Raw genomic sequence first — 114308 nt, forward strand, 5'->3', positions numbered from 1 at the left:
ATCGGGAAAGAGGGCCAGAACGCCCGGCTTGCCGCGAGACTCACCGGATGGCGGATCGACATCCGGCCGGATACTCAGGCCGAAGATGCCGCCGGTTCCGTAGATGCGTCGACACGGTAAGCTGGAATATGGTGGCCAAGCGACCCCACAGCGCACCTGTGTGGGCTGCAGGGTTCGTACGGCTAAGTCCGAGCTGCTCCGTCTGGTGCGGGTCGAGGACCATGTGGTCCCTGACCTGCGAGGACGGCTTCCTGGCCGAGGTGCATCGCTGCATCCGTCCTTGAGCTGTCTGGAGCTTGCCGAGCGTCGCCGAGCGTTTCCGCGCGCTTTTCGCGTGACGGGACCGCTTGACGTCTCGCGCGTGCGGGCGCAACTGGAGGGAGACCACGCAAATGTCATGTAGGACGCCGAGTTGATGGGCGGAGTCAGATTGCTATGAGCGCCTGATGAGCACGCGGCGATGAAGACGTCAAGTTAGCGACGGTCCGGACGGCACAGCCAGCCTCCCGGGCCGAGTAAGGGAGTGCAGTGGCGAAGGTCCGGGTATACGAGCTCGCTAAGGAGTTCGGCGTAGAGAGCAAGGTCGTCATGGCCAAGCTCCAGGAGATGGGAGAGTTCGTCCGCTCGGCGTCCTCGACCATCGAGGCGCCGGTGGTCCGCAGGCTCACCGAAGCTCTGGGCGCATCGAAGGGTGGGCCCTCCAGAGGCGGCGGACAGCCGTCCAACAGGCCGCAGCCGCCCAAGGCTGCTCCCCGGCCGGCAGAAGGCCAGGCCGGTAACGGCGCCGGACAGGCGCCGGTCCCCACAGCCCCGCGTCCGGGGCCGGGCCCCAGGCCCGGTCCGGGTCCGCGTCCGGGCCCCGCGGGCGGCGGTCAGCCGCGCCCGCCGGTGCCCATGCCTCACCAGCAGCCGCAGCAGCCCGAGGCTGCTCGCGGTGAGACGTCCGGGGCTCCTCAGGCACGGTTCGAGAGCGGCGCGCCCGCGCGCCCGACTCCGGGTCCGCGTCCCGGCCCCAGCGGTGGCCCTGGTGGTGGCCGTCCCGGCCCCAAGCCGGGTCCCGCGCCCCGTCCGGGTCCCAGGGACGACCGCGGCGACCGTGGCGACCGTGGCGACCGTGGCGACCGGGGTGACCGCGGCGACCGGGGCGACCGGCAGGCGCCGCGTCCCGGCGCGCCCACCGGCGGCGGTCCCCGCCCCGGTCCGGGTCCCAAGCCGGGCCCGCGTGGTCCGCGTCCCGGTAACAACCCGTTCTCCTCGACCGCCAGCGGCATGGGCCAGTCCCGCCCGCCGCGTCCCGGCGGCCAGCGTGACGGCGGCGGTCCCGACCGCCGCGAGCGTCGCGACGGCCCGCCGCGCGACGGCGCGATGCCGCGTCCGCCGCAGGGCCGTGGCGGCACCGGTGACGCCGGTCCCCGTCCTGGTCCGCGTCCGGGCCCGCCCGGTGCGGGCGGTCCGCGTCCTGGCCCCGGTGCGGGTGGTCCCCGTCCCGGCGGTCCGCGTCCCAACCCGATGATGATGCCGCAGGGTCGCCCTGCCGGTCCCGGCGGCGCAGGCCGTCCCGGTGGTGGCGGTGGCGGTGGCGGCCGTCCCGGCGGTGGCGGCGGTGGCCGTCCCGGTGGTGGCGGCGGCGGTCGTCCCGGTGGTGGCGGCGGCGGCTTCGCCGGTCGTCCCGGCGGTGGCGGCGGCACCGGTCAGCGCACCGGCACCGGTGGTCCCGGTGGCGGCGGCGGTGGCTTCGGCGGTCGTCCCGGTGGCGGCGGTCGCGGGCGCGGTGGCGGCACGGCCGGCGCGTTCGGGCGTCCCGGTGGCCGTCCGGCCCGCGGGCGCAAGTCGAAGCGGCAGAGGCGCCAGGAGTTCGACAACATGTCGGCGCCGGCGATCGGCGGCGTGCAGGTCGCTCGCGGCAACGGCGCGACGATCCGCCTTCCGCGCGGCGCGTCGCTGTCCGACTTCGCCGACCGCATCGGCGCGAACCCCGCCTCGCTCGTGCAGATCATGCTGCACCTCGGCGAGATGGTGACCGCGACGCAGTCGGTCAACGAAGAGACGCTGCAGGTGCTCGGCGCCGAGCTCGACTACAACATCCAGGTCGTCAGCCCGGAGGAGGAGGACCGCGAGCTTCTCGAGGCCTTCGACATCGAGTTCGGCGAGGACGAGGGCGACGAGGCCGACCTGGCCGCGCGTCCCCCGGTCGTGACCGTCATGGGTCACGTCGACCACGGTAAGACCAAGCTGCTCGACGCCATCCGCAAGACCAACGTGGTGGCGCGCGAGGCGGGTGGCATCACCCAGCACATCGGCGCTTACCAGGTCGCCGCCGAGCACGAGGGCCAAGACCGGAAGATCACCTTCATCGACACCCCGGGTCACGAGGCGTTCACCGCCATGCGTGCCCGAGGCGCCAAGTCCACCGACATCGCGGTGCTGGTGGTCGCGGCCGACGACGGTGTGAAGCCGCAGACGATCGAGGCTCTCAACCACGCCCAGGCGGCCGACGTGCCGATCGTGGTCGCGGTCAACAAGATCGACAAGGAGGGCGCCGACCCCAACAAGGTCCGGGCCCAGCTCACCGAGTACGGTCTGGTGGCGGAGGAGTACGGCGGTTCCACGCTGTTCGTCGACATCTCGGCGAAGAACGGCACGGGCATCGACAACCTCCTCGAGGCCATCCTGCTGACCGCGGACGCCGAGCTCGACCTGCGGGCCAACCCGACGATGGACGCCCAGGGCATCGCGATCGAGGCTCACCTCGACCGTGGTCGCGGCCCCGTCGCGACCGTCCTGGTCCAGCGCGGCACGCTGCGCGTCGGCGACTCGATCGTCTGTGGCGAGGCCTTCGGCCGCGTCCGGGCGCTGCTCGACGACAACGGCGAGCCGGTCGATGAGGCCACGCCGTCCCGTCCGGTCCTGGTGATGGGTCTGACGGCCGTGCCGAGCGCCGGTGACAACTTCATCGTCGTCACCGACGACCGGATGGCCCGCCAGATCGCCCAGCAGCGCGCGGCGCGCAAGCGCAGCGCCGACATGGCGAAGTCGAGCCGTCGCCGCAGCCTCGAGGACATCTTCAAGGACCTCGAGAAGGGCAGCGTCGACGAGCTCAAGCTCATCATCAAGGGTGACGTGTCCGGTTCGGTCGAGGCCCTGGAAGACGCCCTGCTCAAGATCGACGTCGGCGACGAGGTCAGGCTCCGTGTCCTGCACCGCGCGGTCGGCGCGATCACCGAGTACGACGTCAACCTGGCCGTGGCCGACGACAACGCGGTCATCATCGGCTTCAACGTCCGCCCCGAGCCTCGGGCGCGCGACCTGGCCGAGCGCGAGGGCGTCGACATCCGCTACTACTCGGTCATCTACCAGGCGATCGAGGAGATCGAAGCGGCGCTCAAGGGCATGCTCAAGCCCGAGTTCGAAGAGGTCCAGCTGGGCACCGCGGAGATCCGCGCGATCTTCAAGGTGCCGAAGATCGGCAACATCGCCGGTTCGCTGGTCCGCTCGGGCAGGATCGTGCGCAACAGCAAGGCGCGCCTCATCCGCGACGGTGTCGTCGTGACCGACAACCTCACCGTCTCCTCGCTGCGGCGGGAGAAGGACGATGTCACCGAGGTCCGCGAGGGCTTCGAGTGCGGCATCGGCATCGGCTACAACGATCTCAAGGAAGGCGACGTCATCGAAACCTTCGAGATGCGGGAGAAGCCGCGAGACTGACGCGCGGCTCGGCGCCCGGCGGGACATCCGCCGGGCGCCTCTCGCACGCCCTGGCCTGGTCCCCACCGCAGCAGGCCGGGCGTGCGTTCACCACACCAGGCCAAGCGGTGGTTACCAACGATGTATGTGGGTGCTCTGACCCTGGACATCCTGCTCGGCGACGTCAGATCGCTGAAGCAGAAGCGCTCTGTCGTACGGCCGCTGATCGCCGAGCTGCAGCGCCGTTATCCCAGCATCGCGGTGGCCGAGGTCGGCCATCTCGACCTGCACCGCAGGGCCGAGGTCGGCGTCGCGGTGGTCTCCTCCTCCGCGGGTAACTGCAACGAGATCATGGACGCCTGCGAGCGGATGGTGGCCTTCCGCCCGGAGATCGAGCTGCTGTCGGCCAGGCACCGGCTCTACAACGACGAAGATTGAACGACTGCACGGCCAGGTCGTGCGTGAGGGGGAGCGAACATGGTGGATGCCGCACGAGCGCGGAAGCTCGCCGACCGCATCCAGCAGATCGTCGCCGAGATGCTGGAGCGCCGGATCAAGGACCCGCGCCTGGGCTTCGTCACCGTGACCGACACGCGCGTCACCGCCGACCTGCGCGAGGCGACCGTGTTCTACACGGTGTACGGCTCCGAGGCCGAGCGGTCCGACAGCGCGGCCGCCCTCGAGAGCGCCAAGGGGATCATCCGCTCCGAGGTGGGCCGCCAGACCGGCGTGCGCTTCGCCCCGACGCTGACGTTCAAGCACGACCCGCTGCCCGACTCGGCCCGCCACCTCGACGACCTGATCACCGCCGCCCGGTCCCGGGACGCCGAGGTGGCGCGCCGGGCCGAGAGCGCCTCCTACGCCGGCGAGGCCGACCCCTACCGCAAGCCCGACGAGGGCGAAGCGGACCTGAGTGTGGACGACCAAGCGTGACCCCCAACGTGCGCGACAGAGCGGATCGCCCGTTCCGCGCGGACCCCCGCACGGTCACCGGCGGCGCGATCCCCGAGGCCGCATGGGACCGGGCCCTGCGGCTGATCGGCCGGGCCGACGAGATCGCGCTGGCCTGCCACGTGACGCCCGACGGTGACGCGCTCGGGTCGATGCTGGCCGTGGGGTTCGCGCTGCGGTCGCTGGGCAAGCGGGTCGTCGCGTCGTTCGGCGACCACCATTTCGTGGTCCCGCGGCTGCTGAGCTTCCTGCCCGGCCAGGACATGCTGGTGCCGCCGCAGGACTACCCGGCGGCGCCGGAGCTGATGATCACCTTCGACGTCTCGACGTTCGAACGCCTCGGGCTCCTGCGCGAGAACACCGCCAGGGCCCGCGAGGTCATCGTCGTCGACCACCACCCCTCCAACGAGGGGTTCGGCACGCTCAGCCTCATCGACTCCACGGCCGCCGCGACGGCCATGCTGGCCGAGCAGCTGATGTACCGGCTCGGCGGGCGACTCGACCGCGACATCGCCGTCTGCCTCTACACCGGGCTGGTGACCGACACGGGGTCGTTCCGGCACTCCTCGACCACGCCCGCCGTGCACCAGATGGCGGCCAGGCTCGTGGCGAACGGGCTGCGCACCGACGAGATCGCCCGCGAGCTGTGGGACCGTTCCCCGTTCGGCTATCTCAAGGTGCTGGCCGCCGCCCTCGACCGGGCGGCGCTGGAGGACGGGCTGATCTGGACGTACGTGACGCGGGTCGACCGGGCCGCGCACGGGCTCCCGTACGCGGAGCTGGAAGGCATCATCGACATCGTCCGGCGCACGGACGAGGCCGAGGTCGCGGTCGTGCTCAAGGAGGACGACCAGGGCGACTGGCAGGTGTCCACCCGGTCCAAGGGCAAGGCCGACGTCGGGGCCGCGTGCGCGGCCCTGGGCGGCGGCGGGCACCACAACGCGGCCGGTTACACCTCGCACGAGACCGTGGAGGCGACCATGGACGCCTTCCGGCGCGAACTTGGGAAGGTTGGATGGTCGAGAGCGGGCTGATCATCGTCGACAAGCCGGGCGACTGCACGTCCCACGACGTGGTGGCCAAGATGAGGCGCATCGCGGGCACCCGCCGCGTGGGGCACGCGGGCACGCTCGACCCGATGGCGACGGGCGTGCTGGTGGTCGGCGTCGAGAAGGCCACCAGGCTGCTCGGCCACCTGACGCTGACCGAGAAGGTGTACGAGGCCACGATCAGGCTCGGCGTGAGCACGAACACCGACGACGCCGAGGGTGAGGTCACCGCCACGGCCCCGGCGTCCGGCGTCACGGCGGCCGAGATCCACAAGGGCGTCGCCGCGCTCACCGGGGAGATCATGCAGATCCCGCCGCAGGTGAGCGCCATCAAGGTCAACGGGCAGCGCGCCTACAAGATGGCCCGCGCGGGCGAGGAGGTCGAGCTGCGGGCCCGGCCTGTCACCGTGCGGTCGTTCGAGGTGCTCGACATCCGGGCGCACGACGACGTCGTCGACGTGGACGCGGTCGTGACCTGCTCCAGCGGCACCTACATCCGCGCGCTGGCCCGCGACCTGGGCGCGGCGCTCGGGGTCGGCGGGCATCTGACGGCGCTGCGGCGTACCCGCGTGGGGCCTTACGGCCTGTCGCTGGCCAAAACCATCGACCAGCTCGCCGAGGAGTGCGTGATCCTGCCCATCGGGGAGGCGGTGGCGGCGGCGTTCCCGCGCCGGGACGTGACGGCCGAGGAGGCACGCGTCATCGGGCACGGGGGGCGGCTGCCGGCCGCCGGGCTGGGCAAGGGGCCGATCGGCGTGTTCGGGCCTGAGGGCGAGCTGCTGGCCCTGGTGGAGGAGCACGGTCGAGTGGCCAAACCCCTCGCCGTCTTCGTCTCCTAGGCCCTTCTGAGAGCCTCACACGGGGCTAAGAGGGTTTGCGGGCGACGATGATGTCGCGGACGATCGCCTGGTCGACCCAGTGCTCGAAGTCGGGGTAGTCCATCACCTGGAGCCCCGCCCCGTCGAGGATCTGGGCCAGCTCCGAGCTCTTGCCGCCGTAGGTGTTCCACGAGATCCCCATCGCCCCGCCGGGGCGCAGCAGCTCGGCCCAGCCGGGCACGGCCTGCCGGAGCAGCTCCATCGGGCTGCGGGACAGCCCGCCGCCGCCCTTGCTGCCGTGCTGGACCCCGTAGGGCGCGTCGGTCACCAGGACGTCGAACGAACGCGGCTTGAAGAAGTCTCTGCTCTTGAGGGTGTCGGCGTTGACGACGGCCAGGTGCTGCACGTCACCGGCCTTGACCGCCTCCTTCGACAGCCCGAACGTGACGTTGAGCCGCCGCCCGACCAGGGCCCGCTCGCGCCGCACCGGCACGGTCTCGGCGGTGTGCTTGAGCCGCTTGTTGCGCAGCCAGGTCTTGATGAACCCGGTGTAGGCCTCGAAGTCCTTGCCGTCGACGTCGAGCCCGTAGGCGTCGTAGCCGTACATGAGGGCCTGGTTGAGCGTCGTGCCGCGCCCGCACAGCGGGTCGAAGACCGAGAGCCGCTCGCCCAGCCCCTTGGCCCCGGCCAGCAGGGTGACATTGAGCAGCAGCTTGGTGAAGTGCTCGTTGGTCTTGCCGGCGTATTTCTGGATGGTGATCAGGTCGCTGCTCAGCCGGTCGAGCGACGACATGGAGAGCGGCCGGAGCAGCTCGCCTTCCATCCCGAAAATCGCATAAACAGAGGAAAGATTCGACAAAAGAGAAATGTCCGGCTGTGTCAGCGGCTCGGATGTCTCGAAAGTCACATACGGCACACCGCCGATGGTGGTCTCCTCGCTGGCCGTGACCTTGCCGCCCAGGCCGTACATGCTGAAGACCGCCAGCTCACTCCTGGTCAGCCGGATGGAGCTCTCCCCGTAGACCCGGTTGAAGGCAGGCAGGATCAGAAGCGCGTAACGAGGCATGATGCCCGATCCTATCGCCCTCGATTGGAGCGAACGGTGACGCGCGTGGCAGGCTTGGGTGGGATTGATCCGCCACGAGCGAATGGGGCCTAGCGTGCAGGGTTCGGGAAGGTCTGTCGTCACCATCGGCGTGTACGACGGGGTTCACCGCGGGCACCGGCGGGTGGTCGAGCGCGCTGTCGCCATCGCCCGCGAGCGGGGGCTGCGCAGCGTGGCCGTCACGTTCGAGCCGCACCCCGACGAGGTCGTGCGGCCGGGGACGCATCCGCTGCGGCTCACCAGCCCCAGGCGCAGGGCCGAACTGCTGGCCGAACTCGGGGTGGACGAGATCGACGTGGTGGAGTTCACGCTCGACCTGTCGCGGACGAGCCCGGACGACTTCGTCCAGGCCGTGCTGGCCGAGCGGCTGGGCGCGGCCGTCGTCGTGGTGGGCGAGGACTTCCTGTTCGGGCACGAGGCCAGCGGGGACGTCGAGACTTTGCGGACGCTGGGCGACAAGTATGACTTCGAGGTGGAGGCCGTGCCCCTGCTCGACGCCGTCTCCTCCGCCTCGATCCGCGAGCGGATCGTCGCGGGCGACGTCGAGGGCGCCGGCGAGCAGCTCGGGCGGCCGCACCGGGTGGAAGGCGTGGTCGTACGCGGCTACCAGCGCGGACGCCAGCTCGGCTTCCCGACGGCGAACGTCGAGACCACCCAGCACACCGCCATCCCGGCCGACGGGGTCTACGCGGGATGGCTGGAGTGCGTGCCGATGGCCAATCTGCCCGCGCTCTACCAGGGGGAGCGGTGGCCGGCGGCGATCTCTGTCGGCACCAATCCGACATTCGAGGGAGTGCCGCGGACGGTCGAGGCTTATGCGCTGGATCGGGATGATCTAGAGCTTTACGGAGTGCACGTGGCGGTCGAATTCCACGCCCGGCTGCGCGGCAACACGCGATTCGACTCCATCGAGGCGCTGATCGAGCAGATTCACGCCGATGTCGACGCCGCCCGTCGCCTCACGAGCTGAAACCGCGAAATCGCGACGCGGATAAAGCAAGGAAAAGGAGCGCCCGAGCACTCCGCGTGAAGTGGTAACCTTGCATGTCGGCTCAGTAGCGGCGGCGCTGCGCGCTGCCCATGGCGGCCTTCACGCGGCGACTGTAGGCACGCACGGTCGTTCGCATTCTTCATCATCGTTCGCGTGCCCGTAGCTCAAAGGAGAGCCGTGTCCCTCGACACCGCTGCCAAGAAGTCCATCATCAGCGAATACGCGACGGCCGAAGGCGACACCGGGTCGCCCGAGGTGCAGATCGCACTGCTGAGCAAGCGCATCAGCGAGCTCACCGAGCACCTGAAGACGCACAAGCACGACCACCACAGCCGTCGTGGCCTGCTTCTGCTCGTCGGTCGCCGGCGTCGCCTGCTGAAGTACCTGCAGAAGGTCGACATCCAGCGCTACCGCTCGCTCATCGAGCGGCTCGGCCTGCGCCGATAGCATGAAAGGGAGCGGCGAACGCGCCGCTCCCTTCTCATATGGGTAGAGCCATATGGTCGGATATGTGGCGATGTGGATACGTTGTCACACCTGACCTACAACTGAAGATCCGAGACACACAGCCCCCGCGTCCGTTCAGCACCATGCGACCCGCGACGCCTGCGGGCCGGTCCTCGGTAGTGGCTTCCGGTAGGAATTTGACAGTGAAATGAGACCGGGCGCTTCGATCGAAGACCGGCGCTGCACCTAACGAGGGTGCCGGTGAGAAAAAGGGCGCGGGAGACCGACCACAAGGAGGTCCCCCGTGGAGGGTGTCCACACCGCTGAAGCCGTCATAGACAACGGCTCATTCGGCACGCGCACGATCCGGTTCGAAACCGGTCGTCTCGCGCGCCAGGCGGCTGGCTCCGCCGTCGCCTACCTCGACAACGACACGATGGTGCTTTCGGCCACCACCGCGTCGAAGTCCCCGAAGGAGAACTTCGACTTCTTCCCGCTCACCGTCGACGTCGAAGAGCGAATGTACGCCGCGGGCCGCATCCCCGGCTCGTTCTTCCGGCGTGAGGGCCGTCCCTCCGAGGACGCGATCCTCACCTGCCGCCTGATCGACCGGCCGCTGCGCCCGTCGTTCGTGAAGGGCCTGCGCAACGAGATCCAGGTCGTCGCCACGGTGATGGCGCTCAACCCCGACCATCTCTACGACGTGGTGGCGATCAACGCCGCCTCGCTGTCCACCCAGCTCGCCGGGCTGCCGTTCTCCGGCCCGATCGGCGGCGTGCGCGTCGCGCTGATCGACGGCCAGTGGGTGGCCTTCCCGACGCACCACGAGCTGGAGCGGGCCACGTTCGACATGGTCGTCGCGGGCCGCGTGCTCGAGGACGGCGACGTCGCGATCATGATGGTCGAGGCCGAGTCCACCAAGGACACGCTGAAGCTGGTCGCCGATGGGGCCGTCGCGCCCACCGAGGAGACCGTCGCGCAGGGCCTGGACGCGGCCAAGCCGTTCATCAAGGTGCTGTGCGAGGCGCAGTCGCGCATCGCGCAGGTCGCGGCCAAGGAGACGGCCGAATACCCGGTCTTCCTCGACTACCAGGAGGACGTCTACGCCGCGGTCGAGGCCGCGGTGAAGACCGAGCTGGCCGCCGCGCTGACCATCGGGGGCAAGCAGGAGCGCGAGAACGAGCTGGAGAAGGTCAAGGCGCTGGCCGCCGAGAAGCTCCTGCCCGAGTTCGAGGGGCGCGAGAAGGAGATCTCCGCCGCGTTCCGCTCGGTGATGAAGAAGCTCATGCGCGAGCGGGTCATCAACGAGGGCATCCGCATCGACGGCCGCGGCACCAAGGACATCCGCGCCCTTTCGGCCGAGGTCCACGTGGTGCCCCGGGTGCACGGCTCGGCGCTGTTCGAGCGCGGCGAGACCCAGATCCTGGGCATCACCACGCTCAACATGCTGCGCATGGAGCAGGTCATCGACACGCTCAACCCTGAGCGGACCAAGCGCTACATGCACAACTACAACTTCCCGCCCTACTCCACCGGTGAGACCGGCCGGGTGGGCTCGCCCAAGCGCCGCGAGATCGGTCACGGCGCGCTGGCCGAGCGGGCGCTGATCCCGGTGCTCCCGACCCGCGAGGAGTTCCCGTACGCCATCCGCCAGGTCTCCGAGGCGCTCGGCTCCAACGGCTCCACCTCGATGGGCTCGGTCTGCGCGTCCACGATGGCGCTGCTGGACGCGGGTGTGCCGCTCAAGGAGATGGTCGCGGGCATCGCGATGGGCCTGATCGGCGAGGGCGACACGTACGTCACCCTGACCGACATCCTCGGCGCCGAGGACGCCATGGGCGACATGGACTTCAAGGTCGCCGGCACCAAGGACGTCATCACCGCCCTGCAGCTCGACACCAAGCTCGACGGCATCCCCGCGAGCGTGCTCGCGGCCGCCCTCAAGCAGGCCAAGGGCGCGCGCCTGGCGATCCTCGACGTGATGCAGGAGGCGATCAACTCCCCGGCGGAGATGAACCCGACCGCGCCGCGCATCATCACCATCAAGGTCCCGGTCGACAAGATCGGCGAGGTCATCGGCCCCAAGGGCAAGATGATCAACCAGATCCAGGACGACACGGGCGCCGAGATCACCATCGAGGACGACGGCACGATCTACATCGGCGCCACCGACGGCCCGTCGGCCGAGGCGGCCCGTTCGGCGATCAACGCCATCGCCAACCCGCACATGCCGGAGGTCGGTGAGCGCTACATCGGCACGGTCGTCAAGATCGCGGCCTTCGGCGCGTTCATCTCGCTCCTGCCCGGCAAGGACGGCCTGCTGCACGTCTCCCAGATCCGCAAGCTGCACGGCGGCAAGCGCATCGAGAACGTCGAGGACGTCATGAGCGTCGGCGAGAAGATCCAGGTCGAGATCGCCGAGATCGACGCCCGGGGCAAGCTCTCGCTGGTGCCCGTCGAGGTCATCGAGAAGGAGGCCGCCGAGAAGGAGGCGAAGGCCGCTGCGGCCCCCGCCGAAGGCGCCGAGGCCCCGCAGGCCGAGGAGGCCGCCGCGGCGCCCGCCGAGGAGAAGTCGGAGCGGCCCCGCCGCACCCGCACCCGCGTGCGCACGCGCGGCAGCAGCGCCGACGGGGACGACCGAAACTCGTGACCGAGCGAAGCGAGGGAACCATTAAACGCAGCACCTTGGTCACGGGGCCGACGAAGGAGGCCCCGTGACGACTACCACGCTGCACCCCGGCCGGGACGGAGCCGGGGTGGTCAGGCGCACCGTCCTCCCAGGTGGGCTGCGCGTGGTGACCGAGACCATGCCGACCGTGCGTAGCGTCGCGGTCGGCATGTGGGTCGGCATCGGCTCGCGTGACGAGGCCCCCGAGCACATGGGGGCCACCCACTTCCTCGAACACCTGCTGTTCAAGGGCACCTCCACGCGCGACGCCATGGAGATCTCCGCCTCCATCGAGGGCATCGGCGGTGAGATCAACGCCTTCACCGCCAAGGAGTACACGTGCTACTACGCACGTGTGCTCGACGAGGACCTGCCGATCGCGGTCGACGTACTGGCCGACGTGGTGACCAGCTCGCTGGTGACCGAGGAGGACGTCGAGTCCGAGCGCGGCGTGATCCTCGAAGAGATCGCCATGCACGACGACGACCCCTCTGACGTGGTGCACGAGCAGTTCGCCGCCGCGCTCTACGGCGACTCGGCCATCGGCCGGCCCATCCTGGGCACGGTCGAGTCGATCAACGCCCTCGGGCGCGAGCGGATCGCCGAGTACTACCACCGCTACTACCGGCCCCGCCGCACGGTCGTGTCCGTCGCGGGAAACATCCGGCACGAAGAGGTCGTCGAGCTGGTCACCAGGGCCTACGAGCGGGCGGGCGCGCTGGGCGGCCCGGCCGAGTTCGCGCCCCCGCGCACCAGCGGTCCCGGGGCCGAGCTGCGTTCCGGCGTGCGGGTGCTCGACCGGCCGACCGAGCAGGCCAACCTGGTGCTCGGCACGACCGGCCTGTCCCGTACGGACGACCGCAGGTTCGCGCTGGGCGTGCTCAACGCCGCGCTGGGCGGCGGCATGTCGTCCCGGCTCTTCCAGGAGATCAGGGAGAAGCGCGGCCTGGCCTACTCCGCCTACAGCTACACCTCGGCCTACGCCGACACCGGCCAGTTCGGGATCTACGTGGGCTGCCTGCCGTCGAAGATCGACGACGTGCTCAAGATCTGCCGGGACGAGGTGTCCAGGGTGGTGGCCGACGGTCTGAGCGCCGACGAGATCATGCGCGGCAAGGGCCAGATGCGCGGCGGGCTCGTGCTCGGCCTGGAGGACACCGGCTCGCGCATGTCGCGCATCGGCAAGAACGAGCTCGTCTACGACGAGCTGATGTCGGTGGACGAGGTGCTGGCACGCATCGAGGCGGTCACTCCCGACGAGATCGACGAGGTGGCGCGGGACGTGCTCAAGCGGCCGCTCACGCTCGCCGTGATCGGCCCGTACGGCGACAAGGACTTCACCGAAGCCGTCCGCCCCTGAGGACAAACCCGCCACATGGGTCCTGAACGGCCACGACAGTGGACCGGCGGTCCCATGGGCGGGTTTTCTCGCTGGTATAGGGTTGGCCTGTGATCAGGGTAGGTGTGCTGGGCGCGCGCGGGCGCGTCGGCGTCGAAGTGTGCAAGGCGGTCGAGGCGGCCTCCGACATGGAGCTGGTGGCCGCGATCGACAAGGACGACTCCATCGAGGGGCTCGAAGGCGCCGAGGTGGTGGTCGACTTCACCCATCCCGACGTCGTCATGGGCAACCTCGAATGGGCGATCCGGCACGGCATCCACCCGGTGGTGGGCACGACCGGGTTCGACGAGGGGCGGCTGGAGACCGTGCGCGGCTGGCTGGCCGAGTCGCCAGGCACCCACTGCCTGATCGCGCCCAACTTCGGCATCGCGGCCGTGCTCATGATGCACTTCGCGCAGCAGGCCGCCCGCTACTTCGAGTCGGTCGAGATCGTCGAGCTGCACCACCCCAACAAGGCCGACGCGCCGTCCGGCACGGCCCGCCGCACGGCGGAGCTGGTGTCCGAGGCGCGCGCCAAGGCGGGGCTCGGCCAGATGCCCGACGCCACGAGCACCGCGCTCGACGGCGCCCGCGGGGCCGACGTCGGGGGCGTCCACGTGCACGCGGTGCGGCTGTCCGGCCTCATCGCGCACCAGGAGGTGCTGCTGGGCGGTGAGGGCGAGATCCTCACGATCCGGCACGACACGATGACCAGGGCGTCGTTCACGCCGGGCGTGCTGCTCGGGGTGCGCCGCGTACGCGAGCTCCCAGGCCTCACCGTGGGCCTCGAGCCGCTCCTCGACCTCTGACCTGCCTGGCCTCGGTAGGGGCCGCACACGACGTGCCCACAACCGTACGGTCGTGGGCACGTCGTGAGGAGAGGGCCCCGGCTCCGCACAGCCGGGCCTTACGATCATCAACATTAAAATATGAGCGGCGGGATCCGGCTCCACCATGAGATCGTGTCGGCATGGTGCGATGGGCCGAGGCAGGTGAGCTCTCCGGGCTGACCGCGATCGAGCTGGCGGCGGACAAGCTCTTCGAGCAGGTGGACATCGTTTTCCCGCCCGGCACCACCATGATCGAAGAGGTGGACGACCCTCTCAGGGTGCTGGTCGAGGGCACGCCTCCCACGGGGTTCGCGCTGATCGGCTGGGCGGACGGCAACCTGCACCTCGACCAGCTGGCCGTGCATCCCGACCACATGCGCCAGGGCATCGGCGGGCGGCTGATCGCGGCGGTGCTCGACCACGCGCGGGCCGCCGGGGCACCTGCCGTGACGCTGACGACCTACCGCGACGTGCCCTGGAACGCGCCGTGGTACACGCGGCACGGCTTCTCGGTGATGCCCGAGGAGGAGTGGGGCCCGGAGCTGCGCGCGCTGGTGGAGCACGAGCGGGAGCTGGGCATCGAGATCGCGCCCCGCGTGGTGATGCGCCACTAGGCCACGGGTCACGGGCGCCGTGCTCGGGGTGTCGCGCTCCCGGGCGCCGTGGTCAGGGGCGCGGCGCGCGGTTCGCGGCGAACCAGCCGGCGGCGTAGTCGACGGCGGCGGCGAGCGGGAACAACCGGGCCTGCGCCGCGCCGACCAGCCCCCGCCGCACGTCCCCGGTCCGTTCGAAGTCGGCCCCCAGGCGCGCGAAGTCGCTGTCGTCCACCTGCACGTCCTCGAACTCGCACCACGCCCGCCCCGCTCCGTCGTCCACCACGGCGCGGTAGCTGCGGCGCGGCGGGTCCGGGTGGTAGCGGTATTCGGCCAGGTGGAACGCGGTGCACTTGTCGTAGCCGACACCGAGCAGCAGGACGAGGGCGCCGGCCTCGTAGAGCCTGGCCAGCGGGGACCGCTCGCCCAGGAGACAGTCGCGGGCGTGATCGCCGGTGATGCGCGCCGCATGCGGGCCCACGGCGGCGAAGGACGTCTGCGGGTGCGCGCTGCGACGGGCATGCGGCGAGGTGCGGACGCACTCGGGGATCCGGCCCATCCGCACGGACGGGGTGGACCTGGGGTCGTAGGCGGGCATCCTGGACCGGAAGGCTTCGATCTCCTGCGTCGTCATGCCGCCCACGGCCGCGCGGTAGACCGGGGAGGTGTCGGAGTTGGCCGAGGTGCCGGTGGGCACCGCGAGCGTGCCGTCCGGCCCCAGCGACTCCCTCAGCGCCGCGACCACCGTGTGCTCCCCGCCCTCGACCCGGCCGATGCTGCTGAGTGAGGAGTGCAGCAGCACGACCTGCCCCGGCTCGACGCCCAGAGCGGAGAAATCCCGACTTATGCGGGCATAATTCACCATGACATTCCCTTTTGGGAGCACTCTCATGACCGGGCAGAGCCTCGCGCCAGCTTAAATGGCGGTTGAGGCGAGGTAGGCGTCCACCTCGGCCAGGTAGGCGTCCTTGAGGTGGCGGGGGAGCCAGGTGATCTCGAAGGCGTTCCGTTCGAGCTGGGCCAGCTCCTCACGGGAGAGCTGGAGCGCGCCGTGCAGCGCCTCGAGGTTTTCGGCCACGTAACTCGCGAAATAGGCGGGGTCGTCGGAGTTGACCGTCACCCGCACGCCCAGGTCCATCAGCTTGCGGATGCCCTCGGCCTTCATCGAGTCGGTGACGTAGCCGTTGGAGATCGGGCAGCAGGTCAGCCCCATGCCCCGCTCCAGGACGACCTCCACGAGCCGCTGGTCCTCCAGGATGTTGACGCCGTGGTCGATGCGGTTGACGCCGATGTCCTCGACGGCCTGGCGGATGTGCTCGATCGAATTTTCCTGGTCGACGTCGCAGTGCATGGTCAGGAGGTAGCCCTCCTGCCTGGCGCGCTCGTACACCGCCGCGAACTTGACCGGCGGGTTGCCCTTCTCGTCGGAGTCGAGCCCGACGCCCGCGATCCACTCCTTGTACGGCAGCGACTCCAGCAGCGTCGCCATCGCGTATTCGGCCTGGAAGTCACGCAGGAAGCACATGATGAGCTGCGCCCGCACCCCGAGCCGGGCCTCCGCGTCCATCAGCGCCCGCCGCAGCCCGCGGATCACCACGTCGAACGGCACGCCGCGCGAGGTGTGGGCCTGCGGGTCGAAGAAGATCTCGGCGTAGCGGACGTTCTGCTCGGCGGCCCTGCGCAGGTAGGCCATGGCCAGGTCGTAGAAGTCGGGCTCGGTGCGCAGGACCTGCATGCCCTCGTAGTAGACCTTGAGGAAGGACGGCAGGCTGTCGAAGGCGTAGGCGGCCCGCATCTCCTCGACCGACGAGTACGGCAGCTCCAGACCGTTGCGCCCGGCCAGCTCGAACTTGAGCTCGGGCTCCAGCGTGCCCTCGATGTGCAGATGCAACTCGCACTTGGGCAGTCCCGCGATGAAGTCCTTCACATGCCCAAGCTTAGAAGACGATCGCCAGCCCCACAGCGAACAGGAGCCCGTACGCCATCTGCAGCTTGCCCGTCTGCTGCAGCACCGCGATCAGCGCGGGGCCCACGGCCTTGCCCAGCACGGTCCTGATCGGGGGGATCGCCAGCGGCGCGGCCAGCAGCACGAGCGCGGCCCACGGTGTCACCGGGACCATCGCCAGCGCCACCACGAACGGCACCACCTGGCAGGCCACATAGAGCGCCCGGGTGCGCTCGGCCCCCAGCACCACGGCCAGCGTGCGCTTGCCGGACTGGCCGTCCGTCCCGACATCGCGCAGGTTGTTGACCACGAGCATCGAGCACGACAACAGCCCCACCGGGATCGAGGCGAAGAACGCGGGCCAGCTCAGCGACTCGGTCTGCACATATGCCGTGCCCACCACGGGGACGATCCCGAAGAAGACGAACACGGCTATCTCGCCCAGGCCGCGGTAGCCGTACGGGCGCTTGCCACCGGTGTAGAACCAGGCGGCGGCGATGCACGCCGCTCCCACCAGCAGGATCCACCACGCCTGCGTGACGACGACCAGGATCAGCCCCAGCACCGCCGCGACCGCGAAGCAGCCCAGCGCGGCGACCAGCACGTCACGCGGGCTCGCCGCCCGCGAGCCGACCAGCCGCATCGGGCCGACGCGCTGGTCGTCGGTGCCGCGTACGCCGTCGCTGTAGTCGTTGGCGTAGTTGACGCCGATCTGCAGCGACAATGCCACGAACAGCGCCAGGACCGCCCGCCACCACACGAAACCGCCCTCGCCGATCGCCACGCCCGTGCCCACCATGACGGGCACGACGGCGTTCGGGAGGGTGCGCGGACGGGCGCCCGCGATCCACTGGCCAGGGGTTGCCATGTCTGTCGTTCGTCCTCTAGCTGATGTCCGTCGTGAGCCTGATCATCCGGATCGGGCGGCCCATGTCGAGCACGCGTTCGGCCATGTCCTCGCCCCAGCCGGCCGACTCCAGGAAGCCCAGCACCGCGTAGTTGTCGGCGAACACCCAGGTGACGATCTGCCGGAAGCCGTCCTCGCGCAGGTAATCGACGGTCGCGTTGAGCAGCCGGCTGCCGTGGCCCCGGCGTACGAAATCGGGGTCGACCAGCAGCGTCAGCATCTCGGCCACCACGCTGGGGTCGAGGTCGGGGTCCTCCGCGGGAGCGTGGGAGGCCAGCCCCACCACGCGCTCACCACCACGGGGAGTGGACAGGGCGGCGCTGCCGCCCGCGCCCAGGGCGGGGAAGCCCTCGGTGTCGAGGATGGTCTCCACCGCCACCAGCACCCGGTGCCTGGGGGTGGGCGGGGCGACGATCGCCTCGTCCCACTGGCGCAGCCACATCTTCTCGGCCGCCGCGCCTGTCATCTGCTCGAGTGGGCCCTCGGGGAGGAAATCCCGATAGCCGTAGCGCCAGGCGCGGATCTGAGTATTCGCAACCTGGAGCACATCCTCGCGCCGGGCCGCCCGGACGCCTACGTCTGCCATCTCGGCCCGCTCCTTCGCCTGCCGTTCATGCCACAAGGCACGAGTTACACCGTATCGGTGTTTGACCCTTGGAGACGACGCGAACCCCTCTTCGCCGCCGATCTCGCCCAGAGCTTCCTCAGCCGGTTCGTGTCACCTCAGCCAACGCCCGGGCGAGTCGCCGTACCCCCTCATGCAACTCGGCCAGATGGGCGGCGGCGATGTGCGTGACCCGGATCCTCGGCCCCGGCGGCTCCGAGGGGTAGTACAGCCTGCCGGGACTCACCAGCGCGCCGTTCCGCCTGGCGGCCTCGACCAGCGCGTTCTCGTCGACCTCGGCGGGCAGGCGCACCCACAGGTGCATCCCGCCGATGGGCAGCAGATGCACCTCCGCCCCCGGCAGGTGGGTGGCGAGCGCGGCCGCGAGGGCGTCGCGCCTGGTCCTGATCTCGCTGTGCACCGTCGCCAGATGCCGCGGCCAGGCCGGCGACCCCACGAACTCCAGCGCCGTCTCCTGCAGCGGCCTGGCCACGAAGAACGACTCCACGAGCTGGCTCGCCCGCAGCCGGTGCGCGGCGGGCCCCCTGGCGATCACGGCCGCCACCCGCAGGCTCGGCGACAGGATCTTCGTCAGCGATCTCACGTGGACGACGGTGCCGTGCTGGTCCATGGAGGCCAGGGACGCGGGCGCCTGCTCGGTCAGGTAACGCGCGAAGTCGTCCTCGACCACGAACGCCCCCGCCGCCCTGGCCACCTGCAACACCTGCTCCCTGCGCTCCACCGGCAGGGTGGCCCCCGTCGGGTTCTGCAGGGTGGGCTGGCAGAAGAACACCCTTGCCCCCGTGACGGCGAACGCCTCGGCCAGCAGCTCGGGACGTACGCCGTCCCGGTCGACGGGCACGGCTGTGGGCCGCAGCCCGGCCGCCCTGGCCGCCGCGAGCGCGCCCGGGTAGCTGGGCGTCTCGACCAGCACCGGCGTGCCCGGAGCCGCCAGCGCCCGGAACGCATGAGTGAGCGCCGCCTGCCCCCCGCTCACGATCAGCGCGTCGGCCGCGGTCAGGTCGCCCCCGGTCTGCCTCGCGAACCACCTGCGCAGCTCCTGAAGCCCCGCCAGGGGCGGCATGGCCCACGCGTCCGGCCTGCGCACGGCCCGCGCCGCCGCGGCCCCCAGCTGCTTGTCCGGACGCAGGCCCGCCGGCAGATACCCGCCGGTGAGGGGCACCACCCCTTCGGCCGCCGCCCCCAGCAGCGTCGCCACGGGCTCCTCGTCGACCACCCGGTCCCCGAGCGCCACGGTCTGCCACGAGAGATCGACCGCCTCCTGCGCGGCGGTCACCTGCGGGGTCACGAACACCCCGCTGCCGGGCCGGGCGACCACCCTGCCCTCGGCGGCCAGCTGTCCGATGGCCCTGGACACGGTGACGGGGGAGACGTTGTGCCGCCGCATGATCTCCCGGCTGGACGGCAGCCGCGCACCGGGTCCCACCCGGCCGGCCTCTTCGCGCAGTATCGCGGCGATCTGGGCGATACTGCTATCGTTGTCCATGAAGAGACAGAATAGCGCTACTGCTCCTGGCGGAGTAGCACTCCCTCCGGTCGTGGACCGCGCCGCACAGGGCACCGCCCTGGCCTTCCTGGGCGTTCTGGCCTTCTCCGGCTCCTTCCCCGCCACCGTGTACGCCATGGAGGGCTTCCATCCGTGGCTGGTGGCGATCGGCCGAGCAGGCGTAGCCGGATTTATCGCGCTTGCCTGCCTTAAATTTGCAAAAATCCCCATAATTCCGCAAAGGCGTGATTGGCCGGCGTACGCCCTCATCTCGCTGGGTGTGGTCTTCGGTTTCCCCGTCTTCAGCGGCCTGGCCCTGGCCCTGGGCGCCAGCACGTCGCACGCCGCCGTCGTGATAGCCCTCCTCCCGGCCGCCACCGCAGCCTGCGCCGTCCTCAGGGCGGCGGAACGCCCCCGCCCCCTCTTCTGGGCGGCCTGCGCGGCGGGCGCCCTGGCCATCACGGCCTTCACCCTCACCCAGAACCAGGGCATGCCCACCTGGCCCGATCTGCTCCTGGTGGGCGCGCTGCTGTCGGCCGCGATCGGCTACACGGAGGGCGGCCGGCTGTCCAGACGGACGCCGGGCTGGCAGGTCATCTCCCACACCCTCGTCCTCTCCCTCCCTCTCACCGTCCCCCTGACCGTGGGGCTGGCCCTCCTCACCCCGATCACCCCGACCCCCCACGCGATAGCGGGCTTCGCGTACGTGTCGCTGATCTCGATGTTCCTAGGCTTCATCCCCTGGTACGCGGGCCTGGCGAGGGGCGGCATCGCCAGGGCCGGGCAGACCCAGCTCACCCAGCCGCTCCTCACCCTGGTCTGGGCCTGGTTCCTGATGGGGGAGCGGTTCGGCCCGGCCACGGTGGCGGCCGCGCTGGCCGTGCTCGTGTGCGTGGCCATCACTCAGCGTGCCCGTACTTGAAAGGCGTGACGCCGCCCCGCAGGATGGGAGAGGAGGTGTCACAACAATGGCGGACCTCACGATCCCAGAGGGCGGCTTCTGGCCCGCGCCGGAGATCCCGCAGCCCAACATCTATCCCATGGAATGGCGGGTAGAGACCGAGAAACTCGCCGCGATCTACGAAAAGTCCAAGCGCGTGGTCTGGAACCCGGCCGACCTGCCCTGGGACGGCCTGGACCCGGACGACTTCACCCGAGAACAGCGGCTGGGAATCATGTACTGGTTCGCGGTCCTGGCGAACTTCGACGCGTCGGGGCCGGCGGTGTTCGCCCGCGCCACGATCCAGGCCTTCGAGAAGCACGAAGAGGACCCGGTCAGGAAGTGTTTCTTCTCGATCACCCGGGACGAGATGAACCACGAGGAATGCTGCCAGCGCACCATCGCCAAACTGTGGCCCGGCGGCCCGCTCGACTGGACCCCGTCGGACGACCTCGAAAGGGCCGCCCACAACAACATCGGCTGGCTCTACCACAACGGCGGCCGCTACTGGAACGGCTACACCTCCGCCGTCGGCAAATATTCGCTCCCCGTCCTCTTCACCAGCTTCATGATGGGGGAAATGGCCGCCTCGACGCTGTTCAGAGGAATGTCGTCGGGCACTCAGCATCCGGTCTTCAGCGAGATGTTCCAGCGAATAGGCAGGGACGAGTCCCGCCATCTCCAAATCTGCATGACCATTCTTGAGAACGAATGGCCGGGGCTCACCGACGAGACCCGTACCCTCATCACCCGCCAGCTCAGAGCGGGCTTCGTGTTCCTCAGCATGATTCTCTGGGAGCCGCCCGGGGGTTTCTGGGACCTGCCGCCGTACTTCCTGCCCAACCACCGCGTTCTCATGGACCACGCCAGGCAGGCGGGCCTGGGGGTGCTGTCGTACGAGGAACAGGCGGAGAACTGGCGCGTGGCCATGGCCAGGATCCGCGCGATCGTGGAACGCTGGGGCATCGCCTTCCCCGCCATTCCCGAGCTGGACCTGGAAGGCGTGGAGGTGGACATCATCGATCCGGAGGACATTATCCCGGTCTTCTAATATGCGTCCTATGTGGCCACGCATCGACGGACTCAGAGTTCTGGAGTTGGGCACGCCCGGCGCGCTCCGTACCGAGCTGACCGACCTGACGCTGGCGGGCGAGAAAACGGCCACGGCCGGCCTGCTGCCCCTCGACTACCACGCCGAGGGTGAGGAGGTGGAGCACGTCGGCGAGCGCCTGGTCCTCGTGGGCGACTCGGGTACGCGGGTGGCCGAGATAGAGATAACGCGGGTGGAGCTGACCCCGTTCGCGGCAGTCACCTGGGAGTTCGCCCAGGCCGAAGGCGAGGGCTTCCGCTCGGTGGAGCACTGGCGCGAGGCTCATCGCCGCTACTGGAAGGGCGAGGGGTACGAGGTGGACGACTCGACCATGGTGGTGTGCCTCCGGTATCGCGTCGTGAATCAGGAAGTGGGCCGGCGCTCCTCGGGCGACACGTAACTGCCGCGGTGCGGGACGGTGAACACCCATCCCTGCTCCCGCAGCAGCGCTATGGCACGCCGTACGGTCTCGCGCGCGGCGCCGTAGTGGCGCACCAGCGTCACCTCGCGCGGCAGCGGCCGGTGCGCGGCGAGCTCGCCGGCCTTGATGCGGTTCGTGAGCTCCTCGGCGATCTGCCGGTAGAGCGGAACCTGCTCGGCGCCCTCGCCGGGGGAACTGACGAATGTGCCCTCGCCTTGACGAGTGTGGACCAGCCCCTGATTTCGCAGCACCCGAATCGCCCGGCGCGCCGTGGTCCGGGCCACCCGGAACTCCCGCTGGATCCCCGCCTCGCTGATCACGAGATCGCCTGGGGAGAGTTCGCCGGTTATGCGTGACTTGAGGACTTCGCTGATCTGAAGATAGAGGTACGTGTCACCCGAGCGATCCAGCACGTCTCAATGATATACAAGCAGCCTGAGATAGGGAGGGCGATTAAGAATCCCTATTCCTGGGCCACTTTTCCGGCTCATTCACAAAAGTGCCCCTATAAGGGACGGTGAACACCCATCCCTGCTCCCGGAGATGCGCGACCGCCTGCCGTACCGTCACCTTGGCGACGCCGTATTGCCGCATCATCACTTTCTCACCGGGAATAGCACGGTTCGGCGAGATCTCGCCACGGATGATACGCAGGGAGACCTCCGTGGAGATCTGCTGATACAGCGGCACCTTCCTCGGTGACCGCGGCGTCCCCGGGCGGCCGACGAACGTCCCTTCGCCCTGAATGGTGTGCGCCAGCCCCTGCTCCCGCAGTTCGCGAGCCACCCGGCGGGCCGTGGTGCGCGCGATGTCGTAATCCTTCTCGAGCGTCGCCTCGCTGGGCACCGGGTCGCCGGCTTTGAGTTCACCCCGCTCGATCTGATCGCGCACGAGGTCAGCGACCTGCTTGTAGATAGGCACGGGCCCTTCGCGATCTAACACGGTACGGATCGTAGACGAAACCGTACAGACCTGCACAAGGAAAACGTCTAATGGAAGGGTGGATACGTGCTCAAAACATACGCACCCAGCATGACGCGAGAACCGACGGCTATCCGGGAGGCTCATCGGCGCATCCGTCCGTGAAGCCGTGGTGCCCCGCACCACGTTGTCACCCAGCGACAGAAAACCGGCGACCCGGGCCTTCTTCCAATCGAAGCAACTCAGCCGGCCACCCGCGACGCGCTGGCAGCGGAAACACCCGCTGGCCCGGTAGGCAACTGCGGTGAAGATTCCTTCCCTCGGCCGCCGTCGCATAAGCCCGTCCCCTACATCGCTCACCGGATCCAGCCGCAACGTGACCTTGCGGCAACGTGGCCCTGCCCCATTCCGCCCGCAACACGCCCCCGGCGACCTTCTTCTCCCCGTGAGGCGCCGCACTCACCCCAGCCGCAGTGGGACGCAAGGCGCATTTGGGTACAAGGCAGCACGGTGGGGCTATCGGGCGCTCTCGTGCGTGGGCCACTTTTCAGGCTCATTCACATAAGTCCCTCTGTAAGGGACGGTGAACACCCATCCCTGCTCCCTGAGATGAGCAATGGCCTTCCGGACCGTGACCTTGGCAACCCCGTGCCGCAGCATCAAGGTCGTATCGCTCGATATCGAGCAGTTCGGCCGGAGCTTGCCGCGCCTGATTTTCGCAGCGATCTCATGAGCGATGTCCAGGTAGAGAGCCCTCTTCGGCCTGATCCGAGGAATGCCGACAGGCCCGACAAAAGTGCCCTCGCCTTGAACGGTGTGGACGAGGCGACGCTCGCGCAGCTCCCGAACCACGCTACGTGCGGTCGATCGCGCGATGCCGAACCTCGCCTCCAACGCCGCCTCGCTCGGCACGGCCTCGCCGGCTCTCAACCGCCCGCCGACGATCTGCTCTTGGATCGCGTCGGCAATCTGTACGTAGATCGGGACCGGCCCGTCGCGGTCGAGCATGCCCACAGCGTAGACGTCTGGATACAAGCAGGCGAGCACAGTCAGGCCTGGGGCCACGACTCCTTCGGCGACACGTAACTGCCTCGCTGCGCAACCGTGTAGATCCACCCTTGCTCCCGCAGGAGCGCCATGGCGCGCCGCACGGTCTCCCGGGCTACGTCGTACTGCTCCACCAGTGCCGACTCACCCGGTATGGGGCGCCGCGGCAAGAAACGTCCTTCCTTGATCTGCTCCGCGATGTCCGTCGCGATCTGCTGGTACAGAGGGACTTTCCGCTGCTTACGAGGCGCTTCGTCCGGCCCGCCGACAAAGGTCCCTTCGCCCTGGACGGTGTAGATGAGCCCTTCTTCGCGAAGTACGTGCACCGCCCGCCTGGCAGTGGTCCTGGCGACGCCGAACTCCTGCTGAATGTCCGCCTCGCTCGGCACCGGGTGTCCGGACGCGAGGCCGGAGACTCGTTGCCGGAGGATCTCGGCGATCTGGAGGTAGATGTGGGTGTCCCCGTCGTAGTCGAGCACGCCTGCAACTTAGACCAACAGGTGCAAGCCCTCCCATATCGTTCTGTCCGTTTAGACAGAGCACCCCTACCTGCTAGACAAGAGGAGACGACCAGACGTATGGTTCACCCATGCCCAAGCCCCTCGACTGGCCCTGCTGTGAGATCGCGGTTCATGTCGCGGACCCGCAGCCCGACCACATGGTCATCAGATGGGATCCCGCATTGCCGCACCCCGCACGGGTGCGAGTCCGGGACTACACGTGCGCTTGCAAGCCGACGTTCTACGAGCTGTGCCAGAGCGGCGGCCTGTACTTCATCCGCAGGACTCGTCGCAGTGGTCAGAAGGTGGTGATCGACGAAAGTGTCTGGACCACTCACGCAGCGATCCTGGCTATTTGGGCCCGCTTGTTGGACGGGACTGCCATTTGATCGCAAATGTCACGTTCTATCAGATGATGAGCAGGCCGGGTTGGTCTTGTTCAGCCGGATCCGGCGGAAGGCTCGGTCACGTCCACGGACGTGGTGTATGAATCGATCTTCGTGTGATCCTGTTTATGCAGGTTAAGCGGTAAGTGTCTGCGGGATCGGGCTCTGGGTTGGTGTGTCGCCAGGGATCACCCGGACACGAGCCTTGGCCAGGACGTCCAGGCCCATGTAGCGGCGGGCTTCGACCCATTCGTCGGTCTGCTCGGCCAGCACCGCGCCGATCAGGCGGATGATGGCGGGCCGGTCGGGGAAGATGCCGACCACGTCGGTGCGGCGGCGGATCTCCTTGTTCAGTCGTTCCTGCGGATTATTGGACCAGATCTGAGGCCAGATCTCGCGCGGGAAGACGGCGAAGGCGAGCAGGTCCTCACGGGCGGCGTCCAGATGCTCAGCGGCGGCCGGGTGCCTGGCCTCCAAGGCGGCCAGGACCCAGGTGTGCTGGGCGCGCACCGAGGCAGCGTCGGGCTGGTCGAAGATGGTGCGCACCAGCGTGGCCACGAACGGCTGCGCAGAACGAGGGACCACAGTCAGCAAATTTCGCAGGTAGTGAAGCCGCCAAGAAATAAGGCGTCGCTTTGTGATCTTGGGCTCGTTGGGATGGTATGGCCATCTCAAGCAACGTCCGCGACCAGCTTTGTTTGAAGTTCGAGGTTCTGCTGCCTCATCTGAACGAGCGTCAGCGACGGCTGATGCTGGCGAGCGAGGCCCGGCTGCTGGGGCACGGCGGGGTGCGGGCCGTGGCCCAGATCGCCGGGGTCAGCGAAACCACTGTCCGCAAGGGCGTGTTCGAACTGGAAGACGGCGCCGACCCGCTCCCTGGCCGCCGGATCCGGCGCACTGGTGGAGGGCGCAAGAGCGTCGAGCACCTGGACCCGAGAGTGGTGCTCGCACTGCTGGCGCTGGTCGAGCCGGACGAGCGCGGCGATCCGGAGTCGCCCCTGCGGTGGACGACCAAGTCGCTGCGCAATCTGGCGGAGGAACTGACCCGCCAAGGGCATCCGGTGTCGCTGCCGACGGTTGGCCGGTTGCTGCGCGACAACGGGTTCAGCCTGCAGGGCAACGCCAAGACCCTGGAGGGCGAGCAGCATCCGGACCGGGACGCACAGTTCCGATACATCAACCAGCAGGTCAAAGACCACCAGACGGCCGGAGAGCCGGTGATCAGCGTCGACACCAAGAAGCGCGAGCAACTGGGGCGGCTGCCCAACGCCGGGCGGGAGTGGCGCCCCAAGGGCGACCCGGTTCGGGTGGAAGACCACAGCTTCTTCTTCACCGGCCCGGACGTCGCGCAGGCCATCCCGTACGGGATCTACGACATCATCGCCGACACCGGCTGGGTCAACGTCGGTATTGACCACGACACTTCCGCGTTCGCGGTGGCGTCGATCCGCCGCTGGTGGCATGCTCGCGGCCGGACCGACTACCTGGACGCGACCAGGCTGCTGATCACCGCGGACGCCGGCGGCTCCAACGGCTATCGCACCCGGGCGTGGAAGGCCGAACTGGCCACGCTGGCCGCCGAGACGGGCCTGGACATCACCGTATGTCACTTCCCGCCGGGCACATCGAAGTGGAACAAGATCGAGCACCGACTGTTCTCCCACATCACCCTCAACTGGCGCGGCAGGCCGCTGACCAGCCACGAGGTCGTCGTGAAGACCATCACCTCCACCCGGACCCGCACCGGACTGCGCGTCGAGGCTGAGCTCGACACCGGCGAGTATCCACTGGGTATCTCGGTCAGCAAGGCTCGCTTGGCGGCACTGCCGATCGAGCCCCACTCGGCCCGCGGGAAGTGGAACTACACCATCCACCCTCACAGCCAGACACCCACCGGCCAGGACGCCGTCACCGACGATCCCGCACTCACCCGGGCCCACGCCCTGGGGATCCTGACCGACCCGGCGCTGACGGGCATGACCCGCCAACACCTCGACGAGCTGGCTGAACGGCTGGCTCCCGCGCAGGCTGCCCAGACCGAACAACGCACCTACCAACAGCGCGGCGGCCGACGCCGCCGCGCCAAAGGCGCCGGCATCCGCCCACTGCTGTCACACGCCGACCAAGTCCTGATCACCGTCGTCTATCTGCGGCAGATCTGCTCTCAGAAGATCTTGTCGGAGTTACTCGAGGTCAACCCGAATTCGATCGGACACGCCGTCGCCGAGACCCGCAAGCTCCTGGACGAACAGGGCCGCGCCATCAAGCCGACGACGCTCCGCTTCACCACTGCCAAGGCGTTGTTGAACTTCCGGAACTCCGGCACTACGCCCAGCCGGCCGCAGGTCCCCCACACCCTGTCCGATCCCTGCCTGACCGGCATGAGCCGCCAGGAGCTGCGGCAGGTGATCGAACGGCTAGCTCCTCTCCAGTCCGCCCAGCTCGAACGGCACCGCTACCAGCGGACGCCTTCCCGGAGCCCGAGGTGGCGTCTTCCAACAGAAGATCACCGACGCTGAACGCGTCCTCGTGACCATCCTTTACCAGCGGAAAGTTTGCACCCGGCAGGTGCTGGCCGACCATGCTCAGCCCGGTCGTGGTGGGATGCTTCGCACGATGACTTCGTGGCTGGTGAGCGGTTTGTCGGCGGCAGTTCATCGCGGTGTGGCGGAACAACCGGTGCTCGATATGGTTCTATTTGGATATTTTGTGAGGAAATGGCGGGCTGGGCGGCGAGTTCGGCTTTCCATGCTCGGGTGCGATATCCGTGGAGTCATCCGCAGTGAGGCTTTTGCATCCCCCTGGCGGCGGGTTGCTGGTCACAGCATGATCGCGAGCCTGGGTGTTCGCCTGACGACGCAAGAAACCCCTGGTAGATGGATTGATCACCACAACCGGATCCGTCACACCCAGGGGCCTCCGATGCTTTTCTATCGTGCCGCCGTCGATTTGTGGCATCAGACCCTGAACTACGTCGCCGGAGTCATCCGGCGGCACCGTAAGGCCATCGGGTCGATCTGGCGGCGACTCAACCCCGGCCGGCAGGCCCTGCTGGTGCTGGTCTACCTGCGCAAGGGCGAGACGTTCACCGAGCTCGGGGCCGGGTTCGGAGTATCGACGGCGACCGCGTGGCGGTATGTGGAGGAGACCGTGATGTTGCTGTCGGCCCGCTCGCCCAAGCTCGGCCAAGCGCTGCGCCAGGCGAAGCGGGATAGGTTGCACTACCTGGTGCTGGACGGCACGCTGATCCGCAGTGATCGGATCGCCGCCGACCGTCCGTACTTCTCCGGCAAGCACCGCGTGCACGGCATGAACGTCCAGGTCATCGCCTCCCCGAACGGGACGATCCGGTGGACCTCCGGAGCGCTTCCCGGCGGGGCGCACGACCTGAGCGCCGCCCGCATCTGGGGCATCCTGCGCGCGCTGGCGGAGGCGGGGATCATCACCCTGGCAGATAAGGCCTATCAAGGGGCCGAAGGTCCGGTCGTCACCCCGTACAAGGGCAAGAACAAGCCCGAGTCCCAGAAGCAGGCCAACCGCTCCCAGGCCCGCCTTCGCGGCCCCGGTGAACGAGTGAACGCCCAGCTGAAGAGCTGGAAGATCCTCCGCAAGCTACGCTGCAGCCCCAGCAAGGCCGGCCACCTGTGCAAGGCCATCGCTGTCCTTCAGAATCACCGAGTTGGGCAGGCAGCGTGAGGATGAAAAGCATTCAGTGATCGGTGGGGGTCTTACATCCGGGTAGATGCCCCGTCCGGTGCCGTTCCGTCAGCGGCGGATGGACTCCACGGCGAATGCGGCGGGTGTCGTGGTCAATGCCGACGTTGACCCGGCCGCTATCGGCGGCCAGGTCGTAAATGCGGGTTTCCCATCGCGGCACGCCCTGCGGACAGGGCTCTCATCGCTTGCCGCGGGCGTGGTGAAGATGGACAGGTGTCCGGTTCGCGCTTTGGCCGCCGAGCGCGCGAACCGGACACCCTAGGTGATGGCACACGCAGGTGCCATCGGGGGCGCACCTTGCAATCCCAGGCGACGCGCCTGCCCGAACGCCCGCCGAAGAGCGCCCGGGCTTCGCCTGGGATCGGTGCGAGTGACAGGCATGGCCCCGAGCCCTCCGGAGGCAAGGGACCATGCCACGGCGAGTAATGGCCGGCTGACGTCCGTAACGGCCTACCCGCGGTATTAGATTCTCATGGCCGTCACTTGGAAAACTGCAGTTCGGCGCTATACACAGGATGATTCCCTTTGGTGTTCGGTGGGTTCATGGTCCCTAGAGGAATCGATTTATGTAGGGATTCGCCGCCAGGCGGCGTCCGTGATGATCAGGTGGTCGAGGAGCCGTAGCCCCACTGTCTCGGCAGCTCGGACGAGTTGCGCCGTGGCCTCGAGGTCGGAGGCGCTCGGTTCGAGCGAGCCGGCCGGGTGGTTGTGGGCGAGGCCGAACATGGCCCCGCTCGCGGTGAGCACCTCCGTGATCACCTCTCGGATCGGCACCACCGTATGGTCGGATGCGCCTTCGGTCAGGACCGAATGCTTCAGCACCCTGCCACGGGTATCGCACACGACCAGGACGAGCCGCTCCTGCTTGCGTCCGCGGAGCAGTGGGGCGCAGTGGTTGGCGAGGTCGGATGTGCTGGTGATCCGTTCGCGCTCCGGCCACGCATCCGCGCGGCGTACGAGATGGAAGGCCGCGGCGACTCGCGCGGCCTTGGCGGGGCCCACTCCGGGCACGGCGAGTAACCGATGCGGGTCCGAACGGCGGAGGCCATCGAGATCTCCGCAGTGCTTGATCACCTGGCTGGCCAGATCCAGGGCACTCGACCCACGAAATCCCGAGCCGAGCAGCACGGCCAGCAGTTCACGGTCCGCCAGCGCGGCGGCGCCGCTGGCCATGAGCCGTTCGCGTGGCCGGTCGCTCTTGGACAGGTCTTTGACTCGCATCGGCAACCTCCGCGACCGTTGTATCAGCGCGCACCGACAATCTCTGACCTGCACTTTTGCCGGGAATCCAGCATCCGTCGCCGGATGAGGGAAATGTGTCAGCCCGGCGCGCGGTCGGCCTCGGCGATCAAGGCGAAGGCACTTTTGCTGGGCATCTCGTACGGTGACATCGGTCGCCCGTTCTCCAGCCACCACGTGATCGCCTGCACGAACATCCCGCCCGTCAGCGTCGCCACCAGGCCGTCCGACGTGGGGAGCGGGGCCAGGTGCTGGGCGACCATGTTCGAGAGCGAGGACTGCATCTTCGCCGCGAACCACGGGCTGCCTTTCTTGCCGAGCAATGCGCCGTACAAACGCCGATATTCGGCGACATGTGCAAAGAACGCGGCCCAGTGCTCGATCGGGACCGCTCGTCATCATCGCCCATGCTGCCCAGCGGTGCCTCCATGGCCTCGTCGAAGATTTGCTCCACGAGGTGATACTTATCGCGATAATTCCGATAAAAACGGCGCGGCTCACCACGGCTCGTTCGGTGATCTCGCCCCCGGTGAGGCGCTCGAACCCGCGTTCCTCGATGAGCTCGACCAGCGCGTCCTGTAGCAGCTTTCGTGCACGGCGGCCCCGGACGTTGTCGGCTGACTAAGGCAAATCCCGCTCCTTGTCCAGGTCGATACATTTGCCCCAAAACTACGACTGGCCAGCCCACCGGCGGCGTCAGCAGCATGAGGCCCGGACAATATGGCTGGATGTGAGACACATTGTCTCGCAGAGGATGACCAGAGAGCGCTCGTGGCCAAGCAGTACGGCCCGCCAGTTTTCCCCATCGACGACCATCCCGTCCCTGAGCCGGGCCCCGTGCAGCTCCAGGTACGGGCGCGCGCAGCCGCGATCAACCCGGCCGACCTGCTGCTGGCCGATGGCACCGTGCGCGACCTGGTGCCGTTGGACTTCCCGCACATTCCGGGCACCGACTTCGCCGGAACCATGACGACGCCCGGCCCGATGTGGACGGCTTCGAGGTGTTCGGGTTCGGCGCCCCGCCGTCGTACGCGGAGAACGTGGGAATCGCCGCGGTCGCTTCGGGGGGCGATGGCCGAGTACGCGGTCGTCACCGTCGGTGACTACCTGGCCAAACGGCCTGACGCGCTGTGCCCCAAGATGGCGCCGGCGCTGCCCAGCATGGGGATGACCGGGCTCCCGGTGGTCGAGGCCGACGAGTTCGAGCCGGGCGAGGGTGCTGATGATCGCCGCAGGCGGGGGCATCGGCAGCTGATCGCCGCGGGCGGGGGGCATCGGCAGCGTCGTGGTGCCGATACTGGCCGGGTGGATGGAGGCCATCGCGACCGCAGCCGGCGGGGATGAAAGTTATGTCCGCAAGCTCGGAGCAGGGAGCTTGATCGACTATCTCGTGGCCGATGTCGCCGAGGAGAAACTGCGCCGTCATCCGGGTAACGTCGACGCGGTCATCAACCTGGCGCTCAGGGGCGAACTATTGATCGCGGCGGCCAGGGCGATCCAGCCTGGAGGGCGCCTGCTCAGCGGCTACAGCGTGAAGCGGGCGGGGCGAAAGTTCGGGGATGGACTTCGCTGGGTGGCGGCGCTTGGTCAAGGAATGATCGCCTGTGGCGCTCGGGCAGCGGCTGTGGAGCTTCCTGGGGATATCGATGGAGCCGTATAGCCCCCGCAGCGGGCTACCTCACCGCCACGCCTTTGACAGCCAGCTTGCGGGAGATCGACTCCAACTTCTGCTCGATGAACGGAGCCTCGGCCAGCCGCGCGCCCCTCGGCGGCGAGCTGCTCTCGAGCCAGGTAAGCGCCTCGTCTCGGCTGGCGCCGCCTGGCGCAACATTGGCGTCACCGCCCTGCGGACGCTTCGCAACAACGCACACCTGCGGCCTGGCGACGACCTGCTCGTCGTCGTTGGGGCCGGCAGGGTGTGGGCAGCCTCGCGCTCCAACGCGGCGGGGTGTGGGCGGCATCGCGCTCCAACATGGCTAGGCCATGGGGCGGCGGGGTGTGGGCGGCATCGCGCTCCAACTCGGCCGGGCCATGGGTGCCAAGCGCACCACCAGCGCCTTGAACGCGCAGCTCTGCCGCGATCTGGGGCCGCCGCCCACGTGATCGACTATGCGGCTCGTGGCAAGCCCGACGAGGAGTTCGATGGGGTTCTCGACGCCTACGGCGGTTCGCCGGCCGCGTGCCACCACCTGCTCGATCGCGGAGGCCGGATGACCACGTCTGCGGACGGGATGACGTTCGCGCTGCCGAGGGCCCGGCGTGTACGCCTGATGACGGCCCGCTCCCGCAGCGCTCGCAGAATTCGTAGATCAGGGGAAGAAACGCCCGATCGTAGACCGGATTGACCCGCTGGAGAGCCTTGCGGAGGCTTGCCGCGCCGTCGAAGCCGGCCCCGGCCGCCGAAAGGATGCCATCGCCGCCATACGCCGACTGAGGGGCTCCGGGCGAGAAGGGGCTTCGCCCGGAGACGCCCGTGTCCGAGAGATCAGACGGGCATGCTGTACGTGACTCTGAACCGGTCGCCTGGAACGACGATGTCGCTCGTCTCGACGGGACGGTCACCTGCCCAGTGGGTGCGTTCGATGTGCAGCACGTGGACGCCCGCCGCCAGATCGAGCGCGTCGCTCTCCGCGGGGCGCGGAACCCGGGTGTGCACGCTCTCGACGACTTCGGTGATCTTTATGCCGTGCGCGTACATCCTCGCGACCAGGCTCCGCCGCTCCTCCTCGGAGTGGGGGGTGAACTCCAGCGGCTCGTACGACGTGGCCAGCTGCAGCGGTTTGCCCTCGCCGCGAAAGATGAAGTGCGTTCTGGTCAGCGTGGTCGACTCGCTGAGGCGCAGGCGTTTGGCGATGTCGGGGCCTGCTTCGGTTGGTTCGCTGTGCCAGTCCCATGTCACGCGTCTGCCCTGTGACTGAAGGTCGGCCGCGAACGGAGCCGGATGATCAAGAAAGCGCCATCGGTAGAGCGAGGTCAGATCGGGGCGTTCTCTGACGTAATGGCCCGAGCCCACGCGGCCGATGATGAGGCCTTCGCCCGCGAGCACGCGTAGCGCGTGCCGGGCGGCGGTCTCTCCGACCTGATATTTACGGGTCAGCTGCGCTCGTGATGGGATCGGCGCGCCGGGGGGAAGGGTGCCGTCGGTGATCTGCCGCCGAATGTCTTCGACGACACGCAGGTAGACCGGATCTGAGGTGGCCACTAGTCCATCCCTGGGGGTTCGTGTGAGGCGTTGCCCCATGTTGCCGTATTCGGCAGGTAACCGACCGTCATCGATGGCCGTTGGAGCCCCAACTTTGCGATGGCAGAAAATTATCGGAGAAACCCTGTAACGCCGGTGTAAGACGGTCCGATTCTCCGGTAGAGGTCGTCGATGTGTGTACCCCCGAGCACATATCGGCGACCTCTTCCAATTCGCGCACCTGAGGCTTCGGCAGCGCCCTGACCAGCGTGTGACCTGGCCGAACATGGCTGCTTACCTGGTCTTCTGGATGCACCCGCATCGTCCGGCTGGCGCCCTGCCGGTCGAGACCCGCGATGGGCGTAGACCTCGGAAGCGCGGTGAGTGCGCCGCCCCTCGAACGATCCTGACCCGGCGAGACGCCTGCCCGCACGTTACCTCGTCCGGAGCGCGATGGCGCGGGTCTTCCAAACGAGCGGCGGGTGCGCTGTCGACTCGGTTGCGTAGCCGTTTGAGCCCGCGTGGGTGGGCTTGGAGACGCAACGGCTGGGGTGCCTGGTTGAGGCGGCCTTGTTTGGTGAGGCGGTGGCTGGGGCGACGCTGGTTGGCCGGCTGTGTTGTGGGGCATACGGTGGCGGTCTGTCGAGGCTCACGGTGGATACGATGCCCGGTTGAGGCGGCTTTGTTGGTGAGGTAGTAGCTGGTGAGCTGTCTGGTCGGCGAGCCGCCATACGAGGCTTGCGGTCGATATGGGCTTTGCAGGCGCGGTGGCTGCGTTGCCTGCTTGAGGCCGGCCTAGACGGTGTGGCGCCTGGATGGCGACGCTGCCTTGAAGGTGGCGTGATAGCGGCGTGCGCTTGAAATGCGGCTGGATGCGTTGCCGTGCGGGACGCACATAGACGCTTTGACCTCCGGAGCGCGCAACAGGCGCCTCGCCGTTCGGGCCTGTAGCGCTGCAGCCTTTCGCTCCGTGCGATGGATGCGCTGCCGTTCGGGGTGCGCGGCTGGAGCATTACTGTTCGGGCATGCGACGGGTGGTGCTGCCGTTCGAGGTGTGCGGCGGGGACGTTGCTGTTCGCGGCGTGCGACGGGGTGCACTGCTGCTCGATATGCCTTCCGCGCACCGCCGCTCACGCCAGGGCACGTGGCGACCAACCGTCAGGCGCAAGTGGTCTTCTGATATCACCGCGGAGTGGTCGTACCTCACTGGACCACTTTTCCCTAAGTTGGTGGCACTGACTCCGACATCAATCACTCTCCAGGACGTATCTCGTACCACCGCGCCAAGCTACAGCTGACCTGTGCTCCTGGGAGATGTCCAAGCAAGAGGAACCTTCATGATCGACATAGGCAAGCTCCTTCCATCCGATCGGGATGTCTGGGAGGACTTGTTCCGCGCGTACATCGACTTCTATCGGCGCGTCGAACCGGACAAGATGTACGACCGTGCATGGCAGGAGTTTCAGGCGGACACTCGTCTGCACGCCTTCGGTGCGCGGCTGGACGGCAGGCTCGTCGGCATCACACACTTCTTCACCCACGCGAACACCTCGGCGCCTGACACCGACGTCTGCTACCTGCAGGACCTGTTCACCGCTCCAAACGCCCGAGGTAGAGGCGTGGCTCGCGCGTTGATCGAAGCCGTGACCGATTGGGCCCGGGAACGCGGCTGCTCCCGCGTGTACTGGAACACGCACGAGTCGAACGCGACAGCACGCAGCTTGTACGACAAGGTGGCTGAGAATCGAGGTTTCATCAGATACCAGATCGAACTGTCGTAGTAGAAGCTTCCCGACGCGACCGGGGCATCCGTGCGCAGTCGGGCCCACCCTCGCAAGTTGGAGGAGCGTGACCGCCGCTGCGCTCCTTTGGGATGTCCGTAAGGCGGGGAAGCCCGTCACGACTGCCCACCCGCGGCCCCGTCGGGCAAGGACCGCAGGCCTCGGCGTGCCAGGGTCACTGCAGCGGGCGGCCATTAGGCGGGCCGGTGCTGCGGACGTAACGGCCACCTGTTCGCCCGTCGCGGCCTGGTGGCGGTGCGACGGCAGGATGCGGCACGCTGTGCGGCCTGACGGGTGCTTTGGCTGCGGAGGGATGAGTTGTTGGCCGGTACTGCTATCGGCAGCGGCGGTCCGGTGCTCCACGCTATGCGCGCAGGCTGGCAAGGGTGACGGGGGACGCTGCTCACCCGAGTGATGTGGTGAAGTCGGCCAGCTTGTGACAGCAGGCCGACGGCGGTCACGGTGGTGACGGAGCGGTCACGGTGGTGATGGCGGTCATGGTGGTGATGGCGGTCATGGTGGTGATGGCGGTCATGGTGGTGATGGCGGTCATGGTGGTGATGGCGGTCATGGTGGTGATGGCGGTGATGGCGGTCATGGTGGTGAAGCGTGACGGTGGTGACGGCGTCACGGTGGTCAGGGTGGTCACCGTGGTCACTTGTCACGGTGGTGACGGTGGTCACGGGGATGACTCATGATCACGGTGGTGGCCGCGGTGACGGGGATGACGCACGATCACGGTGGTGGCCGCAGTGACGGGGAGGACGGGGGACGGCGGACGGAGGACCGGGGACGTAACCCCGACGGAAGGATGGAGGGAAGGTCTGGTAGCCCGACGCCTTCGGCTGCGACGGTCAGACGTAGCGCTCTTTGAGGCCTGATAGGTCTTTGGATGCTGCAGCCAGGTCTGGAACCACGCCTGGCCGCCATACGGGCGTGCTGGCCAGGTACAGTGCCCTGTGCTGCTTGGTGGGTGCGGTCGCTGTGACCTGGCGATCAGTGGAGCGGGTTCCGGGGCTAGGTGAGATGGTTGTCGACGTCAGGGAAGCCTCTGAGATGCCCGCGAAAGGGGGCAAAAAGCGGCTCCAGGCAGGCAAAGCGGGGTGGCGGCGTCCAATGGATTTCTGAATCCAGGTAGCGTTCGCACTATGGCATCGCCAACTGGAACCACAGACGCGCCCTTCGGCCGCATGCTGACCGCCATGGTCACGCCGTTCACTCCTGACGGCGAGGTCGATTATGTGGCCGTGCGACGTCTTGCCACCTATCTGGTGGACGAGCAGCGCAACGACGGCTTGATCGTCAACGGGACGACTGGTGAGTCGCCCACCACCTCGGACGAGGAGAAGCACCGCATCGTCAGCGCTGTCCTCGATGCGGTTGGCGATCGCGCGACTGTGGTTGCAGGAGCGGGTACCAACGACACCCGTCACAGTGTCGAGCTCGCGAAGCAGGCGGCACGTGCGGGTGCGCACGGCCTGCTCCTGGTGACGCCTTACTACAACAAGCCTCCTCAGGAGGGGCTGTACCAGCACTTCACCGCCGTCGCGGACGCGACCGACCTTCCGGTGATGCTGTACGACATTCCGGGACGCAGTGGCGTCCCGATCAAGACCGAGACTCTGCTGAGGCTGGCGCAGCACGAACGCATCGTGGCCGTCAAGGACGCCAAGGGTGATCTGTTTGCCGCCAGCCAGGTGATGAGCGCGACCGATCTGGCCTTCTACTCCGGCGACGATCTGCTCAACCTGGCCTGGCTCTCCCTGGGGGCGGCCGGGTTCGTCAGCGTCGTCGGGCATGTGGTGGGCGCCGATTTGGCGCGCATGATCCATCTGCACAAGAACGGCGAGGTCGCCCAGGCTCTGGCTGTACACAGCCAGGTGACCCCTGTGGTAGACGGGATCATGCTGCGCGCGGGTGGCGCGATCATGGCAAAGGCGGCACTGAGCATGGTGGGCGTACCGGTGGGTCCGGTACGGCTGCCGCTCGTGGACGCGACAGAGACGCAAATCGCCGAGCTGCGTGCTTGCCTGGTAGCCGGCGGGGTGAAGTTGACAGACGCATAGGAACGGGGAGGAACCGGGAGTTTTGAGAACACGAACTGACCGTGGGGGCCAGGCATGAGCCATCCGCATCCTGAGCTTGGTCCCCCGCCGGTGCTGCCTGACGGCGGCTTGCGCATCGTCGCGCTCGGCGGGTTGGGGGAGATCGGCAGGAACATGGCCGTCTTCGAATACGACGGCCGCCTGCTGATCGTCGACTGCGGGGTGCTCTTCCCCGAGCCCGATCAGCCGGGTGTCGACCTCATCCTGCCCGACTTCGAATACATCAGAGATCGGCTCGACGACGTCGAAGCCGTGGTACTCACGCACGCCCACGAAGACCACATCGGGGCGGTGCCATACCTGCTGCGCGAGCGGCGCGATATCCCGCTCATCGGATCGAGGCTCACGCTTGCCCTGATCGAGGCCAAGCTGACCGAGCACAGGATCCAACCGACCAAGCTCGAGGTCGTCGAGGGTGAACGGCACACCTTCGGGCCGTTCGACTGCGAGTTCCTCGCGGTCAACCACTCGATCCCCGACGCGCTGGCCGTCGCCATCAGGACGCCTGCGGGCATAGTCCTGCACACCGGCGACTTCCGCATGGACCAGTTGCCGAGCGACGGCCGCCTCACCGACCTCGGCGGTTTCGCCAGGCTCGGCACTGAGGGCGTCGACCTGCTGATGTCCGACTCGACCAACGCCGAAGTACCAGGGTTCGTCACCAGCGAGCGCGAGATCGGGCCGGTCATCGACGAGGTCATCCGCACCTCCGAACAGCGGGTCATCGTGGCCAGTTTCGCCTCGCACGTGCACCGCATTCAGCAGGTGATGGACGCCGCCGCCAAGCACGGCCGCAAGGTGGCCCTGGTCGGACGTTCGATGGTGCGCAACATGGGCGTGGCCCGCGACCTGGGATATCTCAAGGTGCCGCCGGAGCTGATCGTCGACTCGCGCGACATCGAGGAGTGGCCGCCGCAGGACGTGGTGCTCATCTGCACCGGCTCCCAAGGCGAGCCCATGGCCGCACTGTCCAGGATGGCCAACCGCGATCACCCGATCCGCATCGCCGAGGGGGACACCGTACTCCTGGCCTCGTCGCTGGTTCCGGGGAACGAGACCGCGGTCAACAAGGTGATCAACGGGCTGAGCAGGTGGGGTGCCCGCGTCGTGCACAAGGGCAACGCCAAGGTGCACGTCTCCGGCCACGCGGCCGCCGGCGAGCTCCTGTACGTGCTCAACCTGACCCGCCCGTCGAACTTCATGCCCGTTCACGGTGAGTGGCGTCATTTGCGTGCGCACGCCAAGTTGGCCGCCCTCACGGGCGTGCCCGAGGACCACATCGTGATCGCCGAGGACGGCGTCGTGGTGGACCTGGTCGACGGCCGAGCGAAGATCGTCGGTGCGGTTCACGCCGGATACGTCTACGTCGACGGCACTTCGGTCGGCGAGATCACCGACACCTCGCTGAAGGACCGCAGGATCCTCGGCGACGAGGGGTTCATCTCGGTGGTCGTCGTGGTCGACTCCAACACGGGCAAGCTCACCGCCGGCCCCGAGATCCACGCGCGTGGTTCCGGCATCGATCCAGCCCAGTTCGAGGTGTTCATCCCGCAGATCGAGCGAGCCCTCGAAGAGAAGGCCGCAGACGGGGTGGTCGACATGCAGGAGATCCGGCGGGTGGTCCGCCGTACGGTGGGACGCTGGGTAAGCGACACCTATCGCCGCCGTCCCATGATCATCCCTGTAGTCCTCGAGGTCTGAGCTTTCCCACGGTACGGCAGGCGCGTTCGCCTGCCGTACCCCTGGGGAAGCAGGCGTGGGGCAGGCGTCCGGTCGCGTTGCGTGCTCCTTCGGGAGGTCTACGGAAGGGATAGGCGTGGGACGGGTGCTCGCCCGTGTCGCGTGTTCCTTCCGGAGGTCTACGGAAGGGGCAGGCGGGGGGCGGGCGTCCGGTCGCGTTGCGTGTTCCTTCGGGAGGTCTACGGAAGGGATAGGTGTGGGGCGGGCGTCCGCCCGTGTCGCGTGTTCCTTCGGGAGGTCTACGGAAGGGGCAGGTGTGGGACGGGCATCCGACCGTGTCGCCTGCTCCTTTGGGAGGCCTATGGAAGGCTGGGCAATTCGATGCCTTCGCGTCTTCGGGTGAGCACTACTGGCGTCGACGATTCGGTGCTGTTGTCTCTCTGGGGTGCCGGTGGTCTGCCGGTTCCGGCAAGGTTGCCCTTCGAGGTGGGTGCTGGTCGTCAGTGTTGTTTGGTGGTCTCGCCCTCCGGGGCGGGTGCCGGTCATCTGAGGTTTTTGGCGGTCTCGTCCTTCGGTGTGGCCTCTAGTGGTTTGTGGGACTTGGCATCGCTGTCCCTCTGAGCGGGCGCAGGCGGTGTCGATGGTTCGGTGCCATCGCCGTTCAGGGCGGCTGCTGGTGGGCTGAGGGTTTGTTGTCCTCCCTGTCCGTTGAGCGGACGCAGCTGGTTTGGATGGTGTGGCGTCGTTTGCCGTTGTGGGTGGCTGCTGGTGGGTTGAGGGGTTTGTTGTGCTCGCTGTTGGTTGAGCGGACGCAGCTGGTTTGGATGGTGTGGCATCGTTCGCCGTTGTGGGGGCCGCTGGTGGGCTGAAGGACTCGCTGTCCTTGCCACTCGTGAACGGGACTGGTGGCTTTGATGCTGATGGGCGCCCCATGGGGCCGCAGGAGCCATGCCTGCGAAGGGTCGACGGTGCTGCGGGCGACCCGATTCGCTGGATGTTGCTCGCCGTAAAACGCGGTTGAGTTGTCTTGGGGCTTTTGCGTGCGGCAGGGCGTCGGCGCGCGCCGGTCGGATCGCATATTGCTGACGACTGGTCCTTTTCGGTTTGCCGGGAGGCGGTGAGCCGATGGATCCTGCTGGCGCCTCCGCGTTCGGTGAACGGGCCCGATTGCTTGTCCTGTGGGTGCCGCCGCGACAGTGTTGCGGCGTACCTCTGGGAGACCGATGATGCGGCGGATGAGTTGCCAGGTGCGTCTGAGGCGGGAAGTGGCGCTCGGCCTGGTTGGTGATGGGGCGGTCGCATCAAAGGCTCCACGGCGGACATCTCAGGCGTCCCTCCGGCCTACCAGCCACATGGCCACCGCCAATGGGAACACCGCGTACGCGACCAGCACGGCGGCGGCCGCTACGGGAGATAGGAGGGAGCCATATACCGACGTGGTGATGAGGTCGCCAGTGATCTCGCGGGGAAGTGCGCCGATCATCACCGACCCGAGGCGTTCACTCCATGGCTCCGGGATGTTGCCGATGATCATGGGGATCACGTAGACGAGGCCGGCCAAGGTGGCGATCGAGGCGGCGGCTGAGCGGAAGAGCGCGCCCAAGCCCAAGCCGAGCAGTGCAAACGTGGGCACCGTGAGGCTGATGGCAATGAGGAGCGGCAGTCGGTCCGTAAAAGCGTCGGTGTACGCGCCGGAGAAGCGGTCGCCCAGCACCCATCGGGTGACGAAGTAGGTGCCGAAGGCCGTCACCAAGCCGACGATCAGGCCCAGCGCGCCGACAATGGCGGATTTGGCGACGAGTACGGGCCAACGGCGCGGGACGATGGTCAAGCTCGTTCTGATCAAGCCGGTCACGTATTCGGAGGTGATGACAAGCGTGCCCAGGATGCCCATGCACAGTTGGGGCACGATCACGATCACCTCCTCCAGGTCCGCGATCCGGGCGCTGGGTCGCTGGGCGGCGGGGGCGGTGTCGTACATATTGGCGGCCATCATGGCGAGCGCGAATCCCAAGAGGACCGTGCCGAGGCTGAGCCCGAGAATCAGGTGCGTCGAGCGGAGGGAACGGACCTTCAGCCATTCCGAGGTAAGAACGCTCATGCTTCCGTCCGCTCCGAGCTGAGGATGCCCATGCGGGTACCCATTCTTCGGATGAGTGTTTTCATGGGGATTGGTCCGTTCATAGGGGAAATTCTTCGTTATGCCTGTTCTTGAGGCGTGAACGTTCGTGCGGCCTTGCGTTCCGAGGGCCTTTGCTGTGGGTGCGGGAACATTCGGTTAGGTGATGGTGAGGGCGGTCGTGTGCCCGTCGTTATGGCGCTTACTGAAGGCGCTTGAGTGAGAGCATGCCGCCGCCCCGCTGGGAAACGCTCACGCAAGTGGATCTTCCCGCTGCTGAGGGATGCTCGTACAAGCGTCCCTTGGTGAGGCGAAAGCGTGCTCGTTTGCGTTGTTGCTGCGGCTGGAGCATGCATGGACGTTGGTTCTTGGTTCTGGGTGCAGGGGTGCTGAACGGTTATGCATCCTTGTGGCGGGAGCGTTCATATAACTGGCTGCTCGTGTGGTGAGAGCGGGCTTTGCTGTCCGTGCTCCAGTAGTAAGGGCGGGCTTAGCTGTCCGCGGTCCGGTGGTGAGAGCGGCTTCGCTGTCCGCACTCCAGCGGGCGACTTCGCTGCCCGCGCTTCTGCGGTGAAAGTGCGTCTGGGGCTGCTCGATCGTGTCGTGGGGGATGCTCGTGTCACGGTGCCGGATGTTCCTGGGGGTTTTCGGTTCCAGCGGGGGCCCACGACCGTTGGTTTTGGGCTTAATGGCGGTGTATGGGTGGTTGTCTCGTTGGCTACTGGTGTCTGGGGGTGTTCGTCCTGGAAAGGGAAGGGAGGACTCAGACGTCTCTTCGGTTGAGTTGGTAGTAGCCGATGGCGAGGGCAACGAGGGGGTAGGCGAGGAGGGCGGCTAGTGCGGCCCAGGGAGGCAGGAGCCCGTCGCCCAAGCGCGAGGAGAGACGCTGGTCGGCTATTTGGGGGACGAGGTTCGGTAGGAGGAGTGTGGCCACGCGGGTGTTCCAGGGTGGGGGCAGGTAGTTGACGACACCCGGTAGCACGAACAGAAGTGCCACGATCGAGACGATTGCTCCTGCTGTTGAGCGGATCGCGGTGCCGAGGCCGAGGCCTACCAATGCCAGGGCGCTCACCGACAGGCCGGACGCGAGCAGCATTGGGAGGTCGTCGATGATCGAGGTGTTGTTGAAGCCCAGCTCGTGACCACTCGCTATCAAGCGGCTCGCCGAATAGGTGACCAGGAGGACCGCGTTCGCGGTTGTCAACGTGGCCAGGCCGACGATGCCGGCCTTGGCCAGAAGTAATGTGCCGCGGTTGGGGATGGCGATCAGGCTGGGGCGAATCGACCCCGTGGCGTACTCGGAGGTGATCGTGAGCACGCCCAGCACCGCCAGGCTGATCTGGACGAGCGGAAGAAAGCCCTGCTCTGGGGCCGCTGCCCGCAGCTCGCCCCGCTCCTCGGCCAGACTGCTCACATAGAGGGTCCACGCCACACCCAGGAGCACTGTGAGGGCCGCCGTACCCAGCGTCTGGTAGGTGGAGGTCACTGAGCGCAGCTTTAGCCATTCGGCAGAGAGGGCCGCTTTCATCGGGACGCTCCGTACTGCACGCTGCCGGCGGTCAGGGCCATGTAGGCGTCTTCGAGCGAGGGGTAGCGCGCTGTCAACTCCGCGACGGTGGCTTCGGTGATCAGCTTGCCGCGGCCCACGATGATGATGCGCTCGGCGGTGAGGGCCATCTCGCTCATCAGATGGCTGGAGAGCAGGATCGTGCGCCCTTCGGCGGCCAGAGAACGCATGAGGTCGCGGATCCAGCGCACGCCATCTGGATCCAGGCCGTTCACCGGCTCGTCGAACATCAACACGGCCGGATCGCCGAGCAGTGCCGACGCTATGCCGAGCCGCTGTTTCATGCCGAGTGAGAACCCGCCCACCCGTTTTCGGGCCACGCGTGCCAGGCCGACCTGGTCGAGCACCTCGGCCACTCGCCTGGGGCCGATGTCATTGGTGCGGGCCAGGGACAGAAGGTGGTTGTAGGCGCTGCGGCCGCCGTGGACGGCACCCGCGTCGAGGAGGGCGCCCACCTCGTGCATCGGCTTGGCGATCGACGTGTATCGGCGCCCGTTGACCAGCGCTTGGCCGGAGGTCGGGGCGTCGAGACCGAGGATCAGGCGCATCGTGGTGGACTTGCCCGCGCCGTTAGGGCCGAGGAAGCCGGTGACGTGACCCGGCTCGACCTTGAACGACAGGTCGTCCACGGCGAGGGTGCCGCCGTAGCGCTTCGTGAGGTGCTGGAGTTCGATCACGCCGTAAAGAATGCGGGACGGCGGGCCGCCGGCGCGTCGGACCACGGTTCGAATCTCAAGGTCAGACCCTGGGTTGACGTGAGGAGGCCGTCGCAGCGGCTACCGTTCAACGCGTGGACGACACCCATCCCTTCTTCGCCAGGCGATTGAGCCGTGGCCAGCTGATCATGCTCGATCTGGCGGCGGGGATGTGCTTTGCCTTTGTTTCTTTCACGGTGGCGGTGAACGCCATCGCGCTGCCGCCCTGGATGAGGATCGCTATCCCTCTCTGGCTGGGGCTGCCGCTGGCGCTGCGAAGACTGTGGCCCCTGCCCGTCTTCTGCTTCACGTTTGTGGTCGCCATCTTCGCCGCGCTGGTCGACGCCGTGGGGTTCGCCTACCTGGCGCCCGCGTACGCGCTTTATATAGTCGCCCTCTCCGACAGGTTCGGGGCTGTGGTCCCGACGTCGGCCATCGGCGGGTTGAGCCTGGTCACGGTTCTCGGCCTGGCTGTAGCAGGCGCACCGAGTGACACCGCTCCAGGATGGCTGTTGCATCTTGACCAGCCACTCATGGGGATCGCAGCGCTGGGCGGCGCTTGGACGGTCGGTCGGGCCGTGCAGGAGCGCAGGCTCTACGCCGCCCGCGACGCCGAGCGGTTAGCGGCGCAGGCGGTGACGGAGGAGCGTTTACGGATCGCTCGCGAGCTGCACGATGTGGTCACGCACAGCGTGGGATTAATCGCCGTCAAGGCCGGCGTGGCCAATCACGTGATGGCGACCAGGCCGGACGAAGCGCATGACGCGCTGCGTGTGATCGAGACGGCCAGCCGGAGCGCGCTGGTTGAGATGCGCTATTTGCTCGGTGTGCTTCGATCTTCGTCCAAGCCCGACCTTGTTCCCGCACCTGGTCTGGCGGGGATCGAGGGGCTGGTGGCGCAGGCTCGGCTGGCGGGTGTCGAGGTCAGGCTCGAGGTACGGATCGGGAACGGCAAAGAAGGTGGAGAAGGGAAGCTCGAGAGGCGAGGCCGGATGCCTGAGGGCGTGGGGCTGTCGGTTTATCGCATTGTGCAGGAAGCGCTGACGAATGTCATCAAACATGCCGCGCGCGCTCGCTGCTGGGTGTCCGTGGTGGCCGATGGCAAGAAAGTACGGATCGAGGTGGTGGACGACGGGACGGGCAGTCGCACGTCGTCCGCTGCCGGCACCGGGCATGGTCTGATCGGGATGCGGGAGCGGGTCATGATGTACGGCGGGACGTTTGAAGCCGGACGCCTTTCTGGGCGGGGGTTTCGTGTTTTCGCCGAACTGCCCTATGAGGAGGTCTCGTGATCCGGGTGGTTATTGCCGATGATCAGGCGTTGCTCAGGGGAAGTTTTCGAGTGCTGGTGGACTCAGAGCCGGATCTGGTTGTTGTCGGTGAGGCGGCCACTGGGGTGGAGGCTGTTACCGTTGCTTTGGAGCAGCGGCCGGATGTCGTGCTTATGGACGTTCGAATGCCTGAAATGGATGGGATCGAGGCCGCTCGGCGCCTTCGGGATGTTTCGCGAGTGCTTGTGGTGACGATGTTCGACCTCGATTCTTACGTCTATGATGCATTGCGGGCGGGGGCCAGCGGATTCCTGCTGAAAGACACGCCGCCTGCGGATCTGCTCGCCGCTATCCGCGTGGTCGCGAATGGGGAGGCGCTGCTGGCGCCTACGGTTACGCGTAGATTGATTGAGGAATTCACGCGTACACCCGTTCTGCCTCGGGTGAAGGGGTTGGACGGGGTTACGGATCGGGAGCGTGAGGTCCTGATGTTGATCGCGCGAGGCTTGGCCAATGGGGAGATCGCGGAATATCTTCAGGTCAGTTTGGCTACAGTGAAGACTCATATCACCCGGTTGCTGGCCAAGTTGGAGGCTCGGGATCGGGCGCAGCTTGTTATCGCGGCGTATGAGAGCGGACTCGTTTCTGCTGCAGGTTGAATTTGCGCGCACCGGCGCCCATTCGCGGCGTTAATGTTGGAGCTGTCAGCGTTTTGTTGGATCGATATTGGCGGCCTTGTTGAGGAATCGGCTGAGGTCTCGGCGGCCTTGGGTGACGCCATAAGGTTTGGCGGGGTGAGTGGGTTGAGGTGATCAGGTTGTTCTGGCGAGCCATTCGAGGTGGGCGCCGTCGAATGGGCCCTTTCTGCGACCTACTGCGTCGAGTAGCCAGCGTGCAGTGGTTTCTGCCTGGGTGATGAGCTCGGGGGGATAGCTCAGAAGGACCTGATGTTCGGCGAATTCGTCTTCGTCGTCGAGTATGAGCCGGCCGTCTCGCATCCTGATCACGTCGAGATCGAGGTCGAGCATCGTCACCTCGCCGTCTCTCCACTCGGGCACGGTCGTGACGTCGACGTAGATCTCGGCTCGATGGGGTGGTGTGTTGAAGGACGCAGTCCACCAGGCGTTTCGAGGGAATAGCATGATCGCAGTACTCTCCCACGTGACCGGTGGGCCCTCGCCCTTGCGGGCGAGGGTGCCGCCGGGGACTTCCGCCCAGACTCCGTGTTCGTCCTCGCCCAGCAGCCGGCCGGGGTGGTTCCAGTGCAGCGCTCCGCCGTACTTTCGGTACACAATTCGCACATCGGTCACGTGTGGCAACTTATCCGGGATGCGTGGGCTGCAGGACTCAGGGCCCTACGCATTGCGCAGGGCCCTGTTTGTGGAGTTCGGTTCTCGGTGGGAGTTCGGGTGGCTGGGTTTGTCGCATTATGCGTGCTGGCGTAGGGCCTCTGTGATGGCGGCCAGGCGCTGTGGGGAGGCCAGGCCGGCGTGGTACAGGTGGAACTCGGTCGCGCCTGCCTTGGCGTACGTACGGAGCTGGTCGGCGAGGACCGTGGCGTCGGCCGGGCGAGGGGGCAGGGCCAGGACGTAGGCGCCAATTCGCTGGCCGGGGGTCGACAGGTCCTTGAGCTCGGCGAGGCGGGTGGCGTCCGTGGCGGGTTCGCCCCAGCAGTTGGCCACCAGCACGTCTGCTCCCGGTTCGCCTGACGGCAGTGGCGCGAAGGCGCCGGCTGCCCAGGGGTTCGGGTTGGCGTGCAGGGTGATGGGCGTGTTGGGGGCGGTCCTACGGGCGACGGCGATCAGGCGGTGGCGGAGAGAGTCGGACAGGTCTACGCGAACGGCGCGTACCTCGTCGGTCAGCTCGCCGAGAGCCTCTTCGATCGTGAGTGGTTGAGTGCTGGGAGGCGTGGTGCCGACCGTGGTGGTGCCGGCATGGGTCGTGGAAATGGATTGTGCGGAGTGAGTTGTTGCTGGGGGGTGCGCGGGGTGGGTGCGGTCTATGGCGGCGCGGACTCTGTCTCGGGTGGCTGCCGGGTAGTGGTCGGCGCAGGCCGTGCAGAAGCACAGGGAGAGGAGGTCTGAGTCGGCGGGTGTCCAATCCGCACCGGAGGTCTTCTCATGGACACTCTGGTGGCCGAAGCCCATCGGGCCGCAGGCCTCCAGGATGAGGCCGTCCGGCTCGCCTACCGTGAGGATCTCCTCGACCAGGTGCTCGCAGTACTCAAGGACGTCCTCGTGAGCGGGGCAGAGCGAGTACGGATACGGGTCGCCGAAGGCGTTGCGTACGACCAAGTCGGGATTCGCGGTGCCCAGGTGGGAGTTGTGAGTCAGGACGGTCCAGGCGTGCACCTGGAGGCCGACCGCCTTCAGAGCGTCTCGGGCCTGGAGGTACGCGTCCTCCGGAGTCCAGGTGGGGCTCGCGGGGACCAGGCGGGACCAGGACGACGGGCGGATCGGGAGGTAGAAGGCCGGATAGGGAACGTCGAGTACGCGGTGGGACGGGTGGTAAGGCGTGGCCGCTCTCGTCGAGTGGTAGCTCGCTGCCAGAGCCACCGCCTCCACGCCCAGGCCGGCCAGACGGTCGGGGGCGGAGGGGTCGCCGACGATGTCCCAGGGGTAGACGTAGGCCACGTTCACCAGCGCGGTCTCCTTGAGGAAAAGGTGGGCTCGAAGCGTTGCATGTAACTCGTGTCGTCACGGGCGGAGATCCCGCACTTCTCGTACTGCTCGTTCATGACGGCCAGTGCGTCGCGGTCGAGCTCGACGCCGAGTCCGGGGCCGGTGGGCACGGGAACGGCGCCGTTCACGAAGCGCAGGACGCCGGGCGCGACGACGTCCTGGCCATCCTGCCAGGGGGTGTGCGTGTCGCACGCGAACGTGAGGTTCGGTGTGGCGGCGGCCAAATGGGTCATGGCGGCCAGGCTGATCCCGAGATGGGAGTTGGAGTGCATGGACAGCGCCAGGCCGAATGTGTCGCACAAGGTGGCGACGTGCGCGGAACGTACGAGGCCGCCCCAGTAGTGGTGGTCCAGGAGGAGTACGCCGATCGCGCGGGATGCGATGGCGGGAGGGAGGTGTTCATGGGTGACCACGCACATGTTCGTGGCAAGTGGCATGGGGACGGCGGCGGCCACTTCCGCCATGCCGGAAATGCCGGGAGTGGGGTCCTCCAGGTATTGGAGGGTGCCTTCCAGCTCCTGGCCCACGCGGATCGAGGTCTCGACCGTCCAGGCGGCGTTCGGGTCCAGCCGGAGGGGCACCCCGGGGAACGCCTCATGAAGCGCGCGGATCGCGGCTATTTCCTGGTCGGGAGGGAAGACGCCGCCTTTGAGCTTGATGGACTCGAAGCCGTATTCCTTGATGAGGAGGGCCGCTTGTTCTACGACACCCGATTCGTCCAAGGCTGCGCCGAACCGGTCGGGGTCCTGGCCGGGGTGGCCCGCCCACTTGTAGAAGAGGTACGCGCTGTACGGCACCGCATCCCGGACACGGCCGCCCAACAGGTCGCTCACCGGGACACCGGCCGCCTTGCCCTGGATGTCGAGGCAAGCCACCTCGAAGGGGGAGAAGGCCCGGTCGATGCTCTTCTCCTTGGTGGCGGCACCGGTCAGTCCGTGCAGATCGGTCACCGTGTGGCCGACGATCGCGCTGATCCGGGCGTACATCGTGTTCGTGGCGTGCGCGTCGAGGCCGATCAGGGCCTGCGCGCACTCGCGCACCTTGCCCAGGTGCTCGTGGTCCCCGTAGGTCTCCCCCAACCCGGTCAGGCCTTCATCGGTGACGACCTCGACAATGGTACGGAGGGCCCACGGCTCGTGGACTCCGGCGGCGTTCAGAAGTGGCGGATCCCGGAAGGCGACAGGGGTGACGTAGATCTGTCTGATGATCATTTAGACCGCCGTCCAGATATGTGAACAATAGCCAGATTTGTGGACAAGTTGCCGCAACTGTAAGAATCAAGCTGAAGAAGTGTCAAGCTCGGAAGGGCCTTTCGATGATCTACGGACACGACCCCAGGACCGGCGAGACCGTTGGCGCCGCACTGCCGGAGACCGACAGTGCCGGGGTCGACTTGATCGTTTCCGCCGCGGCCGCCGCCGGCGCCGCCTGGCGGGCGACTCCGGCGGCTGAGCGGGCGCTCGCGCTCGAGGCCGTCGCCGACGCGCTCACCGCGCACGTGGACGAGCTGTGGCAGCTCGCCGACCAGGAGACCGCGCTCGGCGAGGTACGGCTGCGCGGCGAGGTCGGGCGTACGGCGGGACAGTTCCGGCTCTTCGCCCAGGTCCTCAGGGACGGTGGTTACGTCGAGGCCATCATCGATCATGCGGATGCCTCGCTCACGCCGCCCCGGCCCGACGTGCGGCGGATGAAGCACGCGCTGCCGGGCGTCGTCGCCGTGTTCTCGGCCAGCAACTTCCCGTTCGCGTTCTCGGTGGCCGGCGGTGACACGGCGTCCGCGCTGGCGGCGGGATGTCCGGTGGTCGTCAAGGCGCACCCCGGGCACCCGAACACCTCCGAGCGGGTGGCGAAGATCGTTCGTGACGCGCTGCCGTACCCGGACCTGCTGGGTCTGGTGCAGGGCATGCAGGCGGGGATCGATCTGGTGCAGCACCCCGGGGTGGTCGCGGCCGGGTTCACCGGGTCCGTGGCCGGGGGCAAGGCGATCCAGCGCCTGATCGACGAGCGGGAGGTGCCGATCCCGTTCTACGGCGAGCTGGGCAGTGTCAACCCCGTCGTCGTGCTGCCCTCCGCGCCGGCCAAGGACGTCGCCACGGGGTTCGCCGGGTCGCTGACGCTGGGGGTCGGGCAGTTCTGCACGAACCCCGGGCTCATGTTCGTGCCCGAGGGTGACGAACTGCGCAAGGCTCTGGCCGAGGCGGTCGAGGGGACCAGCGGTGGTCCGATGCTGGCCGAGCGGATCAGGGACGGGTACCTCGGCGGTGTCGAGCGGCTGGGCGAGCTGCAGTTGCTGGCCGAGGGCAAGCCTGGGGAGGGGAGCTGGGCGGTCACTCCCAAGGTGTTCACCACCGATCTCGACACGTTCGAGGAGAAGCTGCCGCGGATCGCGGAGGAGTGCTTCGGGCCGGCGTCGATCGTGGTGACGTATCGGGAAATTTCCGATTTGCGGCCTGTGCTTGAGCGGCTGGAAGGGTCGCTGACCGCGACCGTCCACGGCACCGATCCGGACGAGGCCGGCGAGGTCGTCGAGGTGCTGGGGAGGAAGGCCGGCCGGCTCATCTGGAACGGGTGGCCGACCGGAGTGGCCGTGTGCTGGGCGATGCAGCACGGCGGTCCTTGGCCTGCCGCGACCACGACGACTACCTCTGTCGGGGCGACGGCGATCGATCGGTGGCTGGCGCCGACGGCGTACCAGGACTGGCCGGAGGCGCTGCTGCCGGACGAGCTCAAGGACGACAACCCGCTGTCCGTTCCGCGGAGGGTTGACGGTCGTCTGGAGGTGTGAACGGGTCACTCCCGGAAGTGGGGTGATGGTGGTCGCGGGCTGACGGCGAGGTGGTGCCGGTTGTCGGGGGCTCGTGGCGATGGTTCGTGCGGCTGACTGGCCAGCTGGGGGGCTGGCTGGTCGGTCGTGGGTCCAGTGACGGCCATGGGCGACGGCGTGGCGATGGGGCTGGGCCCGGTTGGCTGGGGGCGGGTGTTGGCTTGGGGTGTGAGCTAGCCGTCGGCTTCGGGGTGAGGTGAGGGCTGGGCGCTGGCTCTGGGTGGGGTTGGGCGTCGGTCTTGGGCTGGGGCGGGGGTCAGGCGCTGGCTCTGGGTGGGGTTGAGTGTCGGTCTTGGGCTGGGGCGGGGGTCAGGCGCTGGCTCTGGGTGGGGTTGGGCGTCGGTCTTGGGCTGGGCCGGGAATCAGGCGCTGGCTTTGAGGTGGGTTGGGCGTCGGTTTTGGAGCCGGGGGTTGGGCGCTGGCTCTTGGGCGCGGCCGCCTGCCGGAACCGGTTTTGGGCGGGTTAGCCGTCGGTTTGGGGTGGGGGTTAGCCGTCGGCTTGAGGCCGGCCGGCCGGGAGGGCGGGAGGCCGTCGGCTTGAGGCCAGGAGTGGGCGTCGGTTTTGAGATGAGGCCAGGCGTTGGCTTGAGGCGAGGGCAGGCGTTGGTTTGCGGTGGGGTGGGCGCTGCTTGGGATGGGGCCGGGTGTCGGGCTTTGAGTTGGGGTTAGGCGTTGGTTTGGGGCCGGAGGGGTGGCGTTGGCTTGGGGGTGAAGGCGGGCGTCGGTTTTGAGATGAGGTCAGGCGTTGGTTTGGGTTGGGCGTTGGTTAGGGCTGGGCGTCGTTTGGGATGGGCGTGGGTGTCGGTTTTGGGGTGGGTTGGCGCTTGGGTGGGTTAGGCGCCGGCTAGGGATAGGCCTCTGATGATGATGCGTTCGAGGGATGCCGTGTGCTCGGGAGTCGGGTCCATCAAGGGTGGGCGGACGCCTCCGACCTCCACCCCCCGCAACCGCGCCCCCGCCTTCACCAGCGAGACCGCGTAGCCAGGTACGAGGTCCCGGAGTTCTACCAGCGGCAGGTAGAAGTCGGTCAGCAGCCGCTGCGTCAGCACCTCGTCCCCGCCCGTCACCGCCTTGTAGAAAGCCAGCGAGATCTCGGGTGCGAATGCGAACACCGCGCTCGAGTACAGGTTCACGCCGAGGCCGCGGTAGGCGGGGACGGTCAGTTCGGCGGTGGGGAGGCCGTTGAAGAAGGTGAAGTCCTTGTCGGTGGACCGGCGGACGGTGAGGATGATCCGTTGCAGCAGGTCGAAGTCGCCCAGCCCGTCCTTGAAGCCGACGATGTTGGGCACCTCGGCGAGTTCGGCGACGGCTGAGGGGGTGAAGCGGGCCGTGCCGCGCTGGTAGATGATGATCGGCAGGTCGACGGTCGCGGCCACCTCGCGTACGTACCTCACCAGACCGGAGGGCGGGCCGCTGACCAGGTAGGGAGGCATGAGCAGCAGCCCGTCGGCACCCTGGGCGGCGGCCGCGCGGGCGATGGCCTTGGCGGCGGGCAGCGGGCCGCCGGCACCCGCGAAGACGGGGACGCGGCCCGCGGTGGAGGCGACGGAGACGCCCACCACCCGGGTGTACTCGTCGAGGTCGAGGGCGTTGAACTCACCGGTGCCGCACGCGGTGAACACTCCTCCCGCTCCTGCCGCGACTCCGTCGGCGACGTGCCGGGCCAGCGCGGGTTCGGTGAGGTCGCCATCGGCTCCGAAGGGGGTCACGGGGAAGAAGAGAACACCATCCAGCCGCATCGACGGTCCTTTCTAGCGGATGCCCTCCCTGCGAAGAGTGGCAGCCAGCTTGCGGGTGTGTTTGATCACTGCCTCGGTGATCCGCTCGATCTCGGCGGGCGCCAGCCTCGCGGGCATCGAGCAGCTGATCGCGTCCGTGGCCGGGATGCGGTAGTCGACCGCCACGGCCACGCAGGCCAGGCCGGGCGTGCCCTGCTCGCGTTCGTACGCCCAGCCGCGGGTGCGGACCTGGTCGAGCTCGCCGGTCAGTTTGTTCAGGTCGGTGATGGTGTGGTCGGTGAGCGAGGACAGCGGGTCGGGCAGGATGGCCATGACCTCGTCGTCGGTGAGCTGGGCGAGCAGGACCTGGCCGAGCGCCGTGACGTGGGCGGGCAGGCGCCGGCCCACTCTGGGGATCACGTGGTCGGCCTCGCGTGACTCGCGGGTGGCCAGGTAGAGCACGTGCGCGCCGTCCCGGCGGGCGAAATGGGCGGTCTGGCCGATCTCTGCCCGCAGGTCCTCCAAGGTCTCCTGCGCGAACGGCAGCGCGGGATCCTTGTCGAGGTACGCGGTGCCGGTGAGCAGCGCGTGCGGCCCGATCCCGAACGCGGATCTGGCCGAGTCGGTCTCGACCCAGTTGAGCTCGACCAGCGTCCGCATGAGTGCGTGGAGGCTGCTGCGCGGGAACCCGGTGCGCTGCTGCAGCTCCGACAGCGTCAGGCTGTCGTGCGAGTCGGCCAGGGCCTCCAGGATGCGCACCGTCCGTTCCGCGGACTTGACCAGCTGAGGCTCCATACTCATCCCATCTACTGCTGCGGGTTCGACATCCAGGATATGGGATAGCGTCCAGATACATGGACACTTAACCCTTGATGGCACCGCTTGTCAGACCGCGCATGAACTGCCGCTGGAAGGCCAGGAACGCGATGATCGACGGCAGCAGCGCCAGCAGCGAGGCGGCCAGCAGCACGCCGATCCCCACCTCCTCGTCGGAGCGGAGCGAACGCAGCGCGATGGGCAGCGTCCACATGCTGGACTCGGGTGCGACGATCAGGGGCAGCAGGTACTGGTCCCAGATCATCGTGAAGCCGAACACCCCGATCACGCCGAGCGCGGGGCGGCACAGCGGCAGGATGATGGTGGCGAAGATCCGCATCTCACCCGCGCCGTCGATGCGCGCGGCCTCCTCCAGCTCGACCGGCACCTCCTTCATGAACTCGGTCATGACCAGGATGGAGAAGCCCCAGGCGCCGACCGGCAGGATCATGCCCGCGTACGTGCCGATGAGGTTCAGGTGCAGCAGCGGCATGTCGGCCAGGACCAGCGAGAGGGGGATCGCGATGATCTCCTCGGGCAGCATCATCGTGGTGAGCATGAGCAGCAGCACGAACGTCATGCCACGAAACTTCTTGCGGGCCAGCGAGTACGCGGCGAAGACGCTCACCAGCATCTGCAGCAGCAGGCCGAAGCCCACGACGATGAAGGAGTTCAGCAGGTAGAGGTAGACGTTCTTCTCCTTGGCCTGGACGAAGTTCTCCAGCGTGAACTCGTCCGGCCACAGGGAGAAGGAGGTGGGGTCGAGCGTCTTGCTGAAGGCGCTGACGAGCAGCCCGACCAGCGGCCCGGTGAAAACCACCACCATGAAGCCATAAATCAGGACCTTTCCGCCGACGGCCAGAGGCCCCTTGCGCGACTCCAGCCCCAGAGCGCTGTCGAACCTCATGTCGCCTGCCTCCTGCGCAACATCTGCGCGACCAGCGTGAGCACCAGCGTGGCCAGGAACAGCACGATCCCGCCCGCCGACGCCACGCCCAGGTCGTTCTTCTGGAACCCGAGCTTGTAGATCAGCGTCATCAGCACCTCGGACGACCCGTTCGGACCGCCGTTCGTCAGGACGTACACCTCGACGAAGACCCGCAGCCCGCGGATGGCGGCCAGCGTGAACAGGATCCAGAACACCGGCCGCAGGGCGGGCAGCGTGATGTGCCGCAGCCGGTGCCAGGTGGACGCGCCGTCCACGGCCGCGGCCTCGTAGAGCGTGCGGTCGACGCCGACCAGCCCGGCCAGGAAGATCATCATGTCGTACGGGGTGCCGCGCCAGATGCTCATCAGCATGATCGACCACAGGGAGGAGTGCTCGCTGGCCAGCCACGGCTGGGGATCGATGCCGGCCCAGCCGATGATGACGTTCAGCATCCCGCTGTCGGCCGGGTGGAACATGATCCGCCACACCTCGGCCACGGCCGCCATCGTGGTGACGACGGGCAGGAAGGCCGCGGTGCGCACGAACCACAGGTAGCGCGCGGGCCCCTCGATGAGCAGCGCGAATCCCAGACCCAGGACGAGCGAGCCGACCGTGGTGCCCAGCGCCAGCAGGATGCTGTGCCAGATGGCCGCGGCGAAGTCGGCGTCGCTGATGATCGTCTGGTAGTTCTGCAGGCCCAGCCACTCGTCACCGAGGAACGTCTGGACCTTGAAGAAGCTCTTCCACAGGCCCACGAACATCGGGATGAACTTGAAGTACAGGAACAGCAGCAGCGCGGGCGCCAGGAACAGCCAGGCGATCAGCGGCCCCCGCCACCGCACCCGCTTGGTGCGGCGGTGGGGGGTCGCCGTGTGGCTGCGCGCCTCGGTCAGTGTCGAGGTCATGACGCTTTCTGGCTCTGGAGTTCCTGGGTGAGCTTGGTGTTGAGCTGGTCCATGGCCGTCTTGACGTTGGAGGCGCAGTCGGCCCAGACCGCGTTGATGGAGTCGGCCGAGTCCTGGCGGATGGGCGCCCAGTTCGGCACGGGCGGGGCGTAGACGGCGTTCGCGTACGAGTCCTGGAACACCTTCCAGCGCGGATCCTGCCGCTCGGCGGCCATGTCGACCTGCGTGTTGACCGGCAGGCGCACGATGGCGCCGTTGGCGTCCTTGTTCATGCCGATCTTCTGGCCGTCAGGGGAGATCGCGAACTCGGCGAACTTCTTCTGCGCGTCCTGCTGGTCGGAGCCGGCCATCAGGTAGACGTTCTCGCCCTCGCCGAGGGTGCCGGGACCGCCGGACGGGCCCTTGGGCAGGGGCAGGACCTCGATCTTGTCGGTGCCGACGCTCTTGACGAACCTGGCGAGCACGTACGGGCCGACCAGGTAGATGCCGCCCTGGCCCTTCTCGAACACCTCGTGCGTGACGGTCGTGTCGTTGCTGACGGCGCCGGGGTTGACGGTCTTGGTCTTGCAGAACTGGTCCTGCAGGTACTGGACGGCTTCCACGGTCTTGGGGTCGTTGACCGTGGCCTGGAAGTGGCCGCCGCCGGTGCTCTTGATGAAGTCGCCGCCGTTGGCGTAGATGAGGGAGGAGGCGTACCAGGAGGCGTAGCCGCGCTTGGTGCCCGCGGGGATGACGAAGCCCGCCGTGTCGGCCTGGCCGTTGCCGTCGGGGTCCTTCTCGGTGAACGCCTGCGCCAGCTTGGCCAGGTCCTCCCAGGTCTTCGGCGGCTCCATGCCGACCTTCTCGCGCCAGTCCTTACGTACGATCAGCGCGAAGGCCTGGGCCGAGAACGGGGCGGCGTAGAACTTGCCGTCGCTGCCCGTGGCGGCCACCCACGCGCGCTCGGACAGCTTGTCACCGCCGGCCAGCGCGGCCTTGTCGACCTCGCGCAGCCAGCCCTGCGAGTGCATGTTGCCGAGCTGGGCGGTGTCGTTGATCACAATGTCGGGAAGCTTCTTCTGGGCGGCCTGCTGGTTCAGCTTGGTCTCGAAGTCGTCGAAAAGCGCGACGACTTTCGTTTTCACCCCGCTGGCCTTAGTGAATGCGTCGGCGAGTTTGACCGCCGTCTTGGCGGAGTCCGAATCGGGCGCCTGCCTGATCCAGATCTCCAGAGCGTTGTCTGAACCTGATCCCCCGGAACCGCAGCCTGTCAGCGTTACGGCCAGGGTCGCTGTCATCGCGACCCCCAGCAGACGACGTGACATCAGACCGCCTCCCGTTCACATACGTGGACTTGAGTCGTGGACTTGAACTCGTGGCTGTGAACGTAACTAGTTGCATGGTTCACGGTCAATATTCAAGGATGTGAATTTCGGCCAGAATCGTGTACACCATGAGACATGCGCATTCTTATGACCGGAGCCGCTGGGAAAGTTGGCACGCTGCTCCGCCCACGGCTCGCCCGTGACGGCCGCACGCTGCGGCTTTCCGACCTTCACCCGATCGAGCCAGGCCCCGGCGAGGAGTGGGTGACGGCCGACCTCGCCGACCCGGCCGCGGTGGCCGAGGCGATGAAGGGCGTGGACGCGGTGATTCACCTTGGCGGCCAGAGCCGGGAACATCCCTGGGCGGACATAGTGCAGGCCAACATCAACGGTACGCAAGTGCTGTTGGAGGCGGCGCGCGAGGAGGGCGTCCAGCAGTTGGTGCTCATGGGCAGCCACCACGCGGCCGGTTACCACACCCGGCCCGCTGACGGCTCCGACCTGCCCGACTACGCCTTTCCCCGGCCTGACACCTTTTACGGCGTGAGCAAGGTCGTCATGGAGGCGCTCGGGAGCCTGTACCACGACCGGTTCGGCATGAACGTCACCGTGGTCCGGCTCGGCACCTGCAACGAGGCCTCCGGCGACACGCGCGGGCTGGCCACGTGGATCTCGCCTGACGACCTGGCCCGGCTGATCGAGGCGGCGCTGACCGCGCCCGGCTACCACGTGGTGTGGGGGGTCTCGGACAACGCGCGGCGGTGGTGGTCGCTGGAGGAGGCCAGGGCCATCGGGTACGAGTCCCGCGACTCCTCCGAACCCCAGGCTGCGGCGCTCATCGCCGAGCTGGGGGAGCCGGACCTTTCGGAGCCGCTCCACAACCGGGCCGGAGGGGTGTTCACCCTCAACGAGCTGGGGGGTCGCTGGTAAACCCTGGTTGATTTGCGGCCGTTGCCGTACCGGGCCGGCCGCATCGGCGTCGCCGCTCCACACAGGCGTGCGGCGGGCCAGGCGTGGTGACGCGGTCCCGCGCCGATGAAAGCCCTGGGAGGGTTACGGGGCGGTTGTTATGAGGGTATATGGCAACCGGTTGCAAGAACCTTGACGACGGGAGGCGCGAAGGTCAAGGTTTAGTCTGGCAACCGTTTGCAAGGGAGAACGACGATGGCGGCGACGATCAAGGACGTGGCCCGCGCCTGCGGCGTGCACGTCTCCACCGTGTCCCGCACCTTCTCCGCACCCCACCTGGTCAATCCTGCCACCAGGAGCCGCGTGCTGGCCGCCGCCGACGACCTCGGTTACCGGCCCAACCGCGCGGCCAGGGCCCTCACGACCGGCCGGACGTTCAACATGGGCCTGATCGTGGCGGACATCGCCAACCCGTTCTTCCCGCCGCTCATCAAAGCCGCCCAGGCGCAGGCCAGGGGCCGTGACTACCACGTGTTCGTGGCCGACACCGACGAGGACCCGCGCGTCGAGGAGGAGCTGATCAGGACGTTCACCAAGCAGGTGGACGGCGTCCTGCTGTGCAGCCCCCGCCTGTCGAACAAGATGATCGAACGGCTGGCCGAGGACGTGCCGTTCGTGGTCATCAACCGGCGCATCAGGGGCATGCCCGCCGTGCTGATGAACGTCGGCCAGGGCGCCAAGCTGGCGCTGGAGCACCTGGTCGCGCTGGGGCACCGCAGGATCGCGCTCGTGTCGGGCCCGATCGGCTCCTGGACCAGTAACGAGATGCAGGGCGCCGCGGCCGAGGCGCCCGGGCTCGACCTCGTCTTCTTCGGCCCCAACCAGCCCACGGAGTCGGGCGGCCTGGCGGTGGCCGCCGACGTGGCGGCGTGCGGGGCCACGGCGGTGCTGGCGTACAACGATCTCGTCGCGCTTGGCCTCATCGAGGGGCTGTCGGAGATGGGGATAGGGGTACCAGACCAGATAAGTGTCATCGGGTTCGACGACATCCTGCCGGGACGGCTCAACCGGCCCAAGCTCACCACGGTGGCCATGCCGGCCGTGGCCGCCGGGAGGATGGCCGTCGACCTGCTGCTCCAGTCGGGGGGCGAGGGTGCGACAGTGACCCTCGACACCGCCCTCATTGTCAGAGAGTCCACGGGAAGGGCCCAATCATGAACTTCGGAACGCTGCCGTCAGGGGAGAGCGTCGAACTGGTGGAGCTGTCGTCGGGACGGCTGCGCGCCGAGGTGCTCACGTACGGCGCCATCGTGCGCTCGCTGGAGGTGTCCGGCCGCAACGTGGTGCTCGGCCTGGACACGCTGGAGGACTACCTGACCCGCAGCCGTTACTTCGGCGCGGTCGTCGGCAGGTACGGCAACCGCATCGCGAACGGCCGCTTCACCCTGGACGGCGTCGAGTACGAGCTGGCCGTCAACAACGGCACCGCCCACCTGCACGGCGGCATCGTGGGCTTCGACAAGAAGGTGTGGTCCATCGAGTCCAACGACGCCAAGTCGGTGACGCTCAGGCTGATCAGCCCCGACGGTGACGAGGGCTACCCGGGCACGCTGACCGCCCGGGTGACGTACACGCTCGAGGACGACGCGCTCCGCATCGACTACGAGATGGAGGCCGAGGCCCCGACCGTGGTCAACCTGACCAACCACTCCTACTTCGACCTCTCGGGCGAGGGCGACGTGCGCGACCACGTCGTGCGGATCGACGCCGAGCACTACCTGCCGGTGGACGACGCCAAGATCCCCACGGGGGAGCTCGCGCCGGTCAAGGGCACGGCGTTCGACTTCACCGAGCCGCACGCGGTGGGGGAGCGCAACGACGGCGCCTACGACCACTGCTACGTGCTCGGCGGTGGCGGCGCCACGGTGACGGCCGGCGGCCTGACCATGGAGGTCACGACGACCGAGCCGGGCGTGCAGTTCTACACCGGCCACATGCTGGACCGGGACGCGACGCCGTACGGGCCCTTCGGCGGGCTGTGCCTGGAGACGCAGCACTTCCCCGACTCGCCCAACCAGCCGCAGTTCCCCTCCACCGTGCTCCGGCCGGGCCGGCGGCGCACCTCGACGACGACGTACAAGTTCACCTCCTGACGGGGTGCAGGGCGGCGGAGGCCTTGATCACCAGCAGGGCCACGTCGTCCTGCGACGGCTCCTCGGCGAACGTCTCGACCGCGTGCCGCACGCGTTCGGCCACCGCGTGGGCGCTCAGCCCCGTGCAGCCGGACAGCAGCTCGGCCAGCCCGTCGCCGTCGTCGAGCAGCCGGTCGCCGTTGCGCCGCTCGGTCACCCCGTCGGTGACGCACAGCAGCAGGTCCTCCGGCGCCAGCTCGAACGTCTCGACGTAGAACCTGGCGCCGGACTCGATGCCCAGCAGCAGTTGCGGGCTCGCCATGGGCTCGACCTTGCCGTCCGGCCGCAGCAGGAGTGGGGGCGGGTGGCCCGCGGAGGCGATCGTGCAGAGCGCGCCGCCCTGCGGCAGCGGGGTCAGCTCGCCGCACAGCAGGCTGAGGAACCTGCCCTCCTCGCCCTCCTCCAGCAGCGCGTGGTTGAGCCGGTCGAAGATGTCGGCCACCGTGTAATGCTCCTTGGCCAGCAGGCGTACGGCATGGCGGGCGAGCCCGGTGACGGCGGCCGCCTCGGGCCCGCTGCCGCAGACGTCGCCCAGCGCGAAGCACCAGTGGTCGGCCACCGTGAACAGGTCGTAGAAGTCGCCCCCGACGTGCGCGCCCTCCTCGGCCGGCTCGTAGACCACCGCGGACTCCAGACCGGGCATGGGCGCCACACGCATGGGCAGCAGGCTGCGCTGCAGCACCCGGGAGGTGGTCGCCTGCCGGGCGTACAGCATGGCGGTGTGCAGGTTGAGCGCCACCAGGCGGCACAGGTCCGACAGCAGGTCGGCCAGCTCCAGCGGCAGGGTCGGCTCGGCGCGGCCGATCACCAGCGCCCCGTGCGACCTGCCCTGGGTGAGCAGCGGGAACGACAGCACGGTCTCCGGGCCGACCGGCCAGCTCACCTCGCTGAGGGCGGTGCGCGGGATGGCGGGCAGCGACTTGCGCAGGTCGGCGTTGTGGCGCTCCTCGCTGTGCCAGACGTGGGCGAGCCTGGTCATGCCGGCGAGGTCGGTCAGGTAGACGGCCGCCCAGGTGGCGATCTTGGGTACGACGAGCTGCGCGGTCAGCGCCGCGATCAGCTCCTCGTCGTGCACGCCCGCCAGCAGCTCGCCCGCCTCGGCCAGGAACGACAGCCGCCCCCTGTGCGCGCGGTCCTGCTCGGCCAGCCGCTCGCGCTGCACGGGCACGGCCACCTGGCCGGCGATGTGCTGGAGGCTGACCGTGAGCTCCTGGTCGAAGCGGTCCGGCTGGGCGGCCGTCACCACGATGTAGCCGGCCAGCTCGCCGCCGACCAGCAGCGGCGCGCACGCCAGCGACCTGGCGCGCAGCTGCTGGGCCAGCTCGACGTCCACGGCGAGCAGGTCCGCGATCATCGTGGGGGTCGTGCGCTCCGCGCCGAACACGCCGGTGGCCAGCACCCCCACCAGCCCCGCCGTGGCGCCCGCGCCCGCCGCCACGCCGAACCTGTTGCCGCCCTCCGCGGCGAGCAGCACGTACGCGGCGTCGCCCCCGCTGGAGACCTGCACGATCTGGGCGATCGTGTCGAGCAGCTCGGCGAACGGCATGTCCTGGTCGAGCAGGTCCTTGATGCGCCGGCCGGCCCCGCCCAGCTGCGGCGCGGGCGGCGGCGTCAGCACGTAGCCGTGGTCGGCGGCCACCACCATCCAGATCGAGCAGCGCTGCCGCCTGGAGCGCAGGTGGGAGACATAGACGGGGACCAATCGGCCGTCCTGGTGCCGCATGCGCGCCTCGCCCCGCCAGCGGCCCAGGCCGAGGGTGTCGGCCAGCGACAGCGCGTACGGTCCGTGGCCGCGCCAGGCCACTAACCGATCGAGGGACCGGCCGATCGCCTGGTCGGCCCGCCAGCCGAGCAGCTTCTCGGCCTCCGGGTTCCACGACCGCACGACCCCGTCGCGGTCGGCGACGATGACGCCGACGTGCAGGGTCTCGATGGGCGCGGCGCAGGGCGGCGCCGGCGCGGTCTCCTGGACGTCGCAGCCGTCCGCGATCTCCATGCGCACCCAGACGCGCTTGGCGGTCCTCGTGTAGGTGACGCCCCAGGCATCCGCCAGCATGCCCGCGAGGGCGAGCCCGCGCCCCGACGTACGCGTCGGCTCGGGCGCGGGCTCGGCCGCCAGGATCGTCCGGGCAGGGTGGCGGTCGTCGACGGCGATCTCCAGCTTCGGGGGGCTGGCCGCCACGTCCAGGCGGCAGGTGAGCTCGATGCCGGTGCCCGCGTGCACGACGGCGTTCGTGACGAGCTCGCTGGTCAGCAGCACGGCGTCCTCCGCCAGGTGGCTCAGGCGCCATTCGCCGAGCACCTGGCGGACGAACTTGCGCGCGTGAGCCGGGGCATGTGGCGTCCCGTCGAAGGCCGTGCTCGACACCCTGGTCGTGTCCACTCTGCGTCCTAGAACATCACTCGATGTGGCAGTACGGTCACTCTCAGAGTGGCAGAATGGTGCCGTTGATACCTCCTGTTGTGAAGAAGGCGGGGCAGACCGACGCGCTCAGGGGACGAGGGCGGCCCTGAGGCGGTCCGCGTGCGCCTTGGTGAGGCCGTTGGCCAGCAGGAGCCGCTCCGCGCCGCCGAGCTCGCCCAGCGCGACCAGGAACGTCCGCATCGCGCTCTCCGGCGCCTCCAGCAGCGCGGCTGGCGCGTCCCGAGACGGCGTCAGGCCCAGCATGAGCATGACGTCGGGCAGCGCCTTCGCGGTGAGCGCGTAGTCGCGGACGATGTCCTCGTGGTCCACGCCGAGCAGGTCGAGGATCAGCGCGACGACGATGCCGGTGCGATCCTTGCCGGCGGCGCAGTGGACGAGGGCGGGCAGGCCGTCGGCGATCTCGGCGACGACGCCGGCGAACCAGGTCGTCCTGTGCCGCAGGAATCCGACGTACAGGTCGCCGAGGGTCAGGTCGGCCGGCAGCGCCGCGAGCTGGGCGGGTGCGGCGTCGGAGGAGCCCGCGCCGAGCAGCGCGTGCCGGACGGCGCCGCCGAGGACGGGCGCCCAGTCGGCGGGGCCGCGCTCGTTGTCGCCGCGCAGGTCGGCGATGAGCCGCAGCCCGGCCACCAGCTTCGCGTCGTCGGCCGTGAGGGTGTGCGGCTGCGCGGAGCGGTAGAGCACGCCGGGGCGCAGCGCGGTCTCCGTCGCGACGTCCCGGAGGTTGAGGAGAGGCATAGGACCATTCAGGAAGGAGTTGTCTGCGCCCGCGCGGCTTTCACGTGGACATCGGGTGAACCTTCCCGGGATCTTCGTGCCCGTTTGGCGGGGTCGTCGGCGAGCCTCCGCGCGATCCACGGTGTCTCCGACGTACCTTTGGCATCATGGCCACCCGTACGCCGAAAAGCGCATCGAAGGGGCCGGCGAAGCGGTCGACCTCGTCTCGCTCGACCCCCGCAAAGCGCGGGGCCTCGTCGACGGGGCGTCCCAGGGCGGCCTCCGGACGCAAGCCTTCGATGACCCACCAGGACCCGATCAGCTGGGTCTTCACCATGATCGGCAAGCTGATCGTCGGTCTGTGGATGCTGCTCGCCAACGGCATCGGCAGCACGGCTCGCGCGCTGGGCAAGAACGCCCGCGAGCTCGACCCCGCGCACCGCCGCGACGGGGTGGGGCTGACGGTGCTCGCGGGAGCGATCGTGCTGGCGGCGATGACATGGCGCAACGCCGACGGGGCCGTCTCCGGCGTGGTGAACGCGACCGTGCACGGCGTGTTCGGCTCGCTGGCGTGGGCGCTGCCGCTGCTGTTCGGGCTGCTGGCCTGGCGCTATCTTCGCCACCCCGACCAGAACGCCGACACCGGGCGCATGGTGATCGGGTGGGCCGCGCTGATGGTCGGCGTGCTGGGCGTCATCCACGTGGCCAACGGCACCCCCTACCCGGCCGGCGAGGGCCAGGGCATGGACAAGGTGTCGCAGGCCGGGGGCATGGTCGGCTTCATCGTCTCGGCGCCGCCGATGAGCATCCTGCCGCCGTGGATCACGATCCCGCTGCTGCTGCTCCTGTCCGGGTTCGGCGTGCTGGTGATCACCGCCACCCCCGTGCACCGGATCCCCGAGCGGCTGGCCGAGCTCAAGCACATGCTCTTCGAACGGCACGCCGAGCCCGAGTCGCGGCAGCCGGGCAAGAAGCGGGTCAGGACCCCCAAGAAGCCCGCCGAGGAGGGGGCCGACTCGGTCAAGCCGTACGACACGCCGGTCCTGTCCGACAAGACCGACAAGCGGCCCGAGCACTCGCCCGAGATCGTGCCCGGTCTGACGGACGAGGAGGAGCCGCCCGCCGCCGAGGCCGAGAAGCGGCCGGAGCCGCCCCAGCCGACGCCCGCGCCGCGCAAGGTCGAGCAGCTCGTGCTGTCGCCGCAGGCGGGGCCGTACAGCCTGCCCGACCTGCAGTTCCTCAAGCAGGGCACGGCGCCCAAGCCGCAGACCAAGGCCAACACCACCGTGGTCAACGCGCTGACCAGCGTGCTCGAGCAGTTCACCATCGACGCGCAGGTGATCGGGTTCACCCGGGGGCCGACGGTGACCCGCTACGAGATCGAGCTGGGGCCCGCGGTCAAGGTGGAGAAGGTCACGGCGCTCACGAAGAACATCGCGTACGCCGTCAAGTCCGCCGACGTCCGGATCTTGTCGCCTATCCCGGGTAAGTCGGCGATCGGGGTCGAGATCCCGAACGCCGACAAGGACCTGGTGGCCCTGGGCGACGTGCTGCGCGCGCAGGTGGCGCAGGCCGACCACCACCCGATGATCGTCGGCCTGGGCAAGGACGTCGAGGGCCGCACCATCGTCGCGAACCTCGCCAAGATGCCCCACCTGCTCATCGCGGGCGCCACCGGCGCCGGCAAGTCGGTCTGTGTGAACGGGCTGATCACCAGCATCCTGATGCGGGCCACGCCCGACGAGGTGCGGATGGTGCTGGTCGACCCGAAGCGGGTCGAGCTCAGCGTGTACGAGGGCATCCCCCACCTGATCACGCCGATCATCACCAACCCGAAGAAGGCCGCCGAAGCCCTCGAATGGGTCGTGGGCGAGATGGACCGGCGCTACGACGACCTGGCGGCGTCGGGGTTCAGGCACGTCGACGAGTTCAACAAGGCCGTGCGGGCCGGCAAGCTGCAGCCGCCGCCCGGGAGCGAGCGGGTCTACCAGCCGTATCCGTACCTGCTGGTGATCGTGGACGAGCTGGCCGACCTCATGATGGTGGCCCCGCGCGACGTCGAGGACTCGATCGTGCGCATCACGCAGCTCGCCCGCGCGGCCGGCATCCACCTGGTGATCGCCACCCAGCGGCCCTCCGTCGACGTCGTCACCGGTCTGATCAAGGCGAACGTGCCGTCCAGGCTCGCCTTCGCCGTGTCGAGCCTCACCGACTCGCGGGTCATCCTCGACCAGCCGGGCGCCGACAAGCTGGTCGGCCAGGGTGACGCGCTGTTCCTGCCGATGGGCGCGAGCAAGCCCATCCGCATCCAGAACGCGTTCGTCTCCGAGAAGGAGATCGCCGAGATCGTCTCGCACTGCAAGACGCAGATGCAGGTCGAATACCGCGATGACGTGGCCGCCGCGCCGGTCAAACGGGAGATCGACGAGGACATCGGCGACGACCTCGACCTGCTGATCCAGGCCGCCGAGCTGATCGTGACCACCCAGTTCGGCTCGACCTCGATGCTGCAGCGCAAGCTGCGGGTCGGGTTCGCCAAGGCGGGACGGCTGATGGACCTGCTGGAGAGCCGGAACGTGGTCGGTCCGAGCGAGGGCTCCAAGGCCCGCGAGGTGCTGGTCAAACCGGACGATCTACCGGGTTTGCTCGCCGACCTGCGTGGCGAATGACCCCAATGCGCGCCTGCCGGGTAGTAACTGATTGAATATAAATCACTACCCATTGTGGTAGGCAGGTGCAGGTGCCGTGGGGGAGGCGTTCGTTGTGCAGGAGCAGAGCATCGGGGCCATGCTGGCGGCGGCCAGGCAAGCGGCCGGGCTGACCGTCGAGCAGGTCAGCGCGGCCACCAGGATCCGCGAGGCGATCATCCATGGCCTGGAGCAGGATGACGGCAGCCAGTGCGGTGGCGACTTCTACAGCAGAGGGCACGTCAAGGCCGTGGCCAAGGCGGTCGGGCTCGACCCGGAGGCCACCGTCCATCTCTACGACCAGCAGCACGGCGGGGCGCCCAGGCCGGTCGCGGCCTCGGCCGTGTTCCAGGCCGACAAGAAGATCAACCTGCCGGAGCGGCGCGGGCCCAACTGGACGATGGCGCTCGGGGTGGCGCTGGCGATCGTGGTCGTCTTCGGCATGATGCGCGTGCTGGGCGGCGCGAGCGACCAGGTGCGCACGGCCGACGTGCAGGTGGCCTCGGCCCGGCCCAAGGTCCCGCCGAACATGCCCGTCGAGCAGCCGGCGGCGGCCAAGGCGGTCAAACGCACGGTGACCGTCGAGATCAAGGCGAAGCGGTCGTCGTACGTCCAGGCTCACGACGCGATGGGGCGCAAGCTGTTCGCGGGGACGCTGAAGGCCGGAAAGTCCGACACGTGGAGTGCGGAAGACAAGGTCAGCGTGCTGCTGGCGGATGCGTCGGCCGTTACGCTGCAGGTGAACGGCAAGAAGGTGAAGCTGGACGCAGGCAGGGGGGAGATGCTGCGGCGCTCGTTCGGGCCGCCCAAAACGACCGCGCGATAGCCATCTGGCGGGAGCCCGTGCATCGGGTGGTGGCCAACTCCCGATACCGTAGTGTTCACCATGTCATCCCGCCGAACCGCATCGCTGATCACTCTGGGCTGCGCGCGCAACGAGGTCGACTCCGAGGAGCTGGCCGCGCGACTTGAGGCTGCCGGTTGGCAGCTGGGCGACGACGACCCCGATGTCGTCGTCGTCAACACGTGTGGCTTCATCGACTCGGCCAAGAAGGACTCCATCGACACGCTGCTGGCCGCCGCCGACACCGGCGCGAAGGTGGTCGCAGCGGGCTGCATGGCCGAGCGCTACGGCAACGAGCTGGCCGAGGCGCTGCCCGAGGCCAGCGCGGTCATCTCCTTCGACGACTACACGGACATCGGCGGCCGCCTCGACGACGTGCTCGCCGGGCGGCCGCTGAAGCCCCACACACCACGTGACCGCCGCACCCTGCTACCCATCTCGCCGGTGGACCGTGCCAGCGCGCCCAAGGCCAACATCCCCGGTCACGGCGACCTGCCCGAGGGCCTGGCGCCCGCGAGCGGCCCGCGCGTGCTGCGCAAGCGCCTCGACGAGAGCCCGGTGGCCTCGCTCAAGCTGGCCTCCGGCTGCGACCGGCGCTGCACGTTCTGCGCCATCCCGGCCTTCCGTGGCTCCTACGTCTCGCGCCGGCCCGACGAGCTGCTGGCCGAGGCCGACTGGCTGGCCCACCGTGGCGTGCGCGAGCTCGTCCTGGTCAGCGAGAATTCCACCTCCTACGGCAAGGATCTCGGCGACCTGCGGGCGCTGGAGAAGCTGCTGCCCGAGCTGGCGGCCGTCGAGGGCGTCTCCCGGGTGCGGGTCAGCTACCTGCAGCCCGCCGAGCTGCGCCCGGGGCTCATCGACGTGCTCACGGGCACCGAGGGCGTGGCCCCCTACTTCGACCTTTCCTTCCAGCACGCGAGCGGCTCCGTGCTGCGCAGGATGCGCCGCTTCGGCGACCCGGAGCGCTTCCTGGGGCTGCTCGAGGCCATCCGCGAGCGCGCCCCCGAGGCGGGCGTGCGCTCCAACTTCATCGTGGGCTTCCCCGGCGAGACCGAGGAGGAGTTCGGCGAGCTGGTGAGCTTCCTGGAGGCGGCCAGGCTCGACGTGATCGGCGTGTTCGGCTACTCCGACGAGGACGGCACGGAGGCCGCCGGGCTGCCTGGCAAGCTCGACCAGGAGGTCATCGACGAGCGCGTGCGCGTGCTCACCGAGCTGGCCGAGGAGCTGACCGCCCAGCGCGCGGAGGAGCGCATAGGCACCGAGGTCGACGTGCTGATCGACGACGACCTGGGCGACGGTGGCTACGAGGGCCGGGCCGCCCACCAGGGTCCCGAGGTCGACGGCTCCGTCACGGTGCAGGGCATCGGCCTCGTCAGGGGGCAGATCGTGCGCGCGGTCGTGGTCGACTCCGAGGGGGTCGACCTGATCGCGCGTATCAAGGCAAGTCCATGAAAAGGGACGAGCGCCGCGTCGTAAGCCCGTGGAACATCGCCAACGTCCTCACGGTCCTCAGGTTGGTGCTCGTCCCCTTCTTCGTCGTCTGCCTGTTCCTGCCGGGCACGGGCTGGCGGGTGGCCGCGCTGGCGGTCTTCGCGGTGGCCTCGATCACCGACCATCTGGACGGTGAGCTGGCCAGGCGGTACGGCCTCATCACCGACTTCGGCAAGATCGCCGACCCGATCGCCGACAAGGCGCTCACCGGCGCGGCGCTGGTGAGCCTGTCCATACTCAACGAGCTGCCCTGGTGGGTCACGATCCCGATCCTCGCCAGGGAGATCGGCATCACGCTCCTCAGGTTCCTGCTGCTGCGGCGCGCGGTCATCCCGGCCAGCTACGGCGGCAAGGTCAAGACCGTGCTGCAGATCGCGGCGATCGTGCTCTACCTCCTGCCGTGGGTGCCAGGGCCCGTCCGGTGGGTGGTCATGGGGGCGGCTCTGGTGGTCACCGTGGCCACCGGGGTCGACTACGTCATCAGGGCAGTACGGCTACGCAAGGTCGCGAAGCAGGCGCGCGGGGAGTGATCGATGGCCGAGGTGGCCGAGGTTCTGACGATGCTGGTGGGCCGGTCCGCCACGGTGGCGGTGGCCGAGTCGCTGACCGGCGGGCTCATCGGGGCCGCCATCACGTCGGTCTCGGGGTCGTCGAAGGCGTTCCGGGGCGGGGTGATCTCGTACGCCACCGACCTCAAGCAGGAGCTGCTAGGGGTGCCGGGGGAGTTGCTGCGGCGCGAGGGGGCCGTACATCCTGAGGTGGCCGCGGCCATGGCGACCGGGGTCGCGCGGCTGTGCGGGGCCACGTACGGGCTGGCCGTGACGGGTGTGGCCGGGCCGGAGCCGCAGGACGGCAAGCCCGTCGGCACCGTGTACGCGGCCGTCTGCGGGCCTGGGGGCAGGATTTGGGGGCGTGAATTGAGACTTGGCGGGTCGCGCGAACGTATCAGGGTAGAGACGGTGGACGAGGCAGTCGATCTACTGTCAGGTGTGCTGAAGGCGAACATAGGGGAACATTCCGGGTGATTACCGTGTTACGTCCCGAGCGAACATGCGAAGCACGGTCTGACGCGGTGTCGGTGGATACGGGTACGGTGGAGCTGTGAGTGAGGTCCGTGAGCCAACTGCAAGCACCGAGCGCCCGGCCGGCGGGCCTGAAGAGTCGCGAGCGGCGGTCCAGGGGCGGCCACGCCCCATGATGACGGCGAGGAGTATGTACGAAGCTAAGAAGACCAAAGTGCGGCACGATCCGATCGCGCGGGGTGTGGTGAAGTCATCCGCGCCGGGGAGGGAGCGACAGATGATTCTGCTGCGTCAGCTGCTCGGCGACGTGCTGAGGCGGTTGAGGGTGCGGCAGGGACGCACGCTACGCGAGGTGTCCACCCAGGCACGTGTCTCGCTCGGCTACTTGTCCGAGGTCGAGCGCGGTCAGAAGGAGGCCTCGTCGGAGCTGCTGGCGTCCATTTGCGGCGCACTCGAAGTGCCCCTTTCGCAGGTGCTGCGTGAGGTTTCCGACCAGTTCGCGCTGGCGGAGCTCCAGGCTGCCCCTGTGCTGGCCGACGTGCCCGATCGCGAACGGCTGCCCCTTACGGAGACGGTTCCCGGTTCGATTTCCGACTCCGTGTTCCCCGAAGTCAAGGACATGGTGGCTGCCTAGCCCGGCTGGCAGCCAGCACACCACAGGATCAGCCGTTCCTGTGGCTGCGCCCCCATCTCCCCACGGCTGATGCGGGTGCCGCATCGGCGACAGGGCTTCCCCGCCCTGCCGTAGACCCACGTCTGGTTCGCCGGGCGGCGATCACCTGTGGTCACCGTGCCCGCATGTCCCTTGTTCGCGTCCAGCAAGCGCTGGGCCAGTGACACGAGCCCGTTGAGATCCTCGATCTCCCCGACCTTCTTCCACGGCCAGATACCGCGCAGGAACAGGGTCTCGGCGCGATAGATCGTGCCGATCCCCGCCAGGTTGCGCTGATCGAGCAGCGCCTCCCCGATGGTCCTGTCGGGCGACCCTCGCAGCCTTCGCACGGCCTCATCCGGGTCCCAGTCCGGGCCGAGCAGATCCGGCCCCAGATGGCCGACCAGCCGCCCCTCCTCGCCTGTCCTGACGAGATCCACCATTCCCAGCCTGACCCCCACCGCCTGCCACCGCTCGTTGGCCAGGATCAGCCTGACCTGGTCGCCCGGCGCGGTCCGGCGGCCCGCCGCCATGACCTGCCAGCTCCCGTCCATGCGCAGATGGGTGTGCACGGTCAGGTCGCCTTCGACGCGGGTGAGCAGGTGCTTGCCCCTGGAGATCGTGGTGATGACCGCACGGCCGGTCAGGTCGGCCGTGGCGTGCCTGGGGACGCGGAAGTCCGACCTGGTGAGCACCTGGCCGTCCAGCGCGCCGCGCAGCTTCGCGGCCGTGCGGTAAACGGCGTCTCCTTCGGGCATCCCTCCAGTCTAGGAACGCGCGCCGCCCCGTGGGCGGCCACCCATCCGTGGACGAGCGCCCACGCCTGGTCCCGTGCCGCCTCCACACGCTCGCGCTCGCCGGGCCAGCGGGCCGGGCAGCTCGGCGGGCTGGTCGCGACAGGGCGACGCTGCCCGAGTCGCCCCCGGCGGTCGCCATGCCGGTCTGGGGGCCGCTGGCCCGGCCTCTGGTGCTGCTCGCAGCGTGGGGAGCGTGCCCGCCGGCACGTGGGTGGGCGGCGCGTTCGGCCGGCAGGCGACGACTCGGCGGGCTGCTGGGGCTCGGCGGTGGTGGGCCTGATGGTCGCCGTGCCCGTGCTCCTGCTGGTGTGGACGGCCGTGTCGTGGTGGATCCCGCCGCCCGCGCACGGGCAGGGCCGCAGTCGCTCGACAGCAGCGCCGGCTACCGCAGAGGGTCGTGCGGCGGCGCAGGGTGAAGGTGGGCGGTTGATGATCGGGAATGGCTGCGTCGGGGCAGACGGGGGATCATAATGACGGGCGAGGAGTAGGCCTGGCGGAAGGCTGATCGCGGCATGCCGGAGATCACAGGTTTACGCGGGGGCGACCCCGCCGAGATCGGCGGATATCGGCTGACGGGCCGCCTTGGCTCCAGCGTGTACGCCGGGCGCTCCCGCTCCGGGGAACCCGTGGCCGTCAGGCTGCTGCCGGCCGAGATGGAGCCTGAGCCCTTCCTCCTCGCCATGGAGCGACTGCAGGCCGTCTCCGCGGTCACCACCGCGCAGATCCTGGCCACTGGCATGCTGGGCGAGCAGGCGTACGTCGTCAGCGAGTACGTCGAAGGGCCGGCGCTCGAAGAGGGCGGCGGAAGCCTGGGAGAGGTCGGGCTCCACCGGCTCGCGGTCGGGACCATCGCGGCGCTGGTCGCGATCCATCAGGCAGGGCTCGTCCACGGCGACATCCGGCCCGGCAACGTGCTGCTCGGCCCGGACGGGCCGCGGGTGATCAACGCCGGTCTCGAGCAGGCGATGGCGGAGGCGGCCATCTCCACCCGCAAGGTCGCCGTCCCCGCGTACACCGCGCCCGAGCGGCTGCGGGGCGCGGGGGCCGAGCCGCCCGCGGACGTGTTCTCCTGGGCGGCCACCATGGTGTTCGCCGCGACCGGGTCGGCTCCGTTCGACAGCGGCTCCATGGCCGCGACGGTCGATCGGATCGTCCACGACGCGCCCACGCTGCCCGGCAATCTGGGCGAGCTGCACGGCCTGATCGTGGCGTGCCTGGACAAGGACCCGGCCGCGCGGCCCAGCGCCAGCGAGGTGCTGTTACGACTGGTGGGCCAGACGTTGTTCCTGACCGGGCACGTGGAGCCGGCAGCGGTGGCAGCGCAGGAGACGAGCCCGCCGGGGCGCAGGGGCAGTGGACCGGCCGCGCTGGCCGCGGCGTTCACGGCCGGGGCGCTGGTCTCCGGAGCCGGGGTCTACCTGCTGGTCGACGACCCGGCGCCGGTCAGGCCGGCGGCCGGCTCGGCGAGGGCGGCCAGGGGGTGGTCTACCTCGGCGAGGCGCCCGGCGGAAGGCGGGTCGCGGTCAAGATGCTGGGGGCCGGGCTGGACGACCCCGACGCGCGGACGCGCTTCCAGCAGGAGATCGGGTACGCGCGCCGGGTCAAGGCGTTCTGCACGGCGCAGGTGCTGGCCAGCGGCGAGCTGAACGGCAGCCCGTACGTGGTGAGCGAGTTCGTCGACGGGCCCTCGCTGGCGGAGATGATCCGGGAACGCGGCGCGTTGCGCGGAGCGGAGCTGCGCAGGCTCGCCATCGGTACGCTGACCGCGCTGTCGGCCATCCACCAGGCGGGCGTGGTGCACAGGGACTTCAAGCCCGGCAACGTGCTGCTCAGCAGGGACGGGCCACGGGTGATCGACTTCGGCATCTCCAGGGCGCTGGAGGAGTCGGAGCTGGCGGGGGAGCACCTGGTGGGGACGCCTCCGTACATGGCTCCCGAGCAGTTCGGCGGACGGCCGGCGGAGCCGGCGGCCGACATGTTCGCCTGGGCCTCGACCATGGTGGCCGCCGCGACGGGCACCCCGCCGTTCGGGACGGGCGACGTGCCCGCGCTGATCAACCGGATCCTGTCCGCCGAGCCCGACCTGGGCGATCTCGACGAGGAGCTGCGGGACCTGGTGGCGCGGTGCCTGGCCAAGGATCCGCGGGCCCGCCCCACCGCGGCCCGGGCACTGCTCGGCCTGCTCGGCCACCACGTGCCGGAGCGGCAGCTCCTGGCCGAAGGGCAGCAGTCCGCGGCCCCGCCCGCCGGCCGATTGCCAGGCCGCCGGCGGTGGCTCGTCGCCGGGGCCGTGACGGCCGCCGTGGCCATCACGGCGGCCGTGCTGCTCACCCGGCCCGCCCCGCCGCCCGGCGCGCGCACCCCCAGCCTGATCGCCGCGCCCCTGCCCGCCCCGCGCGAGGGACGGATGGGGCTCACCTCGACGGCGAAGTTGAAGATCCCCGACACCAGGATCACGCTGTACGAGAACCCGGCCGACCCGATCTGGGTCTCGTCGTACCACGATCAGCGCAATGGCACCGGCTACCCGTCATACGTGCGGGACCCGGCCACCGGGACCTTCGGCTACTTCGGGGGCTGGGAGGAGCCGATCGTCTCGCCCGGCGGCGGCTACGTGGCCTCGCTCTCGGCCACCCGCTTCCGCGCGCCGGAGTTCGAGACCCTCCGGATCCGCGACCGCGTCACCGGCCAGGACCGGCAGCTCCGCACCGTTGACAAGCCCGCCACGCTGTTCCGCCCGAACTGGTCGGCCGACGGGCGCCGGTGGCTGGCCACCGTCATCGAGGATCAGGAACAGGACCGCGTCGTGGGCTTCGCGGTCGTGGATCCGGCCGCGGGCACCGTCAAGCTCACCAAGGTCGCCGGCGGGAACGACGTCAGGTTCGGGTGGGGCGCCGACGGCAAGAGCGTGCTGTACGGGATGCCCGGCGGGGCCGTGCGGGTGGTGGATCTCGAAGGCAGGCCGGTGCGGACGTTCACGGGAGTGGGGGAGCTTTACGAAGGCGGCGTAGCCCGCACCACGCTCGGGTTAATCTTTTCCACGAAATGCCCAGATATTTCGGTAAATGTCTGTTTCTGGGATGCGGAGAACGGCGCCAAAAAGGGCGTGGCCCGGCTGCCGAAGGGCGGCGCCTACCACGGGTGGCTCGACGACGCCCACTTCCTGGCCGGCATGCCCGACGGGAAGAACACCGACGTGGTCCTCGCGGACGCCACCGGCCGCACCGTGCGCAAGCTGGCCACCGGGCCCAAGGCCGAGATCACCCGGGTGGCGCTCTGGTTCACCCGGAAGTGATCAGTCCCAGGCGGCCGGGTCGGCGGCGAGCTGGCGGACCCGCTCGGGCAGCGACCCGGAGGCGACCTGCTCGAGCGTCACCTCCTCCAGGATGGAACGCTCGGTGGCACGCAACGCGATCCACACCTGCTGCAACGACTCGGCGGGGCCCCGGTAGCCGACGTGCTCGGGCCGCTCACCGCGTACGTTGGCCAGCGGGCCGTCCACGGCCCGGATCACATCGGCCAGCGAGATGTCGGCGGCGGGCCTGGCCAGCACGTAGCCACCCTCAGGCCCACGCTGTCCACGCACGAGCCCGGCACGCCGCATCTGCAACAGGATGTTCTCCAGGTATTTGGGCGGCATGTCCTGTTCCTTGGCGAGTTCGCCCACAGTAGTCGGACCTGCACCGGCTGCGGCGAGTTCGGCGGCGGCACGGAGGGCGTAGTCGACACGAGCGGAAAGGCGCATGTTCTCGATTATCCCCCCTGGTCAACACTGGTTAGGCGCAAGCTCGTCAGAACGGGCACCCGATCCGAATGCACGCGATGGTGAGAGCGCTAAACTTCCAACAACCTTTTCGATAACAGCGGTTCTCATGAGACGGCGGAATTCAGCGTGGAGCGACGCCCTGGTGTGCCCAGACTGCTCAGGGAGATCAACGACCGGGCCGCGCTGGACCTGTTGCTCGCCACAGGCCCCATGACCCGCGGTCAGATCGGCGATCTGACCGGCCTGTCCAAGGTCACCGCCTCGCAGACGCTGGCGAGGCTGGAGGAGCGCGGTCTGGTCGAGGTGGTCGGCGCCCAGGCCGGCGGGCGGGGGCCCAACGCGGCCCTCTACTCCGTGATCCCCTCCAGCGCATACGTGGCCGGTCTGGAGGTCGGCCCCGAGCTGATCTCCACCGCGGTGGCCGACATCCACGGCCACACGATCGCCGAGGTCACGGTCGACCCCGGCGGCCACGACGACCCCGTCTCGGTGGTCCACGGCGCGATCGTCAAGGCGTGCCGCAGTGCCAAGATCAGCCTCTCCAAGCTGCGCGGCGTCGTGATCGGCACCCCCGGCGTGGTCGACCCGCGCAGCGGCGACGTGCGCTTCTCGTTCGACCTGCCGGGCTGGCACGAGGGCATCCACGAGGCCCTGGCCGGCGACCTGCGGCGCGAGGTCACCATCGAGAACGACGTCAACCTCGCCGCCATCGCCGAGCGCGCCGACGGGGCGGCCAAGGGGCTCGACGACTTCGTCCTGCTGTGGTCCAGCCGCGGCCTGGGCCTGGCGATCATGCTCGGCGGCAAGCTGCACCGGGGCCGCTCCGGCAGCGCGGGCGAGATCGGCTACCTGCCGGTGCCCGGCGTGCCGCTGCCCGAGGACATCCGCACCGAGCCCGGGCGGCTGCCCTCGCTGGCGGGCGGCCTGCAGTCGCTGGTCAGCGCCGAGGCGGTGGCGGAGCTGGCCCAGACGTACGGGTTCGCGGCCGGCAGCGCGGGCGAGTGCGTCAAGGTCGCCATGGCGGCGGGCGCCGAGGGCGAGCCGCTGCTCGACGAGATCGCCAACCGGCTCGCCCTGGGCGTCGCCGCCGTGTGCGTGATCCTCGACCCTGGCCTGGTGGTGCTGGCCGGCGAGATCGGTCACGCCGGCGGCCCCGCGCTCACGTCCCGGGTGGAGGAGGCCGTGGCCAGGATCTGCCCGGTGCGTCCCCAGGTCGTCACCACGAAGGTGACCGAGGGCAATCCGGTGCTGCGCGGCGCCGTGCTGGCCGCCCTCGACCAGGCCCGCGAGGAACTGCTGGCGCCTTAGGCCGTGAGGAGCTCGATCGCGGCCTGGGCGTTGGCCCTGGCGGCCCCGTACGTGGCGATGTAGGCGGCGCTGTCGGGGCGCCACACGGGCAGCCCCATCTCGATCACCGTCGCGTCCGGGCGGGCCGCCACCAGCGCGGAGACCAGTTCCTGGCTCGCCTGGTGGCGGTGCGCGTCCTTGACCACCACGACCAGGGACCGGTTCACGGCCTTGGCCAGCAGGGCAGGGACGTCGGCGGCCGCGGGCTTGACCCGGACGATCTCCGCGTCCGGCAGCCACGGGCCCACGCCCCACGGCACGTCGCCCACGGCGATCGTCGGCGGGGTGTCCACCTCGATCACCAGGGGCTCGACCAGGGGCTCCGTCGCTCCGGTCAGCCGCACGGCGCGGCGCGCGGCGTGCAGGCCGACCACGTTCTGCTCGGCGGCGGCGGCCGCGGGCGCCCCGAACCAGGCCCGCAGCGCCGCCACCCGCGCCGCCGCCTCCTCCAGCCGGGAGAGCGGCAGTCGCCCCTCGCGCACGGCGGAGACGACCTCCGCGATGATGGCCTGGACGTCGTCATAGGTCGGCAGCGGCCCGAGGCACAGCAGGTCGGCCCCGGCCGCGAGCGTCAGCACCGCGCCGCCGGCCAGGCCCACGCTCCTGGTGATCGCCCGCATGTCGAGCGCGTCGGTGATGACCACGCCGTCGTAGCCGAGCTCGCCCCTCAGGAGCCCGGTGAGCGCGGCGCTGGACAGCGTGGCGGGCGTCTCGCCCGTCACCGCCGGCACCGCGACGTGCGCGGTCATCACCGACCTGGCCCCCGCGCCGACCGCCGCGCGGAACGGGGCCAGCTCCCGCTCCCGCAGCACGTCCAGGTCCACGTCCACGACCGGGATCGCCAGGTGGGAGTCCACCCGGGTCGCGCCGTGGCCGGGGAAGTGCTTGACGCAGGCGGCCACGTTCACCGACTGCAGGCCCTCCACGGCCGCCACCGTGTGCCTGGCGACCAGCTTCGCGTCGGCCCCGAACGACCTGGTGCCGATCACCGGGTTGTCGGCCTCGGTGTTGACGTCGGCGCTGGGCGCCATGTCCAGGTTGATGCCGCAGGCGGCCAGCTCGGAGCCGATCGCGCGGTAGACCCGGCGGGTCAGCTCGACGTCGTCCACCGCGCCCAGCGCCGCGTTCCCCGGGTACGGGCTGCCGACGTGGTACGCCAGCCGCGTCACGTCGCCGCCCTCCTCGTCCAGCGAGATGACGGGCTCACCGGCGCCCCGCAGCGCGCTCGTCAGGTCGCTCACCTGGCCGGGGTCGGCCACGTTGAAGCCGAAGAGCGTGACGCCGCCCAGGCCCTGCTCCAGCTCGCGCAGCACCCATTCGGGCGCCACGGTGCCCTGGAAGGCGACGAGCAGCGTGCCGGCCGCGAGACGGCGCAGCCCCCGATCACTCTGACTCATAGCTCCTCATCGGATTTCAGGCATGGTCGAATGAGGCATTCGCCCTGCGGATGTCAGCCCTTCACGGCCCCGGCGACCAGGCCGGAGACCATGCGGCGTTGTACGAGAAGGAAGAAGACGACGACCGGGATGGTCATCATCGTGGAACTGGCCATGATGGCGCCCCAGTCGGTGCCCTTCTGCCCGAAGAAGTACTGCAGCGCGACGGGCATCGTGTATTTCGTCGGGTCGTTGATCAGGTACAGCGCCATGATCAGCTCGTTCCACGCGGTGATGAACGAGAAGATGCTGGTCGCGACCAGACCCGGGGCCACCAGCGGGAACAGCACCTTCCAGAAGGTGGTGAACCGGCTCGCGCCGTCGATCCAGGCCGCCTCCTCCAGCGACTTGGGCACGGCGGCGACGAACGTGCGCAGCATCCAGATCCCGAACGGCAGCGTCAGCACCACCTGCGTGACGATCAGGCCGAGCAACTGGTCGTACAGGCCCAGCCGCTTGATGCCGAGGAACAGCGGGATGACCAGCGCCTCGGCCGGGATCATCTGCGCGACGAGCAGGAGCGCCAGGTACGCCGTGCGCCCCTTGAACCGGAACCGGGCCACGGCGGTGGCCGACAGCAGCGCGAAGACCGCGCCGATCAGGACGGTCCCGAGCGCGACGATGGCGCTGTTGCGCATGTAGAGCCAGATCGAGTGCCCGGCCACGCCGTCGGTGAGCACCCGCGTGATGTGCTCGAAGGTGAAGTGCGTGGGGAACGGGATGAATTCGGTGGTGAAGATCTGGTCGTTCGCCTTGAAGCCGGTGGAGACCATGAAGTAGACGGGGAAGATCGCCCCCAGGAAGACCAGCACACCTGCCGCGTTGAGCGCGACCTTGCCCAGGCGCCTGCGGGCCAGTGGGGTCATCACAGCTCCTCCTGCTTGAACATCTGGCGGATGTAGGCCGCGGTGACGATGAGCAGGATCACGGTCAGCACCACCGCGATGGCCGCGCCCGACCCCATCTTCGGCGGGGCCTTGAACGCCTCGGTCACCGCGTACATCGACAGGTTGTAGGCCTCCCGGTTGGTGGTGCCGGCCAGCACGTAGAGCTGGGCGAAGACCTTGAAGTCCCAGATGATCGAGAGCACGGTCAGCACCGCGAACACCGGCTTCAGCAGCGGGAAGGTGATCTTCCTGAACGTGCGCCACGGGCCCGAGCCGTCCACCTTGGCCGCCTCGTACAGCTCGGCCGGGATGCCCTTGAGTCCGGCCAGCACCGAGACCGCGATGAACGGGAAGCTCGCCCAGACGACGCAGATGATCAGCACCATGTAGATGGACCAGGCGTCGTTGAGCCACGGCTGACCGGTCCAGTCGGCCCGGCCGAACAGTGTGTTGGAGAGCCAGTCGGGCAGCAGGTTGAGCGCCCAGTTGATGATGCCCCGCTCGGCGTCGAACAGCCAGCGCCAGATGACACCCTGCGCCACCGGCGGGACCGCCCAGGCGAACATGATGCCGATGATGACGAACAGCGACATCTTCTTGCCGAGCCGGTGCAGCAGAACGCCGACGGCGGTGCCGAGGATCAGCGTGAGCGGCACCGCGATCACCGCGAACACCACCGTGTTGCGCAGCGAGGACCAGAAGATGTCGTTCTCGAAGACCTTGGTGAAGTTCTCGAGCCCGACCCAGGTGGCCGGCTTCTTGCCCGAGATCTGGACGAGGCCCACCTTCTGGAAGGAGATGATCACCATCTGGATCAGCGGCCACAGCAGCAGCCCACCGATGACCAGCAGGCCCGGGATCAGCAGCACGTAGGGGATCGACCAGGCGGGCAGCCCTTTGGCTTGCGGTGGCCGGTGTGAGCGGCGCCGTCCCGGGGTGGAGGCGCGGCCTCCGCCCCGGGGGGCGAGCGTTGACGTGTTCGTCATAGGTCTCAGGAGGCGTTGAGGATGTCTTCGAGTTCCTTGTTGGCAGCGGCCAGCGCGTCATCCGCGCTCGCCTTGCCCTCGATGACCTTGCGGGCCGCGTTCTGCAGCACCGCCTTGGTCTCGTTGGCCTCCGTCCACTGCGGGTCGGCGGGGAAGGCCTTGGCCTTGGCGAAGGCGGCGGCGAACGGCGCCTGCGCCGGGTCGCTGGACAGGGCGGCCAGAGCCTCGGGGTAGACGGGGAGCAGGCCGCCGTCGGTGGCGTACTTGACGCCCCACTGCTTGTTGGAGGCCAGCTTCACGAACTCCTTGGCCGCGTCCTTCTCCTTCGCGGAGCCCCACACGGCGATGTCGTTGCCGCCGAGGAAGGACTGCGCCTCGCCGCCGTCCTTCGACGGGAGCGGGAAGAAGGCCAGCTTGTCACCCTTGAGCTTGCCCTTGCTGTCCTGCTCGATCCCCGGCAGGTCCCACGACGCGGTGAGGTACATGCCCACCTTGTTGTTGGCCATCCTGGTGCGGATCTCGGTGGTGTTCTGGTTGAGCCGCGACTTGCCGGACAGGCCGTCGGTGACCAGGCTGGTGTACTGCGCGAAGCCCGCCTTGAAGCCGGGGTCGGTCAGCTTGCCGACCCACTTGTCGCCCTCCTTGACGGCGTAGTCGCCGCCGGCGGTCCAGGCGAGGGCGCCGAGCAGGTGGTTGGCGTCGGAGCCGCCGTTGAAGGCGAAGCCGTCGACGTCCTTGCCCTTCTTGGCCTGGATCTTCTTGGCCGCCGCCACGAGCTCGTCCCAGGTCTTGGGGATCTCGATCTTGAGCTCCTTGAACCAGTCGGCGCGGTAGAGCACCGCCCGGCTGCCGCCGCCCCACGGCACGGCGTACGTCTCGCCGTCGATGGTCTCGAGGCCCATCAGGTTCTTGGGGATCTGGGCCTGGTCACCGCCCGCCACGATGTCGGTGATCGGCTCCAGGGCCTCCTGGCTCTGCCACAGCGGGACCTGGTCGTTGCCGATCTCCGTCACGTCGGGCCCGGTGCCACCGGCGGCCGCGGCCGTGAACTTGTCGTTGACCTGCGGCCAGGGGATCCACTCGACGTTCACCTTGGCGCCGGTCTCCTTCTCGAACTCGGCGACCAGCTCGTCGGTGTACTTCTGGGCGGCGGGGTTGGTGTCCCCGAGGCGCCAGAACGTCAGCGTCTTGCCGGCGTACTTGGGGCCGCTGCTGGCGGGGGCGGCTGCGCTGGGTGAGGACGAGGGGGTCTCGCTCGAGCCACAGGCGGCCAGACCCAGGGCCAGCGCGGCCGTGCTGACCGTAGCGGCTGTGATCTTCGCGATCCTCACAGGGTTCTCCCTTCCCGGGTGCCGGCCTACGGTCCGCACCAGGCTGATCGTCAAATGTCGAACAACGCTGCTAAACTAACAAGAAACTTTCTTAAAAGAAACGCCCGTTAGCCATTCGTGACGAGAGGGGTGCGGTAATGAGTCGAAGCCCGGGAGTCCCCCGGCTGCTGCGCCGGTTGAACGATCGCGCGGCACTCGAACTCCTCCTGGTGGACGGCCCGCTCACCCGGGCCGAGCTGGGGGAACGGACCGGGCTCTCCAAGGTAACCGCAGGTCAGCTGCTGGCTCGCCTGGAGGAGCGGGGGCTGGTCGAGGTCGCGGGGGAGCGCGCCGGGGGCAGGGGGCCGCACGCCGCCCTGTACACCGTCGTTCCCTCCAGCGCGTACGTGGCCGGGCTCGAGGTCCTGCCCGACAGCCTCAAGGTGGCTGTGGCGGACATCACAGGCAGGGCGGTCGTCGAGATCACGCTCAACCCGTGCGACGGCCGCGACCCGGTCAAGGCGGTCCACGAGGCGGTGCAGCGCGCCTGCGACACGGCGAACGTCAGCCTGTCGCGGCTGCGCTCGTTCGTCATCGGCACCAGGGGCGTGGTCGACCCGGTCACGGGCGACGTGCGCTGGTCGTACGACCTGCCGGACTGGCACGTCGGCGTGCTGGCCAGCCTGCGCGAGACGCTCGGCGCGTCCGTCACCATCGAGAACGACGTCAACCTGGTCGCGCTCGCCGAGCACAAGCACGGCGCGGCCGTCGGCCACGATGACTTCGTGGTGATCTGGGCCGGTGTCGGCCAGGGCCTCGGCGTCATGCTGGGCGGCAGGCTGCACCGGGGCATCAGCGGGGGAGCTGGTGAGATCGGCTGGCTGCCGGTTCCCGGCGAGCCGCTGCCGACGGACGTCTCGGAGCCGCAGTCGGGCTCGTTCCAGCGCCTGGTGGGCCACGCCGCGCTGCGCGGCCTGGCCGACCGGCACGGCGTGACCGGCAGGACGGTGCCCGACCTGGTGCGCGGTGGCGACGAGGGCTATCTGGACGAGGTGGCGGGACGGCTGGCCGTGGGCGCGGCGGCGGTGACCGTCGTGCTCGACCCCGGGCTGATCGTGCTCAGCGGCGACATCGGCCGGGCGGGCGGCGCGCGGCTGGCCGCCAAGGTGCAGGAGGCGGTGGCCCGCGTCTGCCCCAGCCGGCCCACCGTGGTGACGACCCAGGTCGCGGGCAACCCCGTGCTGCGCGGGGCTCTGGTGGCCGCTCTGGAGCAGGCCCGGGAGCAGGTTTTCTCCGACACTGTGTGAGAATTTCTGCTCATGTGGCAGTCCCCCAATGATGTCGTGCTCATCTCCGACCCCAGGGTGACCGCGCTTCCCGTGCGCGAGTGCGGCGAGCCGCTGGCCGACGTGCGCGGGCGGCTGCGCGTCGACACGCGGCTGGCCGACGACGAGGGCGCGTACGCACACCTGCGCTCCGGGCTGCTCGACCGGCTGGAGCGGGCCGAGCGTTCGCTGCCCGACGGGTTCCACCTGCTGATCGTCGAGGGCTACCGCCCCATCGCCACCCAGCGGCGGATCTTCGAGGAGTACCGGGCCGAACTCCACACCACATTCCCCGAAATTTCCCCCGACGAGTCATATATCGCGGCGAGTCGGTATGTGTCCCCGGTCGAGGTCGCCCCCCACACCGCCGGCGCCGCCGTGGACCTGACCCTGTGCGACCCCGACGGCGTCGAGTACGACATGGGCACCCAGGTCAACGACAACCCGGAGCAGAGCGACGGCGCCTGCTATACGGCCGCCCCCAATATCTCCGCCGACGCCCGCGCCCACCGCAAGCTCCTCGCCGCCGCTCTGGAGCCCGTCGGCCTGGTCAACTACCCCACCGAGTGGTGGCACTGGTCGTACGGCGATCGTTACTGGGCCATGTCCACGGGATTTCCCCACGCCCACTACGGGCCCCTCTAAACAACCGTTTGCTTGACGGGTTTTCCTCGGGGCGTGCGCCGGGCACAACCTTCAGTCGGAGGGTTTTGGACTCCCAGCGAGGTGTGGGCATGGTTCCGTTGATCGGGATCGAAGAGGAATACCTCGTAGTCGATCCCCGCACCCGCCACGTGGCTCCCCGAGCGGCCGATGTCCTGGCCGCGGCGACGGATGTGCTCGACGTGGTGCAAGAAATCACGCGTTTCCAGGTGGAGGCTCGCACGCCGCCCTCCGCCGACCTCAGCGAGCTCGGCTCGCAACTGCGTTCGGCGCGGCAGGAGGTGGCGGCCGCGGCCCGTTCATGCGGGCTGGCCGTCGTCGCGAGCGGCATCCCCGTGCTGGGGAACGTCATGCCGCCGCCGCTCACCGACGACGATCGCTATCACCAAGGGAGGACGCTCTATCGCGCTCTTCATGACGAGATCAGCATCTGCGCCCTGCACGTGCACGTGGACGTGCCCGACGAGGAGCACGCCGTCTACGTCGGCAACCATCTGCGTCCCTGGCTGCCCACGCTGATCGCGCTGGCCGCCAACTCGCCGTTCTTCGTGGGCCGCGACACCGGCTACGCGTCCTGGCGGGTGATCAGCTGGGGCCGCTGGCCGGTGTCCGGCGCGCCGCCGTACTTCCCGTCGTTCGGCGACTACGAGCTGGCGGTGCGCGCGCTCACGGACTCGGGCGTGCTGCTCGACGCCAAGACGGTCTACTGGGACGCCCGGCCGTCGTCCCGGCTGCCCACGGTCGAGATCAGGGTGGCCGACGTGCCGCTCGACGTGAGCGACAGTCTCACCCTGATCGGGCTCATCCGCGCGCTGGTGGTGACCGCGCTGGCCGCGGTGAAGCGGGGTGACCGGGGGCTGCCGATCCCGGCAGAGGTGCTGCGCGTCGCCTACTGGCGCGCGGCCCGCTACGGGCTGACGGGCGACAGCATGGACGTGCGACACGGCACCCTCGTGCCGGCGCCGGTGATGGCGTGCCGCCTCCTGGAGCATGTACGCCCGGCGCTGGCGGAGGCCGGCGACCTGACGTTCGTCCAGGAGGGGCTGGACCGGTTGCTGAGCAAGGGCTCGGGAGCCATGCGCCAGCGCCGGGTGCACGCCAGGGGCCACGACCTGGCCGACGTGGTGGACGACCTCATCGAGGCCACCGTCGCCTAACGCAGGGCCTAACGAAGGGCCAGCGCCACGGCCACACCCAGGCCGAACGCGACAACGACGCCGCGCAGGACCTTGGCCGACATGAGTTTGGCCAGACGCGTGCCCAGGAACCCGCCGGCCAGGCTGGCCGGCGCGATCACCGCCACGGCCTGCCACTGCACGGGACCGAACAGGGAGAACGCCACGACCGACACCGTGCTGATCACCAGCGCGAGCGTGGCCCGCACGGCGTTCACCCGATGCAGGTTGTCGTGCAGGAACATGCCGAGCACCGTCAGGAGGAGTACCCCCATGCCGCCGTTGAAGTAGGCGCCGTAACAGCCGCCGAGGAAGACCCCGGCGTACACCAGTTTGCTGGGCGGCCCGTCGGCCTCGCCGCCGAAGAGCCTGCGCAGCCACGGCTGGGCCAGCAGCGCCAGGCTGGCGAAGGCCACCAGCCACGGCACCAGCGACTCGAACAGCCGGCCGGGCGTGAGCAGCAGCAGCGAGCTGCCCACGCCCGCGCCCAGCACGGTCGTGATCGACAATGCCGTCGCCCGGCGCCGCTGGCCGCGCAGCTCAGTCCGGTAGCCGAGCACGCCGCCCAGATAGCCGGGCCACAGCGCCACCGCGTTGGTCACGGACGCGGTCAGACTCGGATAACCCAGCGCCAGCAGCGCCGGGAACGAGATGAGCGTCCCGCCGCCCGCCAGCGCGTTCACCACACCGGCCAGCAGACCGGCGCCCAGCATGAACAGGAGATCCGTCATCGGCCGACTGCGTAGCCCTGGGCGCCGCGCGGGTTGGCGGCGGCCTTGAGGAACTCGCCGTCACGGGCGACGGCGCTGAGCCTGCCGAGCGTCCACGGGCCCTGCACCTCGACCTCGTGCCCGCGCCGCCGCAGCTCCGCTGTCACGCCCGCGTCCACCCGGTCCTCGACGTGCAGCACGCCGGGACGGGAGCCGCGCGGGAAGAACGAGCTGGGGAAGTGCTCGGAGTGGAACATGGGGGCGTCGATGGCCTCCTGCAGGTTCAGCTTGCCGTGGACGACCGCGAGGAAGAAGTTCAGGCTCCACTGGTCCTGCTGGTCGCCCCCGGGGGTGCCGAACGCCAGCCACGGCCTGCCGTCCCTGAGCGCGAACGACGGCGTCAGCGTGGTACGCGGACGCGTGCCGGGGCGCAGCGAGGCGGGCAGCCCCTCCTCCAGCCAGAACATCTGTGCCCTGGTGCCCAGGCAGAAACCCAGCTCGGGGATCGTGGGGGAGCTCTGCAGCCAGCCGCCGCTGGGGGTGGCGGAGACCATGTTGCCGTACCGGTCCACGACGTCGAGGTGGCAGGTGTCACCCTTCACCGTGCCGTCGCGGGCCACGGTCGGCTCGCCGACGCCCTGCGGGGAGCGCGCGCCGGAGATGCCGGGGGCGTCGCTCGCCGTGCCGGGCGCGGGGTAGTCGGGCAGCCTGGGCGCGCGACCGCCCGGCGCGCCGGGCCGCAGCTCGAAGCTGGCCCGCTCGCCGACGAGCTTGCGCCGCTCGGCGTTGTAGGCCTCGCTGAGCAGGTCGGACACGGGCACGTCGGTGTCGCCGTACCAGGCCTCGCGGTCGGCGAAGGCGAGCTTGGCGGCCTCCGTCACCGTGTGCACGTAGTCGGCGCCCAGGAACTCCATCCCGTCCAGGTCGAAGCCCTGCAAAAGCGCGAGCTGCTGCAGGAACACCGGCCCCTGCCCCCACGGCCGCGTCTTGTAGACGGTGTGGCCGTGGTAGTCGAAGGCGAGCGGCTCCTCGACCGAGGCCGACCATCGGGCCAGGTCGTCGCCGGTGAGCAGCCCGCCGTGCGCCTCACCGCTGCTGTCGCGCCAGGCCGTCTTGGCGCAGAACTCGGCGATCGCCTCGGCCACGAACCCCTCGTACCAGGCGCGGCGGGCGGCGGCGAGCTGTCCCTCGCGGGTGCTCGACGCGGCCTCGGCCTCGGCGACCACCCGCCGGTAGGTGGCCGCCAGCACCGGGTTGGCCAGCTTCGACCCGGCCGCCGGCACCCGGCCGCCGGGCAGCCAGGTCGCCGCCGACGTCGGCCAGTCGTCGGTGAACAGCCCTTCGACCGACTCGATCGTGGCCGCGATGCGCTCCAGCACCGGCACCCCGTGCTCGGCGTAGTGGATCGCGGGGGCCAGCACGTCGGCCAGCGACCAGGTGCCCCAGCGCTCCAGCATGAGCATCCAGCCGCCGAACGCCCCCGGCACGGTGGCCGCCAGCAGCCCCGTGCCGGGCACGATGTCCAGGCCCAACCCGGTGTAGCGCTCGACGGTGGCCGCGGCCGGCGCCACGCCCTGCCCGCACACCACGGACACCTTCTGCTCGTCCTCGCTCCACAGCAGGATCGGCACCTCGCCGCCGGGGCCGTTCAGGTGCGGCTCGGCGACCTGGAGCACGAACCCGGCGGCCACCGCCGCGTCGAAGGCGTTCCCGCCGCGCTCCAGCACGCCCATGCCGGTGGCCGAGGCCAGCCAGTGCGTGCTGGCGACCATGCCGAAGTCGCCCGTCAGCTCGGGCCTGGTGGTGAACAAGATCTCTCCTTCTAAAGATTGGCGGCCGCGTCGGGGACACGATCCACCGTGACAAGATGACACGCGGCCGGATGGCCGTTACCGCGAGGGTCCTGAAGCAGCGGCTCCTCGGTACGGCAGGCGTCGTACGCCAGCGGGCACCGCGTGTGGAACCGGCACCCGGACGGCGGGTCGACCGGGCTGGGAACGTCCCCGCCGAGCACGATCCTGCGCCGCTCCCGCTGCCGGACCGGATCGGGCACCGGCGCCGCCGACAGCAGGGCCTGCGTGTACGGGTGCCGCGGCGCGGCGAAGATCTCGGCCGTCGGACCCGATTCGACGATCTTGCCCAGGTACATGACGGCGATCCGGTCGGCGAGGAACTCCACCACCGACAGGTCGTGCGTGATGAACAGGCACGAGAACCCCATGTCCCGCTGCAGGTCCGTGATCAGGTTGAGCACCGACGCCTGCACGGACACGTCCAGCGCCGACACCGGCTCGTCCGCCACGACCAGCTTGGGCTCCAGGATCAGCGCCCTGGCCAGCCCGACCCGCTGCCGCTGCCCGCCGGACAGCTCGTGCGGGAACCGGGAGCGCATCTCCTGCCGCAGTCCCACCTTCTCCAGCATGGCGGACACGCGTCCGGAGACCTCACGCCGGTCGGCCACCTTGTGCCGCAGCAGCGGCTCGGCGACGATCTGCCCGATCGTGAAACGGGGGTTGAGCGAGGAGTAGGGGTCCTGGAAGACCATGTGGACGTCCCTGCGCAGCGGGCGCATGGCCCGGCGCGACAGGTGGGTGATGTCGCGGCCGGCCAGCTCGATGGCCCCCGAGGTGGGCTCGGTCAGGCGCAGCACGCACTTGCCGACCGTGGACTTGCCGCTGCCCGACTCGCCGACCAGGCCGAGCACCTCGCCCTGGCCGATCTCCAGCGACAGGCCGTCCACGGCGCGTACCTGGCCGTAGTGCTTGACCAGGTTGTCGATGCGCAGGATCACTGCTTGCCTCCCGGGTGGAAACAGGCCGCCAGATGGCCGTCCGCGTGCCGTTCGAGCGGGGGTCTGGCCGCGCGGCAATCGTCCTGGGCGCGCGGACAGCGGGCCTGGAACGCGCACTCCTCGGGATCCGACAGCGGCGAGGGCACCATGCCGGGGATCTCGGCCAGGCGGCCGTCGACCGCCGCGGACGGGAGCGCGTTCATCAGGCCCAGCGTGTACGGGTGCCGCGGGTTCGCGAACAACTCGGTCACCGGGGCCTGCTCGACGGCGCGGCCGGCGTACATGACCACGGCCCGGTCGGCGATGTCGGCCACCACGCCCAGGTCGTGCGTGATGAGGATGATCGCCGTGCCGAGCCGGTCGCGCAGGTCGCGGAAGACGTCCAGCACGCCCGCCTGGATCGTCACGTCGAGCGCCGTGGTGGGCTCGTCGGCGATCAGCACCCGGGGCGAGCAGGCCACCGCGATCGCGATCATCACGCGCTGGCGCATGCCGCCGGAGAGCTGGTGCGGATACTCCTTCATGCGGCGCTGGGGTGCCGGGATGCCGACCAGCTCCAGCAGCTCGACGGCGCGGCTCCTGGCGGCCTGGCGCGAGAGGCGCTCGTGCCTGCGCAGCACCTCGGTGATCTGGTATCCAACGCTGAACGACGGGTTCAGCGAGGTCATCGGCTCCTGGAAGACGACCGACACGTCCTTGCCGCGTACGTGCCGCAGGTCCGCCTCGGGGAGCGTGGTGAGCTCGCGCCCGTCCAGCTTGACCGAGCCGGACAGCCTGGTCGTGTCGGGCGGCAGCAGCCTGGGCACCGACATCGCGGTGACCGACTTGCCGCAGCCGGACTCGCCGCACAGCGCCAGGATCTCGCCCTCGTCCAGCGTGAGCGAGATGTTCCTGACCGCCTGCACCAGGCCGTCCTCGGTGTCGAAGCCGACCGTCAGGTCGGTGATCTCCAGCAGGCTCATCGGCCGCTCCTCGGGTCCAGGACGTCCCGCAGCCCGTCGCCCAGCAGGTTGAAGCCGAGCGTGGCCAGCGCGATCATGATTCCGGGCCAGACGGCCAGCCAGGGCGCGTCGCTCAGATACTGCTGTGCGGTCGTCAGCATCACGCCCCACGAGGGTGTGGGCGGCTGCACGCCCAGCCCCAGGAACGACAGCGTGGCCTCGCCGATGATCGCCCCCGGGATCGCGACGGTGGCCTGCACGATGAGCGGGTTGAGGCAGTTCGGGAGCACGTAACGGAAGATCAGGTGCCCGTCGCCCGCGCCGTCGGCGACGGCGGCGGCCACGTAGTCCATCTCCCTGACCGCCAGCACCTCGCCGCGGGTGATCCTGATGACGGCGGGCAGCTGCGAGAAGCCCAGCGCGAACACCACGCCCTTCAGCGAGGGCCCGATGATCGCCGCCAGGCCCACCGCGAACACCAGGAACGGGAACGCCAGCGTCACGTCCACCAGCCGCATCACGACCGGGTCGAGCCAGCGCCGGTAGAACCCGGCGACCAGGCCGATCGGGATGCCCACCACCATCGCCAGCAGCGTGGAGAGCACCCCGGCCTGCAGCGACACCTGTGCGCCGTGCGCGATCCTGGCGAACGCGTCGCGGCCCAGGTCGTCGGTGCCCATCGGGTGCGCGCCCGACGGGGGCGCGAGCGTGGACAGGTAGTCCTGCGCGGCGGGGTCGCCGGTCACCAGCGGCCCGATCAGCGCCAGCAGCACGAACGCGACGACCAGCACCAGCCCGGCCATCGGCATCGGGCGCCTCTTGAAACGCCGCCACAGCCTAGTCATTCGTGCCCCCCGACAGCCTGATCCGGGGGTTGAGGAACGCGTACACGATGTCGACCAGCAGGTTGACCAGCACGTACCCGATGACCGTGATCAGCACGACGGCCTGGATGACGGGGTAGTTCCTGGTCAGCACCGCGTCCACGGTCAGCTTGCCGAACCCGGGGATCACGAAGATCTGCTCGGTCACCACCGCACCGCTGATCAGCGCGCCGAGTTGGAGGCCGAGCACGGTGACCACGGTCGTCAGGCTGTTGCGCAGCGCGTGCGCGCCCACGACCTTGACCTCGGACAGGCCCTTCGACCTGGCAGTCCTGACGTAATCGGCCGACAGCGCGCCGAGCATGGCCGAGCGGGTCTGCCGCATGAGGATGGCGGCGAAGCCGGTGCCGAGCACGAGGGCGGGCAGGATCATGCGCTGGAGGTTCTGGCCGGGGTCCTGGGTGAAGGGGACGTACCCGGAGGCGGGCAGGACCCGCCAGGTGACCGCGAACAGCAGGATGCCGAGCAGACCGAGCCAGAAGTGCGGCACCGACAGCCCGGCCAGGCCGAACCCGGTGGCCAGATAGTCGGCGAGGCGGCCGCGCCGGACGGCCGCGACGATGCCCGCGCCCACGCCGACGACGATCGCGACCAGCATGGCCAGGGCCGACAGCTCCAGCGTCACCGGCAGCCGCTCGGCGATGATGTCGATCACCGGGAGCTGGTCCTGCGTGGAGCGGCCGAAGTTGCCGGTCAGGGTCTGGCCGACGTAGTCGAGGTACTGGGCGGGCAGCGGCTTGTCCAGACCGAACTCGTGCCGGATGGCCTCGATCACGGCGGGCGAGGCCTCCTCACCCGCCATGACCGTGGCAGGGTCCCCGGGCAGCGCCCTGATCCCGAGGAAGATCAGGACGCTGGCCAGGAACAGCACGATCACGGCCGATCCGCAGCGCCGGAGGATGAACCAGAGCATTACGCGGTGAACCCGGCGGTGACGAAGCGCGGCAGGCCGTCCTTGAAGTACTGGACGCCGGCCACGTTCTTGCTCATGCCCAGGTAGTACTTGTTGTGGTACAGGTACAGGACGCCTCGCACCTCGGCGGCCTTCTTCAGGGCGCCCGCGTAGAGCTCGGCCCGCTTGGCCGGGTCCGACTCGGCGGCGGCCTGCTTGATCGGGTCGTCGATGCCCGGGTCGGACATGCCGCTGTAGTTGTTGCTGCCGCGGCTGGTGATGAGGTTCGTGAGGTTGCCGTCCGGGTCGACGCGGCCCGACCAGCCGTTCAGCAGGACGTCGAACTTGCCGGACTTGCCCTGCTCGAGCGTGCTGACGAACTCGGCGGTCTGCACGCTCACGTTGAAGCCCGCCTCCTTGGTCATCTGCTGGATGACCTGCGCCAGGCGCACGTTGGTGGCGTCGTTGGGGCTGGTGAGGGTGACCGGGATCGGCGTCTGCACGCCGGAGGCCTGCACCAGCTGCTTGGCCTTGGCCAGGTCGCGCTTCGGGCACTGCAGGTCCTTGGCGCGGTAGGGGCTGTCCAGCGGCACGGGGAAGCAGTCCACCTCGTGCAGGCCGTTGTAGACGGTCTTGTTGATCACGTCGCGGTCGAGGGCCAGCTCGAACGCCTCACGCAGCTGCGGGCTCTTGGCCAGCGCCGTGTTCACCGTGCCCGGCTTCTCGGTGGAGCCGCTGGCGTTGCCGGTGTTGATCGTGATGCCGTAGTAGCCGAGGCCGCCGCCGGAGACGACCTTGAGGTTCGGGTCGCTCTGGACGCCCTTGACCGTGGTCGTGGCGAGGTTGTCGCCCACCTGGACGTCGCCGGACTTCAGGTTCGCGGCCCGTACGTTCGGGTCCACGATGATTTTGTATACGAGCTTGTCGAGCTTGACCTTGGCCGCGTCGTAGTAGTCGGGCGCCTTCTCCAGCACGATCTGGCTGCCGGACGTGCGGCTCGCGAACTTGAACGGCCCGACGCAGACCGGGCTCGCGCCGAAGTTGTCATTGCCCGCGTCCAGGGCCTTGGGCGACATGATCATGCCGGCGCGGTCGGCGAGCTGCGCGGTCAGCGGCGTGAACGCCTGGGTCAGCGTGAGCTTGACCGTCGTGGGGTCGACCACCGTGACCTTGGACACCGCCGCCAGGTCGGCCTGGCGCGCGGACTTCTCCCAGGTGCGGTGCCGGTCCAGCGACTTCTTGACCGCCTCGGCGTCGAACGCCGTGCCGTCGTTGAACTTCACGCCCTCGCGCAGCTTGATCGTCACCTCCTTGCCGTCGTCGGAGACCTCGGGCAAGGCGGTGGCCAGCTGCGGGACCAGGTTCGACTGCGCGTCGATGTCGAAGAGCTTCTCGCACATGTTCGCGAACACCTCGCGTCCCACCAGCGTGGTCGAGATGCTCGGGTCGAGCGCGTCGGGGTCGGCGCTGAGCGCCACGTTGAGCGTGCCGCCCGCCTTGACCGGCCGGTTGTCGGCCGAGGCGTCGGCTATGGAGGGAGGGGCCGCGGGGGTGCCGCTCGATCCGCCTCCGCCGCAAGCTGCCAGGGCAAGGGGGAGAACGGCGAGCGCCGCGACGAGCCTGGGGGACGGTCTCATGGGGCCTCCGTTGAAAGGTTTAGGAGACTGTATACAAGACCTCACATTTCACTGGTGTTTCCTGACTCTGTGTTGTTATCTGAGTGTTTTCTAATCGTTCGGGGGATTTGTCCTGCGGATCGCCGCCAGGAACGACCGCCTGGCCGCGGCCACGTGCGCGATGGCCCTGGCCTGCGCCTCGTCCTCGTCGCCCGCCGCGATGGCCTCGCACAGGCTCAGGTGCTCGCTCCAGGAGTGCGGCCCGCGGGCGGCGGCGGTCTGGCTGAAGACCCACTGCGCCCGCAGGAGCATGGGCTTCATCATCAGGCTGAGGTACGAGTTGCCCGCCGCCTCGCCGACGGCCAGGTGGAAGGCCGTGTTGAGATCGGCCACCTCCTCCAGGCGCCCGTTCTCCACGGCCTCCTTGGCCTGCTCCAGCACCCGCCGCAGCCGCTCGGCGGACTCGGGGGTGCGCTTGCGCGCGGCCAGCCGCGCCGCCAGACCCTCGACCGCCATGCGCACGTCGAAGAGCTCCTCACCCTCCGCCGCCGACAGCCGCGCGACGGTGGCGCCGAGCCGGGGCACGACCTCGACGAACCCCTCGGCGTCCAGCACCCGGATGGACTCGCGCACGGGATTGCGCGACACGCCGAGCAGCGCGGCCAGGCGGTCCTCGACCAGCCGCTCACCCTGGGCGAGCTCGCCGGAGAGTATGCGTCGCCGCAGCTCCTTGGTGACCTCGTCGCGCAAGGTCCGATGGGCCGCGCCCAGCGTCAAATCAGTCATGAGGCGACAATCGTATACAGCACGACCAACTCCCCCAATCCACACGCCACCCACCCTCCGCCGCCAGCACCACCTCCACTGCCACGCCTAGGCGGGTCCCCGGTCGTCGTGCCGCAGGGACTCAGGCGCGCAGGCGCAGCCCGCGGGGTGTGGGGTGGAAACCGGCCGCCTCCAGGGCCGCCGCCAGCGGCGACTCGACGATGGACGTGCCGTCGGCCCGCTCCACGGTGAGCTTCCCGAGCGCCCCGTCCCGCACGGCCAGCGCGAGGGCGTCGACGGCGGGCTGCAGCCGGTCGTCGTCGGCGAACGACAGCAGCGTCTTGCCGCCCCGCTCGACGTAGAGCACCAGGTGCCCGTCCACGAGCACGACCAGCGAACCGGCTTTCCGGCCAGGCTTGTGCCCGAGCTCGCCGGGGTGCTGCGGCCAGGGGAGCGCGGCGCCGTACGGGCTGGCCGGGTCGGCGGCGGCCAGCACCACGGCCCGCCGTCCGCCGCCGGTCCCCGCGTCGGGACCCGGACCGCCGGTCGGGGCGAGGCCGGGCGCCATGGCGCGCATCCGGTCGACCGCTCCCGGCAGGGCGAACTGCGCGCCCCCGAGGCCCTCGACGAAGTAGCCCCGGCGGCAGCGCCCGCTCTCCTCGTATGCCCGCAGGACCTGATATATGGGCGTAAATCCCCCGGGGAGTCGTTCCGATGTCACCCCGCCCCGGGTCACCACGCCGTGCCGTTCCAGCAGCACCTCGGCCTGCGCGTGCGCCCGCTGGGTGGAGTCGGCGGCGGGCTCGGGCAGCAGCCACCATCGGCCGCCCACCGTGGGCGGCCCGCTCCTGCTCGGCAGCACGGCCCGGCGCCGCCGTGTGGTGGCGGGCCGGTGCGCGGGACGGCCGGTGCCGAGCGTGGCCCGCAGCGGCGCCAGCGTGTCGCCGGATATCCGCCCGGCCCACACCAGATCCCACAGCGCCGCCGCCAGGGTCGTGTCGTCCAGCGACCCGAGCTGGTCGGAGATGCCGCGGAAGAACAGCGCGCCGCCCCCGCCCAGCAGCTCCAGCACGCGCTCGTGCAGAGGGGTCATCGTGATCTCGGCGGGCTCGGGCATCAGCAGCGGCGCGGTGTCGGCGTAGTAGAGCGACACCCACCCGTCGCCGCCCGGCAGCGAGCCCTGCCCCGCCCACATCACCTCGCCCGACGAGGTCAGCTCGTCGAGCAGGGCCGGATGGTAGCCGGGCACCCGCGCGGGCAGCACCAGCGTCTCCAGCGCGGACGCGGGCACGGCGGCCCCCTGGAGCTGTTCGATCGAGCGGACCAGCGCGTCCATGGCCCGGGCGGCCTCGCTCGCGCCCCGGCCGCCGACCTGCCCCGCGGCGCCCGAGCCGGTGATGCCGTGCCAGGCGGGCAGGAATCGGGCCAGGGTCTCCGGCGCGACCGGCTCGACCTCCTTGCGCAGCCGGGCCAGCGACCTGCGGCGCAGCATCCGCAGCACCCCGGCGTCGCACCACTCCTCGCCCCGCCCGCCGGGCCGGAACTCCCCGTTCACGACCCGTCCGGACGCGGCCAGCCGGCGCAACGCGTCCGTCACCACGGCCACGCCCAGCCCGAACCGGGCCGCGGCCGAGCCCGCGTGGAAGGGCCCGCGGGTGCGGGCGTGCCGCGCCACCAGGTCCGCCAGCGGATCGGCCACCGGCTCCAGGAACGCGTGGGGCACCCCGACCGGCAGCGGCACGCCCAGCGCGTCACGCATGCGGGCCGCGTCCTCGATGGCCGCCCACTGCTCCTCGCCGGCGATGCGTACCCGGATCGCCCGACGCGAGCGTTCGAGCTCCTGGAGCCAGGCTGGGTCACCGCCGCGCACGCTCACGTCGGGCGCGAGCAGCGGCCCGTGGGAGCGCAGCAGGTCGGCGAGGTCCTCCAGGTCGCGCAGCGGCCGGTCGAGCCTGGCCAGCTCGCGCTCGGTGTCGGAGATCACGTCGGGGTCGAGCAGCTCGCGCAGATCGGCCTGGCCCAGCAGCTCGGCCAGCAGCGTGGTGTCCAGCGCCAGCGCCTGGGCGCGCCGCTCGGCCAGGGGCGCGTCGCCCTCGTACATGAACGCGCCCACGTAATGGAACAGCAGCGAAGCCGCGAACGGCGAGGCCTGCGAGGTCTCCACCTCCACCAGCCGCACCCGGCGCGCGGCGATGTCGCGCATGAGCCGGACGAGCCCCGGCACGTCGAAGACGTCCTGCAGGCACTCGCGCATGGTCTCCAGAACGATCGGGAACGAGGCGTACTGCGAGGCCACGCCCAGCAGGTGGGCGGCGCGCTGGCGCTGCTGCCACAGAGGGCTGCGCTTACCCGGCGTGCGGCGCGGCAGCAGCAGCGCCCGCCCCGCGCACTCCCTGAACCGGGAGGCGAACATGGCCGACCCGCCCAGCTCCTCCGTGACGATCTGCTCGATCTCCTCGGCGTCGAACGCGGCCACGTCGGTCGGCGGCTCGGCCAGCGTGTCGGGGATGCGCAGCACGATGCCGTCGTCGGAGTGGACCGCCTGCACGTCGATGCCGTAGCGCTCGCGCAGCCGCCGGTTGATCGCCAGCGCCCACGGGGCGTGCACCCGCGCGCCGTAGGGGGAGTGGATGACCACGCGCCAGTCGCCGAGCTCGTCGTGGAAACGCTCGACGAGGAGGGTGCGGTCGTCGGGGACGTAGCCGGTGGCCTCGCGTTGCTCGTGGAGGTAGGCCAGCAGGTTTCCGGAGGCGAACTCGTCGAGCCCCGCCTCCCGCATGCGCTCGGTCGAGCCGTTCTTGGCCTGCTCGCGCAGGAACTGCCCGATCGCCCTGCCCAGCTCGGCCGGGCGCCCGGGCGCGTCGCCGTGCCAGAACGGCAGCTTGCCCGGCTGGCCCGGCGCGGGCGAGACGAGCACCCGGTCGGCCGTGATGTCCTCGATCCGCCAGGACGTCGCGCCCAGCACGAACACGTCGCCCACGCGCGACTCGTAGACCATCTCCTCGTCCAGCTCGCCCACCCTGGAGGCCTTCTCGCCCACCAGGAAGACGCCGAACAGGCCGCGGTCGGGGATCGTGCCGCCGTTGGTGACCGCCAGCCGCTGCGCGCCCGGACGGCCCTGGAGGGTGCCGGTGACCCGGTCCCACACGATGCGCGGCCGCAGCTCGGCGAACTCCTCGCTCGGATAGCGCCCGGCCAGCATGTCGAGCGTGGCCTCCAGGGCGGTCCTGGGCAGCGTGGCGTAGGGGGCGGCCCGCTTGACCACGGACTCCAGCTCGTCGACCGTCCACTCGTCGAGCGCGGTCATCGCCACGATCTGCTGCGCCAGCACGTCGAGCGGGTTACGCGGATAGCGCAGCTCCTCGATCTGGCCGCTCTTCATCCGCTCGGCCACCACGGCCGTCTGCACCAGGTCGCCCCGGTACTTCGGGAAGATCACACCCTTGGACACCGCCCCGACCTGGTGACCGGCCCGGCCGATGCGCTGCAGCCCGCTGGCCACGCTCGGCGGCGCCTCCACGCACGCGACCAGGTCGACCGCGCCCATGTCGATGCCGAGCTCCAGGCTGGAGGTGGCGACCACGGCGGGCAGCCGGCCCGACTTGAGCGCCTCCTCGATCTGCGCGCGCTCCTCCTTGGAGACCGAGCCGTGGTGCGCGCGTACGATCTCGGTCACGACGCCCTTGCTCGCCCCCGCCTGCGCCATCATGTCGGCAGGCATCCGCCGGGGCGTCTGCGGTGATGGGGGCGTCTCCCAGATGGAGAGGTCGACGGCCTCGACCCCGCCGCCCTCCCGCTCGTACGCGAGCTCGTTGAGGCGGGTGCACAGCCGCTCGGCCAGCCGCCGCGAGTTGGCGAAGACGATGGTCGAGCTGTGGGCCCCGATCAGGTCGAACAGCCGGTCCTCCACATGGGGCCAGATCGACCGGTTGCCCGGCTCTGGGGCGAACTCCTCCCCGCCCTCCGGCTGCGGGCGGCCCTCCATCTCCGTCATGTCCTCGACTGGGACGACGACCTCGACCTCGATCCGCTTCTCCGACGGCGGCTGCACGACCGTGGCCGGTCGCGTGCCGCCCAGGAACGCCGCCACCTCGCTCACCGGCCGCACCGTCGCCGACAGCCCGATCCGCTGCGCCGGCCTGTCGAGCAGCGCGTCGAGCCGCTCCAGGCTGAGGGCCAGATGAGCGCCGCGCTTGGTGGCCGCGACCGCGTGGACCTCGTCCACGATCACCGTCTCCACGCCCCGCAACGCCTCGCGCGCCTGGCTGGTGAGCAGCAGGAACAGCGACTCCGGCGTGGTGATCAGGATGTCGGACGGCTTGGCGGCGTAGCGCCTGCGGTCTTCCGAGGGGGTGTCGCCCGAGCGGATCGCCACCGAGATCTCCGGCACCGGCAGCCCGAGCCGGCGCGCCGTCTGCTTGAGCCCGGCCAGCGGCGCGCGCAGGTTACGCTCGACGTCCACGGCCAGGGCCTTGAGCGGCGACACGTAGAGCACCCGCGTCCCCTTCGGGGCGCCTTGGCGCACGGCGGGCTCGGCCTTGGGCGCGGGAGCGTGCCGGGCGGGATCGGGTGCGGCGGGCGGGGAGGGGTCGGCTTGGGGTGCGGCGGGCGCGTGCGGGGCGGGCTCGGCCTCGGGCGTGGCGGCGGGCCCGGTCTTCTCGAACGCCAGCCTGTCGAGCGACCACAGGAAAGCCGCCAGCGTCTTGCCCGACCCGGTGGGGGCGACGACCAGGGTGTTGTCGCCGCGCGAGATCGACTCCCACGCCCCCTCCTGGGCGGCCGTGGGAGCTTGGAAGGCTCCGGTGAACCATTGCCTGGTCACCTGGCTGAACTGGTCTAGCGAGCTCACCAGCACATATTGCCTCGCGCCACCGACAGAAAACGCATTTGGCTCCCCGGCGAGCGGTTGAGCGGGGGTCCTGGCGGACATACAGCGACCGTGACCATTGACTATGCGGCCATCGAAACCCGCCGAGCGGAGATGAGGCGGCGCTACGTCTTAGCGCACCGGCCATCGAGCAGCGCCCGGGGCCTGCACCACATGGCCCTGCTCTCGTCGGACGTGGAACGCACCATCAAGTTCTACCAGGAACTCCTGGAGTTCCCGCTCACGGAGATCATCGAGAACCGCGACTACAAGGGCTCCAACCACTTCTTCTTCGACATCGGCAACGGCAACCTGCTCGCGTTCTTCGACTTCCCCGGCCTCGACCTCGGGCCGTACCAGGAGGTGCTGGGCGGGCTGCACCACGTCGCGATCTCCGTCGACCCCGCCACCTGGGAGCGGCTGCGCGGGAAGCTGGAGATGGCCGGCGTGCCGCACCAGATAGAGAGCGGCGCCTCCATCTACTTCAAGGACCCCGATGGCGCCCGGCTGGAGCTGCTCGCCGACCATCTAGGTGAGATGTACGGCTCGCGTGTGCTGTGACCGCGGGTCCGCCCTAGCGCCGCGACGCCCTGCGCGTACGCGGCTTGCCCGCACGGGGCTCCTGCCTGACGCCCGCGTGCCTTTCTGATCGCTCAGACTTCTCCTTCTGTACGGCGAGGCGCAGCGTGTGCAGTAATCGGCGGCGTCTGGCCCTGTGGGCCTTGGTCTCGGCTGTCTTCGGTGGCGAAGACTTGTGGGTCTTTGGCATGGGGATGTCCTACCCACCCCCCAGGCGATTCCATACTTGAATCCATGCGCCTGACGGAGTTCTGGAGACGGATGAACGCTCACTTCGGCGACACCTACGCCGAGTCGTGGGCCCGCGACTACGTGCTCGCGCCGCTGGGCGGGCGCACCGTCATGCAGGCGCTGGCCGACGGGGAGAGCGCCAAGACCGTCTGGCGCGCGGTCTGCCAGGTGGAGGACGTCTCGCCCAAGCTCCGCTAGCCGCGGCGGCTTCAGGGCTGCGACAGGTCCAGGGTCTGCCGCAACGCGGCGGCAGTGAGCTCCAGCTCGTCCACGCTGCCCTGCCCTCCGGGCGACCACAGGAACGTCCATCCGCGGTGCGACGGGGTGGCGAAGATGATCGTCTGACGGCCCGTACGCGGGTGCCAGACCCACAGCACCGGATCGTCGTTGCCTACCATGCGACTGACCAGGCCATGACGGGGGAGCACCTCGGCGAGTGCCTCCAGATGGGTGCGCCGTTCCCTGGTGTAGCCGCTCGACACTCGCCGCCTCCAACCTTCGGCCCCTGAAGTGAGTCTCCCCAGCTCACGGCCCAGGCAACACGTTGGAGGCCAACATCGGCGGGGCTTGTTCACGAGGATGCGCATGCGTCCGGAATCGAACGTGAGCGCATAAGGCTTGAAGAACTCGTGCGTGGGCAGGCCCCCGATGCGGAAGCCGAAACCGTGCTCGAACCACGCGGGGATGGCCGCACAACCCGGGCACCCGGCGGCGGGTGGCGGGGCCGGGCGTCACCTCGTCCAACGTCACCGGTCGAGGGCCGTCGCCCGGGGGATCGGGGTCCCGGCGGCCTCGAAGGCGGCGCGATGAAGCCGATGTCGGCGCCCCCGGTGTCGACATCCGGTCCAGGCCGTTCACGGTGCCGTGGGACAGCAGGAAGTGATCGCCCAGGCACCACATCGGCGCGCTGAGCCCCGGCCGTCAGCTGCTCGGCCGGATAGTCGATCGTGGACAGGAAGCTCGTGCCGATCGCTCCCAGGGTGACCCTCCCGTCGGGCGCTGCGAGCCGGATCGTGTCCGGAATGGTGTGGACGGGCACGTTTCCGAGGTGCGGGTCGCCCATGGTGAGGCGGTCCACGCGTCCCTGGTACGCCTTGTGCTCTCCGTTGATGGTCCTGCCGGTCGTGTAGCCGTACACGGGGATGCGCAGGCGGTCGGCGTACTCCTGGTCGAGAGCGAACAGCGCGGGCGGGGCGCCGTTCACCGACGCCTCGATCAGGACGGCACTCGGGCTCCTCACCGCTCCGAAGGCTGGTGATTGACGGCGACCTGCGTGTTCCTGCTGTGATCGAACAGCCGTTCGGCTACGATGGATTTCGCCCGAGCCACGTCTTCCCCGGCAGTCGCATGAAAAATGTCGGTGGCAGGCCGTAGCTTTCACTCGACTGATCGGACCACGACCCTCCAGGGGGAGTTCCCATGGCTATCAACGACCGCGAGAAGGCCCTCGAGACCGCCCTCGCTCAGATCGAGCGACAGTTCGGCAAGGGCTCCGTCATGCGCCTGGGCGATGACGCCCGAGCCCCCATCGAGGTGATCCCCACCGGGTCGATCTCCCTTGACGTGGCCCTCGGCATCGGCGGCCTGCCGCGCGGCCGCATCGTCGAGATCTACGGCCCCGAGTCCTCCGGTAAGACCACGATCGCCCTGCACGCGGTGGCCAACGCCCAGCGCGCCGGCGGCATCGCGGCGTTCATCGACGCCGAGCACGCCCTCGACCCCGAGTACGCCAAGAAGCTGGGGGTCGACACCGACGCCCTGCTGGTCTCCCAGCCCGACACGGGTGAGCAGGCGCTGGAGATCGCCGACATGCTGATCAGGTCCGGCGCCGTCGACATCATCGTCATCGACTCGGTGGCCGCGCTCGTGCCCAAGGCCGAGATCGAGGGCGAGATGGGCGACAGCCACGTCGGCCTCCAGGCCCGCCTCATGTCCCAGGCCCTGCGCAAGGTCGCCGGCGCGCTCAACAGCACGGGCACCACCGCCATCTTCATCAACCAGCTCCGCGAGAAGATCGGCGTCATGTTCGGCAGCCCCGAGACCACGACCGGTGGTAAGGCGCTCAAGTTCTACGCCTCGGTCCGGATGGACATCCGCCGCATCGAGACCCTCAAGGACGGCACGGAGGCGGTCGGCAACCGCACCAGGGTCAAGGTCGTGAAGAACAAGATGGCCCCGCCCTTCCGCGTGGCCGACTTCGACATCCTCTACGGCGTGGGCATCTCCCGCGAGGGCGGCCTCATCGACATGGGCGTGGAGCACGGCTTCGTCCGCAAGTCCGGCGCCTGGTACACCTACGAGGGCGACCAGCTCGGCCAGGGCAAGGAGAACGCCCGCAACTTCCTGAAGAACCACCCCGACATGGCCAACGAGATCGAGAAGAAGATCAAGGACAAGCTGGGCGTGGGTCCCCGCCTCGACGCCCCGGCCGAAGCCGCCGCGGCCCCTGCCCCGGCCGCCGCCCCTTCCGGCCGCGGCTCGAAGTCCACCCCGAAGCCGGGTGACGTCTGATCGTCCACCCCCTGAGCGACCGTGCCCCCTCCCATGAGTGACCCGAACCGGCCACCGGCGCCCCAATCCGGGGGCGCCCGGCCCGTCCCTCCCCCCTCCCGGGGCCGCGACCTGGCCCGCTCGGCCACGGACGGCTGGCCATCGGTCGACGAGTGGCGCGAACACCGCACCCGCCAACGCGCCTCAGCCGAGGCTGAGGCAGACAAGGAAGAACACCCCGACAACCCCACCGCCACAGGCGAACAGCACGACGAGCGCACCGCCACAGGCGTGCAGGACGCTGTGCATGCCGCCGTGGGCGATGCGGCTGATGTGCGTGCCGCCATGGACGGACAGAACGATGTCCGCACCGGCGATCACGTAACCATCGATATTCAGGAGGCCACCAGCCCCCTTTATCGGGAACGCACCGGCAGACACCCCTTTTTCGGGGGCGACACCGAGGATCAGGACGGACCTCGCACCACCACCGAGGCCCAAGCCCGATCCGACGACCAGCCCATTTTCCGCACAACCGCCGACACCCGAATCGGCGCGAATGATCAGCATGAATCCCGGATCGCTGCCGAGGGCTCGCACGATCAATACGGTTCGCGCCCCGACACCCAGGCCAGCCCAGACGCTGAGGCTGCCGGGCACGCTGGCGATGGTAGCTCCGCTGAAGCTGGTCCTGCCGATGACGGCCAAGGGGACTCAGACGGGGGACGGGCCACCACCAAGGGGTGGCGTTCCGCCAACGAGGCCGCGCCTGCCGGCCGGGGGGACGGCGGGTGGCACTCCGAGGTGCTCGCGGGGAGCAGCTGGTTCGCGGCCGAACAGCCGGACGACGGTGAGACCGGTAGGAAACGATCGGGCAAAGGGCGCCGATCCACCCGCTCCAACGGACGGTCTGGGCGAAACGCCCGCGGGCGAGGTTGGTCATCCGAGGAGCCGGACGCCGAAGGCCCTACCGAAACCCGACAAGACAGCGGGCCTTCCGCCGAAGCTGCGCAGCATGGCCACGACTTCGCCGGAGCGGCACGCGATGGCGCCGACGTCGCCGGATTCAAGCGTGATAGCGAAGGCCGCACCGGGGGATCGCAGGACGACGGCGGTTTCGCTGGATCGAGGCGGGATGGCGGAGGCTTTGCCGGGGAGGCGCATGACGGTGACGACGCCGTCGGGTCTGCGCAGGATGGTGGCGACGCCGTCGGCTCTACGCCGGATGGTGGCGGGTTCGCCGGAAGCGCGCGAGGCGGTGACGGATTTGCCGGGGCCTGGCCTGATGAGGAAGGGCTTGGCGGAGCTGGGCGTGGCGGCGGGAGCTCTGCCGGGACGGGGCGTGGCGGCGGGCGTTCTGGCAGATCCAGGCGGCGTGGCAAAGGCTTCGCCGGAGCCTGGCCGGACGGCGAGGGCTTTGCCGGGGCCGAGCGCGATGGCGGCGGCTTCGGTGGAGGCGGGCAGAGCGATGGGAACTCTGGCGGAGCTGGGTGGGGCAGTGGGGGCTTTGACGGAGCTGGGCGGAGGGGCGGAAGATCTGGCGGATCCGGGCGGAGAGGCGGGAGGTCTCGCGGATCTGGGCTGAGTGGTGAGGGCTTCGGCGGAGGCGGGCAGGATGCTGATCCGGAGTCGGTGGCGCGGGCTATTTGTCTTCGTCTCCTCACCATGGCGCCCAAGACCCGGGCCCAGCTCGCTGAGGCGCTCCGCAAACGTGACGTTCCCGACGAAGCCGCCGAAGCGGTCCTCAGTCGCTTCTCCGAGCTGGGGCTGATCAACGACGAGGCGTTCGCTGCGGCTTGGGTCGACTCCCGGCACCACGGCCGAGGGCTGGCCAAGCGCGCCTTGGCGGCTGAGCTACGTCATCGCGGTGTGGACACCGACACGGTCAAGGAGGCAGTCGAGCGGCTGGATCCCGACCAGGAGGCGGAGACGGCCCGGCGGCTGGTGGAGCGCAAGCTCGCCTCCACCCGGTCGCTCGACCCGCAGACCCGCACGCGGCGGCTGGCGGGCATGCTGGCACGCAAGGGATACTCCTCGGGGCTGGCTTTCCGCGTCATCCGCGAGGCGCTTGAGCAGGAGGGCATCGAGATGGATGAGGACTTCTCGTAGGGTCTCCTGGTCTACGGCTCTCCTGGTGTTTCGGCGGTCCTGGTGCTTTGGCGGTCCCGGTGCTTCCCGTTCCACGGCACCCCCGGCTCTCCTGGTGTTTCGGCGGTCCCGGTGCTTTGGCGGTCCCGGTGCTTTGGCGGTCCTTGTGCTTCCCGTTCCACGGCTCTCCTCAGCTCCAAAGCTCTCGCTGGCTCCACGGCTCTCCCCGGCTCCAAAGCTCTTCCCGTGCTTGCGTGGTTCCCGCGCGTTCTGGGGATCCCTCGTTCTGTGGTTCTCCGGGCCGGCGGGGTCCGTCCGATTGCTGTGGATGCATGTGCGCTTGCAGCTGCATCTGCGAGTGCGGGAGGGATTGCGGGTGCATATGCGGGTGCGGGTGCTGTTGCACTCGCAGACGCTTCCTTGCCCGTGCGCGTCCCTTGGCTTGCCCGGCGATGTCTGGGGAGATGCAGGCCCGTAAGACACGCTTGATGACGCGTTTGCTTGCTCGTGACCTGTTCGACGCATAACCTCGACGGCAGTGAGGAGTTACTCCGCGCAGCGCGGATTGCCATACCGGTGAACGACGGACGAACGAGGCTGGTTGATCTAGGCGGGCGAGGTGTCGGCTTTGCGAGTCGACGCCCGGTCAGCCTTGGCTGTATATCGATCCAGACGCCGACCGGGCTATTCGTGGCGCGCTTGTGACCCCTCCCGTTTGTGGCCGCGTTATGAGGTGTTGACGACGCGAGGAGGGCGGGGCGCACATGGGGCCGCTTGTCGTGGTGCTGATGGTGGCGGTGCTCGTGCTCGCGTTCGGGATGATCGTCGCGCTTCTCGTCGTCATACGGCGCACCTCGGGCAGTCTGCCACGCGTTTCCAAGGCCAGTCCCGAGCAGCAGCAAGTCGTACACGAGGAGCTTGAGCAGGCGCGCGAGGAGGCGCGGGAGATCCGGCACAAGGCCGAGACCGACGCCCAGGAGATTCTGCGCAGGTCGGAGGCCGCGGCCGAGAGCGCCGCGCAGATGCGGCGGGAGGTCGAGGAGGAGAGCCGGATACTCAAGTCCGAGCTCAAGGAGCTGCGCTCCGACCTGGAGCGCCGGGAGTCCAGGCTGGCCGAGCGGGAGCAGCGGCTGGACGAGGAGGCCAGGCGGCAGTCCGAGCGCGACAGGAAGCTGGCCGAGACCGAGGTCGAGCTGGCCGACCGCCGCGAGGAGCTGCTCCAGGTCGAGGATGAGCGGCGGGCCATCCTCGAACGGGTCTCCGGGCTGACCGGCGACCAGGCCAAGGCCGAGCTGGTCAAGGAGATCGAGAACCAGGCCAAGCGCGAGGCCGCGCTGATCGTCCGGGAGATCGAGGGCGACGCCCGCAAGGAGGGCGAGAAGCGGGCCACCAAGATCGTGACGCTGGCCGTGCAGCGGGTGGCGGCGGAGCAGACGGCGGAGTCGGTCGTCAGCGTGCTGCATCTGCCCGGAGACGAGATGAAGGGCCGGATCATCGGGCGCGAAGGGCGGAACATCCGGGCCTTCGAGTCCACGACCGGCGTGAATCTCATCATCGACGACACTCCTGAGGCCGTGCTGCTGTCGTGTTTCGATCCCGTGCGCCGGGAGACGGCCCGGCTGACGCTGGAGAAGCTCGTGCTGGACGGGCGCATCCACCCCCAGCGCATCGAGGAGGCGCACGACCGCAGCCGCCAGGAGGTGCAGGACCTGTGCGCGCGGGCCGGTGAGGACGCCCTGGTCGAGCTTGGGATCACCGACATGCATCCCGAGCTGACGCTGCTTCTCGGGCAGCTCAGGTATCGGACGTCGTACGGGCAGAACGTGCTCAAGCACCTGATCGAGTCCGCGCACATCGCCGGGATCATGGCCGCCGAGCTGAGGATGAACCAGGCGCTGATGAAGCGCTGCGCGCTCCTCCACGACATCGGCAAGGCGCTCACGCACGAGGTCGAGGGCAGCCACGCGCTGATCGGGGCGGAGATCGCCCGCAGGTACGGCGAGGAGGAGGACGTGGTGCACGCCATCGAGGCGCACCACAACGAGGTCGAGGTGCGCACCGTCGAAGCGGTTCTCACGCAGGCCGCCGACGCGATCAGCGGCAGCCGCCCCGGCGCCCGCCGCGAGTCCCTGGAGGCGTACGTCAAGCGGCTGGAGCGGCTGGAGGAGATCGCGCAGTCGTACGAGGGCGTGGAGAAGGTCTTCGCCATGCAGGCCGGGCGGGAGATCCGGGTCATGGTCAAGCCGGATGCGATCGACGACATCCAGGCCCAGGTGATCGCCCGTGACGTGGCCAAGCAGGTGGAGGAGGAGCTGACCTATCCGGGGCAGATCCGCATCACCGTGGTGAGGGAGTCCCGGGCGACCGAGTTCGCGAGGTAGGCCCCGCTGGTCTGCCCGCCCGGTTCGCCATGATCGAGCGCCCGTGTAGGGCTGCCAGGGGGAAGGGCGGTGGAGGGCCGGCGGGCGTGGCGGTGCCTGAGGGAGGCTGAGGCGCCGGGGCACGCCCGCCGGGGTCCAGCAAGGCGCCGTAGCACGCCCGCCGGGGTCCGGCATCCCGGGCGAGCGTCAGGACAGGCGGATGCGGGGGTCGAGGAGTCCGTACGCCACATCCACCAGCAGGTTCGCCACCACCACAGCAGTCGTCGCCAGCGTGACCACGCCCATGATCACGGGCAGGTCCCCGCTGACGAACGCCTGCACCACCGCCTGCCCCACGCCGCCGAGCCCGAAGACCGACTCCGTCACCACCACCCCGCCGATCAGCGTGCCCACGTCCACCCCGAGCTGCGTCACCACCGGCGTGAGCGCGGCCCGCAGGCCGTGCCGGTAGATCACGCGCCGCTCGGGCACCCCCTTGGCCCGGGCCGTACGGATGTAGTCCTCGCCGAGCACGTCCAGCATGGAGCCGCGGGTGAGCCGGGCGTACGACGCCGCCTGGACCGTGGCCAGCGTGATCCACGGCAGGATCAGGTGGCGGGCCCATTCGGCGGGGTTCTGCGAGAACGGCACGTAGGAGTCGGGCGGCAGGATGGGCATCCCCGCCATGGTCAGCTGGAAGAACAAGAAGTACAGCAGCAGCAGGCCCACTACGAAGGTCGGCATGGAGACCCCGGCCAGCGCCAGCAGCGTCAGGCCGCGATCCACCAGCGACCGGACCCGGGTTGCGCTGAGCACCCCCGCGCCGACGCCGAGCGTGAACCACAGCACCGCGCCCCCCAGCACCAGCGAGAACGTCGGCGGGAAGTCGGCGGCCAGCAGCTTGCCGACCGATTCGCCGGAGAAGTACGACTGGCCGAGGTCGCCGTGGACCAGCCTGCCCAGGTAGTCCAGATACTGGACGAGCATGGGCCGGTCGAGGCCGAGGTTGTGGCGGATCAGCTCCACCTGCTCGGGAGTGGCCTGCCGCCCCGCCAGCGTCCTTGCGGGATCGCTCGGCGCGACGAAGAACAGCAGGAACGTCCCGAGGGTGACCAACCAGAGCACGAGCAGGCCGAGCAGGGCCCGGCGCAGCAGGAACGCGCGCAGCATCACGCCCCCTTACGGGTACGGCGGCGGCGGCTGAACAGGCGCTCCATCCGAGGATCGATGGCGTCCCTGATCCCGTCGCCCACCAGGTTGAACGCGAGCGTGGTGACCAGCAGCGTGGCGGCCGGGAACCCCAGGTACCAGTACGCCACCCGGTAGAACCCCTGCGCCTCGCTCAGCAGGTTCCCCCACGACGGGGTGGGCGGGACGATCCCCAGCCCCAGGTACGACAGCGTCGACTCGAACACGATGGCCGCCGGCACCAGCAGCGTGGTCAGCACGATGACGGGAGCGAGCAGGTTCGGCAGGATGTCCACGAACATGATCCGGAAGTCGCCCGCCCCCATGGACCGGGCCGCCTCGACGTACTCGCGCTCCTTCAACGACAACGTCTGCCCGCGCACCACGCGGGCGATGGCCGCCCACGAGTAGAACGCGATCACCCCGATCGTGGCGGTCAGCGAGGGCCCGGCGATGGACACCACCGCGATCGCGAAGATCAGGTACGGGAACGACAGCACCACGTCCATGAGCCGCGACAGCACGGTGTCCACGACGCCGCCGTAATATCCGGCCAGCAGCCCGACGACCACCCCGACCAGCGCCGCCAGCCCGGTGGCGACCACGCCGACGAGCAGCGAGACCCGGGCCCCGTACAGGACCCTGATGAACAGGTCGCGCCCGAGCCGGTCGGTGCCGAACCAGAACTCCCCGTTCGGCGGCACGGGCAGCCCCTGGGCCGTGATGCCGGTGTCGCGGAACTGGTCGTCGGGGCCGTGGCCGTTCCAGGCGGCGATGAGCGGCGCGGCCAGCGCCAGCGCGCACAGCAGGATGACGACCAGGCCGGACACCATGGCGACCCGGTCGGTCCTGATCCGGCGCCAGGCGAGCTGCCAGGGCCCGCGCCCGGCTATCCCCTGGGAGGTGACGGCGCCGGGTCTGATCTCGGTCAGTGTCATACGACCACCTCAATGGGGAAGTGGCAGGCCACCGACCCCTCAAGCTGAGGCTCCACGGACGAGCAGACGTCCTGGGCCCGCGGGCACCGCGGATGGAACCGGCACCCGGACGGCGGATCGATCGGCGAGGGCACGTCCCCGGTCAGCACGATCCGCTGCCGCCGCTCCGCCTCGTCCGGGTCGGCCACCGCCGTCGCCGACAGCAGCGCGTTCGTGTACGGATGCCGCGGCCGGTCGTACACCGGCTCCGCGTCTCCCACCTCGACCACCTTGCCCAGGTACATGACCGCGATCCGGTCGCTGATGTGCCGCACCACGGACAGGTCGTGGGCGATGAACAGGTACGTCAGCCCGAACTCGGCCTGCAGGTCCTTCAGCAGGTTGAGGATCTGCGCCTGGATGGACACGTCGAGCGCCGACACCGGCTCGTCGCAGATGATCAGCCGGGGCCGCAGCGCGAGCGCCCTGGCCACCCCGATCCGCTGCCGCTGCCCCCCGGAGAACTCCGCGGGGAACCGGTTGTAGTGCTCCGGATTGAGCCCGACCCGCTCCATCAGCTCCTGCACGGTCCGGCGGAGCTGCTCGCCGCTCATGACCCGGTGGATCACGAGCGGGTCGGCGATGATCGACCCGACCCGCCGGCGCGGGTTCAGCGAGCCGTACGGGTCCTGGAAGATGACCTGGATGTCACGGCGGTAGGGCCGCATGCGCTTCCTGGGCAGGTTCGTGATGTCCGCGCCGTCGAACCGCACGCTGCCGGAGGTGACCGGATGCAGCCCCGCGACGCAGCGCGCGAGCGTGGACTTGCCGCAGCCGGTCTCGCCGACCAGGCCCAGCGTCTCGCCGGGGGCCAGCGCGAAGCTGACCCCGTCGACCGCCTTGACCTGCCCGACCACGTGTTTGACCAGCGCGCCCGTGGTGATGGGGTAGTGCTTGACCAGGTTCGAGACTTCGAGCAGCATCACGACTCCTTCGCCTTGAGCCGCAGGGCGTCGGCCGCCGCGCCCAGGCCGACGGCCTCGTGCGGCAGCCAGCAGGCCGAGGCGTGGCTGCCCTCACCGGTGACCGTGGCCAAGGGCGGCCGCTCGGCCGAGCAGACCGGCATCGCGTACGGGCAGCGCGGGTGGAACGCGCACCCGGACGGCAGCGCGATCAGGCTCGGCGGCGAGCCGGGGATGGGCCGCAGCCGCCCGCCCCGGTCCCCGCTGCTGCCCGGGATCGACTCCAGCAGGCCCTTGGTGTACGGGTGGTGCGGCCGGTAGTAGAGCGTGCGCCGGTCGGCCCGCTCCACGGCGAGCCCGGCGTACATGACCAGCACCTCGTCGGCCATGCCCGCCACCACGCCGAGGTCGTGCGTGATGAGGATGAGCGCGATCCCGAACTCCGCCTGCACCCGCGTGATGAGCTCCAGGATCTGCGCCTGCACGGTCGCGTCGAGCGCCGTGGTCGGCTCGTCGGCCACGATCAGCTTCGGGTTGAGCGCGAGCGACATCGCGATCATCGCCCGCTGTCGCATGCCGCCGGAGAACTGGTGCGGGTAGTCGTCCACCCGGCGATCCGGCCGGGGGATGCCGACCAGGCCGAGCAGCTCGACCGCCCGCCTCCTGGCCTCGGCGCGCGAGGTGTCCGGCCGGTGCACCCTGATCAGCTCCTCGATCTGCCAGCCGACCTTGTAGAGCGGGTGCAGGCTGGTCAGCGGGTCCTGGAAGATCACGCTGATCTCGGCGCCGCGGATGTGGCGCAGCCGCTCGCCGTCGAGTTCGAGCAGGTTGACGCCGTCGAACACGGCGCTGCCCGAGATGTCGGCCCCAGGGGTGAGCCCCAGGATGGCCTGGGTGCTCACCGTCTTGCCGCTGCCGGACTCGCCGACGATCGCCAGCGTGCGGCCGCGTTCGATGCGGAACGACAGCCCCCGCACGGCCTGCACCACGCCGTCGGACGTGGGGAAGGCCACGCGGAGGTCCGTCACCTCGAGCAGGCTCATCACGGGTTGTTGGGGTCGAGCCAGAGGTTGGTGAAGTCGAAGAGCTGGAACGCCGGCAGGTACAGGGCGTTCTGCACCCGCTTGCTCTTGTAGATCGGCGTGTTCTGGTTGTTGAGCGGCACGATCACCGCGTCGCCCATCACCGTCGTGTCGACCTGGTGCCACAGCGCGGCCGCCTTCGTCTGGTCCTGCTCGGCCAGCGCCTGCTTGATCAGCGAGTCGACCTTGGGGTTGCTGTAGCAGCCGTAGTTGCTGGTGCCGGGGTTGCAGTTGGTCTCGAACAGCGGCTGGACGACCGCGCGGCCGTTGTTGCCGTACCAGTCGGGGACCCAGCCGGGCGCCGAGATGTCCCACTTGCTGGCCTTGGCGATGGACGGGTTCTGCAGGAAGGCGCCGTAGTAGTCGCCCTGCCGGACTGGCAGCCCCTTCACCGTGATGCCGCACTTCTGCAGGTCCGCCGAGTACGACTGGAAGTTGGCCGGGTGGTTGCCCGCGTTGCGGAAGGCGCCGATGAGGGTCAGCCCGTTCGGGTAGCCGGCCTCGGTGAGCAACTGCTTGCACTTGGCCGGGTCACCCGCGTCACCCGGGCTCGGGTACGGGTTGTACTCCTGGTATCCGATGTTGCCCGGCGGGATCGCGGTGTGCAGCGGCGTGGCCACGTCGGAGCCGCCGTAGACCTTGGCGATGGCGACCTTGCTGACCGCGTACTCGATGGCCTGGCGGACCTTGAGCTTGCCCATGGCGCCGCCGGCGTTCTTGCTCTGCAGGTTGAAGACGATGTACGGGTTGCTCACCGCGCCCGGGAAGATCGTGAAGTTGGGATCGCCCGAGCTCTTGAGCCGCGGGATCTGCGCGGTCGGCACCGGCAGGTCCCACGCCAGGTCGGCGCTGCCGGCCTCGAGCTGCTGCTGCACCGCGTCCGGCTCGTTGACGCCCATCTTGACCTCGATGGCGTCCACGTGCTGGTGCCTGATCGGGTCCGACTCCTGCTTCCAGGCCGGGTTCCGCTCCAGCCTGATCGACTTGGTGGCCACGTACTGGGTGATCCGGTACGGGCCGTCGGAGATCGTGTGCTGGCGGAACGTGGCGTCGTCCGGCACGTACTGGTCGTACTCCTTGGGCGCGGCCACGGAGAAGTTCAGCGACAGGATGTTGAGGAAGTCGCTGGCGGGCTGGGTCAGCGTGAACACGATCGTCTTGTCGTCCTTGGCCTGGACGCCCGCGATCTCGTGCGAGTTCTGGAAGTCGGCCAGCGCTGCGGCGGTGGGCTTGGCCTTGGTGAACGCCTTGGCGTACGCGTCGCAGTACGCCTTCATGCCCTTGATCGTGCTCGTGTAGTAGCCGGGCGCGCCGGAGCCCGCCACCGGGTTGCAGATGCGCTTGAAGCCGCGGACGAAGTCGCCCGCCGTCACCTCGCGCGGCGGCTGCGTGTCCCACTGCACGCCGTCACGGAGCTTGATCGTGTACGTGAGCCCGTCGGCGCTCAGGCCGCCGTTGCCCGTCGTGGGCAGCTCGGAGGCGACGTCGGGGACGAGCGCGAAGCCCTTGGTGGTGTCGGACCCCTTCGCCACCCCGTTGAGCCCGAAGAGCCCGCGGGCGTACGTGCGCAGGATCCCGTTGGTGACCGTGTAGTACGAGCTCGTGGGGTCGAGGTGATCGACGTCCCCGCCGCCCACGAGCCTGAGCGTGCCCCCGGAAACGGGTTGGCCCGGGGCGGCGGAGGTGGGCGGGGCGGAATTCCTGGCTCCGGTGTCTGTCTGGCAGGCGGTGGCGAACAAAGTTGCGAAGACCGCCACGGCAATGCTGAAATGGCGCATGCTGGCCATCTGGCCTCCCTCGTGCCGAGATGCGGGGCGTGCATGGCTGGCCGTGTGGGGCGTGCGCCGTGGCCGCGGAGCACGTCCCACTTTGCATGGTCACGCGCGAGGGAGCGCAGGAGAAAAGTCGGTTATGCAACCGATGATGATTAGCGGCTCGCAAGTAATATCGATTTGGTACGAATTCTGTTAGAAAATTACGACATTAGCTAAAAAGCTGCTGGTAGAAGGCCAATTCAGCGGCCAGCGCGGCCACCCGCGTCTCCGTGCGGCGGAAGCCGTGCGACTCGCCCTCGAACGCCAGATACGTGCACGGCACGCCCCGCTCCGACAGCGCGTCCGCGAACGCCGTCGACTGCTCGGGCGGCACCACGGGATCGTCGAGCCCCTGCAGGAGCAGCATGGGGCAGCTCACGCCGTCGACGAGGGCGAGCGGCTCCCGGGAGGCGTACACCTGCGGGTCCTCCGGCCCCACCAGCCACTCCACGTATCGTGACTCGAAGTCGTGGGTGTGCGTCGCGAGGGGCGCGAGCGCGCTGACGCCGAAGTACGACACCCCGCCGGCGAACACGTCGGACCGGCAGCAGGCCGCCATCACGGTCCACCCGCCCGCGCTGCCGCCGCGCACCGCGATCCTGCGGGGGTCGGCGAGCCCCTCCGCGGCCAGCCACCGGGCGGCGGCGATCGTGTCGGCCACGTCCACCAGCCCCCACTGCCCCTTCAGCCGCTCGCGGTAGGCCCTTCCGTAGCCGGTCGAGCCGCCGTAGTTGACGTCGAGCACCCCGATGCCGCGCGAGGTCAGGAACGCCTTCTCCAGGTCGAGCGCTGTGTCGGCGTGCGCGGTCGGCCCTCCGTGCACGAAGATCACGTAGGGTGGCGTGCCCTCGGTCGCCGGGCCGTACGGAGGGTAGAGGAAGGCGGGCACCGGCGACTCGACCGCGCGTGGAACGGGCAGGAGGGCCTGGTCGGGCAGCCGTGAGAGGTCGCTCTTGAGCGCGCCGGCCGCGCCGGAGGCGATGTCCACGCTGACGACCGACCGGGGGACGGTGGGGGCGTATCCGATGCCGACCACGGACGTGCCCTCGGCGGCCAGCGCCGCGTCCCACCCGTCGTAGGGCACCTCGAGGTCGGCGAGCGCGCCCGAGCCGGGGTCCAGCACGCCCAGCCGCAGGTCGCCGCGGCCGTGCAGGACCGCGAGGCGGCCGTCGCCGAGCACGGCGTACGGGTGCCCGCCCAGCCGCCACGGCGGCAGCGTGAACTCCTCCTCGGCGGCGTGGATCGCCCGGAGCCCGTCGCCGCGCAGGCCGACCTCGTAGAGGTTCCACCAGCCGGAGCAGTCGGAGATCAGGTAGAGGCTGGAGTCGTCCTTCCAGGCGGGGGCCAGCACGGACTCGGCCGCCCCGCCCTTCACCGTCCAGGCGCCGCCGCCCGACAGCCGGGTGACGCGCAGCTCGGTGCCGTCCCAGGGCATGCGCGGGTGGTTCCAGCAGACGTAGGCCAGGTGCCGCCCGTCGGGGGAGAGGGCGGGAGAGGCGTAGAAGTCGCAGCCGGTGGCCCACTCGCGGATCTCGCCGCCGTCCAGCGAGATCGACACGATCGCCCGGGTGACCTTGCCATCCTCGGCGTGGCGCTCGCGGACGCACCAGACCTGGCCGTCGCGCACCAGCGGATCCGCGTAACGGCATCCCTCGTCCGTGATGGGTTTCGGTTCGCCGGAATCGCCCAGAATGTACAGACGCTGATCTTTGAAGTTGGCGAAGACCACTTCGCCCCCTGGCGTGACGGCGTACGGTCTGCCGCCGTACTCGTGGACTCTGGTGCGCGCGCTCCACGGGGCCCGTAGCAGGTCGCGCTGGGTGCCGTCGGCGTCGCGGCACACGATCGTGGTGCGCCCGCCCTCGGCCGGACGGTCCTCGGTCCACCAGATCCGGCCGTCCTGGGCCGTGGGCCAGCCGGGGCGCACGCCGGAGGCGGCCACGTCTCTGGTCGAGATGGGGGAGGGCCAGAAAGGCATACCCGCATCCTGCCGGAAGATCGGCAACGGCGTGGGGCGGTCCCCACAGTTCAGGGGCACCCTGCGGGCGTCGGCAGGGACGACGGCAGCTTGACCCCTGTCTTGCCGAACCACCTGTGCAGCAGTCGCGTGGCCGTGCCGTCGCGCCACATCGCGGCGATCGCCTGGTTGACGGCCTCGCAGGTGGCGGTGTCGCCCTTCTTGATGCCGACTCCCCACTCCTCGCTGGTGACGGGGTCGTTCAGCAGCCTGAAGCGGCCCGGCTCCTGCGCGGCGAACCCCGCCAGGATCAGGTTCAGGGTGCTGATCGCGTCGAGTCGGCCGTCGGCGAGCTTGCGTACACAGTCGGAGTAGTTGGCCGCGGGCACCAACAGCATGGGGAGGTTCAGCTTGCCGTCGGGCGGGGGATCGACGATCCGCCTGTAGGAGTTCGAGCCCTCCGCCAGGCAGAGGCGTTTGCCCCGCAGGTCGGTCACCTTCTTGATGCTGGTGTCGCTCGTGCGGACCATCGTGTCCTGCGGGGTGACGATGTAGGGCCCGCCGAACGTCACCTTGGGCCGGCGTGAAGCGGTGATGCTGTAAGTGGCGACGATGAGGTCCACGCTGCCGTTCTGGAGCAGCGCCTCACGGGCGGACGAGGGCGACTCCCGCCACGTGATCTCCACGTGCTGGCCGCGGGCGAGGTAGTCGACGATGTACTTGGCCACGTCGACGTCGAAGCCCGCGGGAGGGCCGTCCCCGGTCTTCAGCCCCAGGTTCGGCTGGTCCCACTTGGTGCCGACGACGACCCGGCCGGCGTTCCTGATCTTGCCCACGACGGTGGTGTAGGAGCCCGCGCCGCCGCACGCGGCGACCAACGCCACCACGGTCGCCCCCGCGAGCGCCACCCCACGCATGGAGACAGTCTGGGGGCTGGACAAAGCGTGCGGACCGGTCTTGGAGCGGTTTCACGGAGAAATGGGGTCTTCTTGGGGATTTACGAACGTACGGGCGCCATTGCGCCCGTACGCTCGGTCACTCCACGGAACGGTCGGGGCCCAGCCCGGCGTCCTCGGTGCCCTCACCCGCACCCACGCTGACCTCGGCCGAGCCGGGCGCCGCGACGGGGGCGGCGGCCGTCTTACGGCTGCGCCTGCTGCGCCGCTCCAGCCACGTGGCCAGGTAGCTCACCGCCATGTTGAGTGCCACGTAGATGATCCCGATGACGATCGCCGCCGGGATGAGCGAGCCGAAGAAGCGGGCCGGCAGGATCTTGAAGCCGGTGTTGAGCAGGTCGACGTAGGCGATGATGTAGCCGAGCGCGGTGTCCTTCAGCAGCACCACGAGCTGGCTGACGATCGCCGGCATCATCGCCGTGACGGCCTGCGGCAGCAGCACCAGGCGCATGACCTGGTTCTTGCGCATGCCCACCGCGAACGCCGCCTCCGACTGGCCGCGCGGCACCGCGTGCACGCCCGCCCTGACCACCTCGGCCAGCACCGAGCCGTTGTAGAGCATCAGGCCGACCACGACCGCGATGAACGTGTAGTCGCCGCCGCCCGCTATCGCCGGCGCGAGGTAGAAGATGAAGAAGATCAGCAGCAGCAGCGGGATGGCCCTGAAGACCTCGACCACCACGCCCGCCGGGACGCGGATCCAGGCATGGTCGGAGAGCCTGGCCAGGCCGAAGACCGCGCCGAACAGCAGCGCGAGCACCGCGGCCACCGCGGCGGCCTGCAGCGTGCCGAGCAGGCCGGGGAAGATGAAGACTTCCCACGTCTCCCACTGCAGGAACGGCTGCCAGATCTTGCCTTCCCACTGGCCCTTGGCGTCGAAGCCGCGGTAGACGCCGTACAGGACGGCGGCCACGGCCACGACGCTGATCACCGTGAGGAGGCCGTTGCGCACCCGCGCGCGCGGTCCGGGGGCGTCGAACAGGACTGTGGTGCTCATCGCGCCACCGCCAGACGCCTGGCCAGCCGGCCGGTGAGGAAGCCGATGGGCAGCGTCACGGCCATGAAGGCGGCCGCGACGCCGATGAAGATCGGGATCGACGCGCCGACCTGGTCGAAGGCTTCCTTCATCTTGCTCGCGGACTCGAAGGCGGCTCCGCCGGCGACCACGACGGTCGTGTTCTTGACCATGGCGATCATCACGCTGCCGAGCGGGGCGATGACCGCGCGGAACGCCTGCGGGAGAATGATCATCCGCAGCGACTGCATGAATGTCAGCCCGATCGCCCTGGCCGCCTCGGCCTGGCCGAGCGGCACCGTGTTGATGCCCGCACGCAGCGCCTCGCAGACGAAGGCCGCCGTGTAGGCCGACAGGCCCATCGAGACGATCCAGAACGAGTTGATGGTGGGCACGTCGGAGAAGACGAGCCCGAGCTGGTCGCTGAGGCCGAGCGCGGAGAAGGCCAGGACCAGTGTGAGGGGGGTGTTGCGCACTATGTTGACGTAGATCGTGCCGGCCGCGCGCAGCACCGGCGTGGGGGAAACTCTCATCGCCACCAGGACGGTGCCGAGAATGAGCGAGGCGATCGCGGCCACGACGGAGAGCTTGATGTTCTCCAAGAACCCCAGTGCGAGGTCGGGCGCGTATCTAATCAGATCTTCCATCGTGCTCCACCGCATAGGGGAGCGGCGGCCGGTTCACCGGCCGCCGCCTCTGGCATGATCAGCTGCAGCCCTCGGCGGGCGGTGCCGCCTCTGACAACTTCAGGCCCTGGATGCCGCCGAACCACTTCTCCAGCAGCTGCTTCATGGTGCCGTTGTCCCACAGCTTCTTCACCGCGGTGTTGACGGCCTCACACGTCTTGGTGTCGCCCTTCTTCAGGCCGACGCCGTACTTCTCGTCCGTGAAGCCCTGACCGAGCACCTTGAAGTTGCCGCCGGCCTGCTTGGCGAAGCCCGCCAGGATCAGGTCGTCGGTGGTGACGGCGTCGAGGTTGCTGCCGGTCAGCTTCTGCACGCACTCGGAGTAGTTGGCCGCGTCGACGGTGGTGGCGTCGATGTCGAGCTTGCCGTCCGGCGGCGGGTCGGTGATCCGCTTGTAGGAGTTGGAGCCGGACGCCTTGCAGATCTTCTTGCCCTTGAGGTCCTGCGGGGCGTTGATCGCGGTGTCGTCCTTGCGGACCATCACGTCCTGGTGGGCGACGACGTAGGGGCCACCGAAGGTGACCTTGCCCTTGCGCTCCTCGGTGATGGAGTAGGTGGCGAAGATGATGTCGACCG

General features: G+C 69.2%; 99 protein-coding genes and 4 pseudogenes (2 of these 103 cut by a window edge). 49 read left to right on the forward strand and 54 right to left on the reverse strand.

Going from position 1 to position 114308, the window contains the following annotated elements; all coding sequences use genetic code 11:
• The 7 genes from nusA to truB all read left to right on the forward strand — a co-directional run.
• Positions 1-120 carry the end of a transcription termination factor NusA gene (nusA, locus tag ACIBI9_RS15810; RefSeq protein ID WP_397222772.1) on the forward strand. Its footprint begins 885 nt before the window's first position, so the window shows 120 of its 1005 coding nt (coding positions 886-1005); the start codon falls outside the window, past its left edge; it ends in the stop codon at positions 118-120.
• A complete protein-coding gene (locus tag ACIBI9_RS15815; RefSeq protein WP_397222773.1) occupies positions 104-403 on the forward strand; it encodes a YlxR family protein in 300 nt (99 codons plus the stop codon). Before nusA ends, ACIBI9_RS15815 begins: the two co-directional genes overlap by 17 nt.
• A gap of 125 nt (positions 404-528) precedes the next feature.
• On the forward strand, positions 529-3705 hold the full coding sequence (infB, locus tag ACIBI9_RS15820; RefSeq protein WP_397222774.1) for a translation initiation factor IF-2: 3177 nt from the start codon (positions 529-531) through the stop codon (positions 3703-3705).
• Positions 3706-3825: 120 nt separating this feature from the next.
• Positions 3826-4122, forward strand: a complete 297-nt coding sequence (locus tag ACIBI9_RS15825) for a DUF503 domain-containing protein (RefSeq protein WP_350724641.1) — start codon at positions 3826-3828, stop codon at positions 4120-4122.
• 39 nt (positions 4123-4161) lie between these two features.
• On the forward strand, positions 4162-4617 hold the full coding sequence (rbfA, locus tag ACIBI9_RS15830) for a 30S ribosome-binding factor RbfA (RefSeq protein ID WP_397222775.1): 456 nt from the start codon (positions 4162-4164) through the stop codon (positions 4615-4617).
• A complete protein-coding gene (locus ACIBI9_RS15835; protein ID WP_397222776.1) occupies positions 4614-5669 on the forward strand; it encodes a bifunctional oligoribonuclease/PAP phosphatase NrnA in 1056 nt (351 codons plus the stop codon). Before rbfA ends, ACIBI9_RS15835 begins: the two co-directional genes overlap by 4 nt.
• A complete protein-coding gene (truB, locus tag ACIBI9_RS15840) occupies positions 5651-6523 on the forward strand; it encodes a tRNA pseudouridine(55) synthase TruB (RefSeq protein WP_397222778.1) in 873 nt (290 codons plus the stop codon). Before ACIBI9_RS15835 ends, truB begins: the two co-directional genes overlap by 19 nt.
• A gap of 25 nt (positions 6524-6548) precedes the next feature.
• Here truB and ACIBI9_RS15845 read toward each other — a convergent pair whose 3' ends face one another.
• Positions 6549-7568, reverse strand: a complete 1020-nt coding sequence (locus tag ACIBI9_RS15845; protein WP_397222779.1) for a TRM11 family SAM-dependent methyltransferase — start codon at positions 7566-7568, stop codon at positions 6549-6551.
• An 82-nt stretch (positions 7569-7650) separates the two neighbouring features.
• On the opposite strand from ACIBI9_RS15845, the gene ACIBI9_RS15850 reads away from it, so the two are divergent.
• The 6 genes from ACIBI9_RS15850 to ACIBI9_RS15875 all read left to right on the forward strand — a co-directional run bounded on the left by ACIBI9_RS15850 (position 7651) and on the right by ACIBI9_RS15875 (position 14535).
• Positions 7651-8577 (forward strand): bifunctional riboflavin kinase/FAD synthetase, encoded by a 927-nt coding sequence (locus ACIBI9_RS15850; protein ID WP_397222780.1) that lies wholly within the window; start codon positions 7651-7653, stop codon positions 8575-8577.
• 198 nt (positions 8578-8775) lie between these two features.
• The gene (gene rpsO, locus ACIBI9_RS15855) at positions 8776-9045 is read left to right on the forward strand and encodes a 30S ribosomal protein S15 (RefSeq protein WP_132592555.1); all 270 of its coding nucleotides are present in this window, start codon (positions 8776-8778) and stop codon (positions 9043-9045) included.
• 304 nt (positions 9046-9349) lie between these two features.
• On the forward strand, positions 9350-11695 hold the full coding sequence (locus ACIBI9_RS15860) for a polyribonucleotide nucleotidyltransferase (protein WP_397222781.1): 2346 nt from the start codon (positions 9350-9352) through the stop codon (positions 11693-11695).
• A gap of 64 nt (positions 11696-11759) precedes the next feature.
• Positions 11760-13073 carry a M16 family metallopeptidase gene (locus ACIBI9_RS15865; RefSeq protein WP_397222782.1) on the forward strand — a complete coding sequence of 438 codons (1314 nt, stop codon included), beginning with the start codon at positions 11760-11762 and terminating at the stop codon, positions 13071-13073.
• Positions 13074-13162: 89 nt separating this feature from the next.
• The gene (gene dapB / locus ACIBI9_RS15870) at positions 13163-13900 is read left to right on the forward strand and encodes a 4-hydroxy-tetrahydrodipicolinate reductase (protein ID WP_397222783.1); all 738 of its coding nucleotides are present in this window, start codon (positions 13163-13165) and stop codon (positions 13898-13900) included.
• Between the two features lie 161 nt (positions 13901-14061).
• The gene (locus tag ACIBI9_RS15875) at positions 14062-14535 is read left to right on the forward strand and encodes a GNAT family N-acetyltransferase (protein WP_397222784.1); all 474 of its coding nucleotides are present in this window, start codon (positions 14062-14064) and stop codon (positions 14533-14535) included.
• Positions 14536-14587: 52 nt separating this feature from the next.
• Here ACIBI9_RS15875 and ACIBI9_RS15880 read toward each other — a convergent pair whose 3' ends face one another.
• The 5 genes from ACIBI9_RS15880 to ACIBI9_RS15900 form a co-directional block, all read right to left on the reverse strand.
• Entirely contained in the window at positions 14588-15379 is a 792-nt protein-coding gene (locus ACIBI9_RS15880; protein ID WP_397222785.1) for an aminoglycoside N(3)-acetyltransferase, read from the reverse strand.
• 51 nt (positions 15380-15430) lie between these two features.
• Entirely contained in the window at positions 15431-16441 is a 1011-nt protein-coding gene (locus tag ACIBI9_RS15885) for an adenosine deaminase (protein WP_397222786.1), read from the reverse strand.
• 10 nt (positions 16442-16451) lie between these two features.
• On the reverse strand, positions 16452-17327 hold the full coding sequence (locus ACIBI9_RS15890; RefSeq protein WP_397222787.1) for a 1,4-dihydroxy-2-naphthoate polyprenyltransferase: 876 nt from the start codon (positions 17325-17327) through the stop codon (positions 16452-16454).
• A gap of 16 nt (positions 17328-17343) precedes the next feature.
• A complete protein-coding gene (locus ACIBI9_RS15895; protein ID WP_397222788.1) occupies positions 17344-17952 on the reverse strand; it encodes a GNAT family N-acetyltransferase in 609 nt (202 codons plus the stop codon).
• Positions 17953-18070: 118 nt separating this feature from the next.
• Positions 18071-19477, reverse strand: a complete 1407-nt coding sequence (locus ACIBI9_RS15900; RefSeq protein WP_397222789.1) for a PLP-dependent aminotransferase family protein — start codon at positions 19475-19477, stop codon at positions 18071-18073.
• Here ACIBI9_RS15900 and ACIBI9_RS15905 point away from each other — a divergent pair.
• Genes ACIBI9_RS15905 through ACIBI9_RS15915 form a run of 3 tightly spaced genes read left to right on the forward strand, consistent with a single transcriptional unit; the run spans position 19476 to position 21907 of the window.
• Positions 19476-20399, forward strand: a complete 924-nt coding sequence (locus tag ACIBI9_RS15905) for a DMT family transporter (protein ID WP_397222790.1) — start codon at positions 19476-19478, stop codon at positions 20397-20399. The two genes, ACIBI9_RS15900 and ACIBI9_RS15905, sit on opposite strands and share 2 nt — an antisense overlap.
• Before the next feature lie 46 nt (positions 20400-20445).
• Positions 20446-21468, forward strand: a complete 1023-nt coding sequence (locus ACIBI9_RS15910) for a hypothetical protein (protein WP_397222791.1) — start codon at positions 20446-20448, stop codon at positions 21466-21468.
• Positions 21469-21478: 10 nt separating this feature from the next.
• The gene (locus tag ACIBI9_RS15915) at positions 21479-21907 is read left to right on the forward strand and encodes an ASCH domain-containing protein (RefSeq protein ID WP_397222792.1); all 429 of its coding nucleotides are present in this window, start codon (positions 21479-21481) and stop codon (positions 21905-21907) included.
• On the opposite strand, the gene ACIBI9_RS15920 is transcribed toward ACIBI9_RS15915, so the two are convergent.
• The 4 genes from ACIBI9_RS15920 to ACIBI9_RS15935 form a co-directional block, all read right to left on the reverse strand.
• Entirely contained in the window at positions 21871-22341 is a 471-nt protein-coding gene (locus ACIBI9_RS15920; RefSeq protein ID WP_397222793.1) for a GntR family transcriptional regulator, read from the reverse strand. The two genes, ACIBI9_RS15915 and ACIBI9_RS15920, sit on opposite strands and share 37 nt — an antisense overlap.
• 40 nt (positions 22342-22381) lie before the next feature.
• The gene (locus ACIBI9_RS15925; protein ID WP_397222794.1) at positions 22382-22870 is read right to left on the reverse strand and encodes a GntR family transcriptional regulator; all 489 of its coding nucleotides are present in this window, start codon (positions 22868-22870) and stop codon (positions 22382-22384) included.
• Positions 22871-23365: 495 nt separating this feature from the next.
• Complete coding sequence (locus ACIBI9_RS15930) at positions 23366-23857, reverse strand: GntR family transcriptional regulator (protein ID WP_397222795.1); 492 nt, start codon at positions 23855-23857, stop codon at positions 23366-23368.
• 41 nt (positions 23858-23898) lie between these two features.
• A complete protein-coding gene (locus ACIBI9_RS15935; RefSeq protein ID WP_397222797.1) occupies positions 23899-24375 on the reverse strand; it encodes a GntR family transcriptional regulator in 477 nt (158 codons plus the stop codon).
• Positions 24376-24485: 110 nt separating this feature from the next.
• Here ACIBI9_RS15935 and ACIBI9_RS15940 point away from each other — a divergent pair, with 110 nt between their 5' ends.
• Positions 24486-24785, forward strand: a complete 300-nt coding sequence (locus ACIBI9_RS15940; RefSeq protein WP_397222798.1) for a hypothetical protein — start codon at positions 24486-24488, stop codon at positions 24783-24785.
• A gap of 132 nt (positions 24786-24917) precedes the next feature.
• Here ACIBI9_RS15940 and ACIBI9_RS15945 read toward each other — a convergent pair.
• Positions 24918-25397 (reverse strand): annotated as a pseudogene (locus ACIBI9_RS15945) (transposase); the annotation flags it as partial.
• Between the two features lie 47 nt (positions 25398-25444).
• Here ACIBI9_RS15945 and ACIBI9_RS15950 point away from each other — a divergent pair.
• Both ACIBI9_RS15950 and ACIBI9_RS15955 read left to right on the forward strand, forming a co-directional pair.
• Positions 25445-27085, forward strand: a pseudogene (locus ACIBI9_RS15950) (ISAzo13 family transposase); the annotation flags it as partial.
• A 619-nt stretch (positions 27086-27704) separates the two neighbouring features.
• Positions 27705-28478 (forward strand): transposase family protein, encoded by a 774-nt coding sequence (locus ACIBI9_RS15955; protein WP_397222799.1) that lies wholly within the window; start codon positions 27705-27707, stop codon positions 28476-28478.
• 585 nt (positions 28479-29063) lie between these two features.
• Here ACIBI9_RS15955 and radC read toward each other — a convergent pair.
• A complete protein-coding gene (radC, locus tag ACIBI9_RS15960) occupies positions 29064-29720 on the reverse strand; it encodes a DNA repair protein RadC (protein ID WP_397222800.1) in 657 nt (218 codons plus the stop codon).
• Positions 29721-29818: 98 nt separating this feature from the next.
• Entirely contained in the window at positions 29819-30073 is a 255-nt protein-coding gene (locus ACIBI9_RS15965; RefSeq protein WP_397222801.1) for a TetR-like C-terminal domain-containing protein, read from the reverse strand.
• Positions 30074-30509: 436 nt separating this feature from the next.
• Here ACIBI9_RS15965 and ACIBI9_RS15970 point away from each other — a divergent pair, with 436 nt between their 5' ends.
• On the forward strand, positions 30510-31082 hold the full coding sequence (locus tag ACIBI9_RS15970) for an alcohol dehydrogenase catalytic domain-containing protein (protein ID WP_397222802.1): 573 nt from the start codon (positions 30510-30512) through the stop codon (positions 31080-31082).
• A gap of 31 nt (positions 31083-31113) precedes the next feature.
• Positions 31114-31398, forward strand: coding sequence for a hypothetical protein (locus ACIBI9_RS15975; protein WP_397222803.1), 285 nt, complete (start codon positions 31114-31116; stop codon positions 31396-31398).
• 825 nt (positions 31399-32223) lie between these two features.
• Here the strand turns inward: ACIBI9_RS15975 and ACIBI9_RS15980 are convergent.
• Entirely contained in the window at positions 32224-32940 is a 717-nt protein-coding gene (locus ACIBI9_RS15980) for a GntR family transcriptional regulator (RefSeq protein ID WP_397222804.1), read from the reverse strand.
• 1316 nt (positions 32941-34256) lie between these two features.
• Here ACIBI9_RS15980 and ACIBI9_RS15985 point away from each other — a divergent pair.
• The 4 genes from ACIBI9_RS15985 to ACIBI9_RS16000 all read left to right on the forward strand — a co-directional run bounded on the left by ACIBI9_RS15985 (position 34257) and on the right by ACIBI9_RS16000 (position 38506).
• Complete coding sequence (locus tag ACIBI9_RS15985) at positions 34257-34700, forward strand: GNAT family N-acetyltransferase (protein WP_397222805.1); 444 nt, start codon at positions 34257-34259, stop codon at positions 34698-34700.
• 482 nt (positions 34701-35182) lie between these two features.
• Positions 35183-35398 (forward strand): hypothetical protein, encoded by a 216-nt coding sequence (locus ACIBI9_RS15990; protein ID WP_397222807.1) that lies wholly within the window; start codon positions 35183-35185, stop codon positions 35396-35398.
• Between the two features lie 450 nt (positions 35399-35848).
• Positions 35849-36766: a 4-hydroxy-tetrahydrodipicolinate synthase gene (gene dapA, locus ACIBI9_RS15995; protein ID WP_397222808.1), complete on the forward strand. Its 918-nt coding sequence runs from the start codon at positions 35849-35851 to the stop codon at positions 36764-36766.
• 54 nt (positions 36767-36820) lie between these two features.
• Entirely contained in the window at positions 36821-38506 is a 1686-nt protein-coding gene (locus tag ACIBI9_RS16000) for a ribonuclease J (protein WP_397222809.1), read from the forward strand.
• Positions 38507-39809: 1303 nt separating this feature from the next.
• Here ACIBI9_RS16000 and ACIBI9_RS16005 read toward each other — a convergent pair.
• The 3 genes and pseudogenes from ACIBI9_RS16005 to ACIBI9_RS16015 all read right to left on the reverse strand — a co-directional run.
• Positions 39810-40586, reverse strand: coding sequence for an ABC transporter permease (locus tag ACIBI9_RS16005; RefSeq protein ID WP_397222810.1), 777 nt, complete (start codon positions 40584-40586; stop codon positions 39810-39812).
• A 781-nt stretch (positions 40587-41367) separates the two neighbouring features.
• The gene (locus ACIBI9_RS16010; protein WP_397222811.1) at positions 41368-42132 is read right to left on the reverse strand and encodes an ABC transporter permease subunit; all 765 of its coding nucleotides are present in this window, start codon (positions 42130-42132) and stop codon (positions 41368-41370) included.
• A gap of 62 nt (positions 42133-42194) precedes the next feature.
• Positions 42195-42848: pseudogene (locus ACIBI9_RS16015) on the reverse strand (ABC transporter ATP-binding protein); the annotation flags it as partial.
• A gap of 113 nt (positions 42849-42961) precedes the next feature.
• On the opposite strand from ACIBI9_RS16015, the gene ACIBI9_RS16020 reads away from it, so the two are divergent.
• Positions 42962-44158, forward strand: coding sequence for a sensor histidine kinase (locus ACIBI9_RS16020; protein WP_397222813.1), 1197 nt, complete (start codon positions 42962-42964; stop codon positions 44156-44158).
• Positions 44155-44796 carry a response regulator gene (locus ACIBI9_RS16025; protein WP_397222815.1) on the forward strand — a complete coding sequence of 214 codons (642 nt, stop codon included), beginning with the start codon at positions 44155-44157 and terminating at the stop codon, positions 44794-44796. Before ACIBI9_RS16020 ends, ACIBI9_RS16025 begins: the two co-directional genes overlap by 4 nt.
• Before the next feature lie 153 nt (positions 44797-44949).
• On the opposite strand, the gene ACIBI9_RS16030 is transcribed toward ACIBI9_RS16025, so the two are convergent.
• The 3 genes from ACIBI9_RS16030 to ACIBI9_RS16040 form a co-directional block, all read right to left on the reverse strand.
• Positions 44950-45447 (reverse strand): DUF402 domain-containing protein, encoded by a 498-nt coding sequence (locus ACIBI9_RS16030; protein ID WP_397222817.1) that lies wholly within the window; start codon positions 45445-45447, stop codon positions 44950-44952.
• Between the two features lie 117 nt (positions 45448-45564).
• Complete coding sequence (locus ACIBI9_RS16035) at positions 45565-46776, reverse strand: hypothetical protein (RefSeq protein ID WP_397222818.1); 1212 nt, start codon at positions 46774-46776, stop codon at positions 45565-45567.
• Positions 46773-48029: a glucarate dehydratase family protein gene (locus tag ACIBI9_RS16040; protein WP_397222819.1), complete on the reverse strand. Its 1257-nt coding sequence runs from the start codon at positions 48027-48029 to the stop codon at positions 46773-46775. Before ACIBI9_RS16040 ends, ACIBI9_RS16035 begins: the two co-directional genes overlap by 4 nt.
• A gap of 104 nt (positions 48030-48133) precedes the next feature.
• Between ACIBI9_RS16040 and ACIBI9_RS16045 the strand changes: the two genes are divergently transcribed.
• Positions 48134-49603 carry an aldehyde dehydrogenase (NADP(+)) gene (locus ACIBI9_RS16045; RefSeq protein ID WP_397222821.1) on the forward strand — a complete coding sequence of 490 codons (1470 nt, stop codon included), beginning with the start codon at positions 48134-48136 and terminating at the stop codon, positions 49601-49603.
• 872 nt (positions 49604-50475) lie between these two features.
• Here ACIBI9_RS16045 and ACIBI9_RS16050 read toward each other — a convergent pair.
• The 5 genes from ACIBI9_RS16050 to ACIBI9_RS16070 form a co-directional block, all read right to left on the reverse strand.
• Positions 50476-51381, reverse strand: a complete 906-nt coding sequence (locus tag ACIBI9_RS16050) for a 5-dehydro-4-deoxyglucarate dehydratase (protein ID WP_397222822.1) — start codon at positions 51379-51381, stop codon at positions 50476-50478.
• A 12-nt stretch (positions 51382-51393) separates the two neighbouring features.
• Positions 51394-52161: an IclR family transcriptional regulator gene (locus ACIBI9_RS16055; protein ID WP_397222824.1), complete on the reverse strand. Its 768-nt coding sequence runs from the start codon at positions 52159-52161 to the stop codon at positions 51394-51396.
• Between the two features lie 61 nt (positions 52162-52222).
• Positions 52223-53083 (reverse strand): carbohydrate ABC transporter permease, encoded by an 861-nt coding sequence (locus tag ACIBI9_RS16060; RefSeq protein ID WP_397222825.1) that lies wholly within the window; start codon positions 53081-53083, stop codon positions 52223-52225.
• Positions 53080-54009 carry a carbohydrate ABC transporter permease gene (locus ACIBI9_RS16065; protein WP_397222826.1) on the reverse strand — a complete coding sequence of 310 codons (930 nt, stop codon included), beginning with the start codon at positions 54007-54009 and terminating at the stop codon, positions 53080-53082. Before ACIBI9_RS16065 ends, ACIBI9_RS16060 begins: the two co-directional genes overlap by 4 nt.
• A complete protein-coding gene (locus ACIBI9_RS16070; protein WP_397222827.1) occupies positions 54006-55313 on the reverse strand; it encodes an extracellular solute-binding protein in 1308 nt (435 codons plus the stop codon). The genes ACIBI9_RS16065 and ACIBI9_RS16070 overlap by 4 nt, the downstream gene beginning before the upstream one ends.
• 135 nt (positions 55314-55448) lie before the next feature.
• On the opposite strand from ACIBI9_RS16070, the gene ACIBI9_RS16075 reads away from it, so the two are divergent.
• From ACIBI9_RS16075 to ACIBI9_RS16085, 3 genes are all read left to right on the forward strand, one after another.
• A complete protein-coding gene (locus ACIBI9_RS16075) occupies positions 55449-56243 on the forward strand; it encodes an NAD-dependent epimerase/dehydratase family protein (RefSeq protein ID WP_397222828.1) in 795 nt (264 codons plus the stop codon).
• A gap of 234 nt (positions 56244-56477) precedes the next feature.
• Positions 56478-57440 (forward strand): LacI family DNA-binding transcriptional regulator, encoded by a 963-nt coding sequence (locus ACIBI9_RS16080; protein ID WP_397222829.1) that lies wholly within the window; start codon positions 56478-56480, stop codon positions 57438-57440.
• Positions 57437-58375, forward strand: a complete 939-nt coding sequence (locus tag ACIBI9_RS16085) for an aldose epimerase family protein (protein ID WP_397222830.1) — start codon at positions 57437-57439, stop codon at positions 58373-58375. The genes ACIBI9_RS16080 and ACIBI9_RS16085 overlap by 4 nt, the downstream gene beginning before the upstream one ends.
• Here ACIBI9_RS16085 and ACIBI9_RS16090 read toward each other — a convergent pair.
• The gene (locus ACIBI9_RS16090) at positions 58365-60797 is read right to left on the reverse strand and encodes a SpoIIE family protein phosphatase (protein WP_397222831.1); all 2433 of its coding nucleotides are present in this window, start codon (positions 60795-60797) and stop codon (positions 58365-58367) included. The two genes, ACIBI9_RS16085 and ACIBI9_RS16090, sit on opposite strands and share 11 nt — an antisense overlap.
• 108 nt (positions 60798-60905) lie before the next feature.
• A complete protein-coding gene (locus tag ACIBI9_RS16095; protein ID WP_397222832.1) occupies positions 60906-61574 on the reverse strand; it encodes a tyrosine-protein phosphatase in 669 nt (222 codons plus the stop codon).
• Positions 61575-61720: 146 nt separating this feature from the next.
• Here ACIBI9_RS16095 and ACIBI9_RS16100 point away from each other — a divergent pair, with 146 nt between their 5' ends.
• The 6 genes from ACIBI9_RS16100 (at position 61721) to ACIBI9_RS16125 (ending at position 68231) form a co-directional block, all read left to right on the forward strand.
• Positions 61721-64222: a DNA translocase FtsK gene (locus tag ACIBI9_RS16100; RefSeq protein WP_397222833.1), complete on the forward strand. Its 2502-nt coding sequence runs from the start codon at positions 61721-61723 to the stop codon at positions 64220-64222.
• Positions 64223-64298: 76 nt separating this feature from the next.
• Complete coding sequence (locus ACIBI9_RS16105; RefSeq protein WP_397222834.1) at positions 64299-65066, forward strand: helix-turn-helix domain-containing protein; 768 nt, start codon at positions 64299-64301, stop codon at positions 65064-65066.
• 60 nt (positions 65067-65126) lie between these two features.
• On the forward strand, positions 65127-66536 hold the full coding sequence (rimO, locus tag ACIBI9_RS16110; protein ID WP_397222835.1) for a 30S ribosomal protein S12 methylthiotransferase RimO: 1410 nt from the start codon (positions 65127-65129) through the stop codon (positions 66534-66536).
• Positions 66533-67105, forward strand: a complete 573-nt coding sequence (gene pgsA, locus ACIBI9_RS16115) for a CDP-diacylglycerol--glycerol-3-phosphate 3-phosphatidyltransferase (protein WP_397222836.1) — start codon at positions 66533-66535, stop codon at positions 67103-67105. Before rimO ends, pgsA begins: the two co-directional genes overlap by 4 nt.
• A 3-nt stretch (positions 67106-67108) precedes the next feature.
• Positions 67109-67600 carry a CinA family protein gene (locus ACIBI9_RS16120; protein ID WP_397222838.1) on the forward strand — a complete coding sequence of 164 codons (492 nt, stop codon included), beginning with the start codon at positions 67109-67111 and terminating at the stop codon, positions 67598-67600.
• Between the two features lie 274 nt (positions 67601-67874).
• The gene (locus ACIBI9_RS16125; RefSeq protein ID WP_185071833.1) at positions 67875-68231 is read left to right on the forward strand and encodes a helix-turn-helix domain-containing protein; all 357 of its coding nucleotides are present in this window, start codon (positions 67875-67877) and stop codon (positions 68229-68231) included.
• On the opposite strand, the gene ACIBI9_RS16130 is transcribed toward ACIBI9_RS16125, so the two are convergent.
• Entirely contained in the window at positions 68228-69007 is a 780-nt protein-coding gene (locus ACIBI9_RS16130; RefSeq protein ID WP_397222839.1) for a DNA-formamidopyrimidine glycosylase family protein, read from the reverse strand. The genes ACIBI9_RS16125 and ACIBI9_RS16130 overlap by 4 nt on opposite strands.
• Before the next feature lie 551 nt (positions 69008-69558).
• On the opposite strand from ACIBI9_RS16130, the pseudogene ACIBI9_RS16135 reads away from it, so the two are divergent.
• Together ACIBI9_RS16135 and ACIBI9_RS16140 are read left to right on the forward strand one after the other, a co-directional pair.
• A pseudogene (locus tag ACIBI9_RS16135) lies at positions 69559-70296 on the forward strand (protein kinase); the annotation flags it as partial.
• Positions 70297-70526: 230 nt separating this feature from the next.
• A complete protein-coding gene (locus ACIBI9_RS16140; RefSeq protein ID WP_397222840.1) occupies positions 70527-72341 on the forward strand; it encodes a serine/threonine protein kinase in 1815 nt (604 codons plus the stop codon).
• On the opposite strand, the gene ACIBI9_RS16145 is transcribed toward ACIBI9_RS16140, so the two are convergent.
• Complete coding sequence (locus ACIBI9_RS16145; RefSeq protein WP_397222841.1) at positions 72342-72791, reverse strand: RrF2 family transcriptional regulator; 450 nt, start codon at positions 72789-72791, stop codon at positions 72342-72344. It abuts the gene before it with no gap.
• A gap of 147 nt (positions 72792-72938) precedes the next feature.
• On the opposite strand from ACIBI9_RS16145, the gene ACIBI9_RS16150 reads away from it, so the two are divergent.
• Positions 72939-74120 (forward strand): ROK family protein, encoded by a 1182-nt coding sequence (locus ACIBI9_RS16150; RefSeq protein ID WP_397222842.1) that lies wholly within the window; start codon positions 72939-72941, stop codon positions 74118-74120.
• Here the strand turns inward: ACIBI9_RS16150 and ACIBI9_RS16155 are convergent.
• From ACIBI9_RS16155 to ACIBI9_RS16170, 4 genes are read right to left on the reverse strand one after another with little or no spacing between them, the layout of a single operon-like run.
• Positions 74117-75556 carry a glycoside hydrolase family 3 protein gene (locus ACIBI9_RS16155; RefSeq protein ID WP_397222843.1) on the reverse strand — a complete coding sequence of 480 codons (1440 nt, stop codon included), beginning with the start codon at positions 75554-75556 and terminating at the stop codon, positions 74117-74119. The two genes, ACIBI9_RS16150 and ACIBI9_RS16155, sit on opposite strands and share 4 nt — an antisense overlap.
• Before the next feature lie 53 nt (positions 75557-75609).
• The gene (locus ACIBI9_RS16160) at positions 75610-76461 is read right to left on the reverse strand and encodes a carbohydrate ABC transporter permease (protein WP_397222844.1); all 852 of its coding nucleotides are present in this window, start codon (positions 76459-76461) and stop codon (positions 75610-75612) included.
• The gene (locus ACIBI9_RS16165) at positions 76461-77468 is read right to left on the reverse strand and encodes a carbohydrate ABC transporter permease (protein WP_397222845.1); all 1008 of its coding nucleotides are present in this window, start codon (positions 77466-77468) and stop codon (positions 76461-76463) included. Before ACIBI9_RS16165 ends, ACIBI9_RS16160 begins: the two co-directional genes overlap by 1 nt.
• A 5-nt stretch (positions 77469-77473) precedes the next feature.
• A complete protein-coding gene (locus tag ACIBI9_RS16170; RefSeq protein WP_397222846.1) occupies positions 77474-78799 on the reverse strand; it encodes an extracellular solute-binding protein in 1326 nt (441 codons plus the stop codon).
• Positions 78800-78936: 137 nt separating this feature from the next.
• On the opposite strand from ACIBI9_RS16170, the gene ACIBI9_RS16175 reads away from it, so the two are divergent.
• The 3 genes from ACIBI9_RS16175 (at position 78937) to ACIBI9_RS16185 (ending at position 81923) form a co-directional block, all read left to right on the forward strand.
• Positions 78937-80085 carry an ROK family protein gene (locus tag ACIBI9_RS16175; protein ID WP_397222847.1) on the forward strand — a complete coding sequence of 383 codons (1149 nt, stop codon included), beginning with the start codon at positions 78937-78939 and terminating at the stop codon, positions 80083-80085.
• 12 nt (positions 80086-80097) lie between these two features.
• The gene (locus ACIBI9_RS16180; RefSeq protein WP_397222849.1) at positions 80098-80748 is read left to right on the forward strand and encodes a M15 family metallopeptidase; all 651 of its coding nucleotides are present in this window, start codon (positions 80098-80100) and stop codon (positions 80746-80748) included.
• Positions 80749-80837: 89 nt separating this feature from the next.
• Positions 80838-81923 (forward strand): glutamate--cysteine ligase, encoded by a 1086-nt coding sequence (locus tag ACIBI9_RS16185; protein ID WP_397222850.1) that lies wholly within the window; start codon positions 80838-80840, stop codon positions 81921-81923.
• 8 nt (positions 81924-81931) lie between these two features.
• Here the strand turns inward: ACIBI9_RS16185 and ACIBI9_RS16190 are convergent, their stop codons facing one another.
• From ACIBI9_RS16190 to ACIBI9_RS16230, 9 genes are all read right to left on the reverse strand, one after another.
• Positions 81932-82672, reverse strand: coding sequence for a sulfite exporter TauE/SafE family protein (locus tag ACIBI9_RS16190; RefSeq protein ID WP_397222852.1), 741 nt, complete (start codon positions 82670-82672; stop codon positions 81932-81934).
• Positions 82669-84462 (reverse strand): gamma-glutamyltransferase family protein, encoded by a 1794-nt coding sequence (locus ACIBI9_RS16195; RefSeq protein WP_397222853.1) that lies wholly within the window; start codon positions 84460-84462, stop codon positions 82669-82671. Before ACIBI9_RS16195 ends, ACIBI9_RS16190 begins: the two co-directional genes overlap by 4 nt.
• Before the next feature lie 11 nt (positions 84463-84473).
• Positions 84474-85442: an ABC transporter ATP-binding protein gene (locus ACIBI9_RS16200; RefSeq protein WP_397222854.1), complete on the reverse strand. Its 969-nt coding sequence runs from the start codon at positions 85440-85442 to the stop codon at positions 84474-84476.
• Positions 85439-86404 (reverse strand): ABC transporter ATP-binding protein, encoded by a 966-nt coding sequence (locus ACIBI9_RS16205; RefSeq protein WP_397222855.1) that lies wholly within the window; start codon positions 86402-86404, stop codon positions 85439-85441. Before ACIBI9_RS16205 ends, ACIBI9_RS16200 begins: the two co-directional genes overlap by 4 nt.
• Entirely contained in the window at positions 86401-87228 is an 828-nt protein-coding gene (locus ACIBI9_RS16210) for an ABC transporter permease (protein WP_397222857.1), read from the reverse strand. Before ACIBI9_RS16210 ends, ACIBI9_RS16205 begins: the two co-directional genes overlap by 4 nt.
• Positions 87221-88180, reverse strand: coding sequence for an ABC transporter permease (locus ACIBI9_RS16215; RefSeq protein ID WP_397222859.1), 960 nt, complete (start codon positions 88178-88180; stop codon positions 87221-87223). The genes ACIBI9_RS16210 and ACIBI9_RS16215 overlap by 8 nt, the downstream gene beginning before the upstream one ends.
• Complete coding sequence (locus tag ACIBI9_RS16220) at positions 88180-89796, reverse strand: ABC transporter substrate-binding protein (protein WP_397222860.1); 1617 nt, start codon at positions 89794-89796, stop codon at positions 88180-88182. Before ACIBI9_RS16220 ends, ACIBI9_RS16215 begins: the two co-directional genes overlap by 1 nt.
• 90 nt (positions 89797-89886) lie before the next feature.
• A complete protein-coding gene (locus ACIBI9_RS16225) occupies positions 89887-90561 on the reverse strand; it encodes a GntR family transcriptional regulator (RefSeq protein ID WP_394489589.1) in 675 nt (224 codons plus the stop codon).
• A gap of 121 nt (positions 90562-90682) precedes the next feature.
• Positions 90683-95395, reverse strand: coding sequence for an ATP-dependent helicase (locus ACIBI9_RS16230; RefSeq protein WP_397222862.1), 4713 nt, complete (start codon positions 95393-95395; stop codon positions 90683-90685).
• An 84-nt stretch (positions 95396-95479) separates the two neighbouring features.
• Here ACIBI9_RS16230 and ACIBI9_RS16235 point away from each other — a divergent pair, with 84 nt between their 5' ends.
• A complete protein-coding gene (locus ACIBI9_RS16235; RefSeq protein ID WP_394489585.1) occupies positions 95480-95968 on the forward strand; it encodes a VOC family protein in 489 nt (162 codons plus the stop codon).
• Between the two features lie 252 nt (positions 95969-96220).
• Entirely contained in the window at positions 96221-96415 is a 195-nt protein-coding gene (locus ACIBI9_RS16240; protein ID WP_185071854.1) for a DUF3046 domain-containing protein, read from the forward strand.
• Positions 96416-96426: 11 nt separating this feature from the next.
• On the opposite strand, the gene ACIBI9_RS16245 is transcribed toward ACIBI9_RS16240, so the two are convergent.
• On the reverse strand, positions 96427-96699 hold the full coding sequence (locus ACIBI9_RS16245; protein WP_397222864.1) for a hypothetical protein: 273 nt from the start codon (positions 96697-96699) through the stop codon (positions 96427-96429).
• 937 nt (positions 96700-97636) lie between these two features.
• Here ACIBI9_RS16245 and recA point away from each other — a divergent pair.
• Positions 97637-98728, forward strand: coding sequence for a recombinase RecA (recA, locus tag ACIBI9_RS16250; RefSeq protein WP_397222865.1), 1092 nt, complete (start codon positions 97637-97639; stop codon positions 98726-98728).
• A 183-nt stretch (positions 98729-98911) separates the two neighbouring features.
• Here recA and ACIBI9_RS16255 read toward each other — a convergent pair whose 3' ends face one another.
• Positions 98912-99367, reverse strand: a complete 456-nt coding sequence (locus ACIBI9_RS16255) for a hypothetical protein (protein ID WP_397222866.1) — start codon at positions 99365-99367, stop codon at positions 98912-98914.
• A gap of 502 nt (positions 99368-99869) precedes the next feature.
• Between ACIBI9_RS16255 and ACIBI9_RS16260 the strand changes: the two genes are divergently transcribed.
• From ACIBI9_RS16260 to rny, 3 genes are all read left to right on the forward strand, one after another.
• The gene (locus ACIBI9_RS16260) at positions 99870-100292 is read left to right on the forward strand and encodes a hypothetical protein (protein WP_397222867.1); all 423 of its coding nucleotides are present in this window, start codon (positions 99870-99872) and stop codon (positions 100290-100292) included.
• Positions 100293-100339: 47 nt separating this feature from the next.
• Positions 100340-100816, forward strand: coding sequence for a regulatory protein RecX (locus ACIBI9_RS16265; RefSeq protein WP_397222868.1), 477 nt, complete (start codon positions 100340-100342; stop codon positions 100814-100816).
• Between the two features lie 743 nt (positions 100817-101559).
• Positions 101560-103176 carry a ribonuclease Y gene (gene rny, locus ACIBI9_RS16270; RefSeq protein ID WP_397222869.1) on the forward strand — a complete coding sequence of 539 codons (1617 nt, stop codon included), beginning with the start codon at positions 101560-101562 and terminating at the stop codon, positions 103174-103176.
• Positions 103177-103362: 186 nt separating this feature from the next.
• Here rny and ACIBI9_RS16275 read toward each other — a convergent pair whose 3' ends face one another.
• From ACIBI9_RS16275 to ACIBI9_RS16320, 10 genes are all read right to left on the reverse strand, one after another.
• A complete protein-coding gene (locus ACIBI9_RS16275; protein ID WP_397222870.1) occupies positions 103363-104325 on the reverse strand; it encodes an ABC transporter permease in 963 nt (320 codons plus the stop codon).
• A complete protein-coding gene (locus tag ACIBI9_RS16280) occupies positions 104325-105281 on the reverse strand; it encodes an ABC transporter permease (RefSeq protein WP_397222871.1) in 957 nt (318 codons plus the stop codon). The genes ACIBI9_RS16275 and ACIBI9_RS16280 overlap by 1 nt, the downstream gene beginning before the upstream one ends.
• Entirely contained in the window at positions 105278-106243 is a 966-nt protein-coding gene (locus ACIBI9_RS16285; protein ID WP_397222872.1) for an ABC transporter ATP-binding protein, read from the reverse strand. Before ACIBI9_RS16285 ends, ACIBI9_RS16280 begins: the two co-directional genes overlap by 4 nt.
• Entirely contained in the window at positions 106243-107265 is a 1023-nt protein-coding gene (locus tag ACIBI9_RS16290) for an ABC transporter ATP-binding protein (protein ID WP_397222873.1), read from the reverse strand. Before ACIBI9_RS16290 ends, ACIBI9_RS16285 begins: the two co-directional genes overlap by 1 nt.
• Positions 107265-109091 (reverse strand): ABC transporter substrate-binding protein, encoded by a 1827-nt coding sequence (locus ACIBI9_RS16295; protein ID WP_397222874.1) that lies wholly within the window; start codon positions 109089-109091, stop codon positions 107265-107267. Before ACIBI9_RS16295 ends, ACIBI9_RS16290 begins: the two co-directional genes overlap by 1 nt.
• A gap of 196 nt (positions 109092-109287) precedes the next feature.
• On the reverse strand, positions 109288-111096 hold the full coding sequence (locus ACIBI9_RS16300; RefSeq protein ID WP_397222875.1) for a S9 family peptidase: 1809 nt from the start codon (positions 111094-111096) through the stop codon (positions 109288-109290).
• 50 nt (positions 111097-111146) lie between these two features.
• Positions 111147-111992, reverse strand: a complete 846-nt coding sequence (locus ACIBI9_RS16305; protein WP_397222876.1) for a glutamate ABC transporter substrate-binding protein — start codon at positions 111990-111992, stop codon at positions 111147-111149.
• Between the two features lie 118 nt (positions 111993-112110).
• Positions 112111-113028 carry an amino acid ABC transporter permease gene (locus ACIBI9_RS16310; RefSeq protein WP_397222877.1) on the reverse strand — a complete coding sequence of 306 codons (918 nt, stop codon included), beginning with the start codon at positions 113026-113028 and terminating at the stop codon, positions 112111-112113.
• Positions 113025-113693, reverse strand: coding sequence for an amino acid ABC transporter permease (locus ACIBI9_RS16315; protein WP_397222878.1), 669 nt, complete (start codon positions 113691-113693; stop codon positions 113025-113027). The genes ACIBI9_RS16310 and ACIBI9_RS16315 overlap by 4 nt, the downstream gene beginning before the upstream one ends.
• Positions 113694-113751: 58 nt before the next feature.
• Positions 113752-114308, reverse strand: partial view of a glutamate ABC transporter substrate-binding protein gene (locus ACIBI9_RS16320; protein ID WP_397222879.1) — the 3' portion only. It continues 280 nt past the right edge of the window; the window shows 557 of its 837 coding nt (coding positions 281-837); its start codon lies beyond the right edge, outside the window; it ends in the stop codon at positions 113752-113754.

This window comes from Nonomuraea sp. NPDC050451 (genome assembly GCF_044458585.1).

Bases quoted from the DNA above. Each gene is read 5' to 3' on its own strand.
- ACIBI9_RS15815 (WP_397222773.1), top strand. From the start codon at position 104: ATGCGTCGACACGGTAAGCTGGAATATGGTGGCCAAGCGACCCCACAG.
- ACIBI9_RS15825 (WP_350724641.1), top strand. From the start codon at position 3,826: ATGTATGTGGGTGCTCTGACCCTGGACATCCTGCTCGGCGACGTCAGA.
- rbfA (WP_397222775.1), top strand. From the start codon at position 4,162: ATGGTGGATGCCGCACGAGCGCGGAAGCTCGCCGACCGCATCCAGCAG.
- truB (WP_397222778.1), top strand. From the start codon at position 5,651: ATGGTCGAGAGCGGGCTGATCATCGTCGACAAGCCGGGCGACTGCACG.
- ACIBI9_RS15845 (WP_397222779.1), bottom strand. From the start codon at position 7,568: ATGCCTCGTTACGCGCTTCTGATCCTGCCTGCCTTCAACCGGGTCTAC.
- ACIBI9_RS15850 (WP_397222780.1), top strand. From the start codon at position 7,651: ATGGGGCCTAGCGTGCAGGGTTCGGGAAGGTCTGTCGTCACCATCGGC.
- ACIBI9_RS15875 (WP_397222784.1), top strand. From the start codon at position 14,062: ATGGTGCGATGGGCCGAGGCAGGTGAGCTCTCCGGGCTGACCGCGATC.
- ACIBI9_RS15880 (WP_397222785.1), bottom strand. From the start codon at position 15,379: ATGGTGAATTATGCCCGCATAAGTCGGGATTTCTCCGCTCTGGGCGTC.
- ACIBI9_RS15890 (WP_397222787.1), bottom strand. From the start codon at position 17,327: ATGGCAACCCCTGGCCAGTGGATCGCGGGCGCCCGTCCGCGCACCCTC.
- ACIBI9_RS15895 (WP_397222788.1), bottom strand. From the start codon at position 17,952: ATGGCAGACGTAGGCGTCCGGGCGGCCCGGCGCGAGGATGTGCTCCAG.
- ACIBI9_RS15905 (WP_397222790.1), top strand. From the start codon at position 19,476: ATGAAGAGACAGAATAGCGCTACTGCTCCTGGCGGAGTAGCACTCCCT.
- ACIBI9_RS15900 (WP_397222789.1), bottom strand. From the start codon at position 19,477: ATGGACAACGATAGCAGTATCGCCCAGATCGCCGCGATACTGCGCGAA.
- ACIBI9_RS15910 (WP_397222791.1), top strand. From the start codon at position 20,446: ATGGCGGACCTCACGATCCCAGAGGGCGGCTTCTGGCCCGCGCCGGAG.
- ACIBI9_RS15915 (WP_397222792.1), top strand. From the start codon at position 21,479: ATGTGGCCACGCATCGACGGACTCAGAGTTCTGGAGTTGGGCACGCCC.
- ACIBI9_RS15930 (WP_397222795.1), bottom strand. From the start codon at position 23,857: ATGCTCGACCGCGACGGGCCGGTCCCGATCTACGTACAGATTGCCGAC.
- ACIBI9_RS15940 (WP_397222798.1), top strand. From the start codon at position 24,486: ATGCCCAAGCCCCTCGACTGGCCCTGCTGTGAGATCGCGGTTCATGTC.
- ACIBI9_RS15955 (WP_397222799.1), top strand. From the start codon at position 27,705: ATGCTTTTCTATCGTGCCGCCGTCGATTTGTGGCATCAGACCCTGAAC.
- radC (WP_397222800.1), bottom strand. From the start codon at position 29,720: ATGCGAGTCAAAGACCTGTCCAAGAGCGACCGGCCACGCGAACGGCTC.
- ACIBI9_RS15985 (WP_397222805.1), top strand. From the start codon at position 34,257: ATGATCGACATAGGCAAGCTCCTTCCATCCGATCGGGATGTCTGGGAG.
- dapA (WP_397222808.1), top strand. From the start codon at position 35,849: ATGGCATCGCCAACTGGAACCACAGACGCGCCCTTCGGCCGCATGCTG.
- ACIBI9_RS16000 (WP_397222809.1), top strand. From the start codon at position 36,821: ATGAGCCATCCGCATCCTGAGCTTGGTCCCCCGCCGGTGCTGCCTGAC.
- ACIBI9_RS16005 (WP_397222810.1), bottom strand. From the start codon at position 40,586: ATGAGCGTTCTTACCTCGGAATGGCTGAAGGTCCGTTCCCTCCGCTCG.
- ACIBI9_RS16010 (WP_397222811.1), bottom strand. From the start codon at position 42,132: ATGAAAGCGGCCCTCTCTGCCGAATGGCTAAAGCTGCGCTCAGTGACC.
- ACIBI9_RS16040 (WP_397222819.1), bottom strand. From the start codon at position 48,029: ATGATCATCAGACAGATCTACGTCACCCCTGTCGCCTTCCGGGATCCG.
- ACIBI9_RS16045 (WP_397222821.1), top strand. From the start codon at position 48,134: ATGATCTACGGACACGACCCCAGGACCGGCGAGACCGTTGGCGCCGCA.
- ACIBI9_RS16050 (WP_397222822.1), bottom strand. From the start codon at position 51,381: ATGCGGCTGGATGGTGTTCTCTTCTTCCCCGTGACCCCCTTCGGAGCC.
- ACIBI9_RS16055 (WP_397222824.1), bottom strand. From the start codon at position 52,161: ATGAGTATGGAGCCTCAGCTGGTCAAGTCCGCGGAACGGACGGTGCGC.
- ACIBI9_RS16060 (WP_397222825.1), bottom strand. From the start codon at position 53,083: ATGAGGTTCGACAGCGCTCTGGGGCTGGAGTCGCGCAAGGGGCCTCTG.
- ACIBI9_RS16065 (WP_397222826.1), bottom strand. From the start codon at position 54,009: ATGACCTCGACACTGACCGAGGCGCGCAGCCACACGGCGACCCCCCAC.
- ACIBI9_RS16070 (WP_397222827.1), bottom strand. From the start codon at position 55,313: ATGTCACGTCGTCTGCTGGGGGTCGCGATGACAGCGACCCTGGCCGTA.
- ACIBI9_RS16075 (WP_397222828.1), top strand. From the start codon at position 55,449: ATGCGCATTCTTATGACCGGAGCCGCTGGGAAAGTTGGCACGCTGCTC.
- ACIBI9_RS16080 (WP_397222829.1), top strand. From the start codon at position 56,478: ATGGCGGCGACGATCAAGGACGTGGCCCGCGCCTGCGGCGTGCACGTC.
- ACIBI9_RS16085 (WP_397222830.1), top strand. From the start codon at position 57,437: ATGAACTTCGGAACGCTGCCGTCAGGGGAGAGCGTCGAACTGGTGGAG.
- ACIBI9_RS16095 (WP_397222832.1), bottom strand. From the start codon at position 61,574: ATGCCTCTCCTCAACCTCCGGGACGTCGCGACGGAGACCGCGCTGCGC.
- ACIBI9_RS16100 (WP_397222833.1), top strand. From the start codon at position 61,721: ATGGCCACCCGTACGCCGAAAAGCGCATCGAAGGGGCCGGCGAAGCGG.
- rimO (WP_397222835.1), top strand. From the start codon at position 65,127: ATGTCATCCCGCCGAACCGCATCGCTGATCACTCTGGGCTGCGCGCGC.
- pgsA (WP_397222836.1), top strand. From the start codon at position 66,533: ATGAAAAGGGACGAGCGCCGCGTCGTAAGCCCGTGGAACATCGCCAAC.
- ACIBI9_RS16120 (WP_397222838.1), top strand. From the start codon at position 67,109: ATGGCCGAGGTGGCCGAGGTTCTGACGATGCTGGTGGGCCGGTCCGCC.
- ACIBI9_RS16125 (WP_185071833.1), top strand. From the start codon at position 67,875: ATGATTCTGCTGCGTCAGCTGCTCGGCGACGTGCTGAGGCGGTTGAGG.
- ACIBI9_RS16130 (WP_397222839.1), bottom strand. From the start codon at position 69,007: ATGCCCGAAGGAGACGCCGTTTACCGCACGGCCGCGAAGCTGCGCGGC.
- ACIBI9_RS16145 (WP_397222841.1), bottom strand. From the start codon at position 72,791: ATGCGCCTTTCCGCTCGTGTCGACTACGCCCTCCGTGCCGCCGCCGAA.
- ACIBI9_RS16155 (WP_397222843.1), bottom strand. From the start codon at position 75,556: ATGAGTCAGAGTGATCGGGGGCTGCGCCGTCTCGCGGCCGGCACGCTG.
- ACIBI9_RS16160 (WP_397222844.1), bottom strand. From the start codon at position 76,461: ATGACCCCACTGGCCCGCAGGCGCCTGGGCAAGGTCGCGCTCAACGCG.
- ACIBI9_RS16165 (WP_397222845.1), bottom strand. From the start codon at position 77,468: ATGACGAACACGTCAACGCTCGCCCCCCGGGGCGGAGGCCGCGCCTCC.
- ACIBI9_RS16175 (WP_397222847.1), top strand. From the start codon at position 78,937: ATGAGTCGAAGCCCGGGAGTCCCCCGGCTGCTGCGCCGGTTGAACGAT.
- ACIBI9_RS16180 (WP_397222849.1), top strand. From the start codon at position 80,098: ATGTGGCAGTCCCCCAATGATGTCGTGCTCATCTCCGACCCCAGGGTG.
- ACIBI9_RS16185 (WP_397222850.1), top strand. From the start codon at position 80,838: ATGGTTCCGTTGATCGGGATCGAAGAGGAATACCTCGTAGTCGATCCC.
- ACIBI9_RS16190 (WP_397222852.1), bottom strand. From the start codon at position 82,672: ATGACGGATCTCCTGTTCATGCTGGGCGCCGGTCTGCTGGCCGGTGTG.
- ACIBI9_RS16205 (WP_397222855.1), bottom strand. From the start codon at position 86,404: ATGAGCCTGCTGGAGATCACCGACCTGACGGTCGGCTTCGACACCGAG.
- ACIBI9_RS16210 (WP_397222857.1), bottom strand. From the start codon at position 87,228: ATGACTAGGCTGTGGCGGCGTTTCAAGAGGCGCCCGATGCCGATGGCC.
- ACIBI9_RS16215 (WP_397222859.1), bottom strand. From the start codon at position 88,180: ATGCTCTGGTTCATCCTCCGGCGCTGCGGATCGGCCGTGATCGTGCTG.
- ACIBI9_RS16220 (WP_397222860.1), bottom strand. From the start codon at position 89,796: ATGAGACCGTCCCCCAGGCTCGTCGCGGCGCTCGCCGTTCTCCCCCTT.
- ACIBI9_RS16225 (WP_394489589.1), bottom strand. From the start codon at position 90,561: ATGACTGATTTGACGCTGGGCGCGGCCCATCGGACCTTGCGCGACGAG.
- ACIBI9_RS16240 (WP_185071854.1), top strand. From the start codon at position 96,221: ATGCGCCTGACGGAGTTCTGGAGACGGATGAACGCTCACTTCGGCGAC.
- recA (WP_397222865.1), top strand. From the start codon at position 97,637: ATGGCTATCAACGACCGCGAGAAGGCCCTCGAGACCGCCCTCGCTCAG.
- ACIBI9_RS16260 (WP_397222867.1), top strand. From the start codon at position 99,870: ATGACGGTGACGACGCCGTCGGGTCTGCGCAGGATGGTGGCGACGCCG.
- rny (WP_397222869.1), top strand. From the start codon at position 101,560: ATGGGGCCGCTTGTCGTGGTGCTGATGGTGGCGGTGCTCGTGCTCGCG.
- ACIBI9_RS16275 (WP_397222870.1), bottom strand. From the start codon at position 104,325: ATGCTGCGCGCGTTCCTGCTGCGCCGGGCCCTGCTCGGCCTGCTCGTG.
- ACIBI9_RS16280 (WP_397222871.1), bottom strand. From the start codon at position 105,281: ATGACACTGACCGAGATCAGACCCGGCGCCGTCACCTCCCAGGGGATA.
- ACIBI9_RS16285 (WP_397222872.1), bottom strand. From the start codon at position 106,243: ATGCTGCTCGAAGTCTCGAACCTGGTCAAGCACTACCCCATCACCACG.
- ACIBI9_RS16290 (WP_397222873.1), bottom strand. From the start codon at position 107,265: ATGAGCCTGCTCGAGGTGACGGACCTCCGCGTGGCCTTCCCCACGTCC.
- ACIBI9_RS16295 (WP_397222874.1), bottom strand. From the start codon at position 109,091: ATGGCCAGCATGCGCCATTTCAGCATTGCCGTGGCGGTCTTCGCAACT.
- ACIBI9_RS16300 (WP_397222875.1), bottom strand. From the start codon at position 111,096: ATGCCTTTCTGGCCCTCCCCCATCTCGACCAGAGACGTGGCCGCCTCC.
- ACIBI9_RS16305 (WP_397222876.1), bottom strand. From the start codon at position 111,992: ATGCGTGGGGTGGCGCTCGCGGGGGCGACCGTGGTGGCGTTGGTCGCC.
- ACIBI9_RS16310 (WP_397222877.1), bottom strand. From the start codon at position 113,028: ATGAGCACCACAGTCCTGTTCGACGCCCCCGGACCGCGCGCGCGGGTG.
- ACIBI9_RS16315 (WP_397222878.1), bottom strand. From the start codon at position 113,693: ATGGAAGATCTGATTAGATACGCGCCCGACCTCGCACTGGGGTTCTTG.